Origin of the sequence: Streptomyces sp. NPDC093252, assembly GCF_040683675.1 — a bacterium.
In the GTDB taxonomy this organism is placed as follows: domain Bacteria; phylum Actinomycetota; class Actinomycetes; order Streptomycetales; family Streptomycetaceae; genus Streptomyces.
Genome location: NZ_JBFBEM010000008.1, coordinates 113642 through 228984 on the forward strand (window position 1 = coordinate 113642; position 115343 = coordinate 228984).

97 protein-coding genes and 3 pseudogenes (2 of these 100 running past the window's edge) are annotated in these 115343 nt (G+C 72.3%); 64 read left to right on the top strand and 36 right to left on the bottom strand.

The features are described from left to right. From glpK to AB0O01_RS18295, 3 genes are all read right to left on the bottom strand, one after another. On the bottom strand, nucleotides 1-284 hold the 5' end (the start) of the coding sequence (gene glpK, locus AB0O01_RS18285; protein WP_365314559.1) for a glycerol kinase GlpK. The gene continues 1255 nt to the left of window position 1, outside the view; the window shows 284 of its 1539 coding nt (coding positions 1-284); its start codon is at nucleotides 282-284; its stop codon lies beyond the left edge, outside the window. 80 nt (nucleotides 285-364) lie between these two features. After that, nucleotides 365-1156, bottom strand: a complete 792-nt coding sequence (locus AB0O01_RS18290) for an MIP/aquaporin family protein (RefSeq protein WP_365314560.1) — start codon at nucleotides 1154-1156, stop codon at nucleotides 365-367. An 832-nt stretch (nucleotides 1157-1988) separates the two neighbouring features. Then, nucleotides 1989-2753, bottom strand: coding sequence for an IclR family transcriptional regulator (locus AB0O01_RS18295; RefSeq protein WP_365314562.1), 765 nt, complete (start codon nucleotides 2751-2753; stop codon nucleotides 1989-1991). A gap of 409 nt (nucleotides 2754-3162) precedes the next feature. On the opposite strand from AB0O01_RS18295, the gene metH reads away from it, so the two are divergent. From metH to AB0O01_RS18315, 4 genes are all read left to right on the top strand, one after another. Then, nucleotides 3163-6675 (top strand): methionine synthase, encoded by a 3513-nt coding sequence (gene metH, locus AB0O01_RS18300; protein ID WP_365314564.1) that lies wholly within the window; start codon nucleotides 3163-3165, stop codon nucleotides 6673-6675. 441 nt (nucleotides 6676-7116) lie between these two features. Continuing rightward, nucleotides 7117-7812: an HAD family phosphatase gene (locus AB0O01_RS18305; protein WP_365314565.1), complete on the top strand. Its 696-nt coding sequence runs from the start codon at nucleotides 7117-7119 to the stop codon at nucleotides 7810-7812. A 491-nt stretch (nucleotides 7813-8303) separates the two neighbouring features. Then, entirely contained in the window at nucleotides 8304-9908 is a 1605-nt protein-coding gene (locus tag AB0O01_RS18310) for an ABC transporter substrate-binding protein (protein WP_365314567.1), read from the top strand. A gap of 106 nt (nucleotides 9909-10014) precedes the next feature. Beyond that, nucleotides 10015-11595, top strand: coding sequence for an ABC transporter substrate-binding protein (locus tag AB0O01_RS18315; protein WP_365314568.1), 1581 nt, complete (start codon nucleotides 10015-10017; stop codon nucleotides 11593-11595). 84 nt (nucleotides 11596-11679) lie between these two features. Here the strand turns inward: AB0O01_RS18315 and AB0O01_RS18320 are convergent, their stop codons facing one another. Continuing rightward, the gene (locus tag AB0O01_RS18320) at nucleotides 11680-12351 is read right to left on the bottom strand and encodes a response regulator transcription factor (RefSeq protein ID WP_189560445.1); all 672 of its coding nucleotides are present in this window, start codon (nucleotides 12349-12351) and stop codon (nucleotides 11680-11682) included. 164 nt (nucleotides 12352-12515) lie between these two features. After that, nucleotides 12516-13508, bottom strand: coding sequence for a RecB family exonuclease (locus AB0O01_RS18325; RefSeq protein WP_365314569.1), 993 nt, complete (start codon nucleotides 13506-13508; stop codon nucleotides 12516-12518). A gap of 175 nt (nucleotides 13509-13683) precedes the next feature. Between AB0O01_RS18325 and AB0O01_RS18330 the strand changes: the two genes are divergently transcribed. The 9 genes and pseudogenes from AB0O01_RS18330 (at nucleotide 13684) to prcA (ending at nucleotide 23960) form a co-directional block, all read left to right on the top strand. Next, nucleotides 13684-15522, top strand: a complete 1839-nt coding sequence (locus AB0O01_RS18330) for a site-2 protease family protein (RefSeq protein ID WP_365314571.1) — start codon at nucleotides 13684-13686, stop codon at nucleotides 15520-15522. Nucleotides 15523-15595: 73 nt separating this feature from the next. Continuing rightward, complete coding sequence (locus AB0O01_RS18335) at nucleotides 15596-16501, top strand: tRNA (adenine-N1)-methyltransferase (RefSeq protein WP_365314573.1); 906 nt, start codon at nucleotides 15596-15598, stop codon at nucleotides 16499-16501. Nucleotides 16502-16831: 330 nt separating this feature from the next. Further along, entirely contained in the window at nucleotides 16832-17413 is a 582-nt protein-coding gene (locus tag AB0O01_RS18340) for a hypothetical protein (protein WP_365314574.1), read from the top strand. Between the two features lie 606 nt (nucleotides 17414-18019). Further along, nucleotides 18020-19786, top strand: coding sequence for a proteasome ATPase (gene arc, locus AB0O01_RS18345; RefSeq protein ID WP_355745631.1), 1767 nt, complete (start codon nucleotides 18020-18022; stop codon nucleotides 19784-19786). Nucleotides 19787-20028: 242 nt separating this feature from the next. Continuing rightward, nucleotides 20029-21540 (top strand): depupylase/deamidase Dop, encoded by a 1512-nt coding sequence (gene dop / locus AB0O01_RS18350; RefSeq protein ID WP_365314576.1) that lies wholly within the window; start codon nucleotides 20029-20031, stop codon nucleotides 21538-21540. Between the two features lie 189 nt (nucleotides 21541-21729). Further along, nucleotides 21730-21948, top strand: coding sequence for a ubiquitin-like protein Pup (locus AB0O01_RS18355; RefSeq protein ID WP_355745625.1), 219 nt, complete (start codon nucleotides 21730-21732; stop codon nucleotides 21946-21948). A 162-nt stretch (nucleotides 21949-22110) separates the two neighbouring features. Continuing rightward, nucleotides 22111-22299: pseudogene (locus AB0O01_RS18360) on the top strand (endonuclease VII domain-containing protein); the annotation flags it as partial. Beyond that, a complete protein-coding gene (prcB, locus tag AB0O01_RS18365; RefSeq protein WP_365314578.1) occupies nucleotides 22251-23096 on the top strand; it encodes a proteasome subunit beta in 846 nt (281 codons plus the stop codon). The pseudogene AB0O01_RS18360 and the gene prcB, both read left to right, overlap by 49 nt. A gap of 60 nt (nucleotides 23097-23156) precedes the next feature. Continuing rightward, nucleotides 23157-23960 carry a proteasome subunit alpha gene (prcA, locus tag AB0O01_RS18370; RefSeq protein ID WP_365314579.1) on the top strand — a complete coding sequence of 268 codons (804 nt, stop codon included), beginning with the start codon at nucleotides 23157-23159 and terminating at the stop codon, nucleotides 23958-23960. Between the two features lie 73 nt (nucleotides 23961-24033). Here prcA and AB0O01_RS18375 read toward each other — a convergent pair whose 3' ends face one another. Beyond that, entirely contained in the window at nucleotides 24034-25062 is a 1029-nt protein-coding gene (locus AB0O01_RS18375) for a LacI family DNA-binding transcriptional regulator (RefSeq protein WP_365314581.1), read from the bottom strand. Nucleotides 25063-25172: 110 nt separating this feature from the next. Between AB0O01_RS18375 and AB0O01_RS18380 the strand changes: the two genes are divergently transcribed. The 12 genes from AB0O01_RS18380 to AB0O01_RS18435 all read left to right on the top strand — a co-directional run bounded on the left by AB0O01_RS18380 (nucleotide 25173) and on the right by AB0O01_RS18435 (nucleotide 38028). After that, nucleotides 25173-26432, top strand: a complete 1260-nt coding sequence (locus AB0O01_RS18380; RefSeq protein ID WP_365314582.1) for an MFS transporter — start codon at nucleotides 25173-25175, stop codon at nucleotides 26430-26432. A gap of 9 nt (nucleotides 26433-26441) precedes the next feature. Beyond that, nucleotides 26442-27803, top strand: a complete 1362-nt coding sequence (gene pafA / locus AB0O01_RS18385) for a Pup--protein ligase (RefSeq protein WP_135334215.1) — start codon at nucleotides 26442-26444, stop codon at nucleotides 27801-27803. 128 nt (nucleotides 27804-27931) lie between these two features. Next, the gene (locus tag AB0O01_RS18390; RefSeq protein WP_365314584.1) at nucleotides 27932-28933 is read left to right on the top strand and encodes an FKBP-type peptidyl-prolyl cis-trans isomerase; all 1002 of its coding nucleotides are present in this window, start codon (nucleotides 27932-27934) and stop codon (nucleotides 28931-28933) included. A gap of 102 nt (nucleotides 28934-29035) precedes the next feature. Further along, the gene (locus tag AB0O01_RS18395; protein WP_365314585.1) at nucleotides 29036-29407 is read left to right on the top strand and encodes an FKBP-type peptidyl-prolyl cis-trans isomerase; all 372 of its coding nucleotides are present in this window, start codon (nucleotides 29036-29038) and stop codon (nucleotides 29405-29407) included. Between the two features lie 285 nt (nucleotides 29408-29692). Beyond that, nucleotides 29693-30646 carry a WYL domain-containing protein gene (locus AB0O01_RS18400; RefSeq protein ID WP_365314587.1) on the top strand — a complete coding sequence of 318 codons (954 nt, stop codon included), beginning with the start codon at nucleotides 29693-29695 and terminating at the stop codon, nucleotides 30644-30646. Nucleotides 30647-30673: 27 nt separating this feature from the next. Further along, nucleotides 30674-31687 carry a WYL domain-containing protein gene (locus AB0O01_RS18405; protein ID WP_365314589.1) on the top strand — a complete coding sequence of 338 codons (1014 nt, stop codon included), beginning with the start codon at nucleotides 30674-30676 and terminating at the stop codon, nucleotides 31685-31687. 192 nt (nucleotides 31688-31879) lie between these two features. Next, nucleotides 31880-32173 (top strand): hypothetical protein, encoded by a 294-nt coding sequence (locus tag AB0O01_RS18410; RefSeq protein WP_365314591.1) that lies wholly within the window; start codon nucleotides 31880-31882, stop codon nucleotides 32171-32173. A gap of 58 nt (nucleotides 32174-32231) precedes the next feature. Then, a complete protein-coding gene (locus AB0O01_RS18415) occupies nucleotides 32232-32444 on the top strand; it encodes a hypothetical protein (RefSeq protein WP_365314592.1) in 213 nt (70 codons plus the stop codon). A 291-nt stretch (nucleotides 32445-32735) separates the two neighbouring features. Further along, nucleotides 32736-33023: a Sec-independent protein translocase subunit TatA gene (tatA, locus tag AB0O01_RS18420; RefSeq protein WP_365314593.1), complete on the top strand. Its 288-nt coding sequence runs from the start codon at nucleotides 32736-32738 to the stop codon at nucleotides 33021-33023. 47 nt (nucleotides 33024-33070) lie between these two features. After that, nucleotides 33071-34015, top strand: a complete 945-nt coding sequence (tatC, locus tag AB0O01_RS18425; protein ID WP_365314595.1) for a twin-arginine translocase subunit TatC — start codon at nucleotides 33071-33073, stop codon at nucleotides 34013-34015. Nucleotides 34016-34046: 31 nt separating this feature from the next. Then, on the top strand, nucleotides 34047-34937 hold the full coding sequence (locus tag AB0O01_RS18430) for a diacylglycerol kinase (RefSeq protein WP_365314596.1): 891 nt from the start codon (nucleotides 34047-34049) through the stop codon (nucleotides 34935-34937). A gap of 241 nt (nucleotides 34938-35178) precedes the next feature. Beyond that, a complete protein-coding gene (locus tag AB0O01_RS18435; RefSeq protein ID WP_365314598.1) occupies nucleotides 35179-38028 on the top strand; it encodes a DEAD/DEAH box helicase in 2850 nt (949 codons plus the stop codon). 206 nt (nucleotides 38029-38234) lie between these two features. On the opposite strand, the gene atzF is transcribed toward AB0O01_RS18435, so the two are convergent. The 4 genes from atzF to AB0O01_RS18455 are packed head-to-tail and all read right to left on the bottom strand — an operon-like array spanning nucleotide 38235 to nucleotide 45041. Next, nucleotides 38235-39917 carry an allophanate hydrolase gene (gene atzF / locus AB0O01_RS18440; protein WP_365314600.1) on the bottom strand — a complete coding sequence of 561 codons (1683 nt, stop codon included), beginning with the start codon at nucleotides 39915-39917 and terminating at the stop codon, nucleotides 38235-38237. Nucleotides 39918-39949: 32 nt separating this feature from the next. After that, nucleotides 39950-43456, bottom strand: coding sequence for a 5-oxoprolinase/urea amidolyase family protein (locus tag AB0O01_RS18445; protein ID WP_365314601.1), 3507 nt, complete (start codon nucleotides 43454-43456; stop codon nucleotides 39950-39952). After that, entirely contained in the window at nucleotides 43453-44220 is a 768-nt protein-coding gene (locus tag AB0O01_RS18450) for an urea amidolyase associated protein UAAP2 (protein WP_365314603.1), read from the bottom strand. The genes AB0O01_RS18445 and AB0O01_RS18450 overlap by 4 nt, the downstream gene beginning before the upstream one ends. After that, a complete protein-coding gene (locus AB0O01_RS18455; protein WP_365314605.1) occupies nucleotides 44217-45041 on the bottom strand; it encodes an urea amidolyase associated protein UAAP1 in 825 nt (274 codons plus the stop codon). The genes AB0O01_RS18450 and AB0O01_RS18455 overlap by 4 nt, the downstream gene beginning before the upstream one ends. A 225-nt stretch (nucleotides 45042-45266) precedes the next feature. Between AB0O01_RS18455 and AB0O01_RS18460 the strand changes: the two genes are divergently transcribed. The 6 genes from AB0O01_RS18460 (at nucleotide 45267) to AB0O01_RS18485 (ending at nucleotide 50895) form a co-directional block, all read left to right on the top strand. Then, a complete protein-coding gene (locus AB0O01_RS18460; RefSeq protein WP_365314607.1) occupies nucleotides 45267-45896 on the top strand; it encodes a TetR/AcrR family transcriptional regulator in 630 nt (209 codons plus the stop codon). A 322-nt stretch (nucleotides 45897-46218) separates the two neighbouring features. Continuing rightward, nucleotides 46219-47865, top strand: a complete 1647-nt coding sequence (locus tag AB0O01_RS18465) for an ATP-binding protein (protein ID WP_365314609.1) — start codon at nucleotides 46219-46221, stop codon at nucleotides 47863-47865. Next, nucleotides 47862-48269, top strand: coding sequence for a roadblock/LC7 domain-containing protein (locus AB0O01_RS18470; RefSeq protein WP_362754033.1), 408 nt, complete (start codon nucleotides 47862-47864; stop codon nucleotides 48267-48269). Before AB0O01_RS18465 ends, AB0O01_RS18470 begins: the two co-directional genes overlap by 4 nt. Further along, the gene (locus AB0O01_RS18475) at nucleotides 48266-48775 is read left to right on the top strand and encodes a DUF742 domain-containing protein (protein ID WP_365314611.1); all 510 of its coding nucleotides are present in this window, start codon (nucleotides 48266-48268) and stop codon (nucleotides 48773-48775) included. Before AB0O01_RS18470 ends, AB0O01_RS18475 begins: the two co-directional genes overlap by 4 nt. Then, nucleotides 48756-49376 carry an ATP/GTP-binding protein gene (locus AB0O01_RS18480; protein WP_365314612.1) on the top strand — a complete coding sequence of 207 codons (621 nt, stop codon included), beginning with the start codon at nucleotides 48756-48758 and terminating at the stop codon, nucleotides 49374-49376. Before AB0O01_RS18475 ends, AB0O01_RS18480 begins: the two co-directional genes overlap by 20 nt. Before the next feature lie 25 nt (nucleotides 49377-49401). Further along, nucleotides 49402-50895, top strand: coding sequence for a cytochrome P450 (locus AB0O01_RS18485; RefSeq protein ID WP_365314614.1), 1494 nt, complete (start codon nucleotides 49402-49404; stop codon nucleotides 50893-50895). 51 nt (nucleotides 50896-50946) lie between these two features. On the opposite strand, the gene AB0O01_RS18490 is transcribed toward AB0O01_RS18485, so the two are convergent. From AB0O01_RS18490 to AB0O01_RS18505, 4 genes are all read right to left on the bottom strand, one after another. Continuing rightward, nucleotides 50947-51897 carry an RluA family pseudouridine synthase gene (locus AB0O01_RS18490; protein WP_365314616.1) on the bottom strand — a complete coding sequence of 317 codons (951 nt, stop codon included), beginning with the start codon at nucleotides 51895-51897 and terminating at the stop codon, nucleotides 50947-50949. Nucleotides 51898-51904: 7 nt separating this feature from the next. Continuing rightward, nucleotides 51905-53452: an amino acid permease gene (locus AB0O01_RS18495; protein ID WP_365314617.1), complete on the bottom strand. Its 1548-nt coding sequence runs from the start codon at nucleotides 53450-53452 to the stop codon at nucleotides 51905-51907. 341 nt (nucleotides 53453-53793) lie between these two features. Then, nucleotides 53794-54654, bottom strand: coding sequence for a siderophore-interacting protein (locus tag AB0O01_RS18500; protein ID WP_365314619.1), 861 nt, complete (start codon nucleotides 54652-54654; stop codon nucleotides 53794-53796). 278 nt (nucleotides 54655-54932) lie between these two features. Further along, on the bottom strand, nucleotides 54933-55868 hold the full coding sequence (locus AB0O01_RS18505) for a 5'-3' exonuclease (RefSeq protein WP_365314929.1): 936 nt from the start codon (nucleotides 55866-55868) through the stop codon (nucleotides 54933-54935). A gap of 305 nt (nucleotides 55869-56173) precedes the next feature. Here AB0O01_RS18505 and AB0O01_RS18510 point away from each other — a divergent pair, with 305 nt between their 5' ends. The 4 genes from AB0O01_RS18510 (at nucleotide 56174) to AB0O01_RS18525 (ending at nucleotide 61610) form a co-directional block, all read left to right on the top strand. Further along, the gene (locus tag AB0O01_RS18510; RefSeq protein ID WP_365314620.1) at nucleotides 56174-57268 is read left to right on the top strand and encodes a betaine/proline/choline family ABC transporter ATP-binding protein; all 1095 of its coding nucleotides are present in this window, start codon (nucleotides 56174-56176) and stop codon (nucleotides 57266-57268) included. Then, nucleotides 57261-59891, top strand: coding sequence for an ABC transporter permease/substrate binding protein (locus tag AB0O01_RS18515; RefSeq protein WP_365314622.1), 2631 nt, complete (start codon nucleotides 57261-57263; stop codon nucleotides 59889-59891). The genes AB0O01_RS18510 and AB0O01_RS18515 overlap by 8 nt, the downstream gene beginning before the upstream one ends. A gap of 431 nt (nucleotides 59892-60322) precedes the next feature. After that, nucleotides 60323-60886: an XRE family transcriptional regulator gene (locus AB0O01_RS18520; protein ID WP_365314623.1), complete on the top strand. Its 564-nt coding sequence runs from the start codon at nucleotides 60323-60325 to the stop codon at nucleotides 60884-60886. 13 nt (nucleotides 60887-60899) lie between these two features. Continuing rightward, nucleotides 60900-61610: a helical backbone metal receptor gene (locus tag AB0O01_RS18525; protein WP_365314931.1), complete on the top strand. Its 711-nt coding sequence runs from the start codon at nucleotides 60900-60902 to the stop codon at nucleotides 61608-61610. 85 nt (nucleotides 61611-61695) lie between these two features. Here AB0O01_RS18525 and AB0O01_RS18530 read toward each other — a convergent pair whose 3' ends face one another. Then, nucleotides 61696-62847: a TDT family transporter gene (locus AB0O01_RS18530; RefSeq protein WP_365314625.1), complete on the bottom strand. Its 1152-nt coding sequence runs from the start codon at nucleotides 62845-62847 to the stop codon at nucleotides 61696-61698. Nucleotides 62848-62918: 71 nt separating this feature from the next. Here AB0O01_RS18530 and AB0O01_RS18535 point away from each other — a divergent pair, with 71 nt between their 5' ends. Then, nucleotides 62919-63971, top strand: a complete 1053-nt coding sequence (locus tag AB0O01_RS18535) for a LysR family transcriptional regulator (RefSeq protein ID WP_365314627.1) — start codon at nucleotides 62919-62921, stop codon at nucleotides 63969-63971. Between the two features lie 21 nt (nucleotides 63972-63992). Here AB0O01_RS18535 and AB0O01_RS18540 read toward each other — a convergent pair whose 3' ends face one another. After that, a complete protein-coding gene (locus tag AB0O01_RS18540; protein WP_365314628.1) occupies nucleotides 63993-64727 on the bottom strand; it encodes a gamma-glutamyl-gamma-aminobutyrate hydrolase family protein in 735 nt (244 codons plus the stop codon). Nucleotides 64728-64916: 189 nt separating this feature from the next. Beyond that, complete coding sequence (locus AB0O01_RS18545) at nucleotides 64917-65651, bottom strand: FCD domain-containing protein (protein WP_365314629.1); 735 nt, start codon at nucleotides 65649-65651, stop codon at nucleotides 64917-64919. Between the two features lie 201 nt (nucleotides 65652-65852). Here AB0O01_RS18545 and AB0O01_RS18550 point away from each other — a divergent pair, with 201 nt between their 5' ends. The 4 genes and pseudogenes from AB0O01_RS18550 to AB0O01_RS18565 form a co-directional block, all read left to right on the top strand. Next, nucleotides 65853-67223: a glutamine synthetase family protein gene (locus tag AB0O01_RS18550; RefSeq protein WP_365314631.1), complete on the top strand. Its 1371-nt coding sequence runs from the start codon at nucleotides 65853-65855 to the stop codon at nucleotides 67221-67223. Nucleotides 67224-67281: 58 nt separating this feature from the next. Continuing rightward, the gene (locus tag AB0O01_RS18555; RefSeq protein WP_365314933.1) at nucleotides 67282-68697 is read left to right on the top strand and encodes an aldehyde dehydrogenase family protein; all 1416 of its coding nucleotides are present in this window, start codon (nucleotides 67282-67284) and stop codon (nucleotides 68695-68697) included. Further along, nucleotides 68694-69512, top strand: coding sequence for a 3-oxoacyl-ACP reductase (locus AB0O01_RS18560; protein ID WP_365314632.1), 819 nt, complete (start codon nucleotides 68694-68696; stop codon nucleotides 69510-69512). Before AB0O01_RS18555 ends, AB0O01_RS18560 begins: the two co-directional genes overlap by 4 nt. Before the next feature lie 32 nt (nucleotides 69513-69544). After that, nucleotides 69545-69613 (top strand): annotated as a pseudogene (locus AB0O01_RS18565) (DUF2510 domain-containing protein); the annotation flags it as partial. Nucleotides 69614-70495: 882 nt separating this feature from the next. Here AB0O01_RS18565 and AB0O01_RS18570 read toward each other — a convergent pair. Continuing rightward, nucleotides 70496-71698: an amino acid deaminase/aldolase gene (locus AB0O01_RS18570; RefSeq protein WP_365314633.1), complete on the bottom strand. Its 1203-nt coding sequence runs from the start codon at nucleotides 71696-71698 to the stop codon at nucleotides 70496-70498. 136 nt (nucleotides 71699-71834) lie between these two features. Between AB0O01_RS18570 and AB0O01_RS18575 the strand changes: the two genes are divergently transcribed. Both AB0O01_RS18575 and mycP read left to right on the top strand, forming a co-directional pair. Beyond that, complete coding sequence (locus AB0O01_RS18575) at nucleotides 71835-73115, top strand: hypothetical protein (protein WP_365314634.1); 1281 nt, start codon at nucleotides 71835-71837, stop codon at nucleotides 73113-73115. Continuing rightward, nucleotides 73112-74287, top strand: a complete 1176-nt coding sequence (gene mycP, locus AB0O01_RS18580; protein WP_365314636.1) for a type VII secretion-associated serine protease mycosin — start codon at nucleotides 73112-73114, stop codon at nucleotides 74285-74287. Before AB0O01_RS18575 ends, mycP begins: the two co-directional genes overlap by 4 nt. 34 nt (nucleotides 74288-74321) lie before the next feature. On the opposite strand, the gene AB0O01_RS18585 is transcribed toward mycP, so the two are convergent. Continuing rightward, a complete protein-coding gene (locus AB0O01_RS18585; RefSeq protein WP_365314638.1) occupies nucleotides 74322-75254 on the bottom strand; it encodes a serine hydrolase in 933 nt (310 codons plus the stop codon). A gap of 162 nt (nucleotides 75255-75416) precedes the next feature. Here AB0O01_RS18585 and AB0O01_RS18590 point away from each other — a divergent pair, with 162 nt between their 5' ends. Beyond that, nucleotides 75417-76163: an SseB family protein gene (locus tag AB0O01_RS18590; RefSeq protein ID WP_365314639.1), complete on the top strand. Its 747-nt coding sequence runs from the start codon at nucleotides 75417-75419 to the stop codon at nucleotides 76161-76163. Here AB0O01_RS18590 and AB0O01_RS18595 read toward each other — a convergent pair. Continuing rightward, complete coding sequence (locus AB0O01_RS18595; protein ID WP_355732834.1) at nucleotides 76154-76501, bottom strand: DUF1844 domain-containing protein; 348 nt, start codon at nucleotides 76499-76501, stop codon at nucleotides 76154-76156. The two genes, AB0O01_RS18590 and AB0O01_RS18595, sit on opposite strands and share 10 nt — an antisense overlap. 384 nt (nucleotides 76502-76885) lie before the next feature. On the opposite strand from AB0O01_RS18595, the gene infC reads away from it, so the two are divergent. From infC to AB0O01_RS18645, 10 genes are all read left to right on the top strand, one after another. Next, nucleotides 76886-77557: a translation initiation factor IF-3 gene (infC, locus tag AB0O01_RS18600; RefSeq protein ID WP_365314934.1), complete on the top strand. Its 672-nt coding sequence runs from the start codon at nucleotides 76886-76888 to the stop codon at nucleotides 77555-77557. Between the two features lie 107 nt (nucleotides 77558-77664). Next, nucleotides 77665-77859 (top strand): 50S ribosomal protein L35, encoded by a 195-nt coding sequence (gene rpmI, locus AB0O01_RS18605; protein WP_121888283.1) that lies wholly within the window; start codon nucleotides 77665-77667, stop codon nucleotides 77857-77859. Nucleotides 77860-77960: 101 nt separating this feature from the next. Further along, nucleotides 77961-78344: a 50S ribosomal protein L20 gene (gene rplT / locus AB0O01_RS18610; protein ID WP_030744620.1), complete on the top strand. Its 384-nt coding sequence runs from the start codon at nucleotides 77961-77963 to the stop codon at nucleotides 78342-78344. Between the two features lie 214 nt (nucleotides 78345-78558). Continuing rightward, on the top strand, nucleotides 78559-79413 hold the full coding sequence (locus AB0O01_RS18615) for an RNA methyltransferase (RefSeq protein WP_365314641.1): 855 nt from the start codon (nucleotides 78559-78561) through the stop codon (nucleotides 79411-79413). 53 nt (nucleotides 79414-79466) lie between these two features. Continuing rightward, a complete protein-coding gene (locus tag AB0O01_RS18620) occupies nucleotides 79467-80606 on the top strand; it encodes an ATP-binding protein (protein ID WP_365314643.1) in 1140 nt (379 codons plus the stop codon). Nucleotides 80607-80743: 137 nt separating this feature from the next. Further along, on the top strand, nucleotides 80744-81865 hold the full coding sequence (gene pheS, locus AB0O01_RS18625) for a phenylalanine--tRNA ligase subunit alpha (protein WP_365314644.1): 1122 nt from the start codon (nucleotides 80744-80746) through the stop codon (nucleotides 81863-81865). Then, entirely contained in the window at nucleotides 81865-84381 is a 2517-nt protein-coding gene (gene pheT, locus AB0O01_RS18630; RefSeq protein WP_365314646.1) for a phenylalanine--tRNA ligase subunit beta, read from the top strand. Before pheS ends, pheT begins: the two co-directional genes overlap by 1 nt. A 254-nt stretch (nucleotides 84382-84635) precedes the next feature. Beyond that, nucleotides 84636-85661 carry a PP2C family protein-serine/threonine phosphatase gene (locus AB0O01_RS18635; protein ID WP_365314648.1) on the top strand — a complete coding sequence of 342 codons (1026 nt, stop codon included), beginning with the start codon at nucleotides 84636-84638 and terminating at the stop codon, nucleotides 85659-85661. Between the two features lie 361 nt (nucleotides 85662-86022). Further along, complete coding sequence (locus AB0O01_RS18640) at nucleotides 86023-87363, top strand: transcriptional regulator (protein WP_365314650.1); 1341 nt, start codon at nucleotides 86023-86025, stop codon at nucleotides 87361-87363. Between the two features lie 213 nt (nucleotides 87364-87576). Continuing rightward, nucleotides 87577-88122: an NUDIX hydrolase gene (locus tag AB0O01_RS18645; protein WP_365314652.1), complete on the top strand. Its 546-nt coding sequence runs from the start codon at nucleotides 87577-87579 to the stop codon at nucleotides 88120-88122. A gap of 70 nt (nucleotides 88123-88192) precedes the next feature. Here the strand turns inward: AB0O01_RS18645 and AB0O01_RS18650 are convergent, their stop codons facing one another. Continuing rightward, nucleotides 88193-89053 carry a 3-hydroxybutyryl-CoA dehydrogenase gene (locus AB0O01_RS18650; protein WP_365314653.1) on the bottom strand — a complete coding sequence of 287 codons (861 nt, stop codon included), beginning with the start codon at nucleotides 89051-89053 and terminating at the stop codon, nucleotides 88193-88195. A gap of 192 nt (nucleotides 89054-89245) precedes the next feature. Between AB0O01_RS18650 and AB0O01_RS18655 the strand changes: the two genes are divergently transcribed. Continuing rightward, nucleotides 89246-90484 (top strand): family 10 glycosylhydrolase, encoded by a 1239-nt coding sequence (locus AB0O01_RS18655; protein ID WP_365314655.1) that lies wholly within the window; start codon nucleotides 89246-89248, stop codon nucleotides 90482-90484. A 365-nt stretch (nucleotides 90485-90849) separates the two neighbouring features. Here AB0O01_RS18655 and AB0O01_RS18660 read toward each other — a convergent pair whose 3' ends face one another. Together AB0O01_RS18660 and AB0O01_RS18665 are read right to left on the bottom strand one after the other, a co-directional pair. Further along, a complete protein-coding gene (locus AB0O01_RS18660; protein ID WP_365314657.1) occupies nucleotides 90850-91050 on the bottom strand; it encodes a DUF1918 domain-containing protein in 201 nt (66 codons plus the stop codon). Between the two features lie 128 nt (nucleotides 91051-91178). After that, nucleotides 91179-92093, bottom strand: coding sequence for a DMT family transporter (locus tag AB0O01_RS18665; RefSeq protein WP_365314659.1), 915 nt, complete (start codon nucleotides 92091-92093; stop codon nucleotides 91179-91181). Here AB0O01_RS18665 and AB0O01_RS18670 point away from each other — a divergent pair. The 3 genes from AB0O01_RS18670 (at nucleotide 92092) to AB0O01_RS18680 (ending at nucleotide 94845) form a co-directional block, all read left to right on the top strand. After that, on the top strand, nucleotides 92092-93573 hold the full coding sequence (locus AB0O01_RS18670; RefSeq protein WP_365314661.1) for a PLP-dependent aminotransferase family protein: 1482 nt from the start codon (nucleotides 92092-92094) through the stop codon (nucleotides 93571-93573). The genes AB0O01_RS18665 and AB0O01_RS18670 overlap by 2 nt on opposite strands. 11 nt (nucleotides 93574-93584) lie before the next feature. Next, nucleotides 93585-94040, top strand: a complete 456-nt coding sequence (locus AB0O01_RS18675; protein WP_365314662.1) for a GNAT family N-acetyltransferase — start codon at nucleotides 93585-93587, stop codon at nucleotides 94038-94040. Nucleotides 94041-94269: 229 nt separating this feature from the next. Next, complete coding sequence (locus AB0O01_RS18680) at nucleotides 94270-94845, top strand: histidine phosphatase family protein (protein WP_365314664.1); 576 nt, start codon at nucleotides 94270-94272, stop codon at nucleotides 94843-94845. On the opposite strand, the gene AB0O01_RS18685 is transcribed toward AB0O01_RS18680, so the two are convergent. From AB0O01_RS18685 to AB0O01_RS18720, 8 genes and pseudogenes are all read right to left on the bottom strand, one after another. Further along, on the bottom strand, nucleotides 94796-95314 hold the full coding sequence (locus AB0O01_RS18685; protein WP_365314666.1) for a DUF6314 family protein: 519 nt from the start codon (nucleotides 95312-95314) through the stop codon (nucleotides 94796-94798). The genes AB0O01_RS18680 and AB0O01_RS18685 overlap by 50 nt on opposite strands. An 8-nt stretch (nucleotides 95315-95322) precedes the next feature. Beyond that, a complete protein-coding gene (locus tag AB0O01_RS18690) occupies nucleotides 95323-95694 on the bottom strand; it encodes a DUF1801 domain-containing protein (RefSeq protein ID WP_365314668.1) in 372 nt (123 codons plus the stop codon). A gap of 97 nt (nucleotides 95695-95791) precedes the next feature. Beyond that, complete coding sequence (locus AB0O01_RS18695) at nucleotides 95792-96493, bottom strand: SMI1/KNR4 family protein (protein WP_365314669.1); 702 nt, start codon at nucleotides 96491-96493, stop codon at nucleotides 95792-95794. A gap of 412 nt (nucleotides 96494-96905) precedes the next feature. Further along, the gene (locus tag AB0O01_RS18700) at nucleotides 96906-97613 is read right to left on the bottom strand and encodes a hypothetical protein (RefSeq protein WP_365314961.1); all 708 of its coding nucleotides are present in this window, start codon (nucleotides 97611-97613) and stop codon (nucleotides 96906-96908) included. A 669-nt stretch (nucleotides 97614-98282) separates the two neighbouring features. Further along, nucleotides 98283-98732, bottom strand: a pseudogene (locus AB0O01_RS18705) (TniQ family protein); the annotation flags it as partial. An 8-nt stretch (nucleotides 98733-98740) separates the two neighbouring features. Continuing rightward, a complete protein-coding gene (locus AB0O01_RS18710) occupies nucleotides 98741-100024 on the bottom strand; it encodes a TniB family NTP-binding protein (protein ID WP_365314671.1) in 1284 nt (427 codons plus the stop codon). After that, nucleotides 100021-102291 carry a transposase gene (locus AB0O01_RS18715; RefSeq protein ID WP_365314673.1) on the bottom strand — a complete coding sequence of 757 codons (2271 nt, stop codon included), beginning with the start codon at nucleotides 102289-102291 and terminating at the stop codon, nucleotides 100021-100023. Before AB0O01_RS18715 ends, AB0O01_RS18710 begins: the two co-directional genes overlap by 4 nt. A 17-nt stretch (nucleotides 102292-102308) precedes the next feature. After that, nucleotides 102309-103070, bottom strand: coding sequence for a hypothetical protein (locus tag AB0O01_RS18720; protein ID WP_365314675.1), 762 nt, complete (start codon nucleotides 103068-103070; stop codon nucleotides 102309-102311). 276 nt (nucleotides 103071-103346) lie between these two features. On the opposite strand from AB0O01_RS18720, the gene argC reads away from it, so the two are divergent. The 5 genes from argC to AB0O01_RS18745 all read left to right on the top strand — a co-directional run bounded on the left by argC (nucleotide 103347) and on the right by AB0O01_RS18745 (nucleotide 108367). Beyond that, nucleotides 103347-104375: an N-acetyl-gamma-glutamyl-phosphate reductase gene (gene argC, locus AB0O01_RS18725; protein ID WP_365314677.1), complete on the top strand. Its 1029-nt coding sequence runs from the start codon at nucleotides 103347-103349 to the stop codon at nucleotides 104373-104375. Nucleotides 104376-104463: 88 nt separating this feature from the next. Continuing rightward, nucleotides 104464-105615 carry a bifunctional glutamate N-acetyltransferase/amino-acid acetyltransferase ArgJ gene (gene argJ, locus AB0O01_RS18730; protein WP_365314678.1) on the top strand — a complete coding sequence of 384 codons (1152 nt, stop codon included), beginning with the start codon at nucleotides 104464-104466 and terminating at the stop codon, nucleotides 105613-105615. Then, complete coding sequence (gene argB / locus AB0O01_RS18735; protein WP_365314680.1) at nucleotides 105612-106520, top strand: acetylglutamate kinase; 909 nt, start codon at nucleotides 105612-105614, stop codon at nucleotides 106518-106520. Before argJ ends, argB begins: the two co-directional genes overlap by 4 nt. Then, entirely contained in the window at nucleotides 106517-107761 is a 1245-nt protein-coding gene (locus AB0O01_RS18740) for an acetylornithine transaminase (RefSeq protein WP_365314681.1), read from the top strand. The genes argB and AB0O01_RS18740 overlap by 4 nt, the downstream gene beginning before the upstream one ends. A 36-nt stretch (nucleotides 107762-107797) precedes the next feature. After that, the gene (locus tag AB0O01_RS18745; RefSeq protein ID WP_365314682.1) at nucleotides 107798-108367 is read left to right on the top strand and encodes an arginine repressor; all 570 of its coding nucleotides are present in this window, start codon (nucleotides 107798-107800) and stop codon (nucleotides 108365-108367) included. A 138-nt stretch (nucleotides 108368-108505) separates the two neighbouring features. Here the strand turns inward: AB0O01_RS18745 and AB0O01_RS18750 are convergent, their stop codons facing one another. The 5 genes from AB0O01_RS18750 to AB0O01_RS18770 form a co-directional block, all read right to left on the bottom strand. Then, entirely contained in the window at nucleotides 108506-109246 is a 741-nt protein-coding gene (locus tag AB0O01_RS18750) for an FAD:protein FMN transferase (protein WP_365314936.1), read from the bottom strand. A 46-nt stretch (nucleotides 109247-109292) separates the two neighbouring features. Further along, the gene (locus AB0O01_RS18755) at nucleotides 109293-110051 is read right to left on the bottom strand and encodes an FMN-binding protein (protein WP_365314684.1); all 759 of its coding nucleotides are present in this window, start codon (nucleotides 110049-110051) and stop codon (nucleotides 109293-109295) included. Between the two features lie 34 nt (nucleotides 110052-110085). Then, nucleotides 110086-111468 (bottom strand): ferredoxin reductase family protein, encoded by a 1383-nt coding sequence (locus AB0O01_RS18760; protein ID WP_365314686.1) that lies wholly within the window; start codon nucleotides 111466-111468, stop codon nucleotides 110086-110088. 87 nt (nucleotides 111469-111555) lie between these two features. After that, nucleotides 111556-112263: a L,D-transpeptidase family protein gene (locus AB0O01_RS18765; protein WP_365314688.1), complete on the bottom strand. Its 708-nt coding sequence runs from the start codon at nucleotides 112261-112263 to the stop codon at nucleotides 111556-111558. A 69-nt stretch (nucleotides 112264-112332) separates the two neighbouring features. Further along, entirely contained in the window at nucleotides 112333-112920 is a 588-nt protein-coding gene (locus tag AB0O01_RS18770; RefSeq protein WP_365314690.1) for a pyridoxamine 5'-phosphate oxidase family protein, read from the bottom strand. A 136-nt stretch (nucleotides 112921-113056) separates the two neighbouring features. On the opposite strand from AB0O01_RS18770, the gene argH reads away from it, so the two are divergent. Then, nucleotides 113057-114520, top strand: coding sequence for an argininosuccinate lyase (argH, locus tag AB0O01_RS18775; RefSeq protein WP_365314691.1), 1464 nt, complete (start codon nucleotides 113057-113059; stop codon nucleotides 114518-114520). A gap of 452 nt (nucleotides 114521-114972) precedes the next feature. Beyond that, a protein-coding gene (locus AB0O01_RS18780; protein WP_365314692.1) for an aldo/keto reductase crosses the window boundary here: on the top strand, nucleotides 114973-115343 show its start. 604 nt of this gene lie beyond the right edge of the window; only the first 371 of its 975 coding nucleotides appear in the window; its start codon is at nucleotides 114973-114975; the stop codon falls past the right edge of the window.

Here is a 115343-nt window from a genome sequence, read left to right on the forward strand (position 1 = left end):
TCCCACAGCACGGTGGTCTCGCGCTGGTTGGTGATGCCGATGGCGAGGATGTCGTCGCGGGTGATGCCGGCCTTCTCGATCGCCCCGGCGACGACCTCCTGGACGTTGGTCCAGATCTCGTTCGCGTCGTGCTCGACCCAGCCGGGCTTGGGGAAGATCTGCTCGTGCTCCTTCTGGTCGACGGAGACGATCCGGCCGTCCCGGTCGAAGACGATGCAGCGCGAGGAGGTGGTGCCCTGGTCGATCGCGGCGATGAAGGGTCCGGCGGTGTGGGCGTCGGTCACGGTGTGCTCCTGGGGTTTCCGTGGGTGCGGGGGCTGCGTCCGGTCGTTGCCCGGTCCTTGTCGGGTCCTACCCGGTCGGCTCAGTGCGGGAAGGCGACATTGAAGAGACCGGCCGCCGCGGCGCCGCCGATCAGCGGGCCGACGATCGGGATCCAGGCGTAGCTCCAGTCGGAGCCGCCCTTGTTGGGCAGCGGCAGCAGGGCGTGCACGATGCGCGGGCCCAGGTCACGGGCCGGGTTGATGGCGTATCCGGTCGGGCCGCCCAGCGACAGACCGATGGAGACCACGACGAACGCGGTGACCAGACCGCCGAGGACGCTGAGGCCGTTGCCGTTGTCGTTGAGACCCTGGGTGAGGATGGCGATGAGCAGCACGAACGTACCGATGATCTCGGTGGCCAGGTTCATCCACACATTGCGGACCTCGGGGCCGGTGGAGAAGATGCCGAGCACCGGGCCCGCGCCCCGCTCCCGGGCCTCCAGGGCCTTGTCGGCCTTCGGCACCGGCTCGCCGACGATCTCGCGGTCGGTGAGATGGGCCTGGAACTGGCCGTAGTACGCCACCCAGGTGAGGGCCGCGCCGATCATGGCGCCGAGCAGTTGACCGCCCCAGTAGATGGGCAGGTCGCTCCACTTGCCGTCCTCAATGGTGAGCGCCAGGGTCACCGCCGGGTTGAGGTGGGCGCCCGAGAGCGGCGCGGACACATAGACGGCGACCATCACCGCGAAGCCCCACCCGAAGGTGATGGCGACCCAGCCGGCGCCGCGCGCCTTGGACGCCTTGAGGGTGACGGCCGCGACCACGCCGGCACCGAGCAGGATGAGCAGGGCGGTACCGATGGTCTCGCCGATGAAGATGTCGGAGCTGGACACCCGCGACTCCTTTGTCCTTCGTCCAGGGGAAGCAGAACCCCTTCATCCCTTTCCGGGGTCCGACGGCCCGCGAGGTCACCACACTCTAACGCGTATAGCCGGTAGGTGTTCGACAATGCCGACCGATGGACGCGAGTCTTGCTCTGGGTCACGCGTCAGTCAAGGGTTCTGTGATCGGAAGCGTGATCGTTACTGATCGGCTCCGCTTGTCAATCTGCGATGAGATGGGGAGGTGATCTGATTGATCTGCCCCCTTTTCGGGGGATTTGTTGATTTCAGGGTAGGGCGAAGCGGGGGAGTCGACCTGTCGACTTCGGGGCCGGGCGGGTACGGGGCCCCTCCGGGGGGGGGTGGGGCAGGGCCCGGAGGTCCTGGGGCAGGGTCTGGACGCCGTCCGGGTACGGCCCGCACGCTCTCTGGGCGTGGCCCGCATGCACTCCGGGCGTGGCCCGCAGGCTCTCCGCGCGCGGTCCGCATGCTCTTCGGGCGTGGCCTGGATGCTTTCCGGGCACGGCCCGCATGCTCTCTGGGCGCGGCCCGGATGCCTTCCGGGCGAGGCTGGACGCCCTGCGCGCACGGCCCGGATGGACAACGTCCGGGCGGCGCCCGGCCACCGCCCGGCCGCCCCCGCGGGCACCCCTGGAAGCGCCCCGCCTCACCCGGGCCGGGGTCCACGGCGCCGGTACGGGCCACCCCGCGGGCGCCCCCCGGAAGCGCCCCGCCTAGATGCGCCCCCTAACAGAGCCCCGCCTGGAAGCGCCCCCTAATAGCGCCCCGCCTAGAAGCGCCGCCCTAGAAGCGCCCCCTTAGCTGCGCCCCGCCTAAACGCCCCCTAGAAGCGCCCCGCCCCCAGATCCCGGGACACCGCCCGTGCGCAGTCCCGTACCGCCGCGATCAGCTCGGGGCGCAGTTCCCCGCCCCGCGCCAGCCGTTCCACCGCGCCCGTGATGCCCACCGCGCCGACCGGCATCCGCCGCCGGTCGTGGATCGGCGCGGCGATCGACGCCACGCCCTCCCAGGTCTCCTCGACGTCCGCCGCGTAGCCCCGCGCGCGGGTGAGGTCCAGCAGCTCCTCGAAGCCCGCCGCGTCGCACACCGTGCGGTCCGTGAACGGCTTGCGCTCGCTCTCCAGGGCCTCGCTGTGCGCCACCGGGTCGTACGCCGACAGGACCTTGCCCAGGGCCGTGGAGTGCAGCGGCTGCATGGCGCCGATCTCCAGCACCTGCCGGCTGTCGTCGGGCCGGAAGACGTGGTGCACGATCAGCACCCCGTGCTGGTGCAGCACCCCCAGGTGGACGCTCTCGCCGCTGGACCGGGCCAGGTCGTCCGTCCAGACCAGCGCCCGCGCGCGCAGCTCGTGCACATCCAGGTACGTGGTGCCGAGCCGCAGCAGTTCGGCGCCGAGCTGATAGCGCCCCGACGCCTCGTCCTGCTCCACGAACCCCTCGTGCTGGAGGGTGCGCAGGATGCCGTGCGCGGTGCCCTTGGCCAGGCCGAGCGAGGAGGCGATGTCCGAGAGGCCGAGCCGCCGCTCGCCGCCCGCGAGCAGCCGCAGCATCGCCGCGGCCCGTTCGAGCGACTGGATGTTCCGTGCCATGGCCGTCCTGCCTCCGTCCGTTTCCCCCGACCTCTCGGCCCACCGGCCGGCGCTGCTCGGCCTCTGTCCGGCCCCCGCCCAGCCGCCGTTCGGCATTGTCGAACAGTACCGGTGCATGCCGACCCCCCGCCATCGGTCGGCGGGCGCGTGTCGGTACTTCGGTGCATATCAGTACGCAGGCCGGGCACGGTTCGCCGGTCCGTCCCGTGGACGTGCTGACGATAATCCCTGCCGCCCCGCTACCCTGGGCGGCGTGCGTCCCACGACCGGGGATGGCGCCCGGCGCCCGCCGAGCGCATGCTGACCGGGACCGATCGAGACCGACCGGGATCGAACGGGACCGATCGGGATTACCGGAACTGACCGGGACGCAAAGCCGACAGCCGTCGCAGCCGAGGGAGCCCACTCCATGGCCTCTGTGCCGACCTCTTCCGCCGACCCCCGGACCCGTGTGTCCGCGCTCCGCGAGGCGCTCGCCACCCGCGTGGTGGTCGCCGACGGTGCCATGGGCACCATGCTCCAGGCGCAGGACCCCACCCTGGACGACTTCCAGCAGCTCGAAGGCTGCAACGAGATCCTCAACGTCACCCGCCCGGACATCGTCCGCTCGGTGCACACCGAGTACTTCGCCGCCGGTGTCGACTGCGTCGAGACCAACACCTTCGGCGCCAACCTCTCCGCGCTCGGCGAGTACGACATCCCCGAGCGGGTCTTCGAGCTGTCCGAGGCGGGCGCCCGGATCGCCCGCGAGACCGCCGACGACTTCGCCGCCGACACCGGCCGCCCGCGCTGGGTGCTCGGCTCCATGGGCCCCGGCACCAAGCTGCCGACCCTGGGCCACACCACCTTCACCGCGATCCGCGACGCCTACCAGCAGAACGCGGAGGGCCTCCTCGCGGGCGGCGCCGACGCCCTGATCGTGGAGACCACCCAGGACCTCCTCCAGACCAAGGCGTCCGTCATCGCCGCCCGCCGCGCGATGGCCGTCGCCGGGTACGACGTCCCGCTGATCGTCTCCGTCACCGTCGAGACCACCGGCACCATGCTCCTCGGCTCCGAGATCGGCGCCGCGCTCACCGCGCTGGAACCGCTCGGCATCGACATGATCGGCCTGAACTGCGCCACCGGCCCCGCCGAGATGAGCGAGCATCTGCGCTTCCTCGCCCGCCACTCCCGCATCCCGCTGTCCTGTATGCCGAACGCCGGTCTGCCCGTCCTCACCTCCGACGGCGCCCACTACCCGCTCACCGCCCCCGAGCTGGCCGACGCCCAGGAGACCTTCGTACGGGACTACGGGCTGTCCCTGATCGGCGGCTGCTGCGGGACCACGCCCGAGCATCTGCGCCAGGTCGTGGAGCGGGTCCGCGAGCTGACCCCCGGCGAGCGCAGCCCCCGTCCCGAGCCGGGCGCCGCCTCCCTCTACCAGTCGGTGCCGTTCCGGCAGGACACCTCCTATCTGGCGATCGGCGAGCGCACCAACGCCAACGGCTCCAAGAAGTTCCGCGAGGCCATGCTGGAGGCCCGCTGGGACGACTGCGTGGAGATGGCCCGCGAGCAGATCCGCGAGGGCGCCCACCTCCTCGACCTCTGCGTCGACTACGTCGGCCGGGACGGCGTCGCCGACATGGAGGAACTCGCCGGGCGCTTCGCCACCGCCTCCACCCTGCCGATCGTCCTCGACTCCACCGAGGTCGACGTCATCCGGGCCGGACTCCAGAAGCTCGGCGGACGCGCGGTCATCAACTCCGTCAACTACGAGGACGGCGACGGCCCCGAGTCCCGCTTCGCCCAGGTCACCGCCCTCGCCCAGGAGCACGGCGCCGCGCTGATCGCGCTGACCATCGACGAGGAGGGCCAGGCCCGCACCCCGGAGAAGAAGGTCGAGATCGCCGAACGGCTCATCGACGACCTCACCGGCAACTGGGGCATCCTGGAGCCGGACATCCTCATCGACACCCTGACCTTCACCATCTGCACCGGCCAGGAGGAGTCCCGGGGCGACGGCATCGCCACCATCGAGGCGATCCGCGAACTCAAGCGCCGCCACCCGGACGTCCAGACCACCCTCGGCCTGTCCAACATCTCCTTCGGCCTCAACCCGGCCGCTCGCATCCTGCTGAACTCCGTCTTCCTCGACGAATGCGTCAAGGCGGGCCTGGACTCGGCGATCGTGCACGCCTCCAAGATCCTGCCCATCGCCCGCTTCAGCGAGGAGGAGGTCACCACCGCCCTCGACCTCGTCTACGACCGCCGCCGCGAGGGCTACGACCCGCTCCAGAAGCTGATGGCCCTCTTCGAGGGCGCCACCGCCAAGTCCCTGCGGGCGGGCAAGGCCGAGGAACTCGCCGCGCTGCCCCTGGACGAGCGCCTCAAGCGCCGCATCATCGACGGCGAGCGCAACGGCCTGGAGGCCGACCTCGACGAGGCCCTCACCACCACCTCCGCCCTCGACATCGTCAACAAGATCCTGCTCGACGGCATGAAGGTGGTCGGCGAGCTGTTCGGCTCCGGCCAGATGCAGTTGCCGTTCGTGCTCCAGTCCGCCGAGGTGATGAAGACCGCGGTGGCCCATCTGGAGCCGCACATGGAGAAGACCGACGAGGCGGGCAAGGGCACCATCGTGCTCGCCACCGTCCGCGGCGATGTCCACGACATCGGCAAGAACCTCGTGGACATCATCCTCTCCAACAACGGCTACAACGTGGTCAACCTGGGCATCAAGCAGCCCGTCGCCGCGATCCTGGACGCCGCCGCCGAGCACCGGGCCGATGTCATCGGCATGTCCGGGCTGCTGGTGAAATCCACGGTGATCATGAAGGAGAACCTGGAGGAGCTGAACGCCCGTGGCATGGCCGCCGACTACCCGGTCATCCTCGGCGGCGCCGCCCTCACCCGCGCCTATGTCGAACAGGACCTCCACGAGATCTACCAGGGCGAGGTCCGCTACGCCCGGGACGCCTTCGAGGGCCTGCGCCTGATGGACGCCCTGATCGGCGTCAAGCGCGGCGTCCCCGGCGCCGTCCTGCCGGAGCTGAAGCAGCGCCGGGTGCGGCCCGCCGCGACCGCCGTCACCGAGGAGCGGCCCGAGGAGGGGCACGTCCGCTCCGACGTCGCCACCGACAACCCGATCCCGGCCACGCCGTTCCGCGGCACCCGGGTCATCAAGGGCATCCAGCTCAAGGAGTACGCCTCCTGGCTGGACGAGGGCGCCCTCTTCAAGGGCCAGTGGGGCCTCAAGCAGGCCCGCACCGGCGAGGGACCGACCTACGAGGAGCTGGTGGAGACCGAGGGCCGCCCCCGGCTGCGCGGGCTCCTGGACCGGCTCCAGACCGAGAACCTCCTCGAAGCCGCCGTCGTCTACGGCTACTTCCCCTGTGTCTCCAAGGACGACGACCTGATCGTTCTGGACGACGACGGCAACGAACGCACCCGGTTCACCTTCCCCCGCCAGCGCCGGGGCCGCCGCCTCTGCCTCGCCGACTTCTTCCGCCCGGAGGAGTCCGGGGAGATCGACGTGGTCGGCTTCCAGGTCGTCACCGTCGGCTCCCGGATCGGCGAGGAGACCGCCCGGCTCTTCGCGGCCGACGCCTACCGCGACTACCTCGAACTGCACGGCCTCTCCGTCCAGTTGGCCGAGGCGCTCGCCGAGTACTGGCACGCGCGGGTCCGCTCCGAACTCGGCTTCGCCGGGGAGGACCCGGCCGCCATCGAGGACATGTTCGCCCTCAAGTACCGGGGCGCCCGCTTCTCGCTGGGCTACGGGGCCTGTCCCGACCTGGAGGACCGGGCGAAGATCGCCGAGCTGCTGGAGCCCGAGCGGATCGGCGTCCGGCTCTCCGAGGAGTTCCAGCTCCACCCCGAGCAGTCCACCGACGCCATCGTCATCCACCACCCCGAGGCGAAGTACTTCAACGCCCGGTGAGGCGCCCCCCTCCGGGGCCGCCGGGTGGGGCCCGCTCGGGACGCCGGGTAGGTCCCGGCGGGGACGCTCGGTGGGGCCCGCTCGGGACGCCCGGTGAGGTCACGGTGGGGACGTCCGGTGACGCCCGTGTGGGGTGCCGGGTGAGGCCGCGCCGGGGCCACCCGGTGAGGCCCGCTCGGGACCCCGGGTGAGGTCCCGCCCGGGGCGCCCGGTGACGCCCGCGTGGGGCGCCCGGTGAGACCCCGGGACGGGAGCGCACGTCCGGTGAGGCCAGTGCCGGGGCTCCATCCGGCCCCGCCCACGGCCCTCTCCGGTCCCGCCCACGGCCCTCTCCGGTCCCGCCCGGCACTCCGCTCGGAGCCGACGTACACTGGTCGGTCCACGCCAGGCCGGTTCCCCGCGCGGGAACCGGCCCGGTCGTCCCTCAAGGAGGTACGCCGGATGACGACCACCGTCCCCGCGCTCGGCACCCGTACGGCCGAAGGCTCCGGTCTCCAGGCCGTGCTCCTCGACATGGACGGCACCCTGGTGGACACCGAGGGCTTCTGGTGGGACGTCGAGGTCGAGGTCTTCGCCGGCCTCGGTCACACCCTCGACGACTCCTGGCGCCATGTCGTGGTCGGCGGCCCGATGACCCGCAGCGCCGGGTTCCTCATCGAGGCCACCGGCGCCGACATCCGGCTCGCCGAGCTGACCACCCTGCTCAACCAGGGCTTCGAGGACCGGATCGACCGCGCCCTGCCGCTGATGCCCGGCGCCGCCCGGCTGCTCGCCGAACTGGCCGCCCAGCGCGTCCCCACGGCCCTGGTCTCCGCCTCGCACCGGCGCATCATCGACCGGGTCCTCACCTCGCTCGGCCCCCAGTACTTCGCGCTCACGGTCGCCGGGGACGAGGTCGCCCGCACCAAGCCGTTCCCCGACCCGTATCTGTTCGCCGCCGCCGGGCTCGGCGTGGATCCGGCGCGCTGCGCGGTCGTCGAGGACACCGCGACCGGGGTCGCCGCCGCCGAGGCCGCCGGCTGCCAGGTCGTCGCCGTGCCGTCCGTCGCCCCCATCGCCCCGGCCGCCGGGCGCACGATCGTGAACTCCCTGGAAGACGTCGACCTCGCTTTTCTGTACGGCCTGATGGCGACCTGACGACAGCGCGGATCGCCGCCCGATGACGGAAATGCGTCACCTGTTCACCGAGCGTGCGGAGATCCCGTCGGGGCGGAATTCAAGAACGTTCTTGCACTAACCGGCGAGGCTTCCGCCAGGGAATTCTTCTCGCCCCGATGACCGAATTCAGGCGCACTTACCCCTGCCGGGCGATGTGAGGTTCACCACCTCGGCGGGGGTCGACAGGGTCCGGGGCGTGTGCTTTCCGCCCCGGTTTCGGCTTCGTTACGCCTGTGTTGACGCACCGTTGTGTCCCGATTGGCGAAATGCCGCACGAATCCTTCCGCTGGCGGGTTTTCGGTGTGTCCGCACCCGGTTCCGCAGCGTGATGGGGACTCAACTCCGCTGTCCGTGAACCCCGGTGCGGGCGCCGACTAATCTCGTCGCGAGACCCCGTTCCCACCCCCGCCATCCACCACGACACCCCTGTGTGTGCGATGCACGGATTCGACGCCTGGAGAAACCCGAGCATGAACCGAAAGATTCTCGTGCTGCCGGCCGTGGCCGGTCTGCTCGTCCCGGCGCTCGCCGCCTGCGGGGGATCCGACGGGGCCGGGGACGGCGGCGACACGATCGTCACGGGGACCACCGACCGCTTCGTCGCCACCGAGGACGCGCCCGCCCCCGTCGACCCCGCCTACTCCTACGACGTCGGGAGCTGGAACGTTCTGCGCCAGACCGTGCAGACCCTGATGGTCCAGCCCCGCGGCGAGGGCGAACCCGTGCCCGAGGCCGCCGAGAGCTGCGCGTTCACCGACAGCGGCAACGAACGCTATGTCTGCACCCTGCGCAAGGACCTGAAGTTCTCCGACGGCGACCCGGTCACCGCCGAGGACGTGAAGTACTCCATCGACCGCGCCCTCGCCATCGAGGCCGACAGCGGGGTCTTCGCCCTGCTGTCCACCGTCGACACCGTGGAGACCTCCGGCGACCGCGAGGTGATCTTCCACCTCCGGACCGCCGACGCCACCTTCCCCTACAAGCTGTCCACGCCCGTGGCCGGCATCGTCAACCCCGACGACTACGCCGCGGACACCCTCCGCGAGGGCTTCGCCATCTCCGGCTCGGGCCCCTACCGGATGGAACCCAGGGTCGAGGGCGGCGAGATGGTATCCGCCGTGTTCACCCGGAATCCGCACTACAAGGGCTCCCTCAAGGTCAACAACGAGAAGGTCGAGCTCCGCTCCTTCCAGGACGCCGACGCCATGGGCGCCGCCCTGGAGAAGGGCGACATCGATGTGATGACCCGCTCGATGACGCCCGCGCAGATCCAGAAGCTCTCCGATAGCTCCGGCGGCGCCGTCGAACTCATCGAGGTCCAGGGTCTGGAGATCCGCTACCTCGGCTTCGACACCGACGCCCCGACCGCCGGCGACAAGGCCGTCCGCCAGGCCATGGCCCAGCTCATCAACCGCAGCAGCCTGGTCTCCGAGGTCTACGGCACCCAGGCCGAGCCGCTCTACTCACTCGTCCCGGCCGCCGTCACCGGTCACTCCAACTCGTTCTTCAACAAGTACGGCGACCCGGATGTCGGCAAGGCCAGGACCCTGCTGGACGAGGCGAACGTGACCACCCCGGTCCGGCTGACCCTGAACTACACCACCGACCACTACGGCGCCGCCACCCGCCAGGAGTTCGAGGTGCTCCAGAAGCAGCTCAACGACAGCGGCCTGTTCGACGTCAGCATCAAGGGCACCGCCTGGGACGCCTTCGTCCCCGCCGAACGCAAGGGCGAGTACGAGGTCTACGGCATGGGCTGGTTCCCCGACTTCCCCGACGCCGACAACTTCCTCGCCCCGTTCCTCGACAAGGACAACTTCCTCAAGTCGCCCTACACCAACAACCGTATCCGGGGCACCCTGATCCCCGACTCCCGCCGCGAGGCCGACCGGATCTCCGCCGTCGACGCGCTCACCGAGATCCAGGACATCGTCGCCGAGGACGTACCGGTCATCCCGCTCTGGCAGGGCAAGCAGTACGTCGCCGCCCGCGACGACATCACCGGCACGGCCTACGCCGTCAACTCCTCCTCCACCCTTCAACTGTGGGAGCTGAACCGCGGCGTCGGCGGCTGACAACCGCCCGGCCCGGAGCGCCTCCCGGATCCGTCCTCCTGGATCCGCTCTCCCGGATCCGCTCTCCCGGATCCGTCCTCTCCGAACGACGACAAGGCACTCTCAGGTGAACAAGCGCAACCAGTGGCCCGTGCTGCCGCTCGTGGCCGGACTGGCCGGCGGCCTGCTGACCGGATGCGGCACCCAGAACGGCGGTTCCGGGGGCGACGGCGGCAATGTCGTCATCGGCATGTCCGACGACGTCCTCGCCACCGACCCCGCCTCCGGCTACGACCCCGGCTCGTGGCTGCTGTTCAACAATGTCTTCCAGTCCCTGCTGAGCTTCCCCAAGGGCAGCACCGAACCCCAGCCGGAGGCGGCCGAGAGCTGCGGCTTCACGGACACCGCCACCAAGCTCTACAAGTGCACCCTCAAGACCGGCCTCAAGTTCAGCAACGGTGACGCGCTCACCTCGGAGGACGTCAAGTTCTCCTTCGACCGCATGCTGAAGATCGACGACCCCGACGGCCCGGCCGTCATGTTCCCGACCCTCGACCGGGTCGAGACCCCCGACGAGCGGTCCGTCGTCTTCCACCTCAAGACCCCCGACGCCACCTTCCCCAGCAAGATCGCCTCCGGCGCCGGCTCCATCGTCGACCACCGGTCCTACGACGCCGACGGTCTGCGCGAGGACGGCGACGCCGTCGGCTCCGGCCCCTACAAGCTGGAGTCCTTCTCCGACGACGAGGCCGTCTTCGCCGTCAACGAGCACTACAAGGGCACCTCCGAGGTCGCCAACGAGGGCGTCACGCTCCGCTTCTACCAGGGCGACCAGAAGAAGCTGAAGCAGGCCGTCTCCGCCGGTGACGTCGACATCGCCTACCGCGGACTCAGCGCCGGGGACATCGCCGACATCGAACGCGACGCCGACGGCACCGGCACCGAGGTCGTCGAGGGCAGCAGCGCCGAGGTCCAGCACCTCGTCTTCAACATGGACGACCCGGTCACCGGGCAGCTCGGCGTCCGCCGTGCCATCGCCTATCTCCTCGACCGCGAGTCCCTGGTCGAGAAGGTCTACCAGGGCACCGCCACCCCGCTGTACTCGATCATCCCGGCGGGCATCGGCGGCCACAACACCGCCTTCTTCGACACCTACGGCGCCAGCCCCTCCAAGGCCAAGGCCGAGGACGCGCTGCTCGCCGACGGCATCACCGACAAGGTGCGCCTCACCCTCTGGTCGACGCCCTCGCGCTACGGCCCCGCCACCGACCAGGAACTCAAGGCGATAGCCGACCAGCTCAACGCCAGCGGCCTGTTCGACGCCGAGGTCCGCTCGGTCGCCTTCGACCAGTACGAGAAGGACATCGCCGACGGCAAGTACGGCGTCTACGTCAAGGGCTGGGTGCCGGACTACCCCGACCCCGACAACTTCACCGCCCCGTTCTTCGGCGAGGGCAACGTCCTCGGCAACAACTACCGCAACAACACCATCACCGGCACCCTCATCCCGCGCACCGCCGCCCAGAGCGACCGCGCCGCCACCGACGCCGACTACGACCGCCTCCAGGACCTGGTCGCCGAAGAGGTCCCGATGATCCCGGTCTGGCAGGCCAAGCAGTACGCCGTCGTCGGCGACGGGGTCTACGGGCTGGAGTACTGCCTCGACGCGTCCACGGTGTTCCGGTTCTGGGAGATCAGCAAGGGCTGACCCGGCCCGGTCCGGCCCGAGAGCGACGAACGCGGGGTGCCCCTCCAGAAGGAGGAGCACCCCGCACCGCTGTGAGGGCACCCCCTACTGGGCGCCCGGCCGCACCAGCCCGCTCTCGTACGCGTACACCGCCGCCTGCACCCGGTCGCGCAGCCCCAGCTTGGTCAGCACATGCCCCACATGGGTCTTGACCGTGGTCTCGCTGACGAACAGATCCGCCGCGATCTCCGCGTTGGACAGCCCGCGCGCCACCAGCTTCAGCACTTCCACCTCACGGTCCGTGAGGGTGTGCAGGGTGTCCGGCACCGGTTCGTCACCCGAGGGCAGATGTGTGGCGTACTTGTCGAGCAGTCTGCGGGTGATGCTCGGCGCGAGCATCGCCTCCCCGGCCGCCACCACCCGGATCGCCTGCACCAGCTCATTGGCCGGGGCGTCCTTCAGCAGAAAGCCGCTGGCCCCCGCCTTCAGCGCCTCCACCACGTACTCGTCCAGATCGAACGTGGTCAGCACCAGCACCTTCGCCGGGCCGTCCCGCTCCGGACCGGTGATCTGCCGGGTCGCCTCGACCCCGTCCATCCGCGGCATACGGATGTCCATCAGCACCACATCGGGCTGGAGGGCACGCACCTGGTCGAGCGCCTGGAGGCCGTCCCCGGCCTCGCCGACGACCGCGAGATCCTGCTCGGCCTCCAGAATCATCCGGAAACCCGTGCGCAGCAGCGGCTGGTCATCGACCAGTAGGACACGGATGGCCACGTAACTCTCCTTCGCTCGGCCCGTCCCATTCTGCCCTGCGCACCCGCCCCGGCCCCGGCCGCCCTCACCGGCGCCGCCCGCGCTGCGGCGCGGATCACACCCTTGGGGCGACACCGCCTCCGCCGGGGATCACCCCCCTGGTGCGGCATCGGCTCCGCCGCCGATCAGGCCCCCGGGACGGCGGCTCCGGCGCGGATCACACCCCCCGGGGCGTCGGCTCCGGCGCGCGTCACCGGCAGCGGGTACGGCGGGGGAGTGCCCCCGAACTCCGGGCACACCGCCCGGTGGTCGCACCAGCCGCACAGCTTGGTCTGCCGGGGCCGCCAGTCACCGCTCTCGGTCGCCTGCCGGATCGCCTCCCACAGTGCCAGCAGCTTGCGCTCCACCCGCTCCAGATCGCCCGGCACCGGGTCGTACGTCAGCACGTCCCCGCTGCCCAGGTACACCAACTGGAGCCGCCGCGGCACGATCCCCTTCAGCCGCCACACCACCAGCGCGTAGAACTTCATCTGGAACAGCGCGCCCTCCGCGTACTCCGGGCGGGGCGCCTTGCCGGTCTTGTAGTCGACGATCCGCACCTCGCCGGTCGGCGCCACATCCACCCGGTCGATGATCCCGCGCAGCCGCAGCCCCGACTCCAGCTCGGCCTCCACGAACAGCTCCCGCTCGGCCGGCTCCAGCCGCGTCGGATCCTCCAGCGCGAACCAGCGCTCCACCAACTGCTCCGCCTCGCCCAGCCAGCGCGCCAGCCGGTCCCCCTCAGGGTCGTCCGCGAACAGCTCGGCCAGCTCCGGACGGCTCTCCCGCAGCCGATCCCACTGCCCCGGGACCAGCGCCTTCGCCCGGGGCGCCGTACGCTCCCCGGCCGGCGCGTCGAACAGCCGCTCCAGCACCGCGTGCACCAGCGTCCCCCGGGTGGCCGCCTCCGACGGCTTCTCCGGCAGCCGGTCGATCACCCGGAACCGGTACAGCAGCGGGCACTGCATGAAGTCACCCGCCCGCGAGGGCGACAGCGAGGCCGGCGCTCTGACGACCGGCTCCGCCGGTGCCGCCGCCGTCCCGGCCGCACGCTCCGGCACCGCGCCCGTCACCGGCGCCACCGCCTCCGCCGTACCGCCCCCGGGCCCCAGGCCCTCGCCCCCGCCACTGCTCTCCATGCCACAGACCATACGGCCCGCCACTGACAGTGACCCACCCGCGTTCGTGACGGGCGGGGCGGAAGAGGAAACTGGAGGGGTGCCGGGGCGTACGGTGCCCGGACGGCCACATACCATCGATCCCATACCCCTTCCGCCCGCCAGGAGCGGAAGACGCGTCGAACGAGGGGACAGCGTGGACGAGAGCGGCGGGAGCCGGCAGCCGCGGTCGGAGCACGACGAGCCGACCGAGAGCCCCACGGCGCCCACGGCCCCGCCCGTGGACGACGCCGCACCGGCCGGCCCCTCCCAGGGCCCCCAGAACCCGGGGGACCCGGGCACCCCGGCGGCCACCCCTGAGCCCGAGGAGACGGCCCCCCCGGAATCCGACGGACCGGGCGAGCCCGAGGAGCCGGGAGGTCCGGATGCCCCGGATACCCCGGGAGGCCGGGAAGCGGGAGAACGGGCGGACGCCCCGACGCCCCCGGCGACCCCCGACCCCGGACCGCCGACCGACGCCTCCGCCGCTCCCAAGCCTCCTGAGCCTTCCGCGCCCTCCGAGCCTTCCTCCTCGCCCACGCCCCCCAAGCCCCCCTCGCCCTCCGAGCAGCCTTCCCCACCGCCTCCCGGGACGCCCCACCCCCCGGAGACCGCCCAGCCCCCACAGACCCCCCACCCCTCCCAGCCCCCCACCCCCCCTCGGACCCCCCACCTCACCAAGCCCCCTCAGCCCCCCAACACCCCCCACGACTCCCACCCCGACCGCGCCCACGCGCACACCAACACACCCACCCAGCCTCACCCCCAATCCCACCCCCACCCCGATCCCCGTACCGGTGAGATCACCGCCCCGTCCTCCGCCCAGCCCCCCCGGCGGCCCCGGGAGCCCGGGGGCGGGCTGCTGATGGGGCGGCCGTTCGGCGTGCCGGTGTATGTCGCGCCGAGCTGGTTCGTCGTCGCCGCGCTGATCACCTGGGTGTTCGGCGGACAGCTCGACCGGGTGCTCCCCGAGCTGGGCGGCGCCCGCTACCTGGTCGCCCTGTTCTTCGCCGTCGCGTTCTACGCCTCCGTGCTGGTGCACGAACTGGCGCACACGGTGGCCGCGCTCCGCTTCAAGCTGCCGGTGCGCCGGATCCAGCTCCAGTTCTTCGGCGGGGTCTCCGAGATCGAGAAGGAGGCCGAGACACCGGGCCGGGAGTTCGTCCTCGCCTTCGTCGGCCCGCTGCTCTCCCTCGTCCTGGGCGGCGTCTTCTACCTCGCCATGCAACTCGTGGAGCCCGGCACGGTCCCCGGCGTCCTGCTCGCGGGCCTGATGATCTCCAACCTGATCGTGGCCGCGTTCAACCTGCTGCCCGGCCTCCCGCTGGACGGCGGCCGGATGCTCCGCGCGGTCGTCTGGAAGCTCACCGGCCGCCCCATGAGCGGCACCGTCGCCGCCGCCTGGGTCGGCCGCGCGCTCGCCGTCTCCGTCCTGATCGGCCTGCCACTGCTCACCCAGTCCGGGGTCCTCGGCACCAGTGCCGCCGACAACGTCGGCATGGACACCGTCATGGACGCCCTGCTCGCCGCGATCCTCGCCGCGATCATCTGGACCGGCGCCGGGAACAGCCTGCGGGTCGCCCGGCTGCGCGAGCACCTGCCCGAGCTCCAGGCCCGCGCCCTCACCCGGCGGGCCGTCCCCGTGGAGAGCGACACCCCGCTCTCCGAGGCCCTGCGCCGGGCCAACAGCGCGGGCGCCCGCGCGCTGGTCGTGGTCGACGGCGACGGCAACCCCGTCTCCCTGGTCCGCGAGGCCGCCATCGTCGGCGTACCCGAGCACCGGCGCCCCTGGGTGCCGGTCAGCGGGCTCGCCCAGGACCTCACCGACGGGATGCGGGTCTCCGCCGAACTCGCCGGGGAGGACCTCCTGGAGGTGCTGCGCGCCACCCCGGCCACCGAGTACCTGGTGATCGAGGACACCGGCGCGATCTACGGCGTCCTGTCCGCCGCCGATGTGGAGCGCGCCTTCGTCAAGGCCATGGCCCGTCCCTCCTAGGCTGCCCGGATCCCCCCCCGGGGCCCCACCCACCGTGGTCGGCGGCCCCGCCCGGGGCCGGTAGGCTGTTCACATGTCCGAACCGACCGGTGCCGCCCGCAGGCGCGGGCCCTTCAAGGTCGGGGACCAGGTACAGCTGACCGACCCCAAGGGCCGCCACTACACGTTCACGCTCGAAGCCGGGAAGAACTTCCACACCCACAAGGGCTCCTTCCCGCACGACGAACTGATCGGTGCTCCCGAGGGCAGCGTTGTCCGCACCACCGGAAACGTCGCCTACCTCGCGCTGCGCCCCCTGCTCCCCGACTACGTCCTGTCCATGCCCCGCGGGGCAGCCGTCGTCTACCCGAAGGACGCGGGGCAGATCCTCGCCTTCGCCGACATCTTCACCGGCGCGCGGGTGGTGGAGGCCGGTGTCGGCTCCGGCTCGCTCAGCAGCTTCCTGCTGCGCGCCATCGGCGACCAGGGCATGCTGCACTCCTACGAGCGCCGCGCGGACTTCGCCGACATCGCCCGGCAGAACGTGGAGCGCTACTTCGGCGGCCCGCACCCCGCCTGGCAGCTCACCGTCGGCGACCTCCAGGACAATCTGTCCGACACCGAGGTCGACCGCGTCATCCTCGACATGCTGGCCCCCTGGGAGTGCCTGGAGGCCGTCTCCAAGGCGCTCGTTCCCGGCGGCATCCTGTGCTGCTATGTGGCGACCACCACCCAGCTCGCCCGGACCGTCGAGTCCATCCGCGAGATCGGCTCCTTCAACGAGCCCACCGCCTGGGAGACGATGATCCGCAACTGGCACATCGAGGGTCTCGCCGTCCGCCCCGACCACCGGATGATCGGCCACACCGGCTTCCTGCTCACCGCCCGCCGCCTGGCCGACGGGGTGGAGCCGCCCATGCGCAGGCGCCGCCCCGCCAAGGGCGCCTATGGCGAGGACTACGCGGGCCCCAACGCCGACGGAGGCATGGGAGGCCGCTGAGCGTCCCTCTCTCCGTCCGAACGCACCGGCGCCGCCGTCGAGTTCCCCACCCACCGGGCAACTCGACGGCGGCGCCTCCGCGTTGCCCACCCTCCCCGTGCCGCCCCCGCACCCCACCCGACCCCGACCGCCGCCAGCTCCCCGCCTCACCCGAGCCAGTTCCCCCACCCCACCCCAACCGCCGCCCGTTCCCCCGCCCCACCCGAACCCGACCCCCCGTCAGTTCCCCCGCCACAACCGCGCACCCCGCCGTTCCCCCGGCCTGTGACGTGTGGCACCATGCAGGCCACCCCACCCCCACCGGCACAGCCCTCACGGGAGACACTCCTAGTGCAGCATTCCGCCGTTCCGGAACTGGCCCAGGCCCACGCGCAGACCCGCCCCATCCACTGGCTCGCCACCGCGACCGCCGTCGCCGGGGTCATCGCCCTCTCCTCCGTGGCGCAGCCCGACGCCGCGACCGCCGCCCCGCCCGGCGAGCGCGCGCCCCGTCCCGCCCCCGCCGCCGCGCCGCCCTCCACCGAGGGGGTCGCGTTCCCGCTCGACTGCGGTCCGGTGGAGGCGGTGGTCGAGCGGACCGTCACCGGTGACCTGGACGGCGACGACCGCCCCGAGACGGTCGCCGTGGTGCACTGCGACGCCGCGATGAGCACGCCCCCGGACGGGGTGTACGTCCTCACCCAGGGCGCCGGGGCCGCCGAGCCCCGGCTGGTCGCCACCCTGGTCGACCCCAAGGACCGCACCACCGTGCGGGACCTCGCGATCCGCGACGGCGCCGTCCGGGCCACCCTGCTCGGCTACTCGGCGTCCGATGTCCCCACCTGCTGCCCGGATGTCACCGAGCACCCGGCGTGGCAGTGGAAGGACGGATCGTTCCTGCGCGGGGAGTCCGCCGGCGCCCGCAGCGTCTGAACCCCACCCGGGGACCGGCCCCCGCCCTCCGCGTCATGAAGTGATCACCATCCGTGGTCAAAGTTGTTTGACGGACCCCCGTGCGGGCCCCCCGCGCGCGCCCCCGGTCAAGCACACAGACACCCCCCGGTCAAGGACGCAGGCGCACCCCCGATCAAGGTCACAGGTACCTTCGATCAAGGTCACACAGGCCCTCGATCAAGGCCGCAGACCCCACGAGGGAGCCCCGTACGCCCCGGCCTCGCCCCCCGAGCCTGAACACGCTCCGTGACCGCGCGCCGAGCGGGCCCCGGCGTATGCCCCCGCCCTCGCCCCGCACGATCCGGACCTGCTGCGCGGCGACTCCCGCCGCCTCCGGAGCGCCCCGCCGCAGGCAGTCCCGCCGTCCGCGCGGGCAACTGCTGCCACCCGCGCAGGATTTTGACATCGTTCCGCTCGGAACAGGCGGCTTCTGAATAGCGTTGAGTGGGTATCCAGACCGCGTGAGGGAGAGCGCAGGGTGACCGACGACACACCTTGACAGTCTTTGTGATCTAGGGGTTTCAATCGACACCCACCCAGGTAGGGTCTGGAAGCGTCCAGCTCCCCTTGGAGGAGGTGAGGACCGTGGCAGCCCACGACGACGACATGAACCGCGGCATCCGCCCGGGACGCGGGTCCGACGACCCGGCCGGGCAGATTGCCTACCTTGAGCAGGAGATCGCCGTCCTGCGACGCAAGCTCGCCGACTCTCCGCGACACACGAGGATTCTCGAAGAGCGGATCGTCGAGCTGCAGACAAACCTGGCCGGCGTGTCCGCCCAGAACGAGCGACTCGCCAACACCCTCCGTGAGGCCCGCGACCAGATCGTGGCCCTCAAGGAGGAGGTCGACCGGCTCGCCCAGCCGCCGGCCGGCTTCGGTGTCTTCCTACAGGCCAACGAGGACGGCACCGCAGACATCTTCACCGGGGGCCGCAAGCTCCGGGTGAACGTCAGCCCCAGCGTCGAACTCGACGCCATGCGGCGCGGCCAGGAAGTCATGCTCAACGAAGCGCTCAACGTGGTCGAGGCCATGGCGTACGAGCGCGTCGGGGACATCGTCACCCTCAAGGAGATCCTTGAGGACGGCGAGCGCGCCCTGGTCACCGGCCACACCGACGAGGAGCGGGTGGTACGGCTCGCCGAACCCCTGCTGGACGTCACCATCCGCCCCGGCGACGCCCTGCTCCTCGAACCCCGCTCCGGGTACGTCTACGAGGTCGTGCCCAAGAGCGAGGTCGAGGAACTCGTCCTGGAAGAGGTCCCCGACATCGGCTACGAGGCCATCGGCGGCCTCGGCAACCAGATCGAGGCCATCCGCGACGCGGTCGAGCTGCCGTATCTCTACCCCGACCTGTTCCGGGAGCACGAGCTGCGTCCCCCGAAGGGAGTCCTGCTCTACGGGCCTCCCGGATGCGGCAAGACGCTCATCGCCAAGGCCGTCGCCAACTCGCTGGCCAAGAAGGTCGCCGAGGTCACCGGCCAGGCCGCCGGCAAGAGCTTCTTCCTGAACATCAAGGGCCCCGAGCTGCTCAACAAGTACGTGGGCGAGACCGAGCGGCAGATCCGCCTGGTCTTCCAGCGGGCCCGGGAGAAGGCCAGCGAGGGCACCCCCGTCATCGTCTTCTTCGACGAGATGGAGTCCCTCTTCCGCACCCGCGGCTCCGGCGTCAGCTCCGACGTCGAGAACACCATCGTCCCCCAGCTCCTCGCCGAGATCGACGGCGTCGAGGGCCTCCAGAACGTGGTCGTGATCGGTGCCTCCAACCGGGAGGACATGATCGACCCGGCCATCCTGCGCCCCGGCCGCCTCGATGTGAAGATCAAGATCGAGCGGCCGGACGCCGAGGCGGCCAAGGACATCTTCGGCAAGTACCTCACGGAACGCCTCCCGCTGCACGGCGACGACCTCGCCGAGCACAGCGGCTCCAAGAGCAGCACGGTCGACAGCATGATCCAGACGGCCGTGGAACACATGTACGCGGAAACCGAGGAGAACCGCTTCCTGGAAGTCACCTACGCCAATGGCGACAAGGAAGTCCTCTACTTCAAGGACTTCAATTCCGGCGCCATGATCGAGAACATCGTGGGCCGCGCCAAGAAAATGGCGATCAAGGACTTCCTGGAGCACAACCAGAAGGGTCTGCGGGTCTCCCATCTCCTCCAGGCATGCGTGGACGAGTTCAAGGAGAACGAGGACCTCCCCAACACCACCAACCCGGACGACTGGGCCCGCATCTCCGGAAAGAAGGGCGAGCGGATCGTCTACATCCGCACCCTGATCACCGGAAAGCAGGGCGCCGACACCGGCCGCTCCATCGACACGGTGGCGAACACCGGACAGTACCTGTAAAAGGCAGGGCGGCTGCGGGTCCCCTCACCGGGTACCCGCAGCCGTCTGTTTTTCGGGCCACGGTTGGAGCAGGCAATGCAGGCAATGACGCAAATGATCTCCCCACCAGTGCAAAGCCGTTCTAGGCTCTTCCATACCGCCGGGTCGCGCAGTGCGGGGACGGGCACCGCACAGGCACCGGAGCACCAGCGGTACTTGAGCGGCCCCCACGACCGAGGGTGCCGCCGGGCAAGGAGGGCCGCATGACCGTACGGCGAGTAATGGGCATCGAGACGGAGTACGGGATCTCCGTCCCCGGCCACCCCAATGCCAATGCCATGCTCACCTCGTCCCAGATCGTGAACGCCTACGCAGCGGCGATGCACCGGGCCCGCCGGGCCCGCTGGGACTTCGAGGAGGAGAATCCGCTGCGCGACGCCCGCGGCTTCGACCTCGCCCGGGAGTCCGCCGACGCCAGCCAGCTCACCGACGAGGACATCGGCCTCGCCAATGTCATCCTCACCAATGGAGCCCGCCTCTACGTCGACCACGCCCACCCCGAGTACAGCGCCCCCGAGGTCACCAATCCCCGTGACGCGGTCCTGTGGGACAAGGCGGGCGAGCGCATCATGGCCGAGGCCGCCGAGCGCGCCGCCCAGCTCCCCGGCGCCCAGCCCATCCACCTCTACAAGAACAACACCGACAACAAGGGCGCCTCCTACGGCACGCACGAGAACTATCTGATGAAGCGGGAGACCCCCTTCTCGGACATCGTGCGCCACCTCACGCCCTTCTTCGTCTCCCGCCAGGTCTTCACCGGCGCGGGCCGCGTCGGCATCGGCCAGGACGGGCACGACCACGGCTTCCAGCTCAGCCAGCGGGCCGACTACTTCGAGGTCGAGGTCGGTCTGGAGACCACCCTCAAGCGGCCCATCATCAACACCCGCGACGAGCCCCACGCCGACGCCGAGAAATACCGCCGCCTGCATGTGATCATCGGCGACGCGAACCTCTCCGAGATCTCCACCTATCTCAAGCTGGGCACCACCGCGCTGGTCCTGTCCATGATCGAGGACGGCTTCATCGCCGTGGACCTCGCGGTCGACCAGCCCGTGCGCACGCTCCACCAGGTCTCCCACGACCCCACCCTCAAGCGCCTGGTCACCCTCCGCAGCGGGCGCACCCTGACGGCCGTACAGCTTCAGATGGAGTACTACGAGCTGGCCCGGAAGTATGTCGAGGAGCGGTACGGGGCGGACGCCGACGACCAGACCAAGGACGTCCTCACCCGCTGGGAGGACACCCTCAACCGTCTGGAGCACGACCCCATGAGCCTCTCCGGCGAGCTGGACTGGGTCGCCAAGCGGGAACTCATGGAGGGCTACCGGCGCCGCGACGGCCTCGACTGGGACGCCGCCCGCCTGCATCTGGTCGACCTCCAGTACGCCGACGTGCGCCCCGAGAAGGGCCTCTACAACCGTCTGGTGGCCCGGGGGCGGATCAAGCGGCTGCTGGACGAGCCCGAGGTCGAGCGGGCCAAGAGCAAGCCCCCCGAGGACACCCGCGCCTACTTCCGCGGACGCTGCCTGGAGCAGTACGCCGACGACGTGGCCGCCGCCTCCTGGGACTCCGTGATCTTCGATCTGCCGGGCCGGGACTCCCTCCAGCGGGTCCCAACCCTCGAACCGCTTCGCGGAACGCGTAATCACGTCAAGGAGCTGCTCGACCGCTGCCGGACCGCGGAAGACCTGGTCAGAGTGCTTTCCGGCGGCTGAGGCAGCCCCCTGGCGGGCTGAGCCGGCCGGGCGCGCCGGGTGGAAATCCCCGCGCCCGGGAATCATCGAGGTGGTCCCCGTACGTTGGAACAACTGCGGGGCCGTTGTCAGACCCGGCGAGTAGGGTCTGATCATGACCGATCGGCAGCAATGCCGAACATGTCGGGCGAACCGAGCGGGGTGAGGGTGATGGCTACCAAGGACACCGGCGGCGGACAGCAGAAGGCGACACGCTCCACGGAGGAGGTCGACGAGCAGGCAGCGGACACACAGGCTGCCGAGGACCTCAAGGAGCGCCAGGAGAAGCTGAGCGACGATGTGGACTCCGTCCTCGACGAGATCGACGATGTCTTGGAGGAGAACGCAGAGGACTTCGTCCGCTCATTCGTGCAGAAGGGCGGGCAGTAAGGGCTTCTCGCCTTCGATTCGAAGGTCTCGGGGGAGTGGTGATGTGATCGAGGGCCTCAGCGACCAAGGGCTGCCCGCGGCGCGCGGATCAGGTGCCGTGGGCAGCCCCGTCCGCTCCGGGCGCGGTGCCCCGGGCGCTCCCCGGGATCCGCGCGAAGGCCCCCCGCCGTTCATGTGGATCACCGCCACAAGACGGGTAGGGTCCGTGGCGTACTGTGCTTCAACTGCAATTCGGCCATCGGCAAGTTGGGAGACGATCCCGACGCGGTCCGTCGGGCTGCCGCCTATCTGGAAGGAACCCCGTGGAAGCCAACACTCGTAGCACCGGGCGTCTACCTGCTGCCTTCCTGACACCCGGGTCGTCCTCCTTCGTGGACTTCCTGTCGGACCATCAGCCCGAGATGCTGCCCGGCGGGCGCGCGCTGCCCCCCGTCCAGGGCGCCATCGAGGCACCGCACGGCACCACCATCGTGGCCGTCACCTTCCCCGGCGGAGTCGTCCTGGCCGGCGACCGGCGGGCCACGATGGGGAATGTGATCGCCCAGCGGGACATCGAGAAGGTCTTCCCGGCCGACGAGTACTCGGCGGTCGGCATCGCCGGCACGGCGGGTCTGGCCGTGGAGATGGTCAAGCTCTTCCAGTTGGAGCTGGAGCACTTCGAGAAGGTCGAGGGCGCCCAGCTCTCCCTGGAGGGCAAGGCCAACCGGCTGTCCACGATGATCCGCTCCAACCTCGGCATGGCCATGCAGGGCCTGGCCGTGGTCCCCCTGTTCGCCGGGTTCGACGTGGACCGGGGCAAGGGCCGGATCTTCTCCTACGACGTCACCGGCGGCCGTTCCGAGGAGCAGGGCTACGCGTCCACCGGCTCCGGTTCGATCTTCGCGCGGGGCGCGATGAAGAAGCTGTTCCGCGACGACCTCACCGAGGAGCAGGCCACCACCCTGGTGGTCCAGGCCCTCTACGACGCGGCCGACGACGACTCGGCGACCGGTGGTCCCGATGTCGCCCGCCGGATCTACCCGATCGTCACGGTGATCACCGACGACGGTTTCCGCCGGCTGACCGAGGACGAGTCCGCGGTGATCGCACGGTCGGTGCTGGAGCGCCGTCTGGAGCAGCCCGACGGCCCGCGGGCCGCGCTGCTCTAGCGGCCCCGCCCCTTGTGTCCAGGTGATCGAGTGACTTCCACAGAAAGGGACGGATAACCGGTGTCGACGCCGTTCTATGTCTCACCCCAGCAGGCCATGGCCGACCGGGCGGAGTACGCCCGCAAGGGCATCGCCCGGGGCCGCAGCCTGGTGGTGCTCCAGTACGCCGACGGCATCGTCTTCGTCGGCGAGAACCCGTCCCGCGCGCTGCACAAGTTCAGCGAGATCTACGACCGGATCGGCTTCGCCGCGGCCGGCAAGTACAACGAGTACGAGAACCTCCGGATCGGCGGTGTGCGCTACGCCGATCTGCGGGGCTACACCTACGACCGGGACGATGTCACGGCCCGCGGCCTGGCCAACGTCTATGCCCAGACGCTGGGCACGATCTTCTCCAGCACGGCGGAGAAGCCCTACGAGGTCGAGCTGGTGGTCGCCGAGGTCGGGGAGACGCCCGACGGCGACCAGATCTACCGGCTGCCGCACGACGGGTCGATCGTCGACGAGCACGGCTCGGTGGCGGTCGGCGGCAACGCCGAGCTGATCAGCACCTATCTCGATCAGCGGCACGAGGACGGGATGTCCCTGTCCGAGGCGCTGAAGCTGGCCGTCCAGGCCCTGTCCCGGGAGTCGAACGGCACCCAGCGCGAGATCCCGGCGGAGCGCCTGGAGGTCGCGGTGCTGGACCGGACGCGTCCGCAGCAGCGCAAGTTCAAGCGGATCACCGGCGGCCAGCTCGCCCGGCTCCTGGCGAACGGCGCGGCGGCGGAGAGCGCGGCCACCGCCGACGACGAGCCGTCGTCCGGCCCGGACGAGACCGGCGAGACCGGAGAGGCCCGGGAGGCCGGGTCCGGCGACGAGTGACACCCCGCTCCACCCCTTTCCCGTGCCCCGGTCCACCGCGACCGGGGCACAGGTGTTTTCGCGGCGGGGGGCCTCAGGCGTCCCGCGGCGGTGCCGTGGAGGCCCGGACCACCAACTCGACGGGGATGTCCCCGCCGTCCGGCTCGCGGCCGTCCAGGACCGCCAGCAGGGCGCGCATCCCGTGTTCGCCGAAGAGTTCGGCGTCCAGGCGGACGGTGGTGAGTTCCGGGTCCAGGGCGGTGGCGAGGGCGAGATCGTCCAGGCCCGTGACGGAGAGGTCGTCGGGGATGGCCAGGCCCAGGCGGCGGGCGGCCTTGTAGACCCCGGCCGCGAGCTTGTCGTCGTCGCAGACCACCGCGGTGGGGCGGGGGCCCGGCGCGGTGATGGCGGCGAGGGTGGCGTCCCGGGCGGCGTCGATGTCGATCGGGGCGCGGGCGGTGCGGACGGTCGCGCCGGGGACACCGGCCAGTCGGGCGGCGAGTTCGCGGGCGCGCACGTCGAAGGTCCAGGAGGGGATGTCGGCGGCCAGATGCAGGACGCGGCGGTGGCCGAGGCCGGTGAGGTGGTCGCTGAGCCGGCGGACGCCGTCGGCGATGTCGAGGTTGACGGTGGCGGCGCCGAGGCTGCCGTCGGGGTCGCTGTCGAGCATCACCAGGGGGAGCTGGTCGCCCCGGATGGCGCTGAGGGCGTCGGCGGCCATGGAGGAGGCGAGGACGCCGTCCAGGGCGGCCTGCGCGGACGCGAAGGGGTCGCGGGCCGGGCCGATGCCCTCGGGGGAGGGGTAGAGGACCACCCCGAAGCCGTGGCGGGCGGCGACCCGGGCGGCCCCGGTGTAGACCCCGGCGAAGAACTCGGTGGTGAGCGCCGGGACGACCAGCAGGACCGTGCGGGTGCGGCCGAGGCGGAGATTGCGGGCGGCGAGATTGGGCCGGTAGCCCAGCTCGCGGGCGGCCTCTCGGACCCGCCGGGCGGTGGGCTCGGAGACCCGGCCGCGCCACTTGTCGCCGAGGACCAGGGAGACGGCGGCCTGGGAGACCCCGGCGGCCTGGGCGACGTCCCGGCTGGTGGGGCGGGTACCGCCGGGTGTGCTGCCGTGTGCCACCGTGCGCCAGCTCCTTCCCCGGGACGACGTCCTGTGGACGTCCGGACAGCGCACATGGTACGTATGACGGCGGACGTTATACGTAACACTTGAGCCGGAAGGCGGACACGATGGCCACGGGGTACCTGGAGATCCTCCGGACGAGACACGCCGCCCGGCTGCTCGCCGGGACGCTGGTGGGGCGGCTCCCGAACGCCACCGCGGCCATCGCGATCGTGCTGTTCGTCCGCGCCGAGGGCGGCTCCTACAGCCTGGCGGGCGGTCTGGCGGCGGCCTACGGCGTGTCGAACGCGGTCGGGCAGCCGCTGCTGGGCCGGCTGGTGGATCTGTACGGGCAGCCCCGGGTGCAGTTGCCCGCCGCGCTAGCCTCGGCGCTCGCCATGGCGGTGTTCGCCTTCACCGGGATCGGCCCGCTGGCGGTGGCGTACGCGGCGGTGGCCGCGGCCGGGCTCCTCACCCCGCCCCTGGAGGGCGGTCTGCGGGCCCTGTGGCCCTCCGTGCTGCGCAAGGAGGGGCAGCTCCACACCGCGTACGCCATGGACGCGGTGGCGCAGGAGGTCATGTTCACCGTCGGGCCGCTGCTGGTGACGCTCTGCGTGTCGCTGTGGTCGGCGCAGGCCGCGCTGCTGGTGCTGAACGCGGTCGGGGTGCTGGGCGCGCTCTCGGTGGTCGTGTCGCGCCCCTCGCGCGCGTGGCGGTCGGCCCCGAGGGAGGCGCACTGGCTGGGCGCCCTGCGCTCGCGCGGACTGCTCGCCCTGCTGGCGGCGTTCCTCTTCGTCGGGATCGCCCTCGGGTCCATCACGGTCGCGGCGGTCTCCTACGCGGACGACCACGGCGGCGACGCGGTGTACGGGTGGCTGATGGCGGGGCTGGGCCTGGGCGCGCTGATCGGCGGCGCGGTCTACGGGGCGCGGCACTGGACCGGGGCGCCGGAGCGGCGGCTGCGGGTGCTGGTGGCGCTGCTGGCGATCTGCTACCTGCCGCTGCTCCTGGTCCCGGGGCCGGTGGGCATGACGGTGCTCACCGGGGTGGCGGGGGTGTTCCTGGCGCCGGCCATCGCCTGCGCGTTCCTGATCGTCGACCGGCACGCCCCGGCCGGGACGGTCACCGAGGCGTTCTCCTGGTTCGTGACGACGTTCACCGTGGGCGCCTCGGTCGGGACCGGCCTCGCCGGGCCGGTCGTGGAGGCGGGCGGGGCGGTGTGGGGGTTCGCGGTGGCGCCGGTGGCGGGGGCGGTGTCGGTGCTGGTCCTGCTGGCCACCGGACGGGTCCTCGCCGCTCCCGTGCGCCGGGCCGTGATCGCCGCCGCATCCGAAAATGATCAGAACCGGACCGTCGAACCCCGTTTCAGTTCCGGTGAACGGGCGTAATGTTCAGTCATGGACCGCCGCATTTTCGGGCTGGAGAACGAGTACGGCGTCACGTGCACGTTCAGGGGACAGCGGCGCCTGTCTCCTGACGAGGTGGCGCGGTACCTCTTCCGCCGTGTCGTGTCATGGGGCCGTAGCAGCAATGTCTTTCTGCGCAACGGCGCCCGGCTCTATCTGGACGTCGGATCACATCCGGAATACGCGACACCCGAATGTGACAACGTGACCGAACTGGTGACCCACGACAAGGCCGGCGAGCGCATTCTCGAAGGTCTGCTGGTGGACGCGGAACGACGCCTGCACGAGGAAGGAATCGCGGGCGACGTCTACCTCTTCAAGAACAACACCGACTCCGCCGGAAACTCCTACGGCTGCCACGAGAACTATCTGGTGGCCCGGCACGGGGAGTTCTCGCGCCTCGCCGACATTCTCATTCCGTTCCTGGTGACCAGGCAGTTGCTGTGCGGTGCGGGCAAGGTGCTCCAGACCCCGCGCGGCGCCGTGTACTGCGTCAGCCAGCGTGCCGAGCACATCTGGGAGGGCGTCTCCTCCGCGACGACCCGCTCCCGCCCCATCATCAACACCCGCGACGAACCGCACGCGGACGCCGAGCGCTACCGGCGGCTGCATGTGATCGTCGGCGACTCCAACATGTCCGAGACGACGATGCTGCTGAAGGTCGGCGCCACCGATCTGGTGCTGCGCATGATCGAGGCGGGCACGGTGATGCGGGACCTCACCCTGGAGAACCCGATCCGGGCGATCCGCGAGGTGAGCCACGACATCACCGGCCGCCGCAAGGTCCGCCTCGCCAGCGGCCGGGAGGCGTCCGCGCTGGAGGTGCAGCGCGAGTACTACGAGAAGGCCGTCGACTTCGTCGAGCGCCGCGGCATCCGCACCGGCACCGTCGAGCAGGTGCTGGAGCTGTGGGGCCGCACCCTGGACGCGATCGAGGCCGAGGACCTGGACCGGATCGGCACCGAGATCGACTGGGTGATGAAGTACAAGCTCATCGAGCGGTACCGGGCCAAGAACAACATGACGATGTCGCATCCGCGTGTCGCGCAGATAGACCTCGCCTACCACGACATCCACCGCCGCCGGGGCCTGTACTACCTGCTGGAGCGCAAGGGCCAGGCCGCGCGGATCTGCAACGACCTGAAGATCTTCGAGGGCAAGTCGGTGCCGCCCCAGACCACCCGCGCCCGGCTGCGCGGCGACTTCATCCGGCGGGCGCAGGAGCAGCGCCGGGACTTCACCGTCGACTGGGTGCACCTCAAGCTCAACGACCAGGCACAGCGCACCGTGTTGTGCAAGGACCCGTTCCGCTCGGTGGACGACCGGGTGGAGAAACTCATCGCCGGAATGTGAGCCGACCGTTCCGGAGGAGCGCCGGAACGCCACACGGGCGCCGTACGTTGTCTCGTACGGCGCCCTTCTCACGCCGTAGAGTTGCGCGCGCCCACCTACAAGATCGATCGAATTCCGAGGCCCCCACCGTGCGCCGACGCTCCGTTCTCATCGCCGTACCCGCCGGCCTGGCCACCCTCGCCGCCTGCGGGGACGAAGGGTCCGACTCCGGCACCGCCAGCTCCTCGGCGTCCCCGTCCGCGTCGGACACCTCGGCCGCGCCGCCCCCGAAGATCGTGGACGGCCCGCTCCCGGCCATCACGGCGGGCACGAAGTTCGACGAGAAGCCGACGGTCGCCAAGGGCAGCGGGGAGCCGTCGGACCAGCTCGCGGTGAAGACGGTCATCGCCGGCGGCGGCACCACGGTCGCGGAGAACGACTACATCCAGGCGAACTACCTGGGCCAGGTCTGGGCCACCGCCAAGGTCTTCGACAACTCCTACGACCGGGGCACCCCGCTGCTGATCCAGCTCGCCGCGGGCTCCATCATCGACGGCTGGCGCTACGCCCTGGCGGGCAAGAAGGCCGGCAGCCGCATCGAGATGGCGGTCCCGCCGACCTGGGGCTACGGCACGCAGGGCAATGAGCAGGCCGGTATCAAGGGCACCGACACCCTGGTCTTCGTGGTGGACATCCAGGCCGCGTTCAACTCCAAGGCCTCCGCCAAGGGCACCGACGTCGCCCAGGACAACGTGGACCTGCCCAAGGTCGGTACCAACACCGACGGCAAGGCCCCGGCGATCACCGTCCCCAAGACGGACCCGCCCAAGGACCTCGTCGCGAACTACGTCATCGAGGGCGACGGCCCCGAGGTGGCCGCCGAGAGCACGGTCCTGGTGCAGTACCAGGGGGTGCTGTGGGACACCGGCAAGGAGTTCGACTCCAGCTACAGCCGGGACGCCCTCACCTCCTTCTCGCTCCAGCAGGTCGTCCCCGGCTGGGCGCAGGGCCTGACCGGCAAGAAGGTCGGCAGCCGCGTCCTGATCGTCATCCCGCCCGCGCTGGGCTACGGGGACCAGCCGCCGGAGGGCAGCGGCATCGCCAAGGACTCGACCCTGGTGTTCTCGGTCGACATCCTCGCGAAGATGTGAGCGACCTCCCGGTTCCCGTTCCCCCCTGCCCCCGCGCCCCGGCCGCGCCGGGGTGAAACACTGGACCCGTTGCACTATCCGCAGAACACGCAGGAGCGAGACGTGAGCATCGACAAGCCCGAGATCGACTTCCCGGGCGGCGAGCCCCCGAAGGACCTTGAGATCAAGGACATCTGGGAGGGCGACGGCCCGGAGGCGAAGGCGGGCGACACCGTCGCCGTGCACTACGTGGGTGTGGCCTTCTCCAGCGGCGAGGAGTTCGACGCCTCCTGGAACCGCGGCACGCCGCTGCGCTTCCAGCTCGGTGTCGGCCAGGTCATCTCCGGCTGGGACCAGGGCGTGCAGGGCATGAAGGTCGGCGGTCGCCGCCAGCTCGTCATCCCGCCCCACCTGGCGTACGGCGACCGCGGCGCCGGCGGCCGGATCGGACCGGGCGAGACCCTGATCTTCGTCTGCGACCTCGTCGCGGTCTGACCCCTCCCGGACGGACCCGTTCGGACGGACCCGTCCGCGCGCGGAGACGGGACACCGACCGGACCTGGAGCCCGATCCGGAGCCGGAACGGTTCCGGACCCGGAGCCTGAATCGTTCCGGACCCGGACCCGGAGCCTGAATGGTTCCGGAGTGTGCCCGGGTCCGACCGGGGAGCGATCGACCGGGGCCCATGCCCGACCGGGCATGGGCCCTCGGCTTTTGTGACCGCACCGGGGACCGGTACGGTCATCGGTCTAAGCACCATACGGAAGGCGAAGGGCGTCGATGGCCATTGCCAAGGCCGAGCGGTTGATGAACCTCGCGCTGTGTCTGCTCGGGACCCGGCGCCCGCTCAGCAAGCGCGAGCTGCGGGAGTCCATCGAGGCCTATCTCGAAGCGGGCAGCGACGACTCCTTCAACCGTATGTTCGAGCGCGACAAGGACGATCTGCGCGAACTCGGTCTGGTCATCGAGACCGTCGAGAACCTGGACGCCGAGGTCGGCTATCTCGCCCGCCGCGACAGCAACCGGCTCCCGCCCATCACCCTCGACGCCGAGGAGGCCGCCGCCCTCGGCCTCGCCGCCAAGGTCTGGCAGCAGGCCCGCCTCGCGGGTGCCGCCAGCGGCGCCCTCCAGAAACTGCGCGCCGCGGGCCTGCCCGAGGATGTCGACCCCTACGAGGCCCATGGCGCCCTCGAACCCCGGATCCCGGTGCACGAGGCCGCGTTCGAGCCGCTGATGCTGGCCTGCCGCGACCGCCGCCCGGTCGCCTTCGAGTACCGCAAGGCCACCGCCGCCCACCCCGAGACCCGGACCGTCGAACCCTGGGCCCTGGAGTGCTGGCGCGGCCACTGGTATCTGGCGGGCTTCGACCGGGACCGGTCCGCCGAGCGGGTCTTCCGGCTGTCGCGGATCACCGGGAAGGTCCGCTCGCGCGCCGGGCGGTTCACCGCGCCGGTCCCCGATGTGGTCACCGTGCGCGAGACGGTCGCCGGGTGGGCCGGGGAGAGCGCCGACCGCAGCGCCCGGATCCGGCTGCGCACCGGCTCCGGGTACCCCTTGCGGGCGAAGGCCACCGCCGTCCGGGAACTCGGTGGCGGCTGGGACGAGTTGGAGATTCCGTACGGGCACGGTCTGGACGCCTGGCTGGTGGAGTTCGGACCGGACGTGGTGGTGCTGGAACCGGCGGAGCTGCGGGCCGACGTGGTCGACCGGCTGCGTGCCGTGGCCAAGGGCTGAGGGGGAGCGGACGAGGAAGTGGGGACAGTGGCCGGAAAACCGATCAGGCCCGTGAACGCCATCGACCAGACACGGCGGATGCTCTCCCTGGTGACTTATCTGAGGGAGCGGCCCGGCGCGCGCATCGAGGACGTGGCGCGCGCCTTCGGCATCACCGAGGACGAGCTGGTCTCCGACCTCGATGTGCTCCCCATGTGCGGGACCAGCTTCCGCGGCGGCGACCTCCTCGACATCGACACCGACGGCGAGCGCATCTGGTGGCACAACCCGGACGACGTGGCCGAGCCGCTGCGGCTGGCCGCCGACGAGGCGACGGCGCTGCTGGTCGCCGCCCGCGCGGTGGCCACCCTGCCCGGACTGCGCGAGGGCGACCGTCAGGCGCTGCTGCGGGCCACCGCCAAGGTGGAGGCGGCGGCCGGGGAGACCGCCGGGGCCAGCTCCCGGCTGTCGGTGACGTTCGAGTCCGAGGGCGGGGTCTTCGCCGATGTGGACCGGGCGATCTCCGAGCGGCGCCGCCTGTGGATCCGCTACTACTCACCGGCCCGCGACGAGCTGACCGAGCGCGAGATCGACCCGATCCGCCTGGTCAGCGTCGGGCACACCTATGTCGAGGCGTGGTGCCGCCGCTCCGAGGCCCGGCGCACCTTCCGGCTCGACCGGGTCGCCGAGATCCGGGTCCTGGACGAGCCGTCCGCGCCGCCCGAGGTCGAGCTGCGGGACCTGTCCGAGGGGTTGGTCCAGCCCGCCGCCGAGGACCCGGAGGTGGTGGTGGAGGTCGGCCCCGGCGGGCGCTGGGTCGCCGAGTACTACCCCCACGACAGCGCCGACGAGCTGCCGGACGGCGGTCTGCGGATCACCCTGCGCACCCCCGACCCGGCCTCCCTCAGACGGCTGGCGCTGCGGCTGGGCGCCGACGGCCGGATCGTGGCCCCCGGCGAGCTGGCCGCCAGCGCCCGCCGGGCCGCCCGCCGGGCCCTGGAGGCGTACGACGACATCGAGGCACCGGCACCGGTGCCCGGCACCCCCGCCGGGCGGGACTGAGCCCCGCCCGGCACCGGGAGGCCCGCCGCCGGGCAGGGTGTACGGGGCCGCTCCCGTACCCGCGCTGCGCGCCGGGGCACGCGCGGGCGGACGGACGAGTGGCGGACCCCGGCAGCCGCCGGGACCCCGGCCGGGACGCCCGGCGGGCGGGACGCACGACGCAGGGACACCCAAGGAAGAGGAGCAGGCGCTGTGAGCGAGTCGGTACCGTCCGGTGCGGTGGGCATGACGGTCGCCGCCGCGTTCGCCGGAATGCGGAACGCGGTCCCCGTGGTGTTCCGGGCGGGCTGCCCGGACTGCCGGGGCAGCTTCGAGCTGACCGCGAACGCGCTCAGACTGGCGATAGGCGGCACCAGCCGCACCACGTTCTACTCCTTCACCTGCCCGGACTGCGGCACCCTGGTCCGCAAACCGGCCGGAGAGCGGATTGTGGAACTCCTCGTCGGGGGCGGTGTGCGCACACTCAGACTCCAGGCGATGGGCTGACGGACCAGAGCCCGCGACCCGCCTGGAGGATCCGAACGACAGGCCCTAGGCTCGGGCCATGTTCTGGCCGATGTTCGCGGTAGTGGTGGGTTTTGTGGGGATCGCGGTGCTCGGGGTGCTCGCCGTGCGGGTGTTCCTCGCGGCACAGGGCCTCGGCCGGCAGGTCACGGAGTCGGCGGCGCGGATCAGCCGGGCCGCCGAGGAACTGGAGCGGGCCTCGGTGAGCGCCGCGGGCACGGCGGGCACCGCGCGATCTGTCGATTCCCTGTGAATCCGGCGCCGGGTGCCGGGCCCTCCGGGCCGGGAATCCCGGGTGCGCGCGGGCCGCACCGCCCGTGATGTGCGCGGCTTCGCCCTGTCACCAGGCCGTACCCGGCAGGTACGCTGCTGATCGCGGCCCGCAGACGAGGCACGGACCGCGGACCGGGAGTAAGGAGTACGCACAGGGATTGCTTCGCGTTCACCCCTGAGCGTTACGATCGCTGACGTACGGCTGATCGGACGGACGTCCGACCGGCTGGTCAGCACCCACCCAGCCGCCTCGGTGAGAAGGTAAAGACTTATGTTCGGAAGGCTCGGAGCCCCCGAGATCATTCTCATCCTCGTCGTCATCATCCTGCTCTTCGGCGCGAAGAAGCTTCCGGACATGGCCCGTTCGCTCGGCAAGTCCGCCCGCATCCTCAAGAGCGAGGCCAAGGCGATGAAGGACGACGGCACCAAGACCGCCGCCCCCGCCGACCCGCCGAACACGGACGAGCAGGCCCCGGCCCAGCGCATCATCCAGGCGTCGCCCGGCGATGTGACCAGTTCCCGCCCGGTCACCGAGCCGACCGACTCCACCAAGCGCTGACCGAGGGCCGGTGACCTCCGGCCCGCCGCACGAGATGGGAACGTGGGTTGCTGAAGTCTGCCCGCAAGACGGAGAAGGATCCCGAGGGGCGGATGCCCCTCGCGGAACATCTTCGCGAGCTACGCAACCGGCTCGCGAAGGCGCTGCTGGGCATCGTCGCCGTCACCGTGGTTGCCGCGTTCTTCTACTACGACATCATCAACATCATCACCCGGCCGATCCTGGACTCGGTGGGGTGCGAGCAGTCCTTCGAGGAACTGTCCCGGTCGACGGAGGACCCCTGCGCGCAGATCACCGTCAGTGGTCTGCTGATGCCGTTCACGCTGGCGCTGAAGGTGTCGCTGACCGCCGGTATCGTCCTGGCCTCCCCGGTCTGGCTCTACCAGTTGTGGGCGTTCGTCGCACCCGGTCTGCACCGGCATGAGAAGAAGTACGCCTACTGGTTCGTCGGTATGGGAGCCCCGCTGTTCCTCGGCGGCGCGTACTTCGCCTACCAGGTGCTTCCGACGACCGCCGAGGTCCTGATCGGGTTCACCCCCGACGGCACGCTCAACCTGCTCCCGCTGGACGATCTGCTGGACATCGTGGTCCGGATGGTCGTGGTCTTCGGAGTCGCCTTCGAGCTTCCGCTCCTGCTGATCATGCTCAACCTCACCGGGGTGCTGACCGGTCGGCGGATGCTCGGCTGGTGGCGGGCCATGATCATGGGCATCACGCTGTTCGCGGCCCTGGCGACGCCGAGCACGGACCCGCTGACGATGATCATGCTGGCCGGGCCGATCTGGGTGCTGTACTTCGCGGCGGTGGCCTTCTCCCTGGTGAACGACAGGCGCCGGCGCCGCCGGGAGGCCAGGGGCCCGGCCGACGACGAGGCGTCCGACCTGGACCTCACCCCGGAGCACATCGACGACGTCGAGACGGTCTCGGCGAGCCGCGCCCTCCCCGAGCAGGCCGGCCGGGACCGGGTCAACGGTTATGACGACGTGACCTGAGGATCGCCCCGGTCCTCGTAGGGTCGGCAGGATGACCAGCGAGATCACCCTCTTCGTCAACCCCACCGCGGGTCGCGGCCGGGGCGCCCGAGCGGCGCAGCCGGCCGCTTCCGCGTTGCGGGACGCCGGATTCTCGGTGCGTACGGTGCTCGGCACGGACCCCGCCGACGCGCTCGCCCGCGCCCGTGCGGCCGTCGCGGGCGGCACCGGCGCCCTGGTCGCGGTCGGCGGGGACGGGATGGCGCACCTCGCCCTCCAGGCCGTGGCGGGCACCCGCACCCCGCTCGCCCTGGTCGCCGTCGGCACCGGCAACGACCTTGCCCGGACCCTCGGTCTGCCGGTGCGCGACCCGGCCGCCGCCGGGCGGCTGATCGCCCGGAGCCTCAAGGCCGGGCGGGTACGGGACCTCGACCTGGGGCGGGTGGGGGAGCGCTGGTTCGGCACCGTCCTCGCCACCGGATTCGACTCCCGGGTCAACGACCGCGGCAACCGGATGCGCTGGCCCGCCGGGCGTCTCAAGTACGACCTGGCGATGATCGCCGAACTCGCCGCGTTCCGCCCGCTGCCGTACCGGATCACCCTCGACGGCGGGGCCGTGCGCGAGATCGAGGCCACGCTCGTCGCGGTCGGCAACGGGTCCTCCTACGGCGGCGGGATGCGGATCTGCCCCGGCGCGGACCCGGCCGACGGGCTGTTCGACATCACCGTCGTCGGCGATTGCAGCCGCGCCACCCTGGTCCGGGTGTTCCCTCGGGTCTACCGGGGCACCCATGTCGACCATCCCAAGGTCGGTGTGATGCGGGCCGCGACGGTCGAGATCGCCTCCGACGGGCTCACCGGCTACGCCGACGGGGAGCCGCTCGGGCCGCTGCCGCTGAGCGCGCGCTGTGTGCCGGGGGCGGTCCGGGTCGTCGGGCCCTGAGCCCGGCTGGGCCGAGTCCGGTGGGGCCGAGTCCGGTGGGGCCGAGTCCGGCTGGGCTGTATCCGACGCTGCTGCATCCGGCGGGGCTGTATCCGGCTGGGGCGGGCCGGGAGGCGCTGAGCCCGGAGGTGCTGGACCCGGTGGGGCCGAGCCGGGCGGTGCTGGACCCGGTGGGGCCGAGCCGGGCGGTGGCGGACCCGGTGGGGCCGTCATCTGCCTGGTCAACGGCCCGATCGGGATAATGATCGTCCTGTTGTCAGTGCGGCCCGGTACGCTCGAAAGCACGATGACAGAGGACCTCTCACCTGCCGAGCGCTATGCGGCGGCCCGCAGGCGCGCTGTCGAGCAGGGCACCGCGCTCGCGTCCTTCCGCGAGATGTACGACTTCGGGCTCGACCCCTTCCAGATCGAAGCCTGTGAGGCGCTGGAGTCCGGAAAGGGCGTGCTCGTCGCCGCCCCCACCGGCTCCGGGAAGACGATCGTGGGCGAGTTCGCCGTCCACCTCGCCCTCACCCAGGGCCGCAAGTGCTTCTACACGACGCCGATCAAGGCGCTCTCCAACCAGAAGTACAACGACCTGTGCCGCCGCTACGGCAGCGAGCAGGTCGGTCTGCTCACCGGCGACAACAGCGTCAACTCCGACGCCCCGGTGGTCGTGATGACCACCGAGGTGCTGCGGAACATGCTGTACGCGGGCTCGCAGACGCTCCTGGGCCTCGGCCATGTGGTCATGGACGAGGTGCACTACCTCTCCGACCGCTTCCGGGGCGCGGTCTGGGAAGAGGTGATCATCCATCTCCCCGAGTCCGTGACGCTGGTGTCCCTCTCGGCGACGGTCTCCAACGCCGAGGAGTTCGGCGACTGGCTGGACACCGTCCGCGGGGACACCGAGGTGATCGTCTCCGAGCACCGGCCGGTGCCGCTGTTCCAGCATGTGCTGGCCGGGCGGCGGATGTACGACCTCTTCGAGGAGGGGGAGGGGCAGCGGAAGGCCGTCAATCCGGATCTGACGCGGATGGCGCGCATGGAGGCCAGCCGCCCCAGCTACCAGGACCGCCGACGCGGACGCGCCATGCGCGAGGCCGACCGCGAGCGCGAGCGCCGCCAGCGCTCCCGGATCTGGACGCCGGGCCGCCCCGAGGTCATCGAGCGGCTCGACGCCGAGGGCCTGCTGCCCGCCATCACCTTCATCTTCAGCCGCGCCGCCTGCGAGGCCGCCGTCCAGCAGTGCCTGCACGCCGGGCTCCGGCTCAACGACGACGAGGCCCGCGCCGAGGTCCGCGCCCTGGTCGAGGAGCGCACGGCCGCCATCCCCACCGAGGACCTCCACGTCCTCGGCTACTACGAGTGGCTGGAGGGTCTGGAGCGCGGCATCGCCGCCCACCACGCGGGCATGCTGCCCACCTTCAAGGAGGTCGTGGAGGAGCTGTTCGTCCGGGGGCTGGTCAAGGCCGTCTTCGCCACCGAGACCCTCGCCCTGGGCATCAACATGCCCGCCCGCTCCGTCGTCCTGGAGAAACTCGTCAAGTGGAACGGCGAGCAGCACGCCGACATCACCCCCGGCGAGTACACCCAGCTCACCGGACGCGCCGGGCGCCGGGGCATCGACGTCGAGGGCCATGCCGTGGTGCTCTGGCAGCGCGGGATGAACCCCGACCACCTCGCCGGACTCGCCGGGACCCGCACCTATCCGCTGCGCTCCAGCTTCAAGCCGTCGTACAACATGGCGGTCAATCTGGTCGAGCAGTTCGGGCGGCACCGGTCGCGGGAGCTGCTGGAGACCTCGTTCGCGCAGTTCCAGGCCGACCGGTCGGTGGTCGGGATCTCCCGGCAGGTGCAGCGCAACGAGGAAGGGCTCGACGGCTACAAGGAGTCCATGACCTGCCACCTCGGCGACTTCGAGGAGTACGCCCGGCTGCGCCGGGAGCTGAAGGACCGCGAGACCGAGCTGGCCCGCCAGGGCGTCGCCCAGCGCCGCGCCGAGGCCGCCGTCGCCCTGGAGCGGCTCAAGCCCGGCGATGTCATCCACGTCCCGACCGGGAAGTACGCGGGCCTCGCCCTGGTGCTGGACCCGGGGCTGCCCGCGGGCCGTTCCAACGGACACCGCGGCTTCGAGGCGCACGACGGGCCCCGCCCCCTGGTGCTCACCGTCGAACGGCAGGTCAAGCGGCTCGCGTCGATCGACTTCCCGGTGCCGGTCCAGGCGCTGGAGCGGATGCGTATCCCCAAGTCCTTCAACCCGCGCTCCCCGCAGTCCCGCCGCGATCTCGCCTCCGCGCTGCGCACCAAGGCCGGGCACATCCCCGCCGAGCGGCACCGCAAGCAGCGGTCCCAGGCCGCCGACGACCGGGAGATCGCCCGGCTGCGCGCCGCCCTGCGCGCCCACCCCTGCCACGGGTGCAGCGACCGGGAGGACCACGCCCGCTGGGCCGAGCGCTACCACCGGCTGCTGCGGGACACCTCGCAGTTGGAGCGGCGGATCGAGGGCCGCACCAACACCATCGCCCGTACCTTCGACCGGATCGTGGCCCTTCTCACCGAGCTGGACTACCTCCGTGGGGACGAGGTCACCGAGCACGGCAAGCGCCTCGCCCGGCTCTACGGCGAGCTGGATCTGCTGGCCAGCGAATGCCTGCGGGCCGGGGTCTGGGAAGGGCTGGCGCCCGCCGAACTGGCGGCGTGCGTATCGGCGCTGGTGTACGAGGCGCGGGTCGCCGACGATGCCATGGCGCCGAAGGTGCCGTCCGGGAAGGCGAAGGCCGCGCTGGGGGAGATGGTGCGGATCTGGGGGCGGCTGGACGCGCTGGAGGAGGATTTCCGGATCAACCAGACCGAGGGGGTCGGGCAGCGTGAGCCGGACCTCGGGTTCGCGTGGGCGGTGTATGAGTGGGCCTCGGGGAAGGGGCTCGACGAGGTGCTGCGCGAGGCGGACATGCCGGCGGGGGACTTTGTGCGGTGGTGCAAGCAGGTAATCGATGTGCTGGGGCAGGTGGGGGCGGCTGCGCCGAGCGGGTCGAGTGTGGGGAAGGCTGCGCGTAAGGCGGTTGATGGGGTTTTGCGGGGGGTTGTGGCTTATTCGTCTGTGGGGTGAGGGGTTGGGTGGGGCGCGGGTTTTGCGGAGTTCCCCGCGCCCCTGTGGGGGGCCTTCGGGTGGTGGGTCTGTGCGGGTGCGTCGTGGGTTTTCGCGCAGTTCCCCGCGCCCCTGGGGAGGGGGGTGGGTGCGGTTGTTGAGTGGGTGCGGGTGGGTTGTGGCTGGTTGCGCAGTTCCTCCCCCAGAGGGGGGTACCCCCAGCGCCCCTAAAAGCCTTCTCTCCCAGCCTGGTTTAGGTAGGGGCGCCAGCCGCCGTGTTTGGTGATGTCTTCTGTGTGGGGCAGGGCTGAGGGTTCGCAGAGGAAGCCGGGGGCGGTCGTGCCGTCCGCGAGGTCCACCCTGCCCAGGGTCATGGGGTGCGGGAGGGTGGTCAGGAGGTGGCCCAGGGATGCTGCGGGGAGGTGCCAGATCTCTGTTTCGATGGCGGCGCCGGTCTCCTCGCCGACGTGGACCAGGCCCGGTTTCGGCGGGGTGGTGCGCAGGGCGTGGAGGCGGTAGACGGGGGCCGTGGTCGTGGTGTGGGAGAGGCGGGCGCCCAGGGCCAGGAGCTGGGGGTTGAGGGGCTGGCCCGTCAGATGGGCGCCGACGACCGCGAGCCGGGTGCGGGGTTCCAGCAGGCGGGCCACGGCGGCCAGGCGGTCGTCGGTGAAGGCGGGGCCGATCAGCATCACGCCGAACGGCAGACCGTTCACCTCGGCCGCGGGGACCGCGACCGCGGCCAGGTCGAAGAGATTGGTGGAGTTGGTGAACCGGCCCAGGCGGGCGTTGGCGCCGAGGGGGTCCGCGGCCACCTCGGCGAGGGTGGGGTGACCGGGGGTCGTGGGCAGCAGCAGGGCGTCCGCGTCGGCGAGTTCGGTGAGGGCGCGGGAGCGCAGCGTCTCCAGGCGGGCCCGGTCGGTGAAGAGGCGGTGGGCCGGGATGTCCCGGGCGCCGGTGATGATGGTGGTGACGGTGGGGTCGAGGTCGGTGGCCCCGGCCGACAGGGCGGTGTCGACGAAGGCGCCCACCGCCGCGTAGCGCTCGGCGACGAAGGCGCCCTCGTAGAGCATCGCCGCGGCTTCGGTGAAGGGGGAGAGGTCGATGGTGCGGAGTTCGGCGCCCGCCTCCGCCATCCGTTCCACCACCGTCTCGTACGCCTGTGCCCAGCCCTCGTCCAGGGTGCCGAGCTGTTCGGGCGGGGGGACCGCGATCCGCCAGGGGCCCGGCGGGCGGACGGGGAGGGTGGGGAGGGGCCGGGCGGGCGGGGCGGTGAGATGGGAGAGCGCTGCCTCCGCCTCCGGCAGGGTGCGGGCGAAGACCGTGACGCAGTCGAGCGTGGCGCAGGCCGGGACCACGCCGTCCGCCGGGACCAGGCCCCGGGTCGGCTTGAGGCCGACGATGCCGTTGAAGGCGGCCGGGACCCGGCCCGAGCCCGCCGTGTCCGTACCGAGGGCGAGATCGGCGATGCCGAGGGCCACCGCCACCGCGGAACCGGAGCTGGAGCCCCCGGAGACCCGCGCCGGGTCGACGGCGCCGCGGACCGGGCCGTACGGCGAGCGCGTCCCCACCAGGCCCGTCGCGAACTGGTCCAGATTGGTGGTGCCGAGGACCAGCGCCCCGGCCGCCCGCAGCCGGGCCACCGCCGGGGCGTCCGCGTCCGGCCGGTAGGCGTACGAGGGGCAGCCGGCCGTCGTCGGCAGGCCCGCCACGTCGATGTTGCCCTTGACGGCGAGCAGATGCCCGGCGAGCGGGAGGCGGTCACCGGCGGCGACCCGGGCGTCCAGGGCGCGGGCCTCCGCCTCCAGTTCGGCGCGCGGGCGCAGGTCGATCCAGATCTCCGGGCGGTCGACGGCCGCGATCCGGTCGTAGGCGGCACGGACACGGTCCAGGGCCGTGGACGGAGGTGTCATGGGCGTTTCCCTCATGAGTGCGGGGGTTGTGGTCACTGCGTCGCCGGGCCCAGCACCAGCAGTGCCGTGCCCGCCTCCACCTGGTCGCCGGGGCGGGCCAGGACCTCGGTCACCACCCCGGACACCGGCGCGGACACCCGGGACTCCATCTTCATCGCCTCCAGGGCGAGCAGCGGCTGACCCGCCGTCACGGTGTCGCCCGGCGCGATGTTCACCTGCCAGACCGAGGCCGCGAACTCCGCCTCGATCAGCCGCCCGCCCGGCGGCACCGTCACCTCCGCCGCCGGGGCCACCGGCGCCGCCGCGGCCTCCGCCCGCGCGAACTCACCGGCCGCCTCCCACGCGTCCCGCTCCGCCGCGAACGCCGTCCGCTGCCGGGCCCGGAACGCGGCGATGGCCTCGGCGTCGCGCGCCAGGAAGTCCTGGTGGGCGGCGAGCGAGAAGGTGCCCTCCTCGATGCGCGGGGCGAACCGGCCGGAGACCAGGTCGGCGCGCAGCTCCAGCAGTTCGTCCGCCTCCACCGGGTACCACTTGATCCGGTCGAAGAAGCGGAGCAGCCAGGGCTTGCCGGGCTCGAACGCCCCGCGCTGCGCCCAGCCCGACCAGACCTGGGTGGTCCGGCCGACGAACTGGTAGCCGCCCGGCCCCTCCATGCCGTAGATACAGAGATAGGCGCCGCCGATGCCGACGGAGTTCTCGGCGGTCCAGGTGCGGGCCGGGTTGTACTTGGTGGTGACCAGCCGGTGCCGGGGGTCCAGCGGGGTGGCCACCGGGGCGCCCAGGTACACATCGCCGAGGCCGAGGACCAGATACTCGGCGTCGAACACCGTCCGGTACACGTCGTCCACCGAGTCCAGGCCGTTGACGCGGCGGATGAACTCGATGTTCCAGGGGCACCAGGGGGCGTCGTCGCGGACGCCCGCCATGTAGCGGGCGATGGCCTCGCGGGTGGCCGGGTCGTCCCAGGAGAGCGGGAGATGGACCGTGCGGGACGGGACGACCAGTTCGTCGGTGGGGGGCAGCGAGGCCACCAGCCGCCGTATGCGCGGCAGCAGGTCCCGCTGGGGGAGGCGGGCCGGGTCGGTGCGGATCTGGAGGGAGCGGATGCCCGGGGTCAGGTCCAGGACTCCGGCCGGGGTGTCCGCGCCGACCGCCTCCATCAGGGCGTGCACCCGCATCCGCAGGGCCAGATCGAGCTGCATCGGGCCGAACTCGACGAGCAGGTTGTCGTCGCCGCTGCGGCGGTAGGTGACATCGCCGTCCCGGGCCAGGACGCCCCCGTCGACGATCTCCGGGCGCGGTGAGCCGTCCACCGCGACCGGGGTGAAGCGGACCGTGTCGCCGGGCCGGAGCTGGCCCAGCTTCCAGCGCTCGCCGCTCAGCACGGTAGCCGGGCAGACGAACCCGCCGAGCGACGGCCCGTCCGGGCCCAGCAGCACCGGCATGTCCCCGGTGTAGTCGACGGCGCCGACCGAGTAGGGGGTGTCGTGGATGTTGGAGGGGTGCAGGCCCGCCTCGCCGCCGTCGGGGCGGGCCCAGCGCGGGCGGGGGCCGACCAGGCGCACCCCGGTGCGGGCCGAGTTGAAGTGGACCTTCCACTCGGCGGCGTAGAAGTCGCGGATGTCGTCCTCGGTGAAGAACTCCGGTGCCGCGTGCGGGCCCTCGGCGGCGCCGATGTGCCAGACCGAGCCGAAGACGGGCGGGTCGGCGACGGCCGTGCCGGTGCCGGTCGTGCCGCCGTGCAGGACGTCCCCGGTGCGCAGGGCCCGGCCGCCGTGCCCGCCGAAGCGGCCCAGGGTGAAGGTGCTGGCGCTGCCCAGGAAGTCGGGGACGTCGAGACCGCCCGCGAACAGGAGGTAGGTCCGCAGACCGTGCTCGGCCGGGGCGCCGATCTCCAGGACGGCTCCGGCGGGCACGGTGAACGGCTGCCAGGGGGGGACCGGGACGCCGTCGGCGGTCACCGGGGCGGGGGCGCCGGTGACGCAGACGGTGGTGGCGTGGGTGAAGCGCAGGGACGGGCCCTGGAGGGTGCACTCCAGGCCGGGGGCGCCCTCCGGGTTGCCGAGGGCCTCGTTGCCGAGGCGGAAGGAGCGGTCGTCCATCGGGCCGCTCGGCGGGACCCCGATCTGCCAGAGCCCGGTGCGGCCGGGCCAGTCCTGGACGGTGGTCAGCGTCCCCGCCGACACCACCTCGATGCGCGGGGTCGGGTCGGTGACGTGGGCGAGGGTGGCGGTGGAGTGGGCGGCCGTGCGGAAGTCCGGGTCGGTGAGGGCGGCGCGGACCAGGCCCAGGTTGGTCTCGATGCCGTCGACCCGGGTGGCGGCCAGCGCCGCGTCCAGTCGGGCGAGCGCGCTCTCCCGGTCCGGTCCGTGCGCGATCACCTTGGCGAGGAGCGGGTCGTACGACGTCGTCACCTCCGTCCCGGCCTCCACCCAGCCGTCCACCCGCACGCCCGGCGGGAATTCCACCCGGGTCAGCAGACCGGCGCCCGGACGGTGGTCGCGGGACGGGTCCTCGGCGTACACCCGGGCCTCGACGGCATGGCCGCGGGGCTCGCCGGGCTCCTGGACGACCTCGCGCTCCCCGCGCGCCAGCCGCAGCATCCAGGCGACGAGATCGACGCCGTAGGTCTCCTCGGTGACCGGGTGCTCCACCTGGAGGCGGGTGTTGACCTCCAGGAAGTACGCCTCCTCGCGGGCGGCGTCGTAGACGAACTCGACGGTTCCGGCGGAGCGGTAGCCGACCGAGGCGCACAGGTCGCGGGCGGCGTCGGCCAGCCCGGCGCGGACCCGGTCGGGCAGGCCGGGGGCGGGGGCCTCCTCCAGGACCTTCTGGTTGCGGCGCTGGAGCGAGCAGTCGCGGTCGCCGAAGGTGACGACCCGGCCCTCGCCGTCGCCGAAGACCTGCACCTCGACATGGCGGGCCCGCTCCACCAGCCGCTCCAGGAACACGCCGGGCGTGGCGAAGGAGGCGGCGGCGACCCGCTGCACCCGCTCCCACGCCCCGGCCAGTTCGGCCGCGTCCCGGCAGGCGGACATACCGATGCCGCCGCCTCCGCCGGTCGCCTTCAGCATCACCGGGTAGCCGATGGCGGAGGCGGCGGTGAGGGCCTCCTCCAGGGTTGCGAGGAGTCCGGTGCCGGGGGCCAGTGGCACCCCGGCCGCCTCGGCTGCGGCTCGCGCGGTGTGCTTGGTGCCGAACAGCTCCAACTGCTCCGGCGTCGGGCCGACGAACACGATCCCGGCGTCCGCGCAGCGCCGGGCGAAGGCCGCGTCCTCGGAGAGGAACCCGTACCCGGGGTGGATCGCGCCCGCCCCGGTGTCCTTGGCCGCCGCGAGCACCAGATCGGCGTCGAGGTACGACTCGCGCGCGGGCGCCGGACCGAGCCGCACCGCCTCGTCCGCGAGCCGGACATGGGGAGCGGAGCGGTCCGGGTCGGAGTACACGGCGACGGTCCGCAGGCCCAGTTCCCGGGCGGTCCGGATGATCCGGACGGCGATCTCGCCCCGGTTGGCGACGAGGAGGGTGTCGAAGGTCATGCCGGGGCCCCGATCGTCAGCTCGACCGGCGTCGGCTCGAAGCCGTTGCACGGGTTGTTGATCTGGGGGCAGTTGGAGACCAGCACGAGGACATCGGTCTCGGCGCGCAGGGTGAGGGAGCGGCCGGGCGCGGACAGCCCGTCGACGATGCCGAGCGCGCCGTCCTTCTCGACGGGCACGTTCATGAACCAGTTGACGTTGGAGACCAGATCGCGCTTGCCGAGGCCGTGCCGGGCGCCCTCGGCGAGGAAGTTGTCCACGCAGGCGTGCTGGGACCAGGTGTGATGGCCGTAGCGCAGGGTGTTGGACTCCTTGGAGCAGGCGCCGCCGACGGTGTCGTGGCGGCCGACCTCGTCGGCGGTCACCGTCATCAGCGGGGTGTGCTCGCCGGAGAGCAGCACGCTGCCGGTGCCGAGGAACAGCCCGCCCTGGGCGTGGATCGTGTCGGGCGCGCTGTAGCGGACGGCGGTGTCGTGGGCGTCGTAGACCAGGAAGTCGACGGCCTGGTTGCCGTGCAGATCGGTGATCGTGAGGGTGTGCCCGGCGGGGATCACGGCCGACCAGGCGGCGCGGGCGGGGAGGACGGAGGGGGCGGCGGGGGCGGCCGGGGCGTCGGCGGGGTCGGCGGGGGGCGGGGCCGGGGTCGGGCGGGTCGCTTGGGCCGGGGGCGGGGCCGGGTGGGTCGCGTCGGCCGGAGGCGGCGTCGGGCGGGTCGCCTCGGCCGCGGACGCGGACCGTGTGCCGTGATGCTGCTCCGGTGTCATGCGAGCCCCCTCGCGGCGAGGAATTCGGTGGTGTTGAGGAAGGCGCGACGGCCCTCGGGGGTGGCGTCCCAGAGCGGGTCGCCGGGCCGGGTCGGGGCCGCCCGCCAGGCCAGCACCTCCAGCGCGTTGCACACGTACTCCGCCCGCGGATCGACCGGGTGCGGCACATTGGCGAGCAGAACGGTGACGTCCTGCTCGGCGCGCAGGGTGACGCTCGCGCCGGGGCCGGCCGAGCCGGTGAAGTCCAGGGCGCCGTCCTCGCGGACCTCCACGCCCTGGAAGAAGGAGAGCGAGGGCGGCAGATCGCGGGGTTCCAGGCCGTTCTTGGCGGCGGCCAGCTTGAACAGCTCGCGCCCGGCGGGGGAGGCGGACTGCGGTGTGCCGTCGCCGTAGCGGGCGGTGTTGCGGGCCAGCGCGGAGGTGCCGCACAGGGCGTCGTGGCGGCCGGAGGTGTCGGCGGTGACCGAGGCCAGCACCCGGCCCTGGTCGGACAGCAGCAGCACCCCCTCGCCGAGATAGGCGTTCCACTGCACCTTCACCGTGTCGGCGGTGTTCAGCCGCTCCCAGGGGCGGTCGGCGGCGTACAGCAGCAGATGGGCGCAGGCGTCGCCGTGCGGGTCGGTGAGGCGCAGCTCGGTGCCGCGGGCCAGCACCCGGTGGGTGTAGTTGCCGCCCGCGACCGTCTCCGCCCACACCAGATGGCCGGCCTCGCAGGGCGGGGCGGGCCAGTCGGCGGCGGGGACGACGGGCATGGCCTCGGCCCGGGTGCCTTCCTGGGCCCGCGCGTGCGCTCGCGCGCCGTACGGGGTGGCGGTCGCCATGGGGATCCTCCGGCGGGATGGGGCGGGAGAGACAAGAGGGGACATGCATTTCTGTCGCTCGACAGAAATTAGGGGCGGGCCGGGTCGCGGGCGTTGCCCGGATGTTCCCGGGGGGTTACCGATCCCTCACGGCGGGCCGGAGGCGGGGGCGGGGAGCCCGGAAGGGCGGCGGGGCCGGTCCGGGTCCGTGATCGTCATGACCCGCCCTGTGCGACGATCGGACCCATGGGGACCACGGGTGGTGCACGGCGGGTCGGGCGGCCGAGGGCCGCGGGGCGCCCGGACAGCGGGCTCGCGCCCCGGGCCGAACTGCTGCGGGCCGCCGCCGAGTTGTTCACCACCCTCGGCTACGCGGCCACCTCCACCCGGGCCGTCGCCGAGCGCGCCGGGATGCGGCAGGCGTCGATGTACCACTATGTCTCCGGCAAGGAGGAACTCCTCGCCGAGCTGCTGGAGTCGACGGTCACCCCGTCCCTCGCCTGTGCCCGCGAACTCCTCGCCGACGACAGCGGGCCCGCCGAGCGGCGGCTGTGGGAGCTGTGCCGGACGGATGTGGAACTGCTCTGCGGGGGGCCGCACAATCTGGGCGCGCTGTATCTGCTGCCGGAGGTGCGCAGCGAGCGGTTCGCCGGATTCCACGCCGTGCGGGCGGAGTTGCGGGACGCCTACCGGCAGCTCCTGGCGGCCACGGACTCGGGCGGCACCCTCGGCAAGGGGGATCTGGAGCTGCGCACGGATCTGGTGTTCGGGCTGATCGAGGGAGTGATCCTGGTCCGGCGCTCGGGACCGGACCGGCCGGTGGCGCAGTTCGCGGCGGCCACGGCGGACGCGGCGCTGCGGATCGCCGGGGGCTGACCCGCGTCACCCGTCCGGGCGAAGGGGTTTCGCATGCCCGTGCGCCGTCACGGAGTGTGTGCTATCCGATGCCGAGCGTGCAAATGGGGTCGAGGGTACTCCTGCGCGGTGCCCATTTCAGGGGCTTGCCGAAGATGACCCGACGGTGATGCGCCCCGGCTAAGCTCGCCCGCAGCGCACCGAGTTGAGTTGAAATCGTGCGTTTGTTCCCAAGATATCGAAGGTCTCGAACATCCAGAAGACCCCTTTTCAGAATTCCCCCCGCACAGTGCCTCAAGCACGCCCGCCCGAGATCCCCGTCGATTCGCTTCCGAGGGCCCACATGGTGAGTGTTCAACCCCCACCCCGACGCCGCGAAGTCCCCGCCGCGCGCCTGCTGCTGCCGCCCGCCCTGCTGATGGCCGCGGCGACCGGAGCCGCCGCCCTGGTGGCACCGTCCGCGCGGCTCGCGGTCGGTGTCTGCGGTGCCGTGGCCACGCTGCTGGTGACCCTGACCGCCACCGAGGTGGTGCGCCGGGGCCGGGCCCTGCGGGCACTGAGGGCCGAGCACGCCCAGCACCTCGCGCAGCTCGAATGCCGGATCGAGGAGCATGACCGGCGCATGCTCTATCTCGCCACCGACATCGTCCCCGGCGCCATCGACCACATGCGCAAGGGCAACTCCATCGGCGAGGTGCTGAACCAGCTCGACGAGATCGAGGCCGGGTGGAGCGGCATCCCCGAGGTCCAGAAGGAACTGGTCCGGCTGATGCTGCGGATCGTCGACCAGGAGGAGAACCTCCGCGACTCCGCCCAGCGCTCCTTCGTCAACGTCGCCCGCCGGGTCCAGGCCATCGTCCACCAGCAGGCCAACGAACTGCGGGAGATGGAGGAGGACCACGGCACCAACCCCGAGGTCTTCGACGACCTCCTCCGCCTCGACCACGGCACCGCGCTGATCGGCCGCCTCGCCGACTCCATCTCGGTGCTCGGCGGCGGACGCCCCGGCCGCCAGTGGCCCGAGGCCGTCTCCATGTACTCCACCCTGCGCGGCGCGATGTCCCGCATCCTGGAGTACCGCCGGATCTCGCTCGACAACATCGCCCGCATCAGCGCCAAGGGCATCTATGTCGAGCCGATCATCCACGCCTGCGCCGAACTCTTCGACAACGCCACCCGCTACTCGCCCCCGCACACCAAGGTGCATGTCACCGCCGTCGAGGTGCAGAGCGGACTGGCCATCGAGATCGAGGACGGCGGCATGGGCCTGGGCGAGGAGTCCCGGGCCGGTGCCGAACAGATGCTCGCCAACGCCATGATGGGCGTCGACATGCAGGAACTCGGCGACAGCCCGCGCCTCGGCCTCGCCGTCGTGGGCCGCCTCTGCGCCCAGTTCCACATGCAGATCTCGCTGCGCACCTCCGCGTACGGCGGGGTCCGCGCGGTCCTGGTCGTCCCGATGACCATGCTCACCCATGAGCGCGGCGTCGGTCTCGCGCACGGCATCGGCGCCACCGGCGTCCCGGTCACCATGGAGGCCCTCGAAGGCCCCGCCCGGCCGGCCAAGACCCGCCGCCCCACCAGCCCGAAGATCCCCGCCGGGGTCTCCCTGGAGGACGACGTCCCGGTCGTCACCGAGTGGACCGCGAACGGCCTGCCCCAGCGCCGCAGCCGCGCCACCGTCCCGATCACCCAGCGCATCAAGGAGCAGTACGCCGCCCAGTACGCCGCCGAACGCGCCGAGAAGGCGGAGCGCGAGGCCCGCGAGGCCGCCCGCGCCGCCGGGATCCAGCGGCCGGAACCCGAGCCGGAGCAGGAGGAGTTCGTCGCGCCCGGCGCCTGGGTCGAGTCCTTCTGGGAGGGCCTGAAGAAGGATCTGCCGCCCGGCACCCACCCGACCGACTTCACCCGGAACCCGACCAAGTACCTCCACCTGATCGACGACGACCCGGCCCGCGACAAGGCCGACGACGAAGGGGACGTCAAGTGACGTACCGGGCCAACTTCGACTGGCTGCTCAAGGATCTGTACGACGGGGTGCCCGGCATCGAGATGATCGTGGTGCTCTCGGCCGACGGACTGCGGCTCGCCCGCTACTCCGGCGACCCCGACGCCGCCGACCGGGTCGCCGCCGCCTGCGCCGGCATGCAGAGCCTCGCCAACGCCGTCGCCCAGGAACTGCCCGGCAGCGACGGGGAGATGAACCTGATCGTCATCGAGATCGACCGCGGCTACTTCTATCTCATGGCGGCCGGCGCCAACGCCTATCTCGCGGTCCTCTCCGACATCACCTGCGAGCCCGGCATGATGAGCAACCGCATGCGCGACCTGGTCGTCCGGATCGGCGCCCATCTCACCAGTCCCGCCCGGCACAGCAACGGGCAGACCGTATGACGGCTCCGAAACGCCGGCGGCGTCACCCCCAGGCCCCCCCTCAGCCACCGCCCCCGTCACCGCCGGGCGCCAACCGGACCGGGCACCCCGAGAACCCGGCGCACCCCGCCCGGACCCCGGACGCCCCGCCCGCACCCGACCGGACCCCCGACACCCCGCCCGCCCAGGACGGCCCCAACGGCCGCAACCCCGAGCGGTTCTACGTCATCGGCGGCGCCGACGGCGACCGGGCGGGACTGGACCTCGTCACCCTGGTCGTGGCCCGCGCCGAGGACCCGCCGCCGTCCACCACCCCTGAGCAGGCGGCGGTGCTGCGGCTGTGCGCGGCGCCTCTGTCCGTGGCCGAACTCTCGGCCTATCTCAGCCTTCCGTACAGCGCGGTGACCGTTCTGCTCACCGACATGCTGACGGCCGAACTGGTCCAGGCGCGGGCCCCCATCGTCCGGCAGGCGCTGCCCGACCGTTCCCTTCTCGAAGCGGTGATGCATGGACTTCAGCAGCTCTGACACCCTTCCCGGCCCCCGCACCGAGGACCATCTGCCGCACACGGCCCAGGCCGCGGTGAAGATCGTGATCGTGGGCGGGTTCGGGGTCGGCAAGACCACCATGGTCGGCTCCGTCAGCGAGATCAGACCGCTGACCACCGAGGAGACCATGACCCAGGCCGGGATCGGCGTCGACGACAACCGGGGCTCCGACACCAAGACGGCCACCACCGTCGCCATGGACTTCGGCCGCATCACCGTTTCCGACCGGCTCGTCCTCTACCTCTTCGGCACCCCCGGCCAGGAACGTTTCTGGTTCCTGTGGAACGGCCTGTTCGAGGGGGCGCTCGGCGCGGTGGTGCTGATCGACACCCGGCGCCTGGAGGTCAGCTTCGACGTCATGGGCCGGCTGGAGGAGCGCGGGGTGCCCTTCATCGTCGCCGTGAACACCTTCCCCGACGCCCCCCACTACCCCGTGGAGGATCTGCGCACCGCCCTCGACCTCGCCCCGGAGATCCCCATCGTGGAGTGCGACGCCCGCCGCCGCGCCTCCAGCCGGGACACCCTGATGACCCTCATGCGCTTCCTGCACAAGCTCGCCATGGCGGGCGCCCTCACCTGACCGCCCCCTCTCCGGAGCAACCCCCGTGACCTCAGACACCCACCCCTCCCCCTCCGACGCCGCCCTCCCCGGCGTTCCCCCGCCCGGCTGCCCCGCCCACCGCGGCGGCCCCGGCGGACCGCACCGCCTCTACGGCCCCGAGGCCCTCGACCTCAGCGGCCTCTACGAGAAGCTCCGCGCCGAACACGGCCCCGTGGCCCCCGTACTGCTCCACGACGACGTGCCCATCTGGGTGGTGCTCGGCCACGCCGAGAACCTGCACATGGTGCGCACCCCCTCGCAGTACACCCGCGACAGCCGGATCTGGACCCCGCTGGCCGACGGACGGGTCAAGCCCGACCATCCGCTGATGCCGCACATCGCCTGGCAGCCCATCGCCTCGCACGCCGAGGGCGACGAGCATCTGCGGCTGCGCGGCGCGGTCACCGGCGCCATGTCCACCATCGACCACCGCTCGCTGCGCCGGCACATCTACCGGCACACCCAGCGGCTCGTGAACCGGTTCTCCGAACGCGGCACCGCCGACCTGGTCAGCCAGTTCACCGAGCATCTGCCGATGGGCGTGATGTGCGAGATCCTCGGCATGCCCGACGAGTACGGCGACGAACTCGTCGCCGCCGCCCGCGACACCCTCAAGGGCACCGATACCGCCATCGCCAGCCACGCCAAGCTGATGGCGGCCCTCAGCAGGGTCACCACCCGCCGCCGCGCCGAGCCCCGCGAGGACTTCACCAGCTATCTCGTCCGCCACCCGGCCGGACTCAGCGACGACGAGGTCCGCGAACACCTCCGGCTGGTGCTCCTCGCCTCCTACGAGGCCACCGTCAACCTGCTCTCCAGCGTGCTGCGCATGGTCCTCACCGATCCCCGCTTCCGCGCCCAGCTCAACGGCGGCCAGATGACCGTGCCCGAGGCGGTCGAGCAGTCCCTCTGGGACGAGCCCCCCTTCAGCACGGTGTTCGCCTACTTCGCCAAGCAGGACACCGAACTCGGCGGCAAGCGCATCAAGCGCGGCGACGGCCTCCTCTTCGCCCCCGCGCCCGGCAACATCGACCCCCGGGTCCGGCCCGACCTCACCGCCCATATGCAGGGCAACCGCTCCCATCTCGCCTTCGGCGGCGGCCCGCACGAGTGCCCCGGCCAGGACATCGGCCGCGCCATCGCCGATGTCGGGGTCGACGCCCTGCTGATGCGGCTGCCGGATGTGGAACTCGACTGCGCCGAGGAGGAACTGCGCTGGACCGAGTCCATCGCCTCCCGCCATCTGGTCGCCCTGCCGGTCACCTTCGGCCCCCGCCCGACCCAGGACATCCAGTCGCCCCCGGCGGTCCGGCACGCGGCACCCCGCCAGCACTGGGAGATCGTCTCCCCGAAGCCCGGCCCGGCGCCCGACCTCCGCTCCCTCACCAGCACCCCGCCCCCGACCCCCACCGAGCCCCCCGCGCCCCCGCAGCAGGCCCCGGAACCGAGGCCCGGCGCCTGGCGCCGCTTCCTGCGCTGGTGGCGGGGGGAGTCCTAGGGCGGGTCGGGCGTCGCGACGCCGCGGAGATCCGTCGCACACGCCCTGGCCCTAGCCCTCCGCCCAGCCCTCCGGGTCCGTCCAGGCCGTCAGTTCCCGGGTGCTGCGCAGCCGGTGCTCGACGCCCGTCACCGGGTCGGTGAACTCCAGGGACCGGGCCAGGAGCTGGAGCGGTCGCCGGAAGTCGCCGTCGGGCACCGGCGGGGCCACCTCCGGGTACAGCGGGTCGCCGAGGATCGGGATGCCGAGGGCGGTCATATGGACCCGGAGCTGATGGGTCTGTCCGGTCGCCGGGGTCAGCAGATACCGGCCCAGCCCGTCGGCCCGGTGCTCGGCCAGCGCGATCCCGCTGACCGCGTTCGGCTCGCCCGGCACCTCCCGCGCGGCCAGCACCCCGCGCTCCTTCAGGATCCGGCTGCGCACGGTCCGGGGCAGCACCAGCCCCGGATCGTACGGGGCCACCGCCTCGTACTCCTTGCGCACCCGCCGCTCCGCGAACAGCCCCTGATACGCCCCGCGTTCGGCGGGCCGTACCGTGAACAGGACCAGGCCCGCGGTCAGCCGGTCCAGGCGGTGGGCGGCGCCCAGCTCCGGCAGCCCCAGTCGCACCCGGAGCAGGGCCAGCGCCGACTGCACCACATGACCGCCGCGCGGGGTGGTCGCCAGGAAGTGCGGCTTGTCCGCGACGACGAGATGCTCGTCCCGGTGGACGATCCGGATCGGGAACGGCACCGGCACCTCGTACGGCAGCTCACGGTGGAACCAGACGTACATCCCCGGCACGAAGTCCGCGTCCGCCGCCACCGGCCGCCCGTCCGCGCCGACGATCAGGCCCGCGTCCAGCATCCGGTCCACCACCCCGGGCCCGGCCCCCGACAGCCGCTCCATCAGATACGCCCCGGCCGACGCCCAGGGCCCCTCGCGCGGCAGCCGCATCCGTACCGGATCGATCCCGTCGCGCTGGGGCAGCGGGGAGGGCGGGGGCACGGGGCGGCGGCTCATGGTGGGTTCAGGGTACGAGGGCCGCGGTCGTGCGGCGTGCGCGCCACAGGCGGTATCCGGCGCCGGCCGCGACCGTGACGGTGAGGAAGAGGAGGGTGAACCACTGGAAGTACCAGTGCCCGCCCGCCGGGTCGTACACCTCCGCGCGGGGCCAGGCCAGGTTGACGGTCATGAACAGGCCGTAGAGCAGGGCCAGGGCGTTCACCGGGACGCCCCAGCGGCCCAGGGAGAACAGGGGGGCGCCGGTCTCGTCGGTGCCGGTGCGGGGGAGGCGGCCCCGCAGGCGGGCGACCAGGAGGGGGCCGGTGACCATGGCGTACGCCAGGTACAGCATCACGATGCAGGTGGTGCCGATGGCGAGGAACGCCTCCGGGGAGGCGAAGTTCAGCAGCAGCAGGGCGGCGGCCAGCAGGCCGACGATCACGGCGGGGGCGTGCGGCATCCCGGTGCGCGGGTTGACCTTGGCGAGGCGGCCGGAGAAGGGGAGCTGGCCGTCGCGGGCCATGGAGAAGAGCATCCGGCAGGCCGAGGTCTGGATCGCGAGGGTCGCCACCGCGATGGCCACCGCCACATCGGCCAGCAGCAGCCGCCCGACCCCGTCCCCGAGGCTGCTGGTCAGGACATAGCTGAGGCCGTCGACCGCGAGGCGGCCGTCGGTGAGGCTGGGCGCGGCCAGCAGTCCGCCCAGCACGATCAGCCCGCCGAGCAGGCCCGCCGCCGCCAGCGCGGTGAGGATGGTGCGCGGCGCGGTGCGCCTCGGGTGGTGCGTCTCCTCGCTCATCTCGCCCGCGCTGTCGAACCCGATCATCACGTACGCCGCCGTGAACGAGCCCACCAGCAGCGCCCCCAGCAGCCCGGACTCGGCGCCGCCCGTCATGTGCAGGGTGATGCCGGGGGAGCGCTCGGCGTGGGTGAGGAGCAGGACGACGATCAGGATCGCGCCGATGATCTCGGCGGTGACGCCGATCCGGTTGACCGCCGAGAGGACCCGGTTGTCCAGGACGTTGACGAGGGTGGTGAGGGCGAGGAGCGCCACGCCGAGCACGGCGGCGTTCGCGGCGCCGTCGGCGGAGGTGGGGGCGGGGTCGGTGCCGATGAGCTGGAAGCCGGACCAGATCGGGGGCAGCACCATCTGGAGGGCGAGCGCCGCCGCCGCGACGACCACGATCTGCCCGATCACCATGATCCAGCCGGCGAACCAGCCGAAGACCGCGTTCGAGAGCCGGGTGGACCACTGGTAGATCGCGCCGGAGATCGGGTAGCGGGCGGCCAGTTCGGCGAAGCAGGCGGCCACCAGGAGCTGTCCGGCCAGGACCACCGGCCAGGTCCAGAAGAAGACCGTGCCGCCGAACGCATAGCCGATGGTGAAGAACTGGAAGACCGTCGTCAGGACGGAGATGAAGGAGAACCCGGCGGCGAAGGAGGCGTACTTGCCCAGGCTGCGGTGGAGTTCCTGGCGGTAGCCGAACGCGGCGAGGGAGGCGTCGGGGGCGGCGGCGGTGCCGGGGGAGTGGGGCGGGTCGGGGCGGACGTCGGAGGGAGCGGTGGTGGTCACGGCGGCACCTGCCTCGGGCACGGAGGGTTCTGGTGGCGACGGGAGCGCCGGGCGCGGGGGACGCGGGGGGAACCGGGACCGGGATTCCTGTCGAGTGACAGAAATTAGGGACCGGCTGTTTCGGCCGCGTCACGCCGGCGTGTCCGCTCCGGGCCCAACTCCTCACGCCGCCGGGCGGGCGCGTCGATCGCGTTATGTCGTGACGGCCGGGGGCGTGACAGCGCGAAGCGGCGGTACCCGTCGGGGTACCGCCGCTTCAGAGGATGTTCAGGAGAGTGCCGGGAGGGGTGCTTTCGGGAGCGTGCCGGGAAGGGGGCTCTCGGGAGAGTGCCCGGAGGGGGCTACGCCGCCGTCTGCTCGCCGCTGCCCGCCGCCGGCTCCTGCTCCGCCTCGATCCGGGCGTTCCAGTCCCGCTTTGACGCCTGCCAGCCGTCCTCGTCGTGGCCGAGCCGCCAGTAGCCGGAGATGGAGATGTCCTCGCGCGGGATCTGGAGCTCCATCCGCAGCATGCGGCGCAGTTCCTTCACCCAGCCCGCCTCGCCGTGCACGAACGCGTGCATCCGGCCGTCCGGGAAGGACAGCCCGCGCACGGCCGCGATCAGGGCCTCGCCGACCGGGCGGGAGCCGCGGTGCAGCCAGACGACCTCCGCGTCCGAGTCGATCTTCTGCTCCTCCTCGGGGCCGGAGACCTCCACGAACGCCCGCACCCGAGCCCCGCCCGGCAGCGCCTCCAGGGCGGTGGCGATGGCCGGCAGCGCGCTCTCGTCGCCGACCAGCAGATGCCAGTCGGCGGCCGGGTCGGGGGCGTAGGCGCCGCCGGGGCCGAGGAGGCGCACGGTCTCACCCGGCTGGACCCGCAGCGCCCAGGGCCCGGCCAGGCCCTCGTCGCCGTGGATCACGAAATCCAGGGTGAGATGGCGCAGGACCGGGTCCCAGGCGCGCACGGTGTAGGTGCGCGTCACCGGCCACTGCTCGCGCGGGAACTCGTCCCGGATGCGCTGGATGTCGAACGGCTCGGGGTAGCTCACGCCCTGCGCCGGGAACAGCAGCTTCACATAGTGATCCGTGCAGGTGCCGGCCGCGAAGTCGGCCAATCCGTCGCCGCCGAGGACCACCCGCTGCATATGAGGAGTCAGCCGCTCGGTGCGGACGACCTGCGCGGAATGCGGCTTCGGCGGCCTGCGGGCCGGACGTGCTGCCATGACAGCCTCCCTGCTGTTCCATGCTTAGGTTTACCTAAGTTAGCACTCTGTTCTGTTGTTCCGCCGCAGTTGAACACGGGCGTGACCATGATTTTGGATAGCGGCCGGCTCTCGCACCCGCGCGGAGCAGGGCATTTACCTATCGTCGGTTTTTTTCCGGGAACGCCGAACGCCCCCAGTGCAACGCCGAACGCCCCGAGTGCAACGCCGGATGCCGCACGTCGAACGTCGCACCCCGGGGGAGCGCGGTGGTGCGCGGTGGTGCGCGACGGTGGGGCTCAGGCGACCGCGTCCAGGGTGAGCAGCAGCCGGCGCAGGGAACCGCCCAGGTTCCAGCGGTCCCCCAGTCGCTCCACGGCCGCCGGGTCGCGCGGAGCGCGCGGCAGCACGGTGTCGACCTCGGGCAGCGGTACGTCCCGCGCGACCCGGACCACCGTCGGGGCGACCGCCACATAGGGCCGCGACTCGGCCAGCCGCTTGCGCTGCGACGGCGTCAGCTTCGCCTTCGGGTCGTCCAGGGCCGCCATGATCCCGGCCAGGTCCCCGAACTCGGCGATCAGCTTCGCCGCCGTCTTCTCCCCGATGCCGGGCACCCCCGGCAGACCGTCGCTGGGGTCGCCGCGCAGCAGCGCGAGATCCACGTACCCGGGCCCGTCCACGCCGTACTTCTCGCGCAGCACCGCCTCGTCGGTGAGCTGGAGCGTGCCGACGCCCTTGATCGGGTACAGCACCCGGATCCCGCGCCCGTCGTCCACCAACTGGTAGAGGTCGCGGTCGCCGGTGACGATGTCGACCGGGCCGGTGGCCCGCGCGGTGAACGTGCCGATCACGTCGTCCGCCTCGTAGCCCGCGACGCCGACCCGGGCGATGCCCAGCGCGTCCAGCACCTCCTCGATGACCGGCACCTGGGGGGACAGGGTGTCGGGCACCTCCTCCTCGTCCGGCCCGCTCTCGCGCTCCTCGGCCACCCGGTGCGCCTTGTAGGAGGGGATGAGGTCCACCCGCCACTGGGGCCGCCAGTCGGCGTCCATGCAGGCCACCAGATGGCTCGGGCGGTGGTCCCGGACCAGGCGTTCGATGAACTCCAGCAGGCCGCGCACGGCGTTCACCGGCGTGCCGTCCGGGGCCTTCACGGACTCCGGGACGCCGAAGTAGGCGCGGAAGTAGAGGGAGGCGGTGTCGAGGAGCATCAGCTTTCCGGTCACCCTTCGCATCATGCCGCACGGCACTGACAGCGGCCTCCGGCGACTCCTGCGGCGGGGAACGGTCCCGGGTGGCGGCGGTGGACGGTCCCGGGAGGCGGCGCCGGGAGACTGCCGGGCACCCCACCCCGCCCCACTCCCCCCACCCCCTCAAATCAACCCCCCACCCCTGTGACCCCCGCCACTTTTCGTTTGGCCGGAAAAGGTCGGGGCAGGCGCCGCCTCGGAGTGATGCCGGTTGCGGATTCAACTGCCCCGACCAGGACGCGAACCGTCCGGCGTCACTCCTGTCCTTGCCCCCGAGACAAGAGGTTCGCGTGTCATCCAGGCTTGAGGCCGAGCACCTGTTCAAGGTGTTCGGGAGACGACCGGACAGTGCCGTACAGCGGCTCCGCGACGGAGCCGACCGGGAGGAACTGCGCGCCGACGGCACCACCGCCGCCGTGATCGACGCCTCCTTCACCGTGGAACCCGGTGAGATCTTCGTCGTCATGGGCCTGTCCGGGTCCGGCAAGTCCACCCTGCTGCGCATGCTCAACGGACTGCTGGAGCCGACCGCGGGCACCGTCCGCTTCGACGGGCAGGACCTGACCGGGCTGGACCCGCGCGCCCTGCGCGAGGTGCGCGCCCACAAGATCAGCATGGTGTTCCAGCACTTCGCGCTCTTCCCGCACCGCAGTGTGCTGGAGAACGCCGCCTACGGGCTCGCCGTGCAGGGCGTGCCCCGGGCGGAGCGGGAGCGGCGCGCCGCCGAGGCCCTCGCCCTGACCGGTCTCGAAGGCTGGGAGAAGTCCTGGCCGGACGAGCTGTCCGGCGGTATGCAGCAGCGCGTCGGCCTGGCCCGCGCGCTCGCCACCGACGCGGATCTGCTGCTGATGGACGAGTCCTTCAGCGCCCTGGACCCGCTGATCCGCCGGGACATGCAGGACCAGCTCCTCACCCTCCAGCGCACCCTGCGCAAGACCATCGTCTTCATCACCCACGACCTCAACGAGGCCATGCGGCTCGGCGACGGGATCGCCGTGATGCGGGACGGCCGGATCGTGCAGAACGGCACCGCCGAGGACATCCTGCTGCGCCCCTCCAACGACTACGTGGCCTCCTTCATCCAGGACGTCGACCGCTCCCGGGTGCTCACCGCCGAGGCCGTCATGGAGCGGGAGCTGCGCGGCGACGAGGCCGACTGCGCCTGCCCCACCGCCACCCCGGACACCCCGTTCGACGAGCTGTGCGCGCTCAGCGCCAGAACGGCCCACCCCGTCGCCGTCCTCCGGGGCCGCGAACTGGTCGGCGTCGTCCCGCGGCGGAGACTGGTCGCCGTGGTCGGCGACGAACCCGGCCCGCCGCGCCCCTGCGGCTCCCCGCGACCCGCGACCGGCAAGGGCGGCGGGAAGGTGACCGCCCGTGCCTAGAATCCCCTTCGGCGACTGGGTCAACAGCACCGTCGAGTGGCTGCTGGACAACGTCGCCTGGCTGTTCGACTTCCTCAAATCCGTCTTCCTGGGCGTCTACGACGGCATCGACGCCGTCCTCCAGGCCCCCCAGCCCCTCCTGCTCGCCGGGATCTTCGCGGTGATCGCGTGCTGGCTGCGCGGCACCCTCGCCGGGGTGCTCTCCTTCGCGGGCTTCGCGTTCATCGACTCCCTGGGCCTGTGGGAGAACGCGATGATGACCCTCTCGCTGGTCCTCGTCGCCACCCTCATCGCCCTGGTGATCTCCGTGCCGGCCGGTATCTGGGCCGCCCGCTCGGGCCGGGTGAGCGGGCTGATCCGCCCGGTGCTGGACCTCATGCAGACGCTGCCCGCGATGATCTACCTCATCCCGGCGATCCTGTTCTTCGGCAGCGGCGCCCCGGCCGGCATCGTCGCCACCCTGATCTTCGCCCTCGCCCCCGGCGTCCGGATGACCGAACTCGGCATCCGCCAGGTCGACAAGGACCTGGTCGAGGCCGCCGAGGCGTTCGGCACCAGCCGCCGGGACATCCTGCTGCGGGTCCAGCTCCCGCTGGCCCTGCCCACCGTCATGGCCGGTGTCAACCAGGTCATCATGCTGGGCCTGTCCATGGCCGCCATCGCCGGCATGGTCGGCGCCGCCGGGCTGGGCGCCGATGTCAACGAGGCCCTCGGCCAGCTCAATGTGGGCCTCGGCTCCGAGGCGGGCGTCGCCATCGTCATCCTCGCGATCTACCTCGACCGGATGACCGGCGCCCTCGGCACCCAGGTCTCGCCGATGGCCCGCCGCGCCGCCGCCCGCGCCCGCGCCGCGCACACCTCGTACGCCCTGAAGGTCTGGTCGTACCGGCCCCGGCCGGTCGTCGCCATGGCCGGGGTGCTGGTGCTCGCGCTCGTCGCGGGCGGGCTCGGGATCTTCGGGGGCACCAAGGACGGCACCGGCACCGCCGACGCGCAGAACGTCGGCAAGGGCCAGAAGCTCACCGTCGGGTACATCCCCTGGGACGAGGGGGTCGCCTCCACCTTCCTGTGGAAGGAGATCCTGGAGCGGCGCGGCTACGAGGTCGAGGCCAAGCAGTTGGACGCCGGGCCGATGTATACGTCCCTGGCCGCCGGGGATCTCGATTTCGAGACCAATTCCTGGCTGCCCACCACCCATGAGCAGTACTGGAAGAAGTACGGCGACCGGCTGGAGGACCTCGGTGCCTGGTACGAGGAGACCTCGCTGGAGCTGACCGTCCCCAGCTACATGGAGGACATCGACTCCCTGGCGGACCTCAAGGGCGAGGCGGGCCGGTTCGGCGGGAAGATCACCGGCATCGAGGCCAGCGCCGGTGAGATGGCCCTGCTGAAGAGCAAGGTGCTGAAGGAGTACGGCCTGGAGGGCGAGTACCAGGTCGTCGACAGCTCCACCCCGGCGATGCTCGCCCAGCTCAAGCGCGCGTACGCCAAGCAGGAACCCATCGTCGTCACCCTCTGGTCGCCGCACTGGGCGTACAACGACTACGACCTGAAGAAGCTCAAGGACCCCGAGGGCGCCTGGGGTTCGGGCGACGGGGTGCACATGCTCTCCCGCCAGGGCTTCACCGACGACCACCCGGTGGTGAGCCGGTGGCTGCGCGACTTCTCCATGACCGAGGAGCAGCTCACCGGCCTGGAGGCCGAGATCAACACGGCCGGCAAGGGCAACCAGCAGGACGCGGTCCGCGCCTGGCTGGAGCGGAACCCTGGTCTGGTGGACCAGTGGGCGCCGGTCGGGAACGCCACCGGCGGTGACACCCCCGCCGAGGCCGAGCGGCCGGTGAACGTGGCCTGGTTCCCCTGGGACGAGGACATCGCCATCACCTACCTCTGGAAGAACGTCCTGGAGCGGCGCGGCTACACCCTGAACCTGAAGCAGATGGACGTCGGCCCGGTCTACACCGGCCTCGCCGCCGGGGACCTGGACCTCAACTTCGACGCCTGGCTGCCGCACGCCCAGAAGAACTACTGGGACAAGCACAAGGACCGCCTCCACGACCTCGGCACCTGGTACGAGCCGACCTCCCTGGAGATCGCCGTCCCGTCCTACGTCAAGGGCGTCGACTCGCTCGCGGACCTCAAGGGCAGGGCTGATCTCTTCGACGGCCGGATCGTCGGCATCGAGCCCGGCACCGGCGAGATGGACCTGCTGAAGAACGAGGTCATGCCCGGCTACGGCCTGGAGGGCGAATACCGGGTCGTCGACGGCTCCACCCCGGCGATGCTCGCCGAACTCAAGCGGGCGTACGCCAAGAAGGAGCCGATCGCCGTCACCCTCTGGTCACCGCACTGGGCGTACAGCGAGTACGAACTGACCAAGCTCAAGGATCCGCGCAAGGCGTTCGGCGAGGGCAACACCATCCGGACCATCTCCAGCGAGGCGTTCCCGGACCGGTATCCGCAGCTCACCGAGTGGATCAAGGGCTTCCGGATGACCGAGGACGAGCTGGGCACCCTGGAGGCCGAGATCAAGAACCGGGGACAGGGCAAGGAGGAGGAGGCCGTCGCCGCCTGGCTGGCGGACCACCCGGACATCGTGGGCCGGATGACACCCGCCGGGTAGCGCTGCGGGCGGTTCCGCACGCATGACGAGGTCGCTCTTGATGGTGACGGTCGGATTCCGGCCAATCACGGAGAGCGACCTCGTCGCGTCAACCGGCGCACGCATGTCCAGGAATCCGGCGCGCGACCCCGTGACGTGCGCCGGACCGGCCCCGCCACACTCTCCGCCCCCCGCCGGGATGGCGCGAACCGCGGGGCGGGACCTCGGACAATGTGTCGGCGATATGACGCCCGCCGGAAACGGTTTGCCGAACATGCGTAGGGTGCAGAGAACTCATCAGGAGAACTCATCCGGAGAACTCGTCAAGAGGGCTCATCGGGAGGGCTCGTCGGGAGAGCTCGCCGGACTCGTCGGGAGAACGCGCCGAGCGAGATCGTCGCAGGATGGGATCGAAGCACCCGGACCGACGCGCGAAGGAGGGAGCCGGAGCGATGGGTGACCACAAGGAACAGTCCCTGCGGGTGGGCGCGGCCGTGCGGCGCCGCCGCCGGGCCCTGGATCTGACCCTCGCCGTGGTGGCCGAGCGCAGCGGCCTGTCGGTGCCCTTCCTCAGCCAGGTCGAGAACGACCGGGCGCGGCCCAGCCGCGGTTCCCTGGAGAAGGTCGCCGACGCCTTGCGCACCACTGCCGTCGAACTGCTCGCCGCCGCCGACCCCGCCTGCACGGTCGATGTGGTGCGCGCCGAACCGGCCGGGCCCGCCCCGGCCCCCCAGTCGCGCTCCCTGGTGCGCGGCCACCACCAGATGCAGGCCACCGAGTACACCGGCGACCACGAGGCCGGCCGCGAGTTCCAGCACCGCAACGACCAATTGCTCTACGTGGCCGACGGCGCCGTGGAGATCGAGGCGGAGGGCCGCGCCTACCGGCTGGGCCGCGGCGACTCCCTGTACCTGACCGGTGGCGTACGGCACCGCTGGCGCGCCACGGTCCCGGAGACCCGGGTGCTGGTCGTCGCCGTCGCCGAGCACATCGCCGCCGTCGAGGACCGGCCGTAGGCTCTGCGGCGTGCTGCGTGTCGTCTCCCTGGTGCCCTCGCTGACCGAGGCCGTCGCCACCACCCTGCCCGGGGTGCTGGCCGGCGCCACCGACTGGTGCACCCATCCGCCCAGACTGGACGTGCCCCGGATCCGCGGCACCAAGAACCCCGACGTCGAACGGATCATCGCCCTCGCCCCCGATCTGGTCGTCGCCAACGAGGAGGAGAACCGCGCCCCCGACCTGGCCGCGCTGCGCGGGGCCGGGATCGAGGTCCTGGTCACCGAGGTGCGGGACGTACCGCAGGCGTTCACGGAACTCGACCGGGTGGTGACCGCGTGCGGCGCCCGCTCCCGCCCCCGCTGGCTCGACGACGCCGAGGCCGCCTGGAGCGCCCTGCCCGAGCCGGAGCACCGGACCACCGCGATCGTGCCGGTCTGGCGCCGCCCCTGGATGGTCCTGGGCCGCGACACCTTCGCCGGGGACGTTCTGGCCCGGCTCGGCGTCGACCATCTCCACGCCGACCACCCCGAGCGCTACCCGAGGATCCCGCTGCCCGACCTGCTGTCGGCCCGCCCCGACCTGGTGGTCCTGCCCGACGAGCCCTACCGCTTCACCGCCACCGACGGCCCCGAGGCATTCCCCGGCGTGCCCAGCGCCCTCGTCAGCGGCCGGCACCTGACCTGGTACGGCCCCTCCCTCGCCGAGGCCCCACGACGCCTGGGCGCGGCGCTCCGCGCCTGACGGGGGGCGGGGTCGGGAGCGGCGGGCGGGGGCGGCGTCGGCGCGGCGCTGCTCCCCTTGGACGGAGCCGGGGTCGGCGTCGGCGTCAGCGCAGCAGCGCCCCGCCCAGCACCCCCCGCGCGGTACGTACGGCCGCCGTCAGCCAGGCCGCCACCAGCACCGCGTACAGCAGCACCGCCAGCCCGCCGAAGGCCGGCAGGCCGGTGTGCCGGGCCAGCGCCGCCGCGCCCGTGACACAGGTGCCGACCGGGAAGGTGAACGCCCACCAGGTCATCGTGAACCCCATCCCCAGCCGCCGGGCCCGCACCACATGCGCCGCCGCCAGCACGAACCACAGCAGCGCGAACCCCATGACCGGCACCCCGTACAGCACCGCGAACACCCCGAACCCGGCCGCGTACGGCTCCGGTACGACCCCCGGTGCCACGTCCGCGAAGTTCCCGGCGGCGGTCGTGGACTGCCCGAGCGGGCCCAGCACCAGGAACAGCGCCGGGGTCAGCGCCGGTGGCAGCGGACCGCCGGTCAGCAGCCGGGCGAACACCAGCGGCAGCATCAGCAGCGTCGCCAGCAGACTCGCCCCGAACATCGCCACGCAGGCCAGCAACAGCGTCGCGCGCGGCTGCCCCGGCGGCAGATGCGGCACCAGCAGCGGGCCCAGCGCCGCCGACACCATCGGCGCCACCAGCGGCAGCAGCCACACCGGACTGGCCTCGCCGGGCCCGGTCCGCCCGCGCACGGCCAGCAGATACGGGACGGTCACCGCCGCCGCCAGCCCGATCGCCGTCCCGGCCGTGAACAGCACGGCGTCCAGCGCGACCGCCGCCGTCGTCCCGATCCAGTCCGCCCCGACCGTCACCGCGCCCCCGCCGACCGCCAGCAGCGCCATCGCGAGGCAGCCGTAGAACGGGGCCATGCCGGGGTCGCGCAGATGGGCGCGGGCCTGGTCGGCGTGGTGGCGCCAGTGCAGCGCGCGGGCCACCAGGAGGGTCAGGAGCAGCAGCAGGGACAGCGCCCACACCGCCGCGCACAGGGTCCGCAGTCCGGGGACCCGGACGGGCAGCGCGGCCCCGGCGGTGGCGACGATCGCGGTGCCCATGACGGCGGCGTACCAGTTCGGCCCGAGGTGACGGACGGCCGGTACGCGGGGCCGGCCGTCCGTGATGACGGGCGCGGCGGGGGATGTGACGGGGGACGTGGTGGGGGGCCCGGTGGGAGAGGGGAGGGCGGCGGTGACCATGTCCCCACGGTCCCGCCGGGACGGCCCCGGCCGCCAGGGACGCCCACCCTATGGGGACATAAGCTTGAGTTATGAGCAGCCCGGAGGAACAGCGGCGGGAGCGGATGGGACAGGGGCGGGTGGGACACGACCGGACGGGGCACGACCGTACGGGGCGGGAGCGGACGGGGCGGGAGCGGACCGGACACGGTGTGCCCGGTGAGGGGCACCGGCCGCCGTCGCCGGAGCACGGCGGCGGCCTCGCCCACCGGGTGCCCGACCTCGGGGCGCTGGAACTGCTCCTCGCGGTGGCCCGGCTCGGCAGCCTCGGCGCCGCCGCCCGGGAGACGGGGGTCAGCCAGCCCGCCGCCAGCAGCCGGCTGCGCTCCATGGAACGGCAGCTCGGCGTCGCCCTGGTCGACCGTTCACCGCGCGGCTCCCGGCTCACCGACGCGGGCGCGCTGGTCACCGACTGGGCGCGCCGGGTGGTGGAGGCCGCGGAGGCGTTCGACGCGGGCGCCCAGGCGCTGCGCGACCGCCGCGACTCCCGGCTCCGGGTCGCCGCCAGCATGACCATCGCCGAGTATCTGCTGCCCGGCTGGCTGCTGGCGCTGCGCACCCAGCGGCCCGACACCGCGGTGTCGCTCCAGGCGGGCAACTCCGCCGCGGTGGCCGCGCTGCTGCTGTCCGACGAGGCCGACCTCGGGTTCGTGGAGGGGCTGACCGTGCCGAGCGGCCTGGACTCCGTCGTCATCGCCCATGACCGGCTGATCGTCGTCACGGCACCCGGCCACCCCTGGGCCCGCCGCCGGCGCCCCCTGGAGGCCGCGGAACTGGCCGCCACCCCGCTGATCCTGCGGGAGCGCGGCTCCGGCACCCGGCAGGTCCTGGACACCGCCCTCGGCGGCCTCGCCCGCCCGCTGATCGAGCTGTCCTCCACCACCGCCGTCAAGGCGGCGGCCGTCGGCGGCGCGGGCCCCTCGGTGCTCAGCGAACTCGCGGTCCGCGACGAACTCGCCCTGCGCCGCCTGGTGAGCGTCCCCGTCGAGGGCGTCGCCCTGACCCGCGACCTCCGCGCGATCTGGCCGAGGGGCCACCGCCCGGTGGGCCCGGCGAGGGACTTGCTGACCCTGACGCGCGGGTAGGGCGGCTATCCAGCCTCCCCGCTATTGGTCCCCACCCTCCCCCCGACCGACCCCCGCCGCCTCCATCAGCGCCTCCATCACCCGCACATCCGTGCCCACCTCCGGATGCCACTGCACCCCCAGCACCCAGCCGCCCCCACCCTCACGCCCGTCCCCGCCCCCCGGCAGCTCGACGGCCTCGACCGTGCCGTCCGCCGCGTGCGCCGCCGCGACCAGCCCCGCGCCCAGCCGCTCCACCGCCTGATGGTGATGCGTGGGGACGTCCGTCGGCTCCGGCACCAGCGCCGCGTAACGCGTGCCCGGCACCGGTCGCACCGGGTGCGTGCCGAAGACCCCGACCGTCTCCACGTGCCCGTCGAGATGCTGGACGAGTGTGCCGCCGAGGGCGACGTTCAGCAGTTGCATGCCCCGGCAGATCCCCAGCAGGGGCACCCCGGCGGCCAGCGCCGCGTCGATCAGCGCCAGTTCCCACGCGTCCCGCTCGGGTGCCGGGGGCCCGGTGCGGGGGTCGCGGACGGCGCCGTAGCGGGCGGGGTCGACGTCGGGGCCGCCCGCGATCACCACACCGTCCAGTCGGGCCACCGCCGCCGCCGCGTGCTCGGGCGCGTCCGGGGGCAGCATCGCGGCGAGCCCGCCCGCGCGCTGGACCAAGCGCGGATACCCGGCGTCCAGCAGCGCCGCCTCCACCTCCCAGGCACCCCAGCGCACCCCCGTCTCCAGATAGGTGCTGACGCCGATCAACGGCCTCCCGGTCATCCGTCCTCCGCTCCGCGCTGTCGGCTGCTTGCTTCCGGCGTCCGCAATGGGCCGGACTCATACCTTTGGGTCCGGTCATGAGACACCCTCGCTCCCCGCCACCCCCCACGGCAAGACCCCCGCCACCCCACGGGAAGCACCCCCCTCGACAACACCCACGCCACCCCACGGGAAGCCCCTCGGCACCACTCACGCCAAAAACCCCCGCAGCAGCGCCGCCGTCCCCGCGCAGTGCTCCCGCATGATCTCCCGCGCCCCGTCCGTGTCCCCGTCGAGCACGGCGTCGACCAGGGCCGCGTGCTGGCGCTGGGAGTGCTCCAGGTTGCGCACCAGCAGCGGGATGCAGTCCAGCAGGTCGTTCACGGTGGCCCGGACCGCCGCGTACTGCGCGGTCAGCGAGGCCGACCCGGAGAGTTCGGCGAGCGCCAGATGGAAGAGGGTGTCCCGGCGCCGGTACTCGGCGGGCGGCGCGTCCCGGGTGCGGGCCAGCGCCGCACGCAGCCGCTCCGCGCCCGGTTCCGCCAGCCCGTGCGCGGCGCACAGCTCCGCCGCCCCCACCTCCAGCACCTCCCGGAACCGCAGCACGTCCTCGATGTCCACCTCGGCCACCCGCCGCCGCAGCTCGTCCTCGCCGCCCGCGTCCGCGCGGGCCCGCACGAACGTGCCGCCGTAGCGTCCGCGCCGGGACTCGATCAGCCCCTGGTCCTGGAGCACCCGCAGCACCTCCCGCAGCGTCACCCGGCTGATCCCGAGCCGCTCCGACAACTCCCGCTCCGCGGGCAGCCGCCCACCGGCCGGCACCAGTCCGAGCCGGACGACCTGGAGGATCTGCTCCAGCGCCTCCTCGAAGCCGTTGCCCGCCCGCACCGGCCGCAGCACCGGCGTCAACCGGTCCGCGAATCCGTCCACCCGATGCACCGGCATACGGCCGTGCCCCCTTCCCAAGCAATGGTCTGCGGCAATACCTTATGGCTCCCGACGCGTCACAGCCCAGCAGGCGGCACCCCCCAAACCGACCAGCCCCGAGCCGACCAGCCCCAACCGGCCGGCCCCGAGCTGAGCAGCTCCAACCGACCGGCCCCAACCGAACAGCCCCGAGCCGAGCAGCCTCAAGGAGGCCCACCCGTGGCAGACCGCACACCCCCGCTCGGCATCGAGGAACTCCACGCCCTCGTCGCGGCGGGTGATGTCGACACCGTGGTCCTGGCCTTCCCCGATATGCAGGGCCGCCTCCAGGGCAAGCGGTTCGCGGCGCGCTTCTTCCTCGACGAAGTCCTCCACCACGGCACCGAGGGCTGCAACTACCTGCTCGCCGTCGACGCCGACATGAACACCGTCGACGGCTACGCCATGTCGTCCTGGGACAGCGGCTACGGCGACTTCGCGATGTACCCCGACCTGGAGACCCTGCGCCGGGTGCCCTGGAACGAGGGCACCGCCCTGGTCACCGCCGACCTCGCCTGGGCCGACGGCAGCCCGGTCGTCGCCGCGCCCCGGCAGATCCTGCGCCGCCAGCTCGACCGCCTCGCCGCCCACGGACTGACCGCCCAGGTCGGCACCGAGCTGGAGTTCATCGTCTTCAAGGACACCTACGAGGCCGCCTGGAACGCCGACTACCGCGACCTGACCCCGGCGAACCAGTACAACATCGACTACTCCGTCCTCGGCACCGGCCGCATCGAGCCCCTGCTGCGCCGCATCCGCAACGAGATGGCCGCCGCCGGGCTGACCGTCGAGTCCGCCAAGGGCGAGTGCAACCCCGGCCAGCACGAGATCGTCTTCCGCTACGACGACGCCCTCGTCACCTGCGACCAGCACACGGTCTACAAGACCGGCGCCAAGGAGATCGCCGCCCAGGAGGGCGTCTCGCTGACCTTCATGGCCAAGTTCAACGAGCGCGAGGGCAACTCCTGCCACATCCATCTCTCCCTCGCCGACCCCACCGGCGCCCCGGTGATGCCCGGCGGCCCGTCCGACCCTGGCGGCATGTCGGAGACCATGCGGCACTTCCTCGCCGGGCAGCTCGCCGCCCTGCGCGAGTTCAGCCTGCTCTACGCGCCGAACATCAACTCGTACAAGCGCTTCCAGCCCGGTTCCTTCGCGCCCACCGCCGTCGCCTGGGGGCACGACAACCGGACCTGCGCGCTGCGGGTCGTCGGGCACGGCGGCTCCACCCGGTTCGAGAACCGGCTCCCCGGCGGTGACGTCAACCCCTACCTCGCCGTCGCCGGCATGGTCGCCGCCGGGCTGCACGGCATCGAGCAGCGCCTCGAACTCCCCGACGCCTGCCCCGGCAACGCCTACACCGGCGACTACGCCCATGTCCCCACCACCCTGCGCGAGGCCGCCGAGCTGTGGCAGCACAGCGCCCTCGCCCGGTCCGCCTTCGGCGACGAGGTCGTCGACCACTACCGCAACATGGCCCGCGTCGAACTCGACGCCTTCGACGCCGCCGTCACCGACTGGGAGCGCCGCCGCTCCTTCGAACGCATGTGAGGACCCCCTCTTGTCCGACCCCTCGCCCCACCCCCTGCCCGACCCCTCATCCGATCCTTTGCCCGACCAGCTCCAGATCCTGAACCCCGCCACCGAGGCCGTCGTCGCCACCGTCCCCGCCACCTCCGCCGCCGAGGTCCACGAGGCCGTCGTTCGGGCCGCCCGCGCGCAGACCGGGTGGGCCGCCCTCGCCCCCGGCGACCGGGCCCGGCTGCTGCGCCGGTTCGCCACCACCGTGGACGCCCACCTCGAAGAACTCGCCCTGCTGGAGGTCCGCGAGGCCGGGCACGTCCTCGGCAACGCCCGCTGGGAGGCGGGCAACGTCCGCGATCTGCTCGACTACGCGGCGGGCGGCGTCGAGCGGCTCACCGGCCGTCAGATCCCCGTCCCCGGCGGCCTGGACCTCACGATCCTCGAACCCCTCGGCGTGGTCGGGGTGATCGCCCCCTGGAACTTCCCGATGCCGATCGCCGCCTGGGCCACCGCCCCCGCCCTCGCGGCCGGCAACGCGGTCCTGCTCAAGCCCGCCGAGACCACCCCCCTCACCGCGCTCCGCCTCGCCGCGCTCGCCCTGGAGGCGGGCCTGCCCGAACACCTCTTCCAGGTCCTGCCCGGCCACGGCCCGGTCACCGGTAGCGCCCTGGTCGAACACCCCGGCGTCGCCAAGATCGTCTTCACCGGCTCCACCGCCGTCGGCAAACAGGTCCTCGCCAAGGGCTCCGCACACCTCAAACGGGTCACCCTCGAACTCGGCGGCAAGAGCCCCAACATCGTCTTCGCCGACGCCGACCTGGAGGCCGCCGCCACCGCCGCCCCCATGTCCTTCCTCGACAACTCCGGCCAGGACTGCTGCGCCCGCACCCGCATCCTCGTCCAGCGCTCCGTCCACGACCGCTTCCTCGACCTCCTCACCCCGGCGATCGAGGCCGTCACCGTCGGCGACCCGGCCGCCCCCGGCACGGACATGGGCCCGCTGATCTCCCGCGCCCAGCTCGACCGGGTCCGTTCCTACGTCACCCCCGGCCTGGACGGCATCCGCGGCAAGGCCCCGGAGGGCCCCGGCTTCTGGTTCCCGCCGACCGTCCTGACCGGCGTCGACCCCACCGCCCGGGTCGCCGTCGAGGAGGTCTTCGGCCCCGTCGCCGTCGTCCTGCCCTTCGACGACGAGGCCGACGCGATCCGCCTCGCCAACGCCACCGAGTACGGCCTGGCCGGCTCGATCTGGACCCGGGACCTCGGCCGCGCCCTGCGCGTCTCCCAGGCGGTCCGGGCCGGGAACCTCTCCGTCAACTCCCACTCCAGCGTCCGCTACTGGACCCCCTTCGGCGGCTTCAAGCAGTCGGGCATCGGCCGCGAACTCGGCCCGGACGCCCTCACCGCCTTCACCGAGACCAAGAACGTCTTCCTCAGCCACGCCACCACCAGCACCACCGCCACCAGCACCGCCACCAGCACGGAGGGCCCCGCACAGTGACCGCAGAGACCGCCGACACCGCCCAGGCCACCACGCCCGAAGCCGCCGTCTGCCGCCGCCTCGTGGGCCGTACCGCTGTGATCACCGGAGCGGGCAGCGGCATCGGCCTCGCCACCGCCCGCCGCCTCGCCGCCGAGGGCGCCCATGTCGTCTGCGGCGACATCGACGAGACCTCCGGCAAGGCCGCCGCCGACGCGGTGGGCGGCCTCTTCGTCCGCGTCGACGTCACCGACCCCGACCAGGTCGAAGCTCTCTTCCAGACCGCCCACGACACCTACGGCAGCGTCGACATCGCCTTCAACAACGCCGGGATCTCCCCACCCGACGACGACTCCATCCTGGAGACCGGCCTCGACGCCTGGCGCCGGGTCCAGGAGGTCAACCTCACTTCCGTCTACCTGTGCTGCAAGGCCGCCCTGCCCCATATGCGGCGCCAGGGCCGGGGCTCCATCATCAACACCGCCTCCTTCGTGGCCCGGATGGGCGCGGCGACCTCGCAGATCTCCTACACCGCCTCCAAGGGCGGCGTCCTCGCCCTCTCCCGCGAACTGGGCGTGCAGTTCGCCCGCGAGGGCATTCGCGTGAACGCCCTCTGCCCCGGACCGGTCAACACCCCCCTGCTCCGGGAGCTGTTCGCCAAGGACCCCGAGCGGGCCGCGCGCCGCCTGGTGCACATCCCCGTCGGCCGGTTCGCCGAGGCCGAGGAGATCGCCGCCGCGGTCGCCTTCCTGGCCAGCGACGACTCCTCGTTCGTCAACGCCACCGACTTCCTGGTCGACGGCGGCATCTCGGGGGCGTACGTGACACCCCTCTAGGGAGCCCCCGGCCCCCGTCCTACAGTGCCCGGGTGAGCATCTCCCCGCCGCCCGGCTGGTACCACGATCCGTCGGCCCCGCATCTGGAACGGTGGTGGGACGGCACCAACTGGACCGACCACTGGCGCGGCGCGGCCCCCGAGGGGACACCGCCGCCGGGACCGCCCGGACCGGAAACGGCCGGTCCGCCCGGCGGCGAGTCCGTACGGGCCAGGGCCATCGCCATGACGGTCGCGGGCGCGGTCCTGGTCGCCGCCGTCGTCACCGGCGCGCTCGTCCTGCGCGACGACGACGGCGCCCCCGGCGGCGCCACCCCGGCACCCCCCGCCCCGACCGCCACCCCCACGCCTTCCCCTTCCCGCACCCCCACTCCCACCGGGGACCCGGACGTCGTCGTGGACCACCTCAACGGGCTCACCTTCCCCGTCCTGCCCGGCTGGGAGCCCTCCGACAGCGCCCTCCCCGAGAACTCCCTCCTGCGCGCCGACGCCACCTACGACTGCCCCGGCGAGGGCGCGCTCTGCCGCCCCGGCTGGGTCGTCTCCCGCACGGTCACCGAGAACGGCGAGACCTCGCCCAAGGCCCTCGCCGAGGCCGACATCGAGGCCGCCGCCGACGCCGCCTACGACCGCGACGAACTCGACCGGCTCCCCTACGGCGGCATCGAGTCCCACACCCGCGTCGCCGCGGGCCCGGTCGCGGTGGCCGACCGCGCCGGGTACTACGTGCGCTGGCGCGTCGAGACCGCCCTCGGCCCCGGCGGCTACGTCCAGTCCCTCGCCTTCCCGTCCGGCACCGGCACCCAGGCCCCGGTCGTCGTCCGCTACGTCCTCGACGCGGGCGGCGACGCGCCCCCGCTCGCCGACCTGGACCGCATCACCCGGGGCATCCGCCCGCTCGGGACCCGGCGACCGGCGGCGGCGTGGGCAGCGGCGTCACCCCGTCCGGGTAGGCGGCCCACAGGAACGTTCCGGGCAGGCGGCCTACAGGAACGTACGCCCCTCGCCCCGGTACGTCGGGACCGTCGCCGTCACCCGGTCGCCCGACACCAGGTGCAGCGCGTCGAACCGCTCGCACACCTCACCGGCCTTGGCGTGCCGGAACCACACCCGGTCGCCGATCAGCAGATCGTCCGCCGGGGAGCCCAGCAGCGGGGTCTGCACCTCGCCGGGCCCCTCCTGCCCGTCGTAGCGCAGCCCCGGCGGGAGGTACGGCACCGGGAGCCGGTCGGGGCCGGCCACACCCGACGCCGGATAGCCGCCGCCGAGGACGGTCACCACCCCGACGCCAGGCCGGCGCACCACCGGCAGCGCGAACAGGGCCGCCGGGCGCCCGCTGAACGAGGTGTAGTGGTCGAACAGCCGCGGTACGTACAGTCCCGACCCGGCCGCGATCTCCGTGACGGCGTCCTCCGCCGCCGTGTGCTGGACGCTGCCGGTGCCGCCGCCGTTGACGAACTCCAGGTCCGGCACCACCGCCCGCACCGCCCGCACCGCCGCCGCCCGCCGCTCGGCCAGCTCCCGGCGCGCCGCGCCCTGCATCAGCCGGACCGCCCGCGACCGCACCGGCCGCCCGGCGACCGCGTCCCCCACCCCGGCCACATGACCCTCGTAGCCCATGACCCCCACCACCCGGAACCCCGGACGGCGGGTCACCGCGCGGGCCAGGTCGGCGACTTGGGCGGGGGAGTGCAGCGGGGAGCGCAGGGCGCCGATCCGGACCCGGCCGCCGAGCAGCCGCAGCGAGGTGTCCAACTCCAGGCAGACCCGCACGACTTCGCGCCCGCCGCCGCGCGCCGCGTCGATCAGATCGAGCTGCGCGGTGTCGTCCACCATCACCGTCACGGCCGCCGCCAGCTTCGGATCGCCCGCCAGTTCCGCGTACCCGGCCCGGTCCGCCGACGGATACGCCAGCAGCACGTCCTCGAACCCCGACCGGGCCAGCCACAGCGACTCGGCCAGCGTGAACGACATGATCCCCGCGAACCCGTCCCTGGCCAGCGCCCGTTCGAGCAGCGCCCGGCAGCGCACGGACTTGCTGGCCACCCGGACCGGCTTCCCGCCCGCCCGGCGCAGCAGATCGTCCGCGTTGGCGTCGAAGGCGTCCAGATCGACGATCGCGAACGGAGCGTCCAGAGCGGCGGTGGCCCGGTCGTAGCGGGCCCGGTCGGCGGCGCGTGCGGTCATGGCCGAAGCCTGCCAGACCTGATTACCGCAGGGTAGGGGGACGTTCCGGGCAGATGCCCCGGGGTCGTGGACTGGTTCCCGTTCGAGCCGGATCAGCCCGTAGAGTGACGCGCAGGCAACGGAAACGGGGGGGTGCATGAGCACGGAAGCGCGACGCCCCCCGCTCCCGCCACGCCCCGTCGTGCCACCGCCCCCGGCGCACCCACCCGCCACCGGCCCCGACGATTCGAACACCCCGGACGCCCCCGACACCACCGACAGGACGCACCAGCACGGTGTCCCCGCCGGGCCCGGACCATCCGAACCACCCGGAGAACCCGGCAAGCCCGAGGACCCGGACACCCCCACCGCACCACCCCCACCCGCCGCCTCCGCCCGCTTCCCGGACGGCCCCCCGGCCACCGGACACGCTCCGCGCCGCCCCCTGGTTCCCGCCGAGACCCCCGGCGAGCACACCCCCCGCCTGCGCCCCTTCCGGCCCGACGACGACCACCCCGTCCGCCCGGTGACCGCCCCCGCCATCCCCCCGCCCCGCCCCGCCGGACCCCCCGGGCCCGACCCCGCCCGGTCCTGGAGCGCCCTGCCCCCCGGAGGCCGCCCCACGGTCAGCTTCGGCCGCCCCGAGGGCTACGACGCCGACGCCCGCCCCCGCCCGCTGGGCCGTCGGCTGCGCGGCCGTACCGTCGCCGTTGCCTCCTGCGTGGTGCTGGGGCTGGGGCTGATCGGCGGTGCGGTCACCGGCAGTTGGCTGGCCGGAGACTCCGAGGCGGACCGCGAGCGCAACGCGTTCGAGACCGCTGGGGACATGTGGCACAGCGTCCCCGTCGACCGCCTCTTCCCGCCCGCCGTCGACGGCAGGGGCGCGGGCCCCGGCGGCGCCGACCGCACCTGGACCCGGGTCGCCGTCGCCCCGGACGGCGGCTGCTCCGACGCCTTCGACCCCCTGCTGCGGGGCGCCCTCGCCCCCGTCGGCTGCGAACGCCTGCTGCGCGCCACCTACACCGACGCCACCCAGAGCTTCGTCACCACCGTCGGCCTGCTCTTCACCGACGCCGACGCCCCCGCGATGCGCGCCCTGGCCCAGCGGTTCGAGGACGAGGGCCTGGACCGCCGCGACGACCTCATGCCCCGCCCCTACGCCGCCGACAACACCGTCGCCGCCGGATTCGGCGACGACCAGCGGGCCTCCTGGACCGTGCACGTCCTCACCGACGCGCCGGTCGTCGTCTACTCCGTCAGCGGCTGGGCCGACGACCGCCGGGTGGACAGCCCGCAGCCCGCCGCCGACGCCGTCCGGGCCGACGCGGACACCGACCCCGCCCAGGCGGGCCTGGGCCACGAGGCCAAGGGCCTGGCCGACCGGATCGAACGCGCCCTGCGCAAGAACGCCACCACCCCCACGGAGCAGCCGTCATGAGCCCCCGTACGACCGGCCGGGCCGCCCTGGTCGCCGTGCTCACCGCGGTCTCGGTCACCCTGGTCCCGCCCACCGCCGCGCACGCCGACGCCATCCGCGCCCAGCAGTGGGCCCTGGCCGCCCTGCGCACCGAGGAGGCGTGGCGGACCACCAAGGGCGAGGACATCACCGTCGCCGTCCTGGACACCGGGGTCGACGCCGACCACCCCGACCTCGTCGGCAACGTCCTGTCCGGCAAGGACATGGTCGGCTTCGGCGCCGAGCAGGGCGACCGCGCCTGGGCCCGGCACGGCACCGCCATGGCCGGGATCATCGCCGGCCACGGCCACGGCTACCAGGGCGAGGACGGCGTCCTCGGCATCGCCCCCGCCGCCAAGATCCTCCCGGTCCGGGTGATCCTGGAGGACGGCGACTCCTCCCGCGCCGAGGCCCGCGAGACCCGCGGCAACGCCCTCGCCGACGGCATCCGCTGGGCCGCCGACCAGGGCGCCGACGTCATCAACCTCTCCCTCGGCGACGACTCCGACTCCGCCCACCCGGAACCCGCCGAGGACGAGGCCGTCCAGTACGCGCTGAAGAAGGGCTCGGTCGTCGTCGCCTCGGCCGGCAACGGCGGCGAGAAGGGCGACAACATCTCCTACCCGGCTGCCTACCCCGGCGTGATAGCGGCGGCGGCCGTCGACAAGTACGGCACCCGCGCCTCCTTCTCCACCCGCCGCTGGTACGCCACGGTCAGCGCGCCCGGCGTCGATGTCGTCATCGCCGACCCCGACCGCAAGTACTACGAGGGCTGGGGCACCAGCGCCGCCGCGGCCTTCGTCTCCGGCGCGGTCGCCCTGGTCAAGTCGGCCCACCCCGGTCTCACCCCGGCCCAGATCAAGAAGCTGATGGAGGACACCGCCCGGGACGCCCCCGTCGACGGCCGGGACGACTCGCGCGGCTTCGGCTTCGTCGACCCGGCGGCGGCCATCGAGGCGGCGGCGGACCTCAAGCCCGGGAACCTCAGGGCGGCGTCCTACGCCGACGAGTACTTCGGCCCCGGCCCCGACCGTCCCGACGACACCGGCACCTCGGGCGGCTGGGCCACCACCCTGGCCGTCGGCACCGGGGCGGCCCTGCTGGGCGCGGCGGTCGTCGTCTGGCGCCGGGGCCGCGAGTACGACACCTTCTGACGGCCCGCCCGCCCGGCCCGCCCGGACGGCGCTCTCAGCCCGCGGCGCTCCCGGCGAACACGGACACCGCGGCCTGCGCCGCCGCTTCCACGAGAGTGATCCCGGTCTTCTGCGAGACATTCCCGTCCGACAGCGCGGCGACCAGGAACTCCCGCCCGTCCACCGTCACCCGCCCGATGCTGTTGATGTCCCACAGCCCGGTGGCCGTCCGCGGCAGCCACCCGTTCTTCAGCTCCCAGGCGGTCCCGTCGGCCACCGCCGACACCCCCCAGTGCTGCCCGGCGGCTATGCCCCCCATCAGCCCCCGCACATACGCCCGCGCCTCCGAGTCGAGCAGCGAATCGTTCCCGAACACCTGCTCCAGCAGCGTGATCTGATCGGCCGACGTGGTCTGGGTCAGCCCCCACGACCCGTCGGCACCGCCCCGCGTCCCGGTGAGCCCGAACCGCTCATTGGCCGCGTCCAGCCCCTCCGCGCCCCCGATGACCTCCCACAGCGCCGAGGCCGAGGCGTTGTCGCTGTACTCGATCATCGCGGTGGCCTGCGACTTCTCCGTCGCCGTCAGCTCCCGCCCCGCGTCCTGCGCCTGGAGCAGCAGCGCCGCCAGGATGTCCACCTTGACGATGCTCGCGGTGTCGAACGCGGTCCCGCCCCCGTACACCGCGCCGTCCCCGCTCGCCAGGTCCAGCACCGCCACCGACACCCGCGCCCGCTCCCCGACCGGCACGTCGGCCATCGCCTCGCCGAGCAGCGCGTCGTAGTCGATCGCGGACTCCGTCACCACCGGCTCCACCGTCCCCTCACCGGCCGCCGGGAGCGACGGCGTCGCGGCCGAGGACGAGGATACGGGCCGGGCCGCGGGCGCCGGGGCGGTCAGCGCGTACGCCATACCCGCCGTACCGGCCGCCACGACGGCCGAGGCGAGGGCGGCTCCGAGGACGGCGTGTCGGTCTCGTCGGGACTTCATGCCCGCGATGCTCGGGGCGCCGACTGTGCGGCCTGTTAAGCCGACATGAGAGTAGTCTCAAGATTTTCTGAGAATTGCATGAGACCGAACGGAACCTCGCCATCCACCCCTCCGGCGACCCCGCTCCGGCCGGCGGGGCCGCCCGGGAATAGGGTCGGGACCGTGGCGAACAAGAACATTCCCGACCCCGGCTACTCCGACGACGACGGCTCCGCCGACCCCCGGCTGAGCGCGGCGCTCACCGCCTGGGCCGGGGACCGCACCGCCGTCGGCCCGGTGCTGTCCGCCCTGCGGGACGCCCGGCTGCTGGTCCCCGTGGTCGCCGTGCTCGGCGAGGTCGAGGAGGACGAGAACGGGCTGCGCCGGGAGAAGACCAGCGACATGGCCGTACCGACCCTGAAGGCGGCCGGCCGGACCGCGCTGCCCGCCTTCACCTCCACCGCGTCGCTGGCCCGCTGGGACCCGGCGGCCCGCCCGGTCGCGGTCCCGCTGCACCAGGCGCTGCGCGCGGCGGCGCACGAGAAGGCGGACACGGTGGTGCTGGATCTGGCGGGGCCGGTGCCGTTCGAGCTGACCGGCCCGGCGCTGCTGGCCCTCGCCGAGGGCCGCACCAGCACCGACCCGCTGGCCGACCCCGCGGTCGTCGCCGCGGTCGTCGCCGCGGTCGCCGCCGAGCCGGACGTCGTCCGGGCCCATCTCGGCCCCGGGCAGGCGGACGGGACGCTGGCCCTGGTCCTGGACCCGGCCGCCGACGCCGCCGTGGCGGCGCGGTCCGTGGCCGGGCGGCTGGCGCGGGACGAAACACTCAGGGCCCGCCTGGTGCGCGGTCTCGACCTGGCACTGCTGCCGGCCGGGACCCCGCCGCCGGGCGAGCCCCTGTATGTGCGCGAGGGCGCGGGTCAGCCGTAGACCGGGCCGGTGTATTTCTCGCCCGGACCCTGGCCCGGCGCGTCCGGCACCACGGACGCCTCGCGGAAGGCCAATTGGAGCGACTTCAGCCCGTCGCGCAGCGGGGCCGCGTGGAAGGAGCTGATCTCGGTCGCGCTGCCGTCCATCAGACCCGCCAGGGCGTGGATCAGCTTGCGGGCCTCGTCCAGGTCCTTGTGCTTGTCGCCCTCCTCCGTGAGACCCAGCTTGACGGCGGCGGCGCTCATCAGATTGACCGCGACGGTCACGATCACCTCGACCGCGGGGACCTCGGCGATGTCCCGGGTCATCTCATTGAAGTCGGGTGTGTCTGCACTCATGGCGTTCACCTTAGGGGCAGTGCGGGGTCCGGCCCCAGTGGGTCTCGGTTCGCCGAAGCCCCGGGGAACTGCTAACCTTGTGTGACGACCGGCCGGACACGTATGCCTCGCGGCTCACGAGCCCGGCCCACAAGTGGAGGCTCCGCACTCCCACCTGACCGCCCTGCCGGGCGGTGGGTCACCGGTCAGACGGTCCCGCCCCTCCGGCGGCGATCCGTCCGAAAGCGCGCCCCGCGATCCTCGCGACGGTGTTCCGGTAGTTCAAGGAGCCCCGCCTGTGATCGTCCGGGGCATTTTTTGTGCTTCGGCGCGGTTAGGTCTGACGCAAAGAGACATACGCGGCCGTCCGCCAGATGGCCGTGTGGTGCTAACCGAGGAGGACAAATCAGCGCCGAGCCCCGCATCAACGACCGGATTCGCGTTCCCGAGGTGCGACTTGTCGGTCCCAGTGGCGAGCAGGTGGGCATCGTCCCGCTGGCCAAGGCACTGGAGCTTGCCCAGGAGTACGACCTCGACCTCGTCGAGGTGGCGGCGAACGCCCGTCCGCCGGTCTGCAAGCTCATGGACTACGGGAAGTTCAAGTACGAGTCGGCCATGAAGGCCCGTGAGGCGCGCAAGAACCAGGCGCACACGGTCATCAAGGAGATGAAGCTCCGGCCGAAGATCGACCCGCACGACTACGACACCAAAAAGGGTCACGTCGTCCGGTTCCTCAAGCAGGGCGACAAGGTCAAGATCACGATCATGTTCCGTGGTCGCGAGCAGTCCCGGCCCGAGCTGGGCTACCGACTGCTCCAGCGGCTCGCGGAGGATGTCCAGGACCTCGGTTTCGTGGAGTCGAACCCGAAGCAGGACGGCCGCAACATGATCATGGTCCTCGGTCCGCACAAGAAGAAGACCGAGGCGATGGCCGAGGCCCGCCAGGCCCAGGAGGCCCGCAAGGCATCCGCCAAGGCGAACCCCGGTCGCTCGCAGAACCCCGCCGACGCGGACGAGGCTCCCGCCGATGCGGAGGCCCCCGCAGAGGTTCCTGCGGAGGAGCACGCCGAGGCGTGATCCCCGGGACACCGTCCCAGGGCAGACCGAAAGACAGAACGACGCTCCACCCGTGCCCGGTCGCGCGACCGGGCACCGGAGCGCCACGACGAGGAGATAACGGCGCTATGCCGAAGAACAAGACGCACAGCGGTGCCAGCAAGCGCTTCAAGATCACCGGCTCCGGCAAGGTGCTCCGTGAGCGCTCCGGCAAGCGCCACCTGCTCGAGCACAAGTCGTCCCGTGTGACGCGTCGCCTCACCGGCAACGCCGAGATGGCCCCGGGCGACGCCAAGAAGATCAAGAAGCTTCTCGGCAAGTGACATCCGGCGCGGACGGCTTCCGCGCCTGATCTCCGACCGGGACCCATATCGTTTCCGGGTCGCGTGAGTCCCACCGCGACCCCGCTACAAGGAGTTAACAAGTGGCACGCGTCAAGCGGGCAGTCAACGCCCACAAGAAGCGCCGGGCGATCCTGGAGCAGGCTTCCGGCTACCGCGGACAGCGCTCGCGCCTGTACCGCAAGGCCAAGGAGCAGGTCACCCACTCGCTGGTCTACAACTACAACGACCGCAAGAAGCGCAAGGGTGACTTCCGTCAGCTCTGGATCCAGCGCATCAACGCCGCTGCCCGCGCCAACGGCATCACGTACAACCGCTTCATCCAGGGCCTGAAGGCCGCGAACGTCGAGGTCGACCGCAAGATCCTCGCGGAGCTGGCCGTCAACGACGCGAACGCCTTCGCGGCGCTGGTCGAGGTCGCGCAGAAGGCGCTGCCGGCGGATGTGAACGCCCCCAAGGCGGCGTGACGCTGGCGCTGGCCTTCGCCGGTGACTATGGGACCCGCAGGTCTGATGCCTGCGGGTTCTTTGTGTACCGGGTTGGGTGCGTTGTCGGGTGCGGGTATGTCGTGGCTGGTCGCGCAGTTCCCCGCGCCCCTAAGAGCAGGGCGCTGCCCTGCCCGGCACTGGAACCCCGAACCCATCCCACCCAACAACCTTCCCCCTCACCGAAAGCGAGCCCATGGCAGGTGCCAGTCCTACTCCCGAACTCATCTCGCCCCGGTCCCCTCGGGTGGGTGCCGCGCGGCGGCTGGGGAAGCGGAACTTCCGGGGGAAGGAGCGGCTGTTCCTCGCCGAGGGGCCGCAGGCCGTGCGGGAGGCGGGCGCGCAGCCGGAGACGCTGGTCGAGCTGTTCGTGACGGTCGAGGCCGCGGAGCGGTACGCCGACATCGTCGGGGCCGCCCGCAGCGGCGGGGCCCGGGTGCATCTCGCGTCCGACGAGGTCATCGCCGACATCTCCACCACCGTGACGCCCCAGGGGCTCGTGGGGGTCTGCCGGTTCGTCGACACCCCGTTCGCGGAGATCCTGAAGGCCCGGCCCCGACTGGTCGCGGTGCTCGCGCACGTCCGGGACCCCGGGAACGCCGGGACCGTGCTGCGGTGCGCCGACGCCGCGGGCGCGGAGGCCGTCGTGCTGACCGACGCGTCCGTCGATCTCTACAACCCCAAGGCCGTCCGGGCGTCCGTCGGGTCGCTGTTCCATCTGCCGGTGGCGGTCGGTGTACCGGTCGCGGAGGCCGTCGCCGGGCTGAAGGGGGCCGGGGTGCGGGTGCTCGCCGCCGACGGCGCCGGAGACCGGGATCTGGACGACGAGCTGGACCACGGCACCATGGGCGGGCCCACCGCCTGGGTGTTCGGCAACGAGGCATGGGGGCTGCCGGAGGAGACCCGGGCGCTCACCGACGCCGTCGTCCGCGTCCCCATCCACGGACGGGCCGAGAGCCTGAACCTGGCGACCGCCGCCGCCGTATGTCTCTACGCGTCCGCCCGTGCGCAGCGCGCGCCCGAAGGCTGCCGGACCGTCAGCGGGACCTAGTAGGGTGACCAGCTCGGGGGCCTCCTGCGCTGTCTGAGAGGTGGGGTACGGGGATGAGTGTCGGTACGAGCAGCGTGCCGGGAGCACCTCGGGTGCGCACGTCCGCCGCGTCCCGGCCGTCCGCACAGCCCGCGGACCTCGGATTCGACCCGGACGAGCTGCCCGACGGACTCGTCGTCGCCGACCGGGACGGCCGGGTCGTCTGCTTCAACCGCGCCGCCGAGCGCATCACCGCCGTCGCCGCGGCCGACGCCCTCGGGCAGCCGCTGGAGAAGGCGCTGCCGCTGGAGGATCTGGAGGGCCGCCGCTGGTGGCAGCTCACCGATCCCTACGGCGGGCTCGCCATCCGGGTGCGGCAGCCGGAGCGCAATCTGCTGCTGCCGGGAGGCCGGGAGGTGCTGGTCTCGGCGACCTATGTGCGCGAGACGCCCACCGGGCCGGTCCGGCGGCTGATGGTCTCGCTGCGCGACACCGAGGCCCGGCGCCGCACCGAGCGCAGCCACGCCGAGCTGATAGCGACCGTCGCCCACGAGCTGCGCTCGCCGCTGACCTCCGTGAAGGGCTTCACGGCGACGCTGCTGGCGAAGTGGGAGCGGTTCACGGACGACCAGAAGCGGCTGATGCTGGAGACCGTCGACGCCGACGCCGACCGGGTCACCCGGCTGATCGCCGAGCTGCTGGACATCTCCCGGATCGACTCCGGGCGGCTGGAGGTGCGCCGCCAGCCCGTCGACATGGGCGCCGCCGTCGGACGGCACATCCAGGCGTACGTGGCCGCCGGGCAGTCCGCCGAGCGGTTCCTGCTGCGGGTCGGGCAGCCGCTGCCCCCGCTGTGGGCCGACCCCGACAAGGTCGACCAGGTGCTCAGCAACCTCATCGAAAATGCCGTGCGGCACGGCGAGGGAACCGTCACCATTGACATCACGCCCACCGCGTCCCCCCGCGAGGGAGAGGACGCCGGCACATCGGTCACCGTGAGCGACGAGGGCACCGGCATCCCGGAGGAGTCCATGAACCGCGTCTTCACCCGCTTCTGGCGGGGCAGCAAGCGCGGCGGCACCGGGCTCGGGCTCTACATCGTCAAGGGCATCGTCGAGGCCCACGGCGGCACCATCACGGTCGGGCGCGCGCCCGGCGGCGGCGCCGAATTCCGATTTACGCTGCCCGTGGCCGCTCCGGCGTATCTCGCCTGACGGCCGCGGGCGCATCCGTCTGTCCCCACCCCGTTAGACTCGGCCTTTGGCACCTTTGTGTCCTCAGGCGCCGCCGAGCGTCGCCCGCCAGTCGGTGACGGGGATCTCCAGCCAGCCAATCGGAAGTACGGGAAGAGATGTCGGCACCCAATAAGTCGTACGACCCTGTCGAGGTCGAGGCGTTGAAACCGGAAGAGATCGAGCGCATGCGGGACGAGGCGCTCACCGCGTTCGCCGCCGCCGGCTCCCTCGACGCGCTCCAGGAGGCCAAGGTCGCCCACACCGGCGGCACCTCCCCGCTGGCGCTCGCCAACCGGGAGATCGGCGCCCTGCCCCCGCACGCCAAGGCCGACGCCGGCAAGCGGGTGGGCCAGGCCCGGGGCGCGGTGAACAAGGCCCTCGCCGCCCGCCAGACCGCGCTGGAGGCCGAGCGCGACGCCCGCGTCCTGGTCGAGGAGGCGGTGGACGTCAGCCTGCCGTACGACCGGGTCCCGGCCGGTGCGCGGCATCCGCTCACCACCCTCTCCGAGCGCATCGAGGACGTCTTCGTGGCCATGGGCTACGAGGTCGCCGAGGGGCCCGAGGCCGAGGCCGAGTGGTTCAACTTCGACGCCTTGAACATCGGGCCCGACCACCCCGCCCGCGGCGAGGCCGACACCTTCTTCGTGCGCGACGCGAGCGGGGGCGCCGAGTCCGGGGTCGTGCTGCGCACCCACACCTCCCCGGTGCAGATCCGTTCCCTCATGGACCGCGAGCTGCCGGTGTACGTGATCTGTCCCGGCCGCGTCTACCGCACCGACGAGCTGGACGCCACCCACACCCCGGTCTTCCACCAGGTCGAGCTGCTCGCCGTGGACGAGGGCCTGACCATGGCCGACCTCAAGGGGACCCTCGACCACATGGTCCAGTCCCTGTTCGGCGCGGACATGAAGACCCGGCTGCGGCCCAACTTCTTCCCCTTCACCGAGCCGTCCGCCGAGATGGACATGGTGTGCTACGTCTGCCGCGGCGCGTCCGTCGGCAACCCCGACCGCCCCTGCCGCACCTGCTCCTCCGAGGGCTGGATCGAGCTGGGCGGCTGCGGGATGGTCAACCCGCGCGTCCTCACGGCTTGCGGGGTCGACCCGGAGAAGTACAGCGGATTCGCCTTCGGGTTCGGCATCGAACGGATGCTGATGTTCCGCCACAACGTCGAAGACATGCGAGACATGGTCGAGGGTGACATCCGGTTCACCCGGCCGTTCGGGATGGAGATCTGATGCGGGTCCCGCTTTCCTGGCTGCGGGAGTACGTCGACCTGCCGGCCACCGAGACCGGTCGTGACGTCCAGGCCAAGCTGATCTCGGCGGGCCTCGAGGTCGAGACGGTCGAGCAGCTCGGCGACGGCCTCAAGGGCCCCCTGGTCGTCGGACAGGTCCTCACCATCGAGGAGCTGGAGGGCTTCAAGAAGCCGATCCGCTTCTGCACGGTCGATGTCGGCACCGCCAACGGCACGGGCGCCCCGCAGGAGATCGTCTGCGGTGCCCGCAACTTCGCCGTCGGCGACAAGGTCGTGGTGGTCCTGCCGGGCGCGGTGCTCCCCGGCGGCTTCGCCATCGCCGCGCGCAAGACGTATGGCAAGACCTCGCACGGCATGATCTGCTCCAGTGACGAGCTGGGCATGGGCGACGACGGCACCAAGGGCATCATCGTGCTGCCGCCCGAGACGGAGACCGGCAAGGACGCCATCGAGCTGCTGGAGCTGGTGGACGAGGTCCTGGACATTGCCGTCACCGCCAACCGCGGCGACTGCCTCTCCATCCGCGGTGTCGCCCGCGAGGCCGCCATCGCCTACGGCCTCCCGCTCAGCGACCCGGCCCTCCTCGACGTCCCCGGACCCAACGCCTACGGCTACCCGGTCGAGGTCGCCGACCCGCTCGGCTGCGACCGCTTCACCGCCCGCACGGTCACCGGACTCCACCCCGACGCCCGCTCCCCGATCTGGCTCCAGCGCCGGATCCAGAAGGTCGGCATGCGCCCGATCTCGCTGGCCGTCGATGTCACCAACTACGTGATGATGGAGCTGGGCCAGCCGCTGCACGCCTACGACCGGAGCCTGGTCCAGGGCACCATCGGGGTCCGCCGGGCCGAGGAGGGCGAGAAGATCGTCACCCTCGACGGGGTCGAGCGCACCCTGCACGCCGAGGACCTGGTCATCACCGACGACCGGGGCCCCATCGGCCTCGCCGGGGTCATGGGCGGCGCCGACACCGAGATCGCCGACCACGACACCGCCGCGGGCGCCACCAGCGAGGTCGTCATCGAGGCCGCGCACTTCGACGCCGTGTCCATCGCCCGGACCGCCCGGCGCCACAAGCTGTCCTCCGAGGCGTCCCGGCGCTTCGAGCGGGGCGTCGACCCGCAGGCCGCGTCCGCCGCCGCCCAGCGCACGGTCGATCTGCTGGTCCTCCTCGCGGGCGGCACCGCCGAGGCCGGGGTCACCGTCATCGCCACCCCGTCCGCGCCGCACACCGTCACCACCCCCGCCGACCACCCCGACAAGGTCGCGGGTGTCACCTACGGCCGGGAGACCGTCGTCCGCCGCCTCCAGCAGGTCGGCTGCGATGTCTACGGGCAGGACGAGCTGATCGTGACCGTGCCGTCCTGGCGGCCCGATCTGCTGGAGCGCAACGACCTCGCCGAGGAGGTCATCCGGCTGGAGGGCTACGAGAACCTGCCCTCCACCCTGCCCAGGCCCAACCCCGGGCGCGGGCTGACCGACCGGCAGCGGCTGCACCGCCGGGTCGGGCGCGCGCTGGCCGGAGCGGGCTATGTCGAGGCGCTGAACTACCCCTTCCTCGGCGAGGGCGTCTTCGACCAGCTCGGACTGGCCGCCGACGACCCGGCCCGCCGGGTGGTCACCCTGGCCAACCCGCTCAACGACGAGGAGCCCGCCCTCCGCACGACGCTGCTGCCCGGTCTGCTCGGCGCACTGCGCCGCAACGACGGCCGCGGGTCGCACGACCTGGCGCTGTTCGAGACCGGGCTGGTGTTCCTGCCGCGCGCCGAGCGGAGGGCCGTCGCCGCGCTGCCGGTGGACCGGCGCCCGACCGACGAGGAACTGGCCGCGCTGGACCTCGCCCTGCCCGAGCAGCCCCGCCATGCCGCCGTCGTCCTCGCGGGCGCCCGCGAGCAGGCCGGCTGGTGGGGCAGGGGCCGTCCGGCGGACTGGGCCGACGCGGTCGAGGCGGCCCGGGTCGTCGCCCGCGAGGCCGGTGCCGCACTCGTCGTCCGCGCGGGGCAGTACGGGCCCTGGCACCCCGGCCGCTGCGCCGAACTGGCGGTCGTGGTGGACGGCGCCGAGCGGGTCGTCGGACACGCGGGTGAGCTGCACCCCCGGGTGGTGAAGTCGCTGGGGCTGCCGGAGCGGACCTGTGCGATGGAGCTGGACCTGGACGCGGTCGCCGCGGCGGGCGACGGGGTGCTCCGGGCGCCCCGGATCTCGTCGTTCCCCGTCGCCACGCAGGATGTGGCGCTGGTGGTGGATGCCGGGGTCGCCCACGCGGACGTCGAGGCGGCGCTGCGGGAGGGCGCGGGGGAACTGCTGGAGGGGATCCGGCTGTTCGACGTGTATGTCAACGAGGAGCAGTTGGGGGCGGGGAAGAAGTCCCTGGCGTATGCGCTCCGCTTCCGGGCGGGGGATCGGACGTTGACGGTGGATGAGGCGTCTGGGGCTCGGGATGCGGCGGTTGCGGTTGCGGGGGAGCGGGTGGGGGCTGTGTTGCGGGGCGCCTAACGGGGTGGGGTGTGGGGGGATGTGTGGCGGCTGCGGGTCTGTCGTGGCTGGTCGCGCAGTTCCTCCCCCAGAGGGGGTACCCCCAGCGCCCCTGAAAGCGGGGCGTTGCCCTCAGCCCTGTTTTGTCGGATCGCCTCACTCGTCTGGGTGAGGAAATGGGGTGATCTGGGTTCTTTGGGGTGAGCGGCGGGAGAATCGGACCGGCCTTTCGGGGCCGGTCCGTGCTTTTGGGGACTGTCTGGGGGGCCATCGGCATGATGCGTTTCGGTGCTCGGCCGGTACGGCGCTCGCTCGTGCTGGGGCTTCCGGTGGCCTGGGGTGCGGTCGCGATCACCTACAAGCTGGTCTGTCCGCTGGCGCAGCAGACCGGGCTCGGTGCGCGGATCGCGACCAGCGCGGTGTTCTTCGCCGTCGGGGCCGGCATCGTCCTCCAGGTGCGGCGGGCGCTGCTGAGCGAGTTGCGGCAGGTGCGCGAGGTGGCCGGAGCGGCGCAGGAGGCGCTGATCGGGCCGCTGCCACCGAAGGTCGACGGGCTCGGTGTGGCCGCCGCCCAGCTCTCCGCCGACCGGGGCGCGTTCCTCGGCGGTGACCTCTACGACGTGATCGCCACCGAGCACGGGGTGCGGGTGGTGATCGGGGACGTCCGCGGGCACGGGCTCGCCGCCATCGGGACCGTCGCCGCCGTCCTGGGCAGTTTCCGCGAGGCCGGGCACGACGAGCGGGACCTCGCGGGCGTGCTGCGCCGGCTGGAGCGGGCGCTCGCCCGGCATCTGCGCCAGCGGTCCGGGACCGGCGCCGACACCGGCAGCGAGGACTTCGTCACCGTCCTGCTGCTGGAGATCCACCGGGACGGGGAGGTGCGGGCGCTGAACTGCGGGCATCCGTGGCCGCATCTGCTGCGGGACGGGGCGGCGGTGGTGCCGGTGGGGGCCGAACCGCTGCCGCCGCTCGGGCCGTTTCCGCTGCCGGCCGAGCTGCACCCCGTACCGCTCGGGCTGTTGCTGCCCGGGGAGACGCTGTTTCTGCATACGGACGGTGTCGAGGACGCCCGGGATGCGCATGGCCGGTTCTTTGCGCTCGGCGAGGCGCTTCGGGCGGTCGTGGCGGAGGGGCCGCTGCCGCCGCAGGCGGTGCTGGGCGGGGTCTACACCCGGCTGCTGCGGCACGCCGGGGGGCGGCCGGCCGACGATGTGGCCATGCTGGCGCTGCGCAACGAGCGGTGCGCCGTGCTGCCGCTGCCCGGGGAACCGGTCGGTCACCGGGCGCACCACGTGCCGTGACACCGAGACCGAGCGGCGTCCGACGGCCCGTGGTGCGCCTGGGTCCTCCTCCCGGTTACCGGTGTGTCCCTCGTCGGCGCGGCGGCGCCGTCCGCCCGGCCACGGAGTGTCGGGCAGACGGCCGGACGGACGGCGCGTGCAGGGGCCGCCGCACTGTACGAGGGGGAGCCGGCGGCCCAGCCGGCCTCTTGACGAGGTGTTCCAGTCAAGCGGTTGGGCACTCTGAGCGACAGCGCGCACACACCCCGGAGGCGGGCACTCCGATCACACGGGGTGTGAACGCGGTGGTACTACGCTGTCCGGACCCTGTTTCGGGGGACGGGAAATGTCGGGGGGACCGGGAATGTCGGGGGGACGGGAAATGCAGCCCAATTCCTTGCTGGACGCGATCCTGGACGAGGCCGGGGTCTCGCACGCCGGGCTGGCCGCGCATGTCAACCAGGCCGGGCGGGCCCGGGGCCTGGCCCTGCGCTACGAGCACACGGCCGTGGCGCGCTGGCTGAAGGGGCAGCGGCCCCGCGGTCAGGTGCCCGACCTGATCTGCGAGGTGCTCGCGGCCCGGCTGCGCCGGACGGTCACCCTGGACGACATCGGCCTCGGGGTGCCCGGCGGGCCCGTCTCCCCGCACGCCGGTTCGCTGTCCGGGTTCGTGGAGCGGGCGACCGCGCTGTGGCGCTCCGACCAGCAGCTCCGCCCGCATCTGCTGGGCGCCCCCGCGGTCACCGGGACGCCCGCGGTGATGCCGGTGTGGGAGTGGGAGAACCCGCCCGAGGACACCGATGTCTCGCGCGGCGGCCGGCACCGGGTCACCCCGGCCGACCTCGACATGCTGCGCGCCGCCCGCACCCACTACGAGCAGCTCTACCGCAAGGCCGGCGGGATCGTGGCCCGCACCCGGATCGTCGGCTTCCTCAACGCCGAGGCCGCGCCCCTGCTGCGCGGCAGCTACACCGACGCCACCGGCCGCCAACTGCACCGGGCCACGGGCGGGCTGGTCGCCATCGCCGGGATCTGCGCCTACGACTCCGACGCCCACGGCCTCGCCCAGCGCTACTTCCATCAGGCGCTGCGGCTGGCGAAGGCGAGCGGTGACCGGGGGCTGGGCGCCTATGTCATCGCGCTGCTGGTCAACCAGGTGCTGTTCCTGCGGGAGTACCGGCAGGCGGTCGCCTTCGCGGAGGCGGCGCTGCGGGCGGCCGGCAAGCACATCACCCCGGCCCTCGCCTCCGATCTGTACGCGATGCAGGCGAAGGCGTACGCCCACCTCGGCGACAGCGGCGAGGCGCTGTCCTGCATCCGGCGGGCCGAGCGGTCCGCCGAACGCATCCGGCCCCCGTACGAGCCCGATGAGACCGGATATGTCCAGCCGGGCCTGGTCAATGTCCAGGTGGCGGAGGCGCTGCTCAGCCTCGGTGAGCTGACGGCGGCCGGGGAGCACGCCACGGCGGCGGTGGACAACCCGGCGCACGACCGGGGCAGGGTGCACCGGCTCGCCATGCTCAGCACCATCGAACTCCGCCAGGGCAACGCCGACAAGGCGGTGGAGACGGCCATCCGGATGGCCGAGCAGGCGCGTGGCATGGAGTCGCACCGGCTCCGCGACCGGCTGCGCGCGGTGCGCGAGCATCTGATCCGCAGCGGCGCCACGGGCACCACCGAGGCGGCCGAGCTGATCGACGGGGCGCTGCGGGTCCCGCTGTAGGGCGCGCCGGTCGTCGCGGCGCCGCGGGGATGCGTCCGACACGCCCCGGGGCTCGCGGCGCACGGAAGCGCGGACGGCCGGAGGGATGCGTTCCGGCCGACGGGGCCGGTTCCCGCGCGCCCGCCGCTGCATCGTCGGCCGCTCCTTCTGCGCCTGCTGCCGGAACGCCGCTGCTGCGATATTGCCCCTTATTCAGCGGAAGGTGGCAGAACCGTGCAGTGGACGAAACAGACCGAGCAAACTGTGTATGAAAACCGCTGGTTCAGCGTCAATCTCGCCGATGTCGAGCTACCGGACGGCCGGCATCTCGATCACTTCCTGATCCGGCTGCGGCCCGTCGCCGTGGCCACGGTGGTCAATGAGGCGAACGAGGTGCTGCTGCTGTGGCGCCATCGCTTCATCACCGACAGTTGGGGCTGGGAACTGGCCGCGGGTGTCGTCGAGGACGGCGAGGACATCGCGGTCGCCGCCGCCCGGGAACTGGAGGAGGAGACGGGCTGGCGGCCGGGGCCCCTGCGGCATCTGATGAGCGTCGAGCCGTCCAACGGGCTCACCGACGCCGTCCACCACATCTACTGGACCGACGCGGGCGAGTACACCGGCCATCCGGTGGACGACTTCGAGTCGGACCGCCGGGAGTGGGTCCCCCTCAAGGTGGTGCCCGATCTGGTCGCCCGGGGCGAGGTCCCGGCCGCGAACATGGCGGCGGCGCTGCTGTTACTGCACCATCTGCGGCTGGGGCAGGACCTGGTGGCGTAGGGCGGACGGAGCGGAGCGGTACGGGGCCCGGCATCCGTGCGGTGCCGGGCCCTGTGGCCGCCGTCGCGTGTCAGCCGTAGCTGTAGAAGCCCGACCCGGACTTGCGGCCCAGGCGGCCCGCGTCGACCATCCGCTGGAGCAGCGGGGGAGCGGCGTACAGCGGTTCCTTGAACTCGTCGTACATCGAGGACGCCACCGAGGCCACCGTGTCCAGGCCGATCAGGTCGGCCAGCTTCAGCGGGCCCATCGGGTGGGCGCAGCCCAGCTCCATGCCGTTGTCGATGTCCTCCCGCCCGGCGATCCCGGACTCGAACATCCGCACCGCCGAGAGGAGATACGGGATCAGCAGCGCGTTGACCACGAAACCGGAGCGGTCCTGGGCGCGGATGGCGTGCTTGCCGAGCACCTTCTCGGCGAAGAGCTGCGCCCGGCCGAGGGTGCCCTCGGAGGTGGTCAGCGCCGGGATCAGCTCGACGAGCCGCTGCACCGGGGCCGGGTTGAAGAAGTGGATGCCGATCACCTGGTCGGGGCGGGAGGTGGCCACCGCGAGCCGGACCAGCGGGATCGAGGAGGTGTTGGAGGCGAGGATCGCGTCCGGGCGGCTCACCACCTGGTCCAGGACCTGGAAGATCTCCGTCTTCACCTGCTCGTTCTCGACCACGGCCTCGATCACCAGATCACGGTCGGCGAACTCGCCCAGATCGGTGGTGAAGGTCAGCCTGGCCAGGGTGGTGTCCCGCTCCTCCTCGGTGATCTTGCCGCGCTCGGCGGCCCGGGTGAGGGAGGTGTGCAGCCGGGCCCGGCCCAGTTCCAGGGCCTCGCCGGTGGTCTCGGCGACCTTCACCGCGAGCCCGGACCGGGCGCACACCTCGGCGATGCCCGCGCCCATCTGGCCACAGCCGACCACTCCGACCCGCTCGATGTCGGTCACATCGTCCCCTTCGTCGTCCTCGTCGTCGCTTCGCGCCGCCCGGCGGTTGGGCCGACGGCTTCGGCACCCTGCTCCGTTCGTGCACGTTACCCGTACGTAGCGATGATCGATCGCCGGGGTGCGGGCATCCTGAGGCCCGAGGGCGGTCCGTGATCACGCGGGTCCGCAGGGTGATGGAGAGGTGGGAGTTCCATGGGGCGGCTGTCCCGACGGACGTTCGCGCTGGCCGCGCTGTCGGCCCTGGTGACGGCGGGGGAGGCGCGGGCCGTGCCCGGCAGCCGCCCCCGGCGCACCGGCACCGGCGGGGTGGGGGAGATGCGGGGGGTCTGGCTGGCCACGGTCGTCAACCGCGACTGGCCCTCGCGCACCGGACTGACGGCCGCCCAGCAGCGCGCCGAACTCCTCACCCATCTGGACCGGGCGGTCGCGGCCGGGCTGAACACGGTGCTGTTCCAGGTCCGGCCGTGCGCCGACGCGCTGTGGCCGTCGCCGTACGAGCCGTGGTCGCAGTATCTGACCGGCACCCAGGGCAAGGACCCCGGCTGGGACCCGCTGGGCACGGCGGTGACCGAGGCGCACGCGCGCGGGCTGGAACTGCACGCCTGGTGCAACCCCCTGCGGGTGGCCACGCACACCGACCTCACCAAGCTCACCGCCGCGCACCCGGCCCGCCGCAACCCCCACTGGACGGTCCCCTACGGCGGCAAGCTGTACTACAACCCGGGGCTGCCGGAGGTCCGCGCCTTCGTGCAGGAGGCGATGCTCGACGCGGTCACCCGCTACCCGGTGGACGCCCTGCACTGGGACGACTACTTCTACCCCTACCCGGTGGCCGGCCAGGTCTTCGACGACGACGCCGCCTACGACGCCCACGGCGGCTCCTTCGCCACCCGGGCCGACTGGCGCCGGGACAACATCAACCGGCTGGTGCGGGACATGGGCGCCGCCGTCCGGCGCACCCGGCCGGGCACCGAGTTCGGCATCAGCCCGTTCGGCGTCTGGCGCAACGCGGCCACCGACCCCCTGGGCTCGGACACCCGCGCCATGCAGTCCTACGACGACATCTACGCCGACACCCGGCGCTGGGTGCGGGAGAACTGGGTCGACTACCTGTGCCCCCAGCTCTACTGGCACATCGGCAACTCCGCAGCGGACTACGCCAAGCTGGTGCCCTGGTGGGCGCAGGTCGCCCAGGGCACCGGCACCAAGCTGTACATCGGGGAGGCGCTGTACCGGGCGGGCGACCCGGCCCAGGCGGCGGCCTGGCAGGACCCCGCCGAGCTGTCCCGCCATCTGACCCTCGCCGCGCGCCACCCCGAGGTGCGGGGGCATGTGTTCTTCGCGGCGAAGGAGGTGGGGTCGGACCCGGTGGGCGCGATGCGGCGGGTCACCGCCGACCACTACGGGGTGGCGGCGGTGCCGCCTCGGTGAGGGGGGTGGGGTGTGGGGGGTTCTTTGGCGGGGGTGGTGGCGGGACGCGGGTGGTCCTGTGGTGCGGGTGGTGGCGTGGCGGGATGCCGGGGGTCTTGTGGCGCGGCCGGTTCCGTGGCGCGGGCGGTGATGTGACGGGACCTCGGCGGTCCTGTGGCGCGGGCGGTTCCGTGGCGTGGGCGGTGACGGAGCACGGGCGGTTCCGTGGCGCGGGCGTTGGCGTGGCGGGACCTCGGCGGTCCTGTGGCGCGGGCGGTTCCGTGACGTCGCCGAGGGCGGGACACGGCCGGGGGCGGGACGCAGGCGGTCCCGTGACGCTGCCGTTGGCGTGATGCGGCCGGGGGCGGCGCCCGGGGCGGGGCGGATCAGCGGCCCGGGGTCATCTCCCGGTGCCGGATCTCGGTGTCGGGGCCCGGGGAGCAGACGCCCTCGTGGCCGTCCTGGAAGCGGACGCGGTAAGGGGGTTCACCGGCCCGGCCCAGTACCTCGACGATCTCGCCGACCTTGTCGATCTGGCCGACCACCCTGCCGTGCTGGACAAGCTGGTCACCGACGGTTGCACGCATCTGCGGGCCTCCTCACGCCGTACGGGAGCGGAGCGGCGGTCCGTGCCGTCGACCCACGGCGGGGGTTTCCGGGCCCTCGGGGGCCGGACCGCCCGCCGCCGGTTCCCCCGCCCGGCGGTCGGGGCCGTTCAGGCTCGGGCCCGTTGGGTGACCGCGATGCAGATCAGCACCGCCGCGGCCGTCAGCGGGGCCGCCGGGGTGAGGTGCTCGCCGAGCAGCAGGACCGACCACACCAGTGTGAGCAGCGGCTGCGCGAGCTGCAACTGGCTGGCCCTGGGGATGCCGATGGCCGCCATGCCCCGGTACCAGATCAGCAGGCCCAGGAACTGCGACCCCACCGCCACCCACACCAGCCCCGTCACACTGTGCGCGGTGAGCTGCACGGGCTCCCGGGCCAGCGCGATCAGCGCCGCCGGTATCCCCACCGGCAGGCACAGCACCAGCGCCCACCCGATCACCTGCCACCCCGGCATCACCCCGGCCAGCCTGCCCCCCTCGGTGTACCCGGCCGCGCACACCAGCAGCGCCCCGAAGAGATACAGATCGGCGCCGCTCAGCGCCCCGCCGCTCTGCTGCACGGTGAAGGCCAGCACCGCGCCCGCGCCCGCCAGGGCCGCCGCCCAGAAGGTGCGCGAGGGACGGTGGCCCATCCGCACCGCGGACAGCGCCGCCGTGGTCAGCGGCAGCAGCCCCACCACCACGGCGGCGTGCGCGGTGGTGGAGGTCTCCAGGGCGAGGGTGGTCAGCAGCGGGAAGCCGACCACCACCCCGCCCGCCACCACCAGCAGCCCCGGCCAGTGCGCCCGGTCGGGGAAGGGCACCCGCAGGGCCAGCAGACAGCCGCCCGCGACGACCGCCGCGAGCACACTGCGCACCGCCACCAGCGACCAGGGCCCGAACCCCTCCAGGCCCCAGGCGGTGGCGGGGAAGGTCAGGGAGAAGGCGGTGACCCCGAGGGCCGCCTGAAGGGTGCCGAGACCGGCCCGGTCGGGACCGCTCACCGCTACCGGCTTCGAGGCGATAGCGCTATCCTGTACTGTCATGCACCAGAGTAGCAGTGTGGATGAGCTGGCGAACCGGCTGCGCGAGGAGCTGGACCGCTACTCACCCGGTGGAAAGCTGCCGTCGAGCCGGGCGCTCGTCGAGCGGTTCCGGGTGAGCCCGGTGACCGTCTCCCGCGCCCTCGCCCAGCTCACCGCCGAGGGCCTGGTGGTGACCCGGCCCGGCGCCGGGGCCTTCCGCGCCCGGCCGCGCGCCCCGCTCCCCCGGACCGGCGACACCTCCTGGCAGGAGGTCGCGCTCAGCGCCGACGGCGCCGCCGACCTCGTCCCGCGCACGGTCGACGCGTCCGGGGTCACCGTCTGCCTCGCCGCGCCGCCGCCCGGGGTGATCGAGTTCAACGGCGGCTATCCGCACCCCTCGCTCCAGCCCGAGCGGGCCATGGCCGCCGCGCTCTCCCGGGCGGGCCGCCGCCCCGGCGCCTGGGGCCGCCCCCCGCTGGACGGACTGCCCGAACTGCGCGAGTGGTTCGCGCGGGGCATCGGCGACACCGTCACCGCCGCCGACGTCCTGATCTCCGCAGGCGGCCAGTCCGCGCTGACCACCGCCCTGCGGGCGCTCGCCCCGCCCGGCGCCCCGGTCCTCGTGGAGTCGCCCACCTACCCCGGCATGCTGGCCATCGCCCGCGCCGCCGGACTGCGCCCGGTCCCGGTGCCGGTCGACGCCGACGGCGTCCGCCCCGCACTGCTCTCCGACGCCTTCCGCGCCACCGGCGCCCGGGTCTTCGTCTGCCAGCCGCTGTTCCAGAACCCCACCGGCTCGGTCCTCGCCGCCGACCGCCGCCCCGAGGTGCTGCGCATCGCCCGCGAGGCCGGTGCCTTCGTCGTGGAGGACGACTTCGTGCGCCGCCTGGTGCACGAGGACGCGGGGCCGCTGCCGCGACCGCTGGCCGCCGACGACGCCGACGGGGTCGTGGTCCATGTCTCCTCGCTCACCAAGGCGACCTCGCCCAGTCTGCGGGTCGGTGCCCTCGCCGCGCGCGGTCCGGTGCTGGAGCGGCTGCGGGCCATCCAGGTCGTCGACACCTTCTTCGTCCCCCGCCCCCTCCAGGAGGCCGCGCTGGAACTCGTCGGCTCGCCCGCCTGGCCCCGCCATCTGCGGCGCCTCTCCGCCGAACTGCGGGCCCGCCGCGACGCCATGACCGCCGGACTGCGTCTGCGGCTGCCCGGACTGGCCCTCCCGCACATCCCCTCCGGCGGCTACCACCTCTGGCTGCGGCTGCCCGACGGCACCGACGAGGCCCGGCTGCACGCCGCCGCCCTGCGCGCGGGCGTCGCCTTCACCCCCGGCCGCCCCTACTTCAGCGCCGAGCCGCCCGCCGTCCACATCCGGCTGAGCTTCGCCGCGGTCGCCTCCACCGACGAGATCGCCGAGGGGCTGCGGCGGCTGCGCACCGCCTGCGACGAGGCGCTCGGCGGATCCGGGGCCGCCGAAACCGTTCGACAGACCCCGGCCGGACTGTGAGGATCCCCGCCATGACCGACCCCATCCCCACCCTCTCCCTCGAACTCGCCCCCGGCTACGAGTTCTCCGCCGACCCCGGCCGGATCGACGCCGCCCGGGTGCACCACTGGCTCTCCACCGACGCCTACTGGGCCCTCGGCCGCCCCCGCGACACCCAGGACCGCGCCCTCGCCGGATCCCTCAACTACGGGGTCTACGACCGCGCCCGCGGCGATCAGGTGGCCTATGCCCGGGTCGTCACCGACCGGGCCACCTTCGCCTGGCTGTGCGATGTGTACGTGCACCCCTCGGTGCGCGGCAGGGGCATCGGCACGGCCTTCGTCGCCGCCGTCCGCGACACCCTCCTGCCGTACGGGCTGCGCCGGGTCATGCTCGCCACGCAGGATGCCCACGGGGTCTACGAGAAGCTGGGGTTCCGGGGCCTGGAGCAGCCGGAGCGGTGGATGGCGCTGATACCGGGGGAGTAGGCAGCCGGGCCGGAACCCGCGGAGTCCCGCAGGCGGACCCCCGGAGTCCGCGTCCACGGACCCCCGTTGAGTCCCCGTCCGCGGACCCGCGGAGTGCCCGTGGGCGCGTCCGGCGTTTCACGGCATATGCCCGGCTGATTCTTACCTTCCGGTAAACCCTTGCGCACCGACGGTAGCCCCTCGGATGTCCCCCCTTGACCTGGGCACACTCCGGGCACACCATCCCCGCATGGCCATTCGGGTCACCTTCGTCGCCGCCGCCCGCAGCTCCCCGTTGCTCGCCGAGACCTTCGAGGACGACCGGCCGCTGGACGGGGCCGGCTGGGCCGCGGTGCAGCGCCTCGCCCCTGAACTGGTGCCGCTCGCCGCCGCCGAGCTGCGCTACTGCTCACCGACCCCGCGCAGCCGGGCCACCGGCGACGCCCTCGGCTACGCCCCGCTCGTCCAGCCCGCCCTGCGCGACTGCGACATGGGCCGCTGGCGCGGACTGACCCTGGGCGAGGCCATGGCCCGCGAGCCGCGGGCGGTCGACGCCTGGCTGTCCGACCCGCGCGGCACCCCGCACGGCGGCGAGTCCATGATCTCCTTCATCACCCGGGTCGGCGGCTGGCTGGAGACCCGGCCGGTCGAGGACGGCGTCCGCATCGTCGCCGTCGCCGAGCCCTCGGTGATCCGCGCGGCCCTGGTCTACACCCTCAAGGCCCCGCCGGCGACCTACTGGAACCTCGACGTACGGCCCCTGTCGACCACCACGGTCACCGGCCACCGGGGCCACTGGAACCTCCGCTTCGACGGCGCCGCCTGACCCCGGGCCCGCCCTCCCGGGTGTACTCCGTGACCAGCAGCAGATCCTTCGCCGGGCCGCCGACCCGCCACACCGTGCGCCAGTGGTCGGCGTCGGTGACGGTGAACTCGCCGCGGTACAGGTCGGTCGCGCAGGGATGCTCGACGACATACCGGCCGGAGGTCAGATCGAGGTCGTGGAAGGGGCGGCCGTCCGCGAACCGCACATCGGCCGTGCCCGGCGCGGCCCCCGGCCGGAACCGCAGGGTCCGCTCCGCCGGGCGGGCCACCCCCTGCCACACGAACGTCCCCGCCTCCCGGTGCAGCAGCCCCTCGCCGCCCCCGGCCGCCTCGAACATCGTCGACCCGGTGAACCGGCCCTCGTCCCCGCCGCCCAGATCGCGCACGGTCCGCTCGACCCGCCAGCGCCCGGCGAGATGGGCCAGCACGTCCGGCACCGCCCAGAACCCGTCGCCGCCCACGGTCGTCACCGGCCCGGTCAGCAGACGGGCCCCGGCGCCGCCGCCGTGGCCCGCAGCAGATCCCGCACCAGGTCGTGGTCGATCAGCTCGGGCCTGCGGAACCGCAGACAGCCCTTGCCCATGTCCTGCCCGGCGAGCCGCTCCGCGAAGGCGTCCCGCACATCGGGCCGCATCAGATAGAGGGAGAGGTACTGCCGCTGCGCCGCGAACGCGATCTCGGCGACACCGCCGCGCTCATAGGCGGGCATGCCGTACGCCATCACCTCACGGAACCCGGCCCCGGTCAGCTCGGCACGGCACAGCGCCCGCAACTCGGCGAGCGCCGGACGCCGGCTCTCCTGAGCCTCGTCCAGATAGGCGTCCACCGTCCGCGCCGTGCTTCGCACCATGCGGCGAGAGTACTGCGGGAGGGGCCGGGCGCGGGCTCACCCCCTGGGGGCGGGGCCCCGGGCCCGCTGATCCGGGCCGGAGCGCCGCCCGCGACCGTCAGCCCACCGGGGCGGCGGCGACCTCCCGCTCGGCCTCCTCCAGCCAGCCCAGGTACCAGCGGGCGAAGGTCAGCGGGGCGCCGCCCGGGTCGAGGAGGGGCTCCAGATCGGACTCGTCCGCCCGGTCGTCGGCCCACATCGTGCCCCGGTGCGGGCCGGACACCACCAGCCACTGCCGCAGCGCGCAGCCGCGATGGCACAGCACCACCGCGCCGACCGTGCGCTCCGCGGCGAACATCACCTCGCCCCAGCGCTCCTCCCAGGTCTCCATGGCGTCGTCGAAGGCGTCCTCGGCGAACGCGCCGTCGACCGTGAAGTCCTCCTCCTCGGGGCGGGAGGCGGCGAGTCGCTCCAGCACCTCCGGGGGGTGCAGCCGCTCCGGGAAGGGCTCACCGAGCCGGGCGGTGTCGGTGAGATCGCCCCCGTCCCCGTCCCAGGCCCACCGCCCCTCGTCCCGGCGCACCGGGAACACCCCGTACGAGGGCCCGGCCCCGCCCGCGCCGACCGCCAGCAGGAAACCCCGGTACTCCTCCGGCAGCCGCACCCCGAGCGAGGACTCCAGCTCCGCCAGCTCGGCCCCGCTCAGCGTCGCGTCCAGTTCCCATCCGTGCCCCGACGCCCCGAACACCCGCTCGCTTCCGGGCCGGTCCCGCAGCGCCTCGACCCGGTCCCGGATCCCCACCCACAGTTGATCGCTCATGGGAGGGAAGGTAGCGGTCGGCACTGACAGCGGGGGTCGCGTCCGCCGCCCGCGCGGAGTGACGCAGGTCGCGGAGTGGCGGGGCTTCACGGTGGATAGTAATCCCGGGGATTCCGGGGATTCCGGGGATTCCGGGGATTCCGGGGATTCCGGGGGATCCGGGGGATCCGGGGGATCCGGGGGATCCGGGGGAGCCCGGGGCCGGGGTTCCATGGGCCGGAGGGGCCGGAGGCGGGCTGTGACCGAGATTCTTAGTTGACACATCTCTGTCTGAGCCGTGCAGGTCAGGCCAGCTTGGAGAATTCTTGTTGGCACATCTTGAGCGGGATAGTTGGCACCTCAAGGGCACGGATGTTCACTGTGTGTGAGGGTGGCGGCCCCGAAACTCCGATGGGCGTCGAACGTGGCCTGTTCACTGGTGCGTGAGCGATTCCCCGTCATCAATGCTCCGAGCCAGTCGGCTGGCGTACTTGGTGAGGACCTTGCGCAGGTCGGCGTAATGTGGGGCGGCGTCGGGGCGGGTCAGATGGCACCACGTTGTGTTGCGAGTGAGCCCCCACCTGCGCTGGACCTCCGGTGCCTGAGCGGCTTCAATCGGCCTCGGGGCGAAGACGTGCTCGCCTTGGGTCACTTGAACCCAGACGAACACGGAGGCTACTTGCCGCTTGCGATCGTCGAACGCTGGCGGATGCCAGCTGGCCGGGGTCGGCGTCAGCTGCTTGATGATGTCCTCCCAGGCAACCTGGTCAAGTGCCCAGCCCCGCAGGGCTTCTCGACGCCGGCGGTAGTCGACTGGACGCGACGCCGAGCAGATCTCACCGGCGATGCCTTCAAGTCCCTGGTGGAACTCAAAAGGGTCGACCCGGCTGACGGCTACTCCTGTATGGAATTTTGCTCCACGGCTGGGAATTCCCAGATATGCTGCAGAATCTCCCATGGAACCGCCGAGCACCCACTGCACCAGACGAACCGCAGCTGTCCTGCGTAAGAGCTTGGGTGATGTCTCGGGAACATGGGGAAGATAGTGTGTGAACCAGTCTTTCTCCAAGAATGCAGGGATCTGCTCAGGGCGATAGTCATTGCGTGTTGCCGAGCGGATGTTGGCGGTTCCTCTGGTCATTCGGAATGATCGTGTCAGTGGTTCAATGGTGGTTCGGAATTCAGGGGAGGAAGCTTCTTCGTGTCTCGTTACGAGTCCGTTCCAAGATGCCCGTCCGGCCTTGTCCCTGAACCCCTCGCGAATGAGGGGCGCAAGGCTTTCGCGGAGATCTTCGACGCCAAGGAGTGAACGCGCCGCTGACAAGAGTGCCGCGCTTGTGGCAGCGTCTCGGGGGAGCGCATCGATAACCTGATATCTGCGGGTCCCGCCTCCGCTTGTTCGCCGGTAGTCAATCTGGCCTGAAACGTAGAGATCAACGCGATCTCTGTATTGAGGATCAATGAGATCACTGCTTCCCGGCCATGACGCACTGAGGGCAGCGACGACGAGCCGTAGGTGAGTGAAGAAGGATGCGGCGTCGTCATGCGAGGTGGCGGGGGTGAGAGTCTCGATGATCTCCTGTTGCAGGGCGAGCAGAGGATCCGCAGGATCCAGCTGGTGCCCCGCAGCGGCGAGTTCGTCGAGTGAGCAGCCGCATGCCCTGCTCATTCGCTTCCGGACCCCGGGAGTCTCAACGGTCCATCGGCACTGCGAGGGACTCAGAGTATGGTCGTTCGACCGCGGCATCAGTGTGGCGATGTCTTGTGCTGGCTGGTTGCAACGAGGGCACTTGTCACGCAGGAATGTGCCATGTTCCGTGCAGGCGAATACAACGGGGAGATGCCACTCCTTTTTCCATGACCCTCCGAAGAGGATACGATCTTTTCCGGTGCCACCAGCGAGGCATTGCGGACAGAAGCGTGGAGTAATGAGGAGCCAACTGTCCGGCCGGAGAGGCTGTTTAGGCCCAGGAAGGGAGCGAAGGATTGGAGGATAGTGATACTTCCAGGCGGACAAGGTGAGTGAAGCGACCTCTTCTCGGGTAAGTCGTGTCGCCTGCCCGAAGACCGTGGTGGTGTCACTGTCAAGCTCCATCAACGCATGGCGTCCCATGCGATTGCGTTGACGGTCAGTGCTGTGCAGGCCCGTGAGGCTTGCCAGATGCACTGGAGAGATCCCAAGACGATATGAGAGCCTCCGCAGGTAACTCCCCATTGATTCATCTTGGGCCGGGTTCAAGCTTCGGGGCAACGGGTGCATAGCTTGTTTCAACTCCCCGTTGCGCCAGCAGGGCCGTGGTCGTCGAAAACGGTGTTCCGGGGTCGTTTCGCCTTGGTGGCCTTCTTGCGGGCGGTCTGCGGGCCGGCAAGGAGGACGGGCTCGTCCGGCGCCTGTTCGGGTCCTTCTCGCCGGAGCACGATCTCGTCCAGCAGGCTCTCGTCGATCAGTTCCTTCCCGGACTCCATGGCCTCCTGGGCGCCGTCTTCGAGCAGGCGTCCCAGCAGGCCGATGACACCGCTGGTGCGACGCATCAAGTACTCCGGCATGGTGCCGCCGGTGAGCATGCCCGGCTTCGCGTTCAGCAGCCGCAGGTGCTGCTCGATCCCCCTCAGGTGATCGACGAAGGCCTGGATCTGCTTCGGGGTGACGTAGCGGAAACGGTCGAGCTCGATGAGTTCGAAGCGGTGCTCGGTCTGGGTGACCTCCAGGCCGTGGATGCGGGTCGACTCCAGCGGTGGCATCTCCCACTGCCGGGTCTTCTTGTTCCACTTGGCCTCGCGCAGCAGCCCGATGCCGGAGATGTTGACGCCGGTCAGGATCAGGGTGACGTCCAGGCTCATCAAGGCCCGCATCAGGTCGAGGACGTCCTGGTCGTCGGCTCTGTGCATCCGCAGCCGGCTGATGTCGTCCAGAATCAGCGCCTTGACGCCATGATCGTGAAGGGAGTCGGCGACCTGTCGTACCAATTCCGGCAGGGTGGCCGACTTGCGGATCGGGGCCCGGAAGAAGCCCAGGATCGATGCGCAAAGGCTCTTCGGGGTCGCCGTCACCGGGGTGGAGACATAGACAACCGGCGCATGGAAGTCCCGAGTGCCCGGCAGAGCGCCCGGGTTGAGGTAGCTGTGCAGTTCCAACCACTGGTCTTCGAAGGCGGCCCCGGCCGAGCAGACCGACGCGGTCTTCCCGTAGTTGCCCCAGCCGCTGACCATGACGCCGGCGCGGGTCGGATCGTCCTGCTTCATCGTGTTGCCGCGCAACCGGCGCCGGATCAGCCTGCCGACCTGGTCGTGCATGGGGGTGTCCTGCAGCGGGAGGTTCGCGTTGGTCAACTGCCGGTAGAGGCCGTAGTCGGCCTGGCGGCTCTCGGGAATCATCGGCCACTGCCGGGGCGAGATCACCGGGGCGGGGACGAGCAGGCCGCAGTGGGTGCGGTAGTGCTGCCAGCCGGCATAGGTGTCACGGGGCGGGCGGCCTCCCAGAATCAACTCGGCGATCTTGGCCCGCGAAGGCAGTCCCTCCAGCGGATCGTCGTGCGAGAGGGCTTGGCTCACGTGTCGTCCTCCCGGGCAGCCGTGTCGGCATCTGAAGACTCACGATGCGGAAGGAGGAACATGGGCTGCCGTCTCAGGGCCTCGTGCAGAGTCGGCGGGGCAACAGGCATGGTTCCGGCGAGTGCCTCTTCGCGCCGCCGCCGCCGGTCGGCGTCGACCGCATGGTCGATCGTGCGAGCGTGCTCGGCCCAGGCCCTGGGCATCTCGGCCGGAACCTGCTCGTCGTCGGCGGCCGGTGCGGCGGGCCGGTCGGCCGCGGCGGCCTGTGCCCGGGTGATCTCGCGGGCCCGGGCGACGCGCTCCTTCTTCCCGGCCTTCTTCTTGGCCTGGCTGGGCCACTGGTCAACCGGGGTGACCGAGCCGAGAATGCCCAGCAGATGTTCCAGGAGCTCGCTCTCGGAGTGGATCCTGATGTTGTTCGCCCTCACGCGTGTCAGAAGGGCGTCGGCGGTCTTGTCCGAGAAAGCGGGAATCTCACCTTCGGGCGGCAGCCCCCGCCAGCGCAGGATGTACCAGTTCTCGTGGTCGGCAGGGTCCTGGAAGAACACCTGCCGACGGTCCCTTCGGTCACTGCGGACCACCCACCGGCCCGCGTGCTTGCCGCCCCGGGCGGAGGGCTGGAGGAAGCGCGGCTCCTCAAGTACCGGGTGGTGATACCAGAGTCCGAGGATCTTCACCCCGCGTCGAGGATGGATCTTCACGTGGTGCTTGCGCAGCACCTTGTAGTAGAAGCTCGGTTCGGGGAAGTCCAGGTCGAAGCCGCCCTGTTCCATCGCGGCAGCGAACAGGGTGTTGGGGCTGTGGTCTTCACCTGGTCCCCAGCTCGGGGCGTATTCGCCCAATTTGCGGTTCTGCCAGATCTGGACGATCCAGGTCGCGATGATGTGCTCGGCCTGTGCGAGCGTGAGGCTCGCATCGCGTTCCGGGTCGGCCCCGCGGTCCGCGACGTCGCCGCCGGTGAAGCCCAGCAGGTGCTCGAAGAGCATCGTCTGGACGGTGAGGAACTGGCGCTCGACCGCGTACTTGTCGGTCTGGCGCAGGACCCGGGCGGGCAGGATCCGGCAGCCGATCTCCCTTTCGGCCTCCACAAGGTCGTGGTTCTTGTAGGGGCCGCCGTGGTCGGTGGTGACCGTCTCCGGGGCGAAGAACGGCAGAGCGGCGACCCGGTGCCCGCTGAACTCGGCGATCACCTCTGCCGGGACCCCGGCGTAGGGCCATTCCATGTCCTCGCCCCAGCCCTCCCGCATCGGAAGCGGCAGCATCACGTCCCGCAGCAGCATCGCGATGTCGACCGAGGTGTCGGACTGCAGCGTGAGCCGGAAGGCCGGCAGTCCGTGCGTGTAGAGATCCAGCGCGAGGGTCAGCGTCGCGGTGACCGCCTCGCCGAACACGGTCTCGCGCAGCTTCACCGGCATCGGGGTGGAGTCCAGCACCACAACCTGGCCCGGCCGGTGGATGACCGTCCGGCCGGAGACTCCGGCCTCTGCGGCGGCCTCGGCCGTGCGCCCGTAACGCGGCCGGGCTCCGCCGGGCCCGAACCACTCCTCCCAGACGGCCGCGAACGTCCAGCGGGAAGGGATCTTCTCGGTGGGAAACGTCGGGAACCGCTCACGCATGTACTGGTGCATCAACCGGTGCCTGGCGGCCAGGCTCAGGCGGGCGCGTTCGCGGCACTCGGTCTTGACGGCGAAGATTGCCTCACGGACCTCCTCGGTGACGCTGTGGTGCCCGCTGCGTCGCCGCGTCCAGCGCCCGTCAGCGCAGGCCAGCAGGAGACTGTCGCCAGCCAGTCCCGACAAGCGCATCAGCGTCCGGTAGCTGAGGTGCTGCAGACCGCACCGGGCCGCCTCCGGACGGGGCATCGCCTCCACTTCCGCAGCCTTCGCGCGCCGACGCTGGGTCAGCGTCGTGCGATCCGGGTCGTAGGCCGGCCGGGGCTCACCCGGCAGGGCCCGAGCCGGGTGGCCCTCCCGGAACCCCGTCTCGGCCTCCAGGACGTGCGCCGCCCGCAGCCGGGCCCGCTCCAGCTGATCCTTGGCCAGGTCGGCCACTGTCCTCGGCTGCCGGGCGACCGGAGACCGGCGCCCCGACGCTTCGACCCTCGGGAGGAGCCGCAGGTCGGCGTGATTGATGAGCCAGCGGAACGAGCGGGTCTCCGTGCGGCCCTCGTCATCTGCGAGAACGAGACGGCCGAACTGACCGTGGACCTCGTCGATCCTCCACTCGACGCCGTTGAGCGCGACTTGCCTGCCCGGCGCGATCTGCAAGAACCCCCTCGCGGCCATCACGCCGCCCAGATCAGCGAGCTGTCACGCAAGGGGCTGCCCAGGTCAACGCCAAGCTCACGGTGCCAGAGCAGCCGGACGATGTTTGCCCGGCCAACCGAAGGCACGCTGGTCGCGCCCGCGAGTTCCGAGAACGTCATCACCCGCCCGCCCTGGCCGCCGATGGCGCTGAGCAACTGATCCCGCATGCCCAGCAAATCCCTCGCAGGCCGACGGCGCGAGGACAGGTCATCAAGGACACTCCAGACATGCGGACGCCAGCCCGCGACCACCGAGTACCGCCACCCGCAGGCCGCCGCCACCTCCCTGGACGCCGCGAACTTCAGCGCGTCGGCATCCTCGATCAGCTCCATCGGGCGGACGTCCAGCAACCACATCCCGCCACCGACCACGGCCAGGAAGTCCGGGATGTGCCAGGACCGCCCGCCCACATGCTCGAAGTCCAGGCGGAACGGCTGCGACAGCACCTCCGATGCCCCCAGGAAGTCCAGCGCGACCAGCAGCCGTACTTCCTTCAGCGACTCGAAGCCATGCTTCCAGCGGGTTGACGCCATCATCTCAAGCCCGGGGCGATGCCCCTGTCCCGCCTGCCACGTGAACCCCCGCATCGGCCGGGACGTCATCATCGGCACGTGGGCCATATCCCGGACCGGCCAGCAGACCTCGTCGGCACCCACCCGCCACGTCGAGCTCCACCGACGCGACCAGCTCTCCCCGAGCCGCAGTCGATCCCGCAGCCCTGCATCCCCGTCGTACGCCATGACAAGCTGGTCTAGATGACTTGAATCCGAAGGGATCTTCGCGTTCGCCGCCTCGCCCATGTACCCAGAGCAGCACCGCTCGACCAGCAGCAGGGGCACTTCTTCGGTACTGACCGCAACACAGCGTTACAGGACCAAGATGTGCCAACTAGCACGCTCCATGTGCCAACTAAAAATCTCGGTCACACGGGCCGCGGGGAGGCTTGATCGGATCGATTGCATAAACGTGCAGACCTGCGTATAGTCATGCCATCCAGAAGGAGGGTGGAGGGTTCCATGACGGTACGTGCGGCGGTGGCCGGGGCGAGCGGGTACGCGGGCGGGGAACTGCTGCGGCTGCTCCTGACCCACCCCGGGGTCGAGACGGGCGCGCTGACCGCCCACTCCAACGCCGGTCAGCGGCTCGGCGCGGTGCAGCCGCATCTGGCGCCGCTGGCCGACCGGGTGCTGGTGGAGACCTCGCCGGAGGCGCTCGCCGGGCACGACGTGGTCTTCCTCGCACTGCCGCACGGTCAGTCCGCCGCCGTCGCCGAGCGGCTCGGCCCCGATGTGCTGGTGATCGACATGGGCGCCGACTTCCGGCTGAGGGACGCCGCCGACTGGGAGACCTTCTACGGTTCCGCGCACGCCGGGACCTGGCCCTACGGGCTTCCCGAACTGCCGGGCGCCCGCGCCGCGCTGGAGGGGTCCAAGCGCATCGCGGTGCCCGGTTGCTACCCCACGGCCGTCTCGCTCGCCCTCTTCCCGGCCTACGCCGCCGGGCTGGCGGAGCCCGAGGCCGTGATCGTCGCCGCCTCCGGCACCTCCGGGGCGGGCAAGGCGCCCAAGCCGCATCTGCTCGGCTCCGAGGTGATGGGCTCCATGACGCCGTACGGCGTCGGCGGCGGGCACCGGCACACCCCCGAGATGATCCAGAACCTCAGCGCGGTCGCCGGGGAGCGGGTCGCCGTCTCCTTCACGCCCACGCTCGCGCCGATGCCCCGGGGCATCCTCGCCACCTGCAATGTGAAGGCGCGGGAGGGGGTCACCGGGGAGAGCGTGCGGGCCGCCTACGAGAAGGCGTTCGCCGACGAGCCGTTCGTCCGGCTGCTGCCCGAGGGGCAGTGGCCCGCCACCGCGTCCGTGCAGGGTTCCAACGCCGTTCAGGTGCAGGTCGCGTATGACGCGGCCGTCGGGCGGATCATCGCCGTCAGCGCCATCGACAACCTGACCAAGGGCACCGCGGGCGGCGCCGTGCAGAGCATGAACCTCGCCCTCGGACTCGACGAGACCACGGGGCTGTCCACCATCGGGGTCGCTCCGTGAGGGACGCGCGGACGGCCATCGGTGAGCAGACCATGACGAAAGCCGCACCCCGGCCCCGCACGGCCGGAGCGGCGAACGAGGAGACGCAGTGAGTGTCACGGCAGCACAGGGATTCACGGCGGCGGGCATCGCCGCCGGGATCAAGGAGAGCGGCAACCCGGACCTGGCCCTCGTGGTCAACACCGGCCCCCGCCGCTACGCCGCGGGCGTCTTCACCTCCAACCGGGTGAAGGCGGCGCCGGTCCTCTGGTCGGAGCAGGTGCTCAAGGGCGGCCGGGTGAGTGCCGTGGTCCTCAACTCCGGCGGCGCCAACGCCTGCACCGGCCCGAAGGGCTTCCAGGACACCCACGCCACCGCCGAGAAGGCCGCCGAGGTCCTCGGGCTGAGCGCGGCCGAGATCGCCGTCTGCTCCACCGGACTGATCGGCGTGCTGCTGCCCATGGACAAGCTGCTGACCGGGGTCGGGACCGCCGCCGGGGAGCTGTCCGCGCACGGCGGGGAGAAGGCCGCCATCGCCATCAAGACCACCGACACCGTCCACAAGACCTCCGTGGTCACCCGGGACGGCTGGACCGTCGGCGGGATGGCCAAGGGCGCCGGGATGCTCGCGCCCGGCCTCGCCACCATGCTGGTCGTCCTCACCACCGACGCCGACCTCGACAGCCCCGTCCTGGACGAGGCGCTGCGCGCGGCCACCCGGACCACCTTCGACCGGGTCGACTCCGACGGCTGCATGTCCACCAACGACACCGTGCTGCTGCTCGCCTCCGGCGCCTCCGGGACCGTCCCGGACCACGCCGAGTTCGCCGAGGCCGTCCGTACCGTCTGCGACGACCTCGGGCAGCAGCTCATCCGGGACGCCGAGGGCGCCAGCAAGGACATCAGGATCGAGGTCGTGAACGCGGCCAGCGAGGACGACGCGGTCGAGGTGGGCCGCTCCATCGCCCGCAACAACCTCCTCAAGTGCGCGATCCACGGCGAGGACCCCAACTGGGGCCGGGTCCTCTCCGCCATCGGCACCACCTCCGCCGCCTTCGAGCCCGACCGGCTCGGCGTCGCCATCAACGGCGTCTGGGTGTGCAAGGACGGCGGGGTGGGCGAGGACCGCGACCGGGTCGACATGCGCTTCCGCGAGGTGCACATCGTCGCCGACCTGGCCGCCGGCACCGACACCGCCACCATCTGGACCAACGACCTCACCGCCGACTACGTCCACGAGAACAGCGCGTACTCGTCATGACCGCCACCCGCAAGCACACCGCGCTGCCCAAGGCGCAGATCCTCGTCGAGGCCCTGCCCTGGCTCACCCGGCACCACGGGAAGACCGTCGTCATCAAGTTCGGCGGCAACGCCATGGTGAACGAGGAGCTGAAGGCCGCCTTCGCCCAGGACGTCGTCTTCCTGCGGCACGCCGGGCTCAGGCCGGTCGTCGTGCACGGCGGCGGCCCGCAGATCAGCGCCGCCCTCGACCGGCACGGCATCGTCAGCGAGTTCAGGGCCGGGCTCCGGGTCACCACCGAGGAGGCCATGGACGTCGTCCGGATGGTGCTCGCCGGGCAGGTGCAGCGGGAGCTGGTCGGGCTGCTCAACCAGCACGGACCGCTGGCCGTCGGGATCACCGGCGAGGACGCCCGCACCATGACCGCCACCCGCCACCGGCCCCTGGTCGACGGCGAACCCGTCGACATCGGACGGGTCGGCGAGATCACCGAGATCGACACCGGCGCGATCGAGGCCCTCCTCGCCGACGGCCGGATCCCGGTGGTCTCCTCCATCGCCCGCAGCCAGGACGACGGCCATGTCTACAACGTCAACGCCGACACGGCGGCTGCGGCGCTCGCCGCCGCGCTGGGCGCCGAGACCCTGATGGTCCTCACCGATGTCGAGGGCCTCTACGAGGACTGGCCGCGCAGCGACGAGGTGATCAGCCGGCTCACCGCGAGCCAACTGGAGAAACTGCTGCCGGAGCTGTCCGCCGGGATGGTGCCCAAGATGGAGGGCTGTCTGCACGCCGTCCGGGGCGGCGTCACCACCGCCCGGGTCATCGACGGCCGGGTCCAGCACTCGATCCTGCTGGAGATCTTCACCGACGAGGGCATCGGCACGATGGTCGTGCCCGACGAGCCGCAGGGGGGCACGGTATGACCACCGACACGGGCAGCACCGCCGGGAGCACCGGCACCGCCGGCAGTGCCAACAACGAGCTGACCCAGCGCTGGCAGGGCTCGCTCATGAACAACTACGGCACCCCCAGGCTGCCCCTGGTGCGCGGCGCGGGCGCCCGGCTCTGGGACGCCGACGGCACCGAGTACCTCGACTTCGTCGGCGGTATCGCGGTCAACGCGCTCGGCCACGCCCACCCGGCCGTGGTGGAGGCGGTGAGCCGGCAGATCGCGTCCCTCGGGCATGTCTCCAACCTGTTCGTCGCCGAACCGCCCGTCGCGCTCGCCGAACGGCTGCTCCAGCTCTTCGGCCGCGACGGCAAGGTCTACTTCTGCAACTCCGGCGCCGAGGCCAACGAGGGCGCCTTCAAGATCGGGCGGCTCACCGGGCGCGGCCACATGGTCGCCACCGAAGGCGGCTTCCACGGCCGCACCATGGGCGCCCTCGCCCTCACCGGCCAGCCCGCCAAGCAGGCCCCCTTCCGCCCGCTGCCCGGCGAGGTCACCCACGTCCCCTTCGGCGACCCGCAGGCGCTGGCCGCCGCCGTCACCGAGGACACCGCCCTCGTCGTCATCGAGCCGGTCCAGGGCGAGAACGGGGTCGTCGTCCCGCCGCCCGGCTATCTCAAGGCGGCCCGCGCGATCACCGCCGCGACCGGCAGCCTGCTGGTGCTCGACGAGGTGCAGACCGGGATCGGCCGCACCGGGCACTGGTTCGAGTACCAGGCCCACGAGGGCGTGCTCCCCGATGTCGTCACTCTCGCCAAGGGGCTCGGCGGCGGGCTGCCGCTGGGCGCCACGGTCGCCTTCGGCCGCGCCGCCGACCTCCTTCAGCCGGGCCAGCACGGGACGACCTTCGGCGGCAACCCCGTCGCCTGCGCCGCCGGGCTCGCCGTCCTCGACACCATCGCGAACGACGGGCTGCTCGACAACGTCAAACGGCAGAGCGGAAGCCTGCGGGACGGGATCGAGGCGCTCGGACATCCGCTGGTCGCGCATGTCCGGGGCGCGGGGCTGCTGCTGGGTATCGTGCTCACGGAGCCGCTCGCGCCGCGCGTGCAGCAGGCGGCCCAGGACGCCGGCTTCCTGGTCAACGCGCCCGCCCCCGATGTCGTACGGCTGATGCCGCCGCTGAATCTCGGCGACGACGAGGTGGCGGCGCTGCTGCGGGCCCTGCCGGGTGTCCTCGACGCGGCGAGCGGGGACGGACGATCCGGCGAATGAACCGGCGAATGAACCGGGGACGGGTGTGAGACGACGATGAGTCAGGCGCAGGGCCAGGACGGCGACCGCGAGCACGACCGGGACGGCGAGGGGGCGTCGGGGCCCGCGGTGCCGCAGACCCGGACCGCGCGGCACCGGCGGATCGTGGACATCCTCAACCGGCAGCCGGTGCGGTCGCAGAGCCAGCTCGCGAAGCTGCTCGCGGACGACGGGCTGAGCGTCACCCAGGCCACGCTGTCGCGGGACCTGGACGAGCTGAACGCGGTGAAGATCCGGGACAACGACGGTGATCTGATCTACGCCGTGCCGAGCGAGGGCGGGTTCCGCACGCCGCGGGCGCCGCTGGGGGAGTCGGCGAAGGAGGAGCGGATGCGGCGGTTGTCGGCCGAGCTGCTGATCTCCGCGGAGGCGTCGGCGAACCTGGTGGTGCTGCGGACGCCTCCGGGGGCGGCGCAGTTCCTGGCCTCGGCGATCGACCAGGCCGAGCTGCACGACATCCTCGGGACGATCGCCGGGGACGATACGTTGCTGCTGATCAGCCGGGGGGCCGACGGGGGGCAGGCGTTGGCGGATCATCTGCTGCGGCTGGCTCAGAACGGGGGGTGAGGTTTTTTGCCGGGTGAGGGGTTGGTCTTGCCCGGGTTATAGGTGGGCGTGGGTGTGGCAGCCGTGCGCGGTTCCCCGCGCCCCCAACCGCAGGGCGTTGGCCCCCGTGCCCATCAAAGCCCGCTGCCGGCACTCTCCTCACCCCAGTCTCGTCGCCAGGCCCCCCGTGCACCGCACCTCGTCCCCCGCTGTGATCAGGAGGGCCTCCACGTCCGGCAGGGACTCCAGCCAGGTCAGGCCCTCGCGTGAACCCATCGCGAAGGCCGCCGTGGCCCAGCAGTCCGCCCAGGTCAGCCGGGGGGCCACCACCGTCACGGCCAGGAGGTCCGTCACCGCGGAGCGGCCCGTGCGGGGGTCCACGATGTGCGCGCCGCGTTCCGCCGTGCCGGAGGTCGCCACCGCCAGCTCCGGCAGCCCCGAGGACGAGAGCACCGCCGCCAGACCCCCCGGCCGCAGCGGATCCGCGACGCCCAGCCGCCAGGGGCGGTCCGGCGCCGGAGCGCCCAGCACCTGCACGTCCCCGCCCCCGTTCACACTCACGCCCGCCACCCCCGGCACCGCCGCCAGTCGCCGTGCCGCCCGCTCCACCGACCAGCCCTTCACGATCCCGGTCGGATCCAGCCGCCCCCGGTAGCGCACGCTGAACCACCCCTCGCTCACCCGCTCCGCCTCCGCCGCGAGCCCCAGCACCTCGGCGACCTCCGGCGCGCACTGCTCCACCGTCAGCTCCCCCTGCGCCAGCCGCGACACCTGGCTGTCCTCGCGGTAGGTGCTGAACACCGCGTCGGCCCCGTGCAGCCCCGCGACCACCTCCCGCACGCCCGCCGCCACCTCCCGGGGATCACCGCCGCGCACATCCAGCGAGAAGACGGTCCCCATGACCTCCTCCACCTGCCGCAGGACCCCGGCAGCGGCGGCCACCGGCTCAGCCACCGGACTGGTCGAGCGCCGACTGGAGGGACTGCTGGTACCCGGCGCTGGTGTAGGTGGCTCCGGAGACGGCGTCGATCCCGGCGCTGTTGGCGGCGACCGCAGCCGCGTTGAGCTTGGGGACGGCGTTCGCGGTGACCCGGGTGCTCTGGCCGCCGCTCGGTGCCTGGACGGTCTCCGCCTCGACGATCTTTCCGCCGCTCACCGTGATCCGCACCTGGACCGGGCCGTACTGGGTCTCGGCCGCCTCGCCGGTCAGCACCTGCCGCTGGGCCGGAGCCGGAGCCGGGGCCGACTCGGTGGGGCCGGCCTGGCTCATCTGGTCCAGGGCCGACTGGAGGGACTGCTGGTACCCGGCGCTGGTGTAGGTGGCTCCGGAGACGGCGTCGATCCCGGCGCTGTTCGCGGCGACCGCCGCCGCGTTGAGCTTCGGGACGGCGTTCTCCGTGATCCGGGTGCTCTGGCCGCCGCTGGGCGCCTGGACGGTCTCCGCCGCGGTGATCCTGCCGCCGGTGACCGTGATCCGTACCTGGACCGGGCCGTACTGGGTCTGTGCGGCGGCACCCGTGACCGTGCCGCCGCCCGCGGGCTGGGCGCCGCCCTGCGCGGACTGCTGACCGGCGGCCGGGGGCCGGGCGCCGACCGCCTCGGCCGCGGGGTCGGCGCCCGGTTTCAGCGACAGCAGCAGCACGATGCCGGACACGGTGGCCGCGGTGGCGAGCACGGCACGCCGGACGGGGTGACTCTTCTTCATGGTCTGCCGGTCTCCTGACGCTCGGAACGCCCGCTCACATCGCGAACGACTCGTGGTGGATGCGGCGGGCCGGAACACCCGCGCCGCGCAGGGCCTCGTACACCGTCCGGGCGAAGCCGGGCGGCCCGCACAGGAACACGTCGTGGCGGTCGATGTCGGGGATCTTGCGTTGGAGGGTCTCGGCGGAGATGTCGGGGCGGGCCCCGTCCGGACTGTTCACCGCGTACATCAGCCGGGCGCCGCGCTCGTCGGCGATGGCGGCCAGCTCGTCCCACAGGGCGAGGTCCTGGGTGGTGGTGGCGCGGTAGAGGAGGGTGATGTCACCGGCCGCGCCCGGCAGGGTCTCGAACAGCGCCCGCATCGGGGTGATCCCCACCCCGCCCGCCACCAGCAGCACCTTGCCCCGGCTGCGCCGCGACGCGGTCAGGGCGCCGTAGGGCCCCTCCGCCCACACCCGGGTGCCGGGGCGCAGCGCGCGCAGCCCGGCGCTGTGGTCGCCGATCGCCTTCACGGTGATCCGGAGCAGGTCGGGGCGGGGCGCGGCGGACAGGGAGTACGGGTGGGAGCTGAAGCGCATGCCGGGCGCCAGGAACCGCCAGCGGAAGAACTGCCCCGCCTCCGCCCCCATCCGGTGCAGCCGCCGCCCGCCGATCAGCACCGACACGATCCCCGGCGACTCCTCGATCACCGCCTCGACCCGCATCCGGTGGCGCAGGTTCAGCCGGATCGGGGTGAGGATCCGGAACCACAGCACCAGCGCGCTGACCACCCCGTACAGCCCGTACCAGAAGGTCTTCGCGACCGGCTGCACGGCGAAGTCGTTGCCGGTGGAGATCTGGTGCCAGAACGTCAGGAAGACCGCCGCGTAGGTCAGCAGATGCACGTGGTACCAGGTGTCGTACGGCATCCGGCGGCGGACCGGGCCGATCGAGACCAGGCCGATCAGCACCAGCAGCGCCGTGCCGATGGCGGCCTTGCCCAGGTCGGGGAGCTGGTCGATGGAGTCGGTGGTCTGGCGGACGATGTCGGCGAGGCCGAGCCCGGCCTGCCGGGCGTAGCCCCACATGATCAGGAAGACATGGGCGAGGACCAGGCAGAGGGTGTAGCGGCCGGTCATGGCGTGCCAGCGGGCCACCCGGTCCGAGCCGACCCGCCGTTCCAGCGCGGGCACCCGGGCCATCTGGAGCACCACCAGCGCCATCAGATAGCCCGCGAGCAGTCCCGTGATCCGGCCCGCGTTGACGATCCGGCCGGTGTCGTCGCCGATGGAGGGGGTGTTGTGCCACCACAGCCACAGCACCGCCGCGGCGCCCGCCCACACCGCCATCAGCAGCGGGACGGCGGGGGAGCGGCGCGGGCGGATGCGGCGCATCGTCTGCCGCCGGGCGGCACGGCCGCCTGCGAGCGTGCTGGTCACGGTTCCTCCGGGGACGGGGGCAACGGTGGTGTCGGAGTCCCTTGGCCCAGAGATACGTGCCGGGTCGGCGCCGCGTTCAGTACCCGGTCAGTAGGGGGTGAGGGCGGTGGCTCCGGCCTCCGTGCCGATCGCGATGTGGGGGCGGGCCGCGGGCCGCGCCCAGGCCAGGATCGTCCGCATGGCGTCGGCCGGTACGGAGACACAGCCGGCCGTCGGGCCGCTCCCGTTCACATGCAGGAAGATCCCGGCGCCGCGCCCGCGCACCGGGGTCGCGTAGTTGAAGCCGACGACCAGGGCGTGGGCGTACTGGGTGCCGTAGGTCACCAGGTGTTCGGCGTGGTCGGCGCGGCAGTCGGCGGCGCGCGGCTCGCTCCAGCGGTTGTAGTCCTTCGAGGAGTTGTCCTGGCACCACCAGGACTCCTCCCGCACCGCCCGGAAGGTGTACGTCGTCCCGGGCGGCGCGGGCTCGATGCCGAAGGCGTACGGCAGGTCGTACAGACCGGTGGGGGTGGTGTTGGTGCCCTGCTCGCGGGTGGCGCCGTCGACCAGCCCCTTCGCGCCGAACCGGGCGGGCGCGGAGCCGGACTCGGCCCAGGTGCCGTCGTCGCGCCGGTCCCACCAGGTGACCGTGCCGGTGGTCGAGCCGGTGTCCGGGGCGACGGCGGTGATCAATTGCTCGCCGCCCCCGGTGTCGGCCATCCGCTCCGGCAGCGGGGTACCGGGCGGCGGCGCCGCCCCCAGCAGGGCGGTGGCGGAGGCGCACAGGGCGAGGGCGGCGGCGAGAACGGGGCGCATGGCGCCGACGCTAGGGCGGAGCCGGCGGCCCGGCAGCGCGGGTGAGCCGTTCGGGGCGGGCGGCGGGCGTTACACCGGGGTCGGCGGCAGGGGCAGCGGCAGGCCCGGCAGCCCGTCGAGGGAGTGGGCCACATGCTCCTTCTTGCGGAAGTAGGCGTCCAGCGAGGCGTCGTCCTCGCGCGCGAACCGCCGTCCGTGCAGATCCCGGTCCTCGTCGTAGGTCATCAGCGGGACCGAGTAGCCGCAACTGTCGCGGATGAGTTCGGCGGTGACGACGATGATCGCGCGCAGTCCGTGCGGGGTGGGGTCGATGCCGGGGAAGCGCGCCAGCAGACCGGGGAAGCGCGGGTCGTCGCGGAAGACCGGCTCGCCGGTGCCGTGCACCCGCACGATGTTCGGCGGCCCCTGGAAGGCGCACCACATCAGGGTGATCCGGCCGTTCTCGCGCAGATGCGCGATGGTCTCGGCGCCCGACCCGGCGAAGTCGAGATACGCGACCGTCGAGGCGTCGAGCACGGCGAAGGAGCCCTTGAGGCCCTTGGGGGAGAGGTTGACCGTGCCCTCGCCGGACAGCGGGGCGGTCGCGGTGAAGAAGAGCGGCTGCTCTTCGATGAACGTTCGGAGTCTGCCGTCTATGCGCTCATATGTCTTTCCCACGCCTAAAGGTTATTCCGCCTAACGATCGCGGGGCAATGGGATGGTGGACCGGAGTACCGGAGCGGAAATTGACTGATCATGCAGAGGTCTGCATACTCATGCAGGACGGTTCGGTGCGCAGTGAGGAGCAACGCGAGTGAGCAGCAACAGCGGTGACGTTCGGCCCGGCGAGGTTCGGCCCGGGGACGTCCGGCTCTGGGGCGGCCGTTTCGCCGACGGTCCCGCCGAGGCCCTGGCCAAGCTGTCCGCGTCCGTCCACTTCGACTGGCGGCTGGCCCCCTACGACATCGCCGGTTCCCGCGCCCACGCGCGCGTCCTGCACACCGCCGGGCTGCTCACCGAGGACGAGCTGACCCGGATGATCGCCGGGCTGGACCAACTGGAGGCGGATGTCGCCGACGGTTCCTTCACCGGCACGGTCGCCGACGAGGACGTCCACACCGCCCTGGAGCGCGGACTGCTGGAGCGGCTCGGCCCCGACCTCGGCGGCAAGCTGCGCGCTGGGCGCTCCCGCAACGACCAGGTGGCGACGCTCTTCCGGATGTATCTGCGCGACCACGCCCGGACGATCGGCGCGCTGATCGCCGCGCTCCAGGACGCCCTGGTCGGCCTCGCCGAGGCCCACCCGGACGTGGCGATGCCCGGCCGCACCCATCTCCAGCACGCCCAGCCGGTGCTGTTCGCCCACCATGTCCTCGCCCATGTCCAGGCCCTGTCCCGGGACGCCGAGCGGCTGCGCCAGTGGGACGAGCGCACCGCGGTCTCGCCGTACGGCTCGGGCGCGCTGGCCGGGTCCTCCCTCGGCCTCGACCCGGAGGCGGTGGCCGCCGACCTGGGCTTCGAGCACGGCTCCGCCGCCAACTCCATCGACGGCACGGCCGCCCGGGACTTCGCCGCCGAGTTCGCCTTCATCACCGCGATGATCGGGGTGAACCTGTCCCGGATCGCCGAGGAGGTCATCATCTGGAACACGAAGGAGTTCTCCTTCGTCACCCTGCACGACGCCTTCTCCACCGGCTCCTCGATCATGCCGCAGAAGAAGAACCCGGACATCGCGGAGCTGGCCCGCGGCAAGTCCGGCCGTCTGATCGGCAACCTCACCGGCCTGATGGCCACCCTCAAGGCCCTCCCCCTCGCCTACAACCGGGATCTCCAGGAGGACAAGGAGCCGGTCTTCGACTCCATCGACCAGTTGGAGATCCTGCTGCCCGCCTTCACCGGCATGATGGCCACCCTCACCGTCCACCGCGAGCGCCTGGAGGAACTCGCCCCGGCCGGGTTCTCGCTGGCCACCGACATCGCCGAGTGGCTGGTCAAGCAGGGTGTCCCGTTCCGGGTGGCCCACGAGGTGGCGGGCGAGTGCGTCAAGGCGGCGGAGGCCGAGGGCAAGGAACTGGCCGACCTCACCGACGAGCAGTTCGCCAAGATCTCCGCTCACCTCACCCCCGAGGTCCGCACGGTCCTGAACGTCCCCGGCGCCCTCGCGTCCCGCGACGGCCGGGGCGGCACGGCCCCGAGCGCGGTCGCCGTCCAGTTGGCGGAGGTGAAGGCGGACCTGACCCGCCAACACCAGTGGACCCAGGCCAAGCACCGGGCCTGAGCCTCTCCCGGACGGGGCTGGGCGCCGCCCCTGCTGTTAGGGGCGCGGGGAACTGCGCGCCCAGCCCCAACCGGCCCGCACCCGCCCCGCCTCCCGCACTCCCCACCCCCTACCGCGCCCCCGGGCCAAGCACCGGGCCAGAGCCTCTCCCGGAGGGGGCCGGGCGCCGCCGCCGCTTTTGGGGGCGCGGGGAACTGCGCGCCCAGCCCCAACCGGCCCGCACCCGCCCCACCTCCCGCACTCCCCACCCCCTACCGCGCCCCCGGGCCAAGCACCGGGCCAGAGCCTCTCCCGGAGGGGGCCGGGCGCCGCCCCTGCTTTTGGGGGCGCGGGGAACTGCGTGCCCAGCCCCCAGCCCCCACCCACCCGCACCCGCCGTCCCACCGCACCTCCCACCCCCTCCCGCGCCCCCGGGATACGTTGATCGCACCGACCGACCGACGGAGCCCGCGATGCCCTTCTCCCGCCTGGCCAAGGCCACCGCCCCCACCGCCCACATCGGCCTCGGCCTCGCCGCGGTCGGCCGCCCGGCGTACCTCACCCTCGACCGCGCCGAAACCCTCGGAGAGAACCGCACCGCAGACGCCCTGCGCACCCGCACCGCGGATCTCCTCACCGCCGCCTACGCCCAGGGCGTCCGCTACATCGACACCGCCCGCTCCTACGGCCGCGCCGAGGAGTTCCTCGCCGACTGGCTCACCGCCCACCCCGGGATCGACGACCTCGTCATCGGCAGCAAATGGGGCTACACCTACACCGCCGACTGGGCCCTCGACGCCGAGCGGCACGAGGTCAAGGACCACTCCCTCGCCGCCTACGAGCG

What these genes read in the sequence shown, in the direction of transcription:
- AB0O01_RS18295 (WP_365314562.1), bottom strand. Translation starts at nt 2,753, where the DNA reads ATGGCACGGAACATCCAGTCGCTCGAACGGGCCGCGGCGATGCTGCGG.
- metH (WP_365314564.1), top strand. Translation starts at nt 3,163, where the DNA reads ATGGCCTCTGTGCCGACCTCTTCCGCCGACCCCCGGACCCGTGTGTCC.
- AB0O01_RS18305 (WP_365314565.1), top strand. Translation starts at nt 7,117, where the DNA reads ATGACGACCACCGTCCCCGCGCTCGGCACCCGTACGGCCGAAGGCTCC.
- AB0O01_RS18310 (WP_365314567.1), top strand. Translation starts at nt 8,304, where the DNA reads ATGAACCGAAAGATTCTCGTGCTGCCGGCCGTGGCCGGTCTGCTCGTC.
- AB0O01_RS18325 (WP_365314569.1), bottom strand. Translation starts at nt 13,508, where the DNA reads ATGGAGAGCAGTGGCGGGGGCGAGGGCCTGGGGCCCGGGGGCGGTACG.
- AB0O01_RS18335 (WP_365314573.1), top strand. Translation starts at nt 15,596, where the DNA reads ATGTCCGAACCGACCGGTGCCGCCCGCAGGCGCGGGCCCTTCAAGGTC.
- dop (WP_365314576.1), top strand. Translation starts at nt 20,029, where the DNA reads ATGACCGTACGGCGAGTAATGGGCATCGAGACGGAGTACGGGATCTCC.
- AB0O01_RS18355 (WP_355745625.1), top strand. Translation starts at nt 21,730, where the DNA reads ATGGCTACCAAGGACACCGGCGGCGGACAGCAGAAGGCGACACGCTCC.
- AB0O01_RS18380 (WP_365314582.1), top strand. Translation starts at nt 25,173, where the DNA reads ATGGCCACGGGGTACCTGGAGATCCTCCGGACGAGACACGCCGCCCGG.
- pafA (WP_135334215.1), top strand. Translation starts at nt 26,442, where the DNA reads ATGGACCGCCGCATTTTCGGGCTGGAGAACGAGTACGGCGTCACGTGC.
- AB0O01_RS18400 (WP_365314587.1), top strand. Translation starts at nt 29,693, where the DNA reads ATGGCCATTGCCAAGGCCGAGCGGTTGATGAACCTCGCGCTGTGTCTG.
- AB0O01_RS18415 (WP_365314592.1), top strand. Translation starts at nt 32,232, where the DNA reads ATGTTCTGGCCGATGTTCGCGGTAGTGGTGGGTTTTGTGGGGATCGCG.
- tatA (WP_365314593.1), top strand. Translation starts at nt 32,736, where the DNA reads ATGTTCGGAAGGCTCGGAGCCCCCGAGATCATTCTCATCCTCGTCGTC.
- AB0O01_RS18430 (WP_365314596.1), top strand. Translation starts at nt 34,047, where the DNA reads ATGACCAGCGAGATCACCCTCTTCGTCAACCCCACCGCGGGTCGCGGC.
- AB0O01_RS18435 (WP_365314598.1), top strand. Translation starts at nt 35,179, where the DNA reads ATGATCGTCCTGTTGTCAGTGCGGCCCGGTACGCTCGAAAGCACGATG.
- atzF (WP_365314600.1), bottom strand. Translation starts at nt 39,917, where the DNA reads ATGACACCTCCGTCCACGGCCCTGGACCGTGTCCGTGCCGCCTACGAC.
- AB0O01_RS18445 (WP_365314601.1), bottom strand. Translation starts at nt 43,456, where the DNA reads ATGACCTTCGACACCCTCCTCGTCGCCAACCGGGGCGAGATCGCCGTC.
- AB0O01_RS18450 (WP_365314603.1), bottom strand. Translation starts at nt 44,220, where the DNA reads ATGACACCGGAGCAGCATCACGGCACACGGTCCGCGTCCGCGGCCGAG.
- AB0O01_RS18455 (WP_365314605.1), bottom strand. Translation starts at nt 45,041, where the DNA reads ATGGCGACCGCCACCCCGTACGGCGCGCGAGCGCACGCGCGGGCCCAG.
- AB0O01_RS18460 (WP_365314607.1), top strand. Translation starts at nt 45,267, where the DNA reads ATGGGGACCACGGGTGGTGCACGGCGGGTCGGGCGGCCGAGGGCCGCG.
- AB0O01_RS18465 (WP_365314609.1), top strand. Translation starts at nt 46,219, where the DNA reads ATGGTGAGTGTTCAACCCCCACCCCGACGCCGCGAAGTCCCCGCCGCG.
- AB0O01_RS18475 (WP_365314611.1), top strand. Translation starts at nt 48,266, where the DNA reads ATGACGGCTCCGAAACGCCGGCGGCGTCACCCCCAGGCCCCCCCTCAG.
- AB0O01_RS18480 (WP_365314612.1), top strand. Translation starts at nt 48,756, where the DNA reads ATGGACTTCAGCAGCTCTGACACCCTTCCCGGCCCCCGCACCGAGGAC.
- AB0O01_RS18490 (WP_365314616.1), bottom strand. Translation starts at nt 51,897, where the DNA reads ATGAGCCGCCGCCCCGTGCCCCCGCCCTCCCCGCTGCCCCAGCGCGAC.
- AB0O01_RS18500 (WP_365314619.1), bottom strand. Translation starts at nt 54,654, where the DNA reads ATGGCAGCACGTCCGGCCCGCAGGCCGCCGAAGCCGCATTCCGCGCAG.
- AB0O01_RS18505 (WP_365314929.1), bottom strand. Translation starts at nt 55,868, where the DNA reads ATGCGAAGGGTGACCGGAAAGCTGATGCTCCTCGACACCGCCTCCCTC.
- AB0O01_RS18520 (WP_365314623.1), top strand. Translation starts at nt 60,323, where the DNA reads ATGGGTGACCACAAGGAACAGTCCCTGCGGGTGGGCGCGGCCGTGCGG.
- AB0O01_RS18530 (WP_365314625.1), bottom strand. Translation starts at nt 62,847, where the DNA reads ATGGTCACCGCCGCCCTCCCCTCTCCCACCGGGCCCCCCACCACGTCC.
- AB0O01_RS18535 (WP_365314627.1), top strand. Translation starts at nt 62,919, where the DNA reads ATGAGCAGCCCGGAGGAACAGCGGCGGGAGCGGATGGGACAGGGGCGG.
- AB0O01_RS18540 (WP_365314628.1), bottom strand. Translation starts at nt 64,727, where the DNA reads ATGACCGGGAGGCCGTTGATCGGCGTCAGCACCTATCTGGAGACGGGG.
- AB0O01_RS18545 (WP_365314629.1), bottom strand. Translation starts at nt 65,651, where the DNA reads ATGCCGGTGCATCGGGTGGACGGATTCGCGGACCGGTTGACGCCGGTG.
- AB0O01_RS18570 (WP_365314633.1), bottom strand. Translation starts at nt 71,698, where the DNA reads ATGACCGCACGCGCCGCCGACCGGGCCCGCTACGACCGGGCCACCGCC.
- AB0O01_RS18575 (WP_365314634.1), top strand. Translation starts at nt 71,835, where the DNA reads ATGAGCACGGAAGCGCGACGCCCCCCGCTCCCGCCACGCCCCGTCGTG.
- mycP (WP_365314636.1), top strand. Translation starts at nt 73,112, where the DNA reads ATGAGCCCCCGTACGACCGGCCGGGCCGCCCTGGTCGCCGTGCTCACC.
- AB0O01_RS18585 (WP_365314638.1), bottom strand. Translation starts at nt 75,254, where the DNA reads ATGAAGTCCCGACGAGACCGACACGCCGTCCTCGGAGCCGCCCTCGCC.
- AB0O01_RS18595 (WP_355732834.1), bottom strand. Translation starts at nt 76,501, where the DNA reads ATGAGTGCAGACACACCCGACTTCAATGAGATGACCCGGGACATCGCC.
- rpmI (WP_121888283.1), top strand. Translation starts at nt 77,665, where the DNA reads ATGCCGAAGAACAAGACGCACAGCGGTGCCAGCAAGCGCTTCAAGATC.
- AB0O01_RS18615 (WP_365314641.1), top strand. Translation starts at nt 78,559, where the DNA reads ATGGCAGGTGCCAGTCCTACTCCCGAACTCATCTCGCCCCGGTCCCCT.
- AB0O01_RS18620 (WP_365314643.1), top strand. Translation starts at nt 79,467, where the DNA reads ATGAGTGTCGGTACGAGCAGCGTGCCGGGAGCACCTCGGGTGCGCACG.
- pheS (WP_365314644.1), top strand. Translation starts at nt 80,744, where the DNA reads ATGTCGGCACCCAATAAGTCGTACGACCCTGTCGAGGTCGAGGCGTTG.
- pheT (WP_365314646.1), top strand. Translation starts at nt 81,865, where the DNA reads ATGCGGGTCCCGCTTTCCTGGCTGCGGGAGTACGTCGACCTGCCGGCC.
- AB0O01_RS18635 (WP_365314648.1), top strand. Translation starts at nt 84,636, where the DNA reads ATGATGCGTTTCGGTGCTCGGCCGGTACGGCGCTCGCTCGTGCTGGGG.
- AB0O01_RS18640 (WP_365314650.1), top strand. Translation starts at nt 86,023, where the DNA reads ATGCAGCCCAATTCCTTGCTGGACGCGATCCTGGACGAGGCCGGGGTC.
- AB0O01_RS18655 (WP_365314655.1), top strand. Translation starts at nt 89,246, where the DNA reads ATGGGGCGGCTGTCCCGACGGACGTTCGCGCTGGCCGCGCTGTCGGCC.
- AB0O01_RS18660 (WP_365314657.1), bottom strand. Translation starts at nt 91,050, where the DNA reads ATGCGTGCAACCGTCGGTGACCAGCTTGTCCAGCACGGCAGGGTGGTC.
- AB0O01_RS18670 (WP_365314661.1), top strand. Translation starts at nt 92,092, where the DNA reads ATGCACCAGAGTAGCAGTGTGGATGAGCTGGCGAACCGGCTGCGCGAG.
- AB0O01_RS18665 (WP_365314659.1), bottom strand. Translation starts at nt 92,093, where the DNA reads ATGACAGTACAGGATAGCGCTATCGCCTCGAAGCCGGTAGCGGTGAGC.
- AB0O01_RS18675 (WP_365314662.1), top strand. Translation starts at nt 93,585, where the DNA reads ATGACCGACCCCATCCCCACCCTCTCCCTCGAACTCGCCCCCGGCTAC.
- AB0O01_RS18680 (WP_365314664.1), top strand. Translation starts at nt 94,270, where the DNA reads ATGGCCATTCGGGTCACCTTCGTCGCCGCCGCCCGCAGCTCCCCGTTG.
- AB0O01_RS18690 (WP_365314668.1), bottom strand. Translation starts at nt 95,694, where the DNA reads ATGGTGCGAAGCACGGCGCGGACGGTGGACGCCTATCTGGACGAGGCT.
- AB0O01_RS18695 (WP_365314669.1), bottom strand. Translation starts at nt 96,493, where the DNA reads ATGAGCGATCAACTGTGGGTGGGGATCCGGGACCGGGTCGAGGCGCTG.
- AB0O01_RS18700 (WP_365314961.1), bottom strand. Translation starts at nt 97,613, where the DNA reads ATGACCAGAGGAACCGCCAACATCCGCTCGGCAACACGCAATGACTAT.
- AB0O01_RS18720 (WP_365314675.1), bottom strand. Translation starts at nt 103,070, where the DNA reads ATGGCGTACGACGGGGATGCAGGGCTGCGGGATCGACTGCGGCTCGGG.
- argC (WP_365314677.1), top strand. Translation starts at nt 103,347, where the DNA reads ATGACGGTACGTGCGGCGGTGGCCGGGGCGAGCGGGTACGCGGGCGGG.
- argB (WP_365314680.1), top strand. Translation starts at nt 105,612, where the DNA reads ATGACCGCCACCCGCAAGCACACCGCGCTGCCCAAGGCGCAGATCCTC.
- AB0O01_RS18740 (WP_365314681.1), top strand. Translation starts at nt 106,517, where the DNA reads ATGACCACCGACACGGGCAGCACCGCCGGGAGCACCGGCACCGCCGGC.
- AB0O01_RS18745 (WP_365314682.1), top strand. Translation starts at nt 107,798, where the DNA reads ATGAGTCAGGCGCAGGGCCAGGACGGCGACCGCGAGCACGACCGGGAC.
- AB0O01_RS18750 (WP_365314936.1), bottom strand. Translation starts at nt 109,246, where the DNA reads ATGGGGACCGTCTTCTCGCTGGATGTGCGCGGCGGTGATCCCCGGGAG.
- AB0O01_RS18755 (WP_365314684.1), bottom strand. Translation starts at nt 110,051, where the DNA reads ATGAAGAAGAGTCACCCCGTCCGGCGTGCCGTGCTCGCCACCGCGGCC.
- AB0O01_RS18765 (WP_365314688.1), bottom strand. Translation starts at nt 112,263, where the DNA reads ATGCGCCCCGTTCTCGCCGCCGCCCTCGCCCTGTGCGCCTCCGCCACC.